The sequence below is a fragment of the Panacagrimonas perspica genome (assembly GCF_004364935.1).
In the GTDB taxonomy this organism is placed as follows: Bacteria; Pseudomonadota; Gammaproteobacteria; order Nevskiales; family Nevskiaceae; genus Panacagrimonas; species Panacagrimonas perspica.
Genome location: NZ_SOBT01000010.1, coordinates 451,563 through 565,215 on the forward strand (window position 1 = coordinate 451,563; position 113,653 = coordinate 565,215).

General features: G+C 65.5%; 107 protein-coding genes (2 of these 107 only partly in view). 48 read left to right on the forward strand and 59 right to left on the reverse strand.

The window, feature by feature from the left end:
- On the reverse strand, positions 1–94 hold the start of the coding sequence (locus tag DFR24_RS18875; protein ID WP_133882958.1) for a DUF3336 domain-containing protein. 1,382 nt of this gene lie to the left of the window's left edge; the window shows 94 of its 1,476 coding nt (coding positions 1–94); the start codon lies at positions 92–94; the stop codon falls past the left edge of the window.
- A gap of 163 nt (positions 95–257) precedes the next feature.
- Positions 258–683: a GFA family protein gene (locus DFR24_RS18880; RefSeq protein ID WP_133882959.1), complete on the reverse strand. Its 426-nt coding sequence runs from the start codon at positions 681–683 to the stop codon at positions 258–260.
- Positions 684–921: 238 nt separating this feature from the next.
- On the opposite strand from DFR24_RS18880, the gene DFR24_RS25500 reads away from it, so the two are divergent.
- The 14 genes from DFR24_RS25500 (at position 922) to DFR24_RS18945 (ending at position 16,077) form a co-directional block, all read left to right on the forward strand.
- Entirely contained in the window at positions 922–1,341 is a 420-nt protein-coding gene (locus tag DFR24_RS25500; RefSeq protein ID WP_246051717.1) for a CsbD family protein, read from the forward strand.
- Positions 1,342–1,422: 81 nt separating this feature from the next.
- Positions 1,423–2,256 carry a BON domain-containing protein gene (locus DFR24_RS18890; protein ID WP_133882960.1) on the forward strand — a complete coding sequence of 278 codons (834 nt, stop codon included), beginning with the start codon at positions 1,423–1,425 and terminating at the stop codon, positions 2,254–2,256.
- A gap of 266 nt (positions 2,257–2,522) precedes the next feature.
- Positions 2,523–2,696, forward strand: coding sequence for a hypothetical protein (locus tag DFR24_RS24515; protein ID WP_162851314.1), 174 nt, complete (start codon positions 2,523–2,525; stop codon positions 2,694–2,696).
- A gap of 47 nt (positions 2,697–2,743) precedes the next feature.
- Positions 2,744–4,210, forward strand: coding sequence for a phospholipase D-like domain-containing protein (locus DFR24_RS18895; protein WP_210772409.1), 1,467 nt, complete (start codon positions 2,744–2,746; stop codon positions 4,208–4,210).
- 132 nt (positions 4,211–4,342) lie between these two features.
- Positions 4,343–5,086, forward strand: coding sequence for a Crp/Fnr family transcriptional regulator (locus DFR24_RS18900; RefSeq protein WP_133882961.1), 744 nt, complete (start codon positions 4,343–4,345; stop codon positions 5,084–5,086).
- Positions 5,087–5,118: 32 nt separating this feature from the next.
- Positions 5,119–6,780: a hybrid sensor histidine kinase/response regulator gene (locus DFR24_RS18905; RefSeq protein WP_133882962.1), complete on the forward strand. Its 1,662-nt coding sequence runs from the start codon at positions 5,119–5,121 to the stop codon at positions 6,778–6,780.
- A complete protein-coding gene (locus tag DFR24_RS18910) occupies positions 6,777–7,592 on the forward strand; it encodes a response regulator (protein WP_133882963.1) in 816 nt (271 codons plus the stop codon). Before DFR24_RS18905 ends, DFR24_RS18910 begins: the two co-directional genes overlap by 4 nt.
- A gap of 139 nt (positions 7,593–7,731) precedes the next feature.
- Complete coding sequence (locus tag DFR24_RS18915; RefSeq protein ID WP_133882964.1) at positions 7,732–8,328, forward strand: hypothetical protein; 597 nt, start codon at positions 7,732–7,734, stop codon at positions 8,326–8,328.
- A 318-nt stretch (positions 8,329–8,646) separates the two neighbouring features.
- Positions 8,647–10,119: a class I adenylate-forming enzyme family protein gene (locus tag DFR24_RS18920; RefSeq protein ID WP_133882965.1), complete on the forward strand. Its 1,473-nt coding sequence runs from the start codon at positions 8,647–8,649 to the stop codon at positions 10,117–10,119.
- Positions 10,120–10,293: 174 nt separating this feature from the next.
- Positions 10,294–10,902 carry a hypothetical protein gene (locus DFR24_RS18925; RefSeq protein WP_133882966.1) on the forward strand — a complete coding sequence of 203 codons (609 nt, stop codon included), beginning with the start codon at positions 10,294–10,296 and terminating at the stop codon, positions 10,900–10,902.
- A 19-nt stretch (positions 10,903–10,921) separates the two neighbouring features.
- Positions 10,922–12,457 carry a pyruvate, phosphate dikinase gene (locus tag DFR24_RS18930; protein ID WP_133882967.1) on the forward strand — a complete coding sequence of 512 codons (1,536 nt, stop codon included), beginning with the start codon at positions 10,922–10,924 and terminating at the stop codon, positions 12,455–12,457.
- Positions 12,454–12,948, forward strand: a complete 495-nt coding sequence (locus DFR24_RS18935) for an acetyl-CoA carboxylase biotin carboxyl carrier protein (RefSeq protein WP_133882968.1) — start codon at positions 12,454–12,456, stop codon at positions 12,946–12,948. The genes DFR24_RS18930 and DFR24_RS18935 overlap by 4 nt, the downstream gene beginning before the upstream one ends.
- Positions 12,949–13,091: 143 nt before the next feature.
- The gene (locus DFR24_RS18940; RefSeq protein WP_133882969.1) at positions 13,092–14,456 is read left to right on the forward strand and encodes an acetyl-CoA carboxylase biotin carboxylase subunit; all 1,365 of its coding nucleotides are present in this window, start codon (positions 13,092–13,094) and stop codon (positions 14,454–14,456) included.
- 166 nt (positions 14,457–14,622) lie between these two features.
- Positions 14,623–16,077: a pyruvate carboxylase gene (locus DFR24_RS18945; RefSeq protein ID WP_133882970.1), complete on the forward strand. Its 1,455-nt coding sequence runs from the start codon at positions 14,623–14,625 to the stop codon at positions 16,075–16,077.
- Positions 16,078–16,209: 132 nt separating this feature from the next.
- Here the strand turns inward: DFR24_RS18945 and DFR24_RS18950 are convergent, their stop codons facing one another.
- The 8 genes from DFR24_RS18950 to gatC all read right to left on the reverse strand — a co-directional run bounded on the left by DFR24_RS18950 (position 16,210) and on the right by gatC (position 26,082).
- Positions 16,210–16,674, reverse strand: a complete 465-nt coding sequence (locus DFR24_RS18950) for an SET domain-containing protein (protein WP_133882971.1) — start codon at positions 16,672–16,674, stop codon at positions 16,210–16,212.
- A gap of 13 nt (positions 16,675–16,687) precedes the next feature.
- Positions 16,688–17,581, reverse strand: a complete 894-nt coding sequence (hslO, locus tag DFR24_RS18955; RefSeq protein WP_133882972.1) for an Hsp33 family molecular chaperone HslO — start codon at positions 17,579–17,581, stop codon at positions 16,688–16,690.
- Between the two features lie 57 nt (positions 17,582–17,638).
- A complete protein-coding gene (gatB, locus tag DFR24_RS18960; RefSeq protein WP_133882973.1) occupies positions 17,639–19,099 on the reverse strand; it encodes an Asp-tRNA(Asn)/Glu-tRNA(Gln) amidotransferase subunit GatB in 1,461 nt (486 codons plus the stop codon).
- A 211-nt stretch (positions 19,100–19,310) separates the two neighbouring features.
- A complete protein-coding gene (locus DFR24_RS18965) occupies positions 19,311–20,366 on the reverse strand; it encodes a 2-oxoacid:ferredoxin oxidoreductase subunit beta (protein ID WP_133882974.1) in 1,056 nt (351 codons plus the stop codon).
- 34 nt (positions 20,367–20,400) lie between these two features.
- Positions 20,401–22,242 (reverse strand): 2-oxoacid:acceptor oxidoreductase subunit alpha, encoded by a 1,842-nt coding sequence (locus tag DFR24_RS18970; protein ID WP_133882975.1) that lies wholly within the window; start codon positions 22,240–22,242, stop codon positions 20,401–20,403.
- A complete protein-coding gene (locus DFR24_RS18975; protein ID WP_133882976.1) occupies positions 22,239–24,071 on the reverse strand; it encodes an FAD-dependent oxidoreductase in 1,833 nt (610 codons plus the stop codon). Before DFR24_RS18975 ends, DFR24_RS18970 begins: the two co-directional genes overlap by 4 nt.
- A gap of 162 nt (positions 24,072–24,233) precedes the next feature.
- The gene (gatA, locus tag DFR24_RS18980) at positions 24,234–25,691 is read right to left on the reverse strand and encodes an Asp-tRNA(Asn)/Glu-tRNA(Gln) amidotransferase subunit GatA (protein WP_133882977.1); all 1,458 of its coding nucleotides are present in this window, start codon (positions 25,689–25,691) and stop codon (positions 24,234–24,236) included.
- Positions 25,692–25,794: 103 nt separating this feature from the next.
- On the reverse strand, positions 25,795–26,082 hold the full coding sequence (gene gatC, locus DFR24_RS18985) for an Asp-tRNA(Asn)/Glu-tRNA(Gln) amidotransferase subunit GatC (protein ID WP_133882978.1): 288 nt from the start codon (positions 26,080–26,082) through the stop codon (positions 25,795–25,797).
- Between the two features lie 139 nt (positions 26,083–26,221).
- Between gatC and DFR24_RS18990 the strand changes: the two genes are divergently transcribed.
- The 5 genes from DFR24_RS18990 (at position 26,222) to rodA (ending at position 32,268) form a co-directional block, all read left to right on the forward strand.
- On the forward strand, positions 26,222–27,259 hold the full coding sequence (locus DFR24_RS18990; protein WP_133882979.1) for a rod shape-determining protein: 1,038 nt from the start codon (positions 26,222–26,224) through the stop codon (positions 27,257–27,259).
- A gap of 124 nt (positions 27,260–27,383) precedes the next feature.
- Entirely contained in the window at positions 27,384–28,598 is a 1,215-nt protein-coding gene (gene mreC / locus DFR24_RS18995) for a rod shape-determining protein MreC (protein ID WP_133882980.1), read from the forward strand.
- Positions 28,595–29,074, forward strand: a complete 480-nt coding sequence (mreD, locus tag DFR24_RS19000; RefSeq protein ID WP_133882981.1) for a rod shape-determining protein MreD — start codon at positions 28,595–28,597, stop codon at positions 29,072–29,074. Before mreC ends, mreD begins: the two co-directional genes overlap by 4 nt.
- Before the next feature lie 103 nt (positions 29,075–29,177).
- Positions 29,178–31,133 (forward strand): penicillin-binding protein 2, encoded by a 1,956-nt coding sequence (gene mrdA / locus DFR24_RS19005; protein ID WP_133882982.1) that lies wholly within the window; start codon positions 29,178–29,180, stop codon positions 31,131–31,133.
- Between the two features lie 10 nt (positions 31,134–31,143).
- On the forward strand, positions 31,144–32,268 hold the full coding sequence (gene rodA / locus DFR24_RS19010; RefSeq protein WP_133882983.1) for a rod shape-determining protein RodA: 1,125 nt from the start codon (positions 31,144–31,146) through the stop codon (positions 32,266–32,268).
- Between the two features lie 60 nt (positions 32,269–32,328).
- On the opposite strand, the gene DFR24_RS19015 is transcribed toward rodA, so the two are convergent.
- Positions 32,329–32,694, reverse strand: coding sequence for a cupredoxin domain-containing protein (locus tag DFR24_RS19015; protein ID WP_246051718.1), 366 nt, complete (start codon positions 32,692–32,694; stop codon positions 32,329–32,331).
- A 220-nt stretch (positions 32,695–32,914) separates the two neighbouring features.
- Between DFR24_RS19015 and DFR24_RS19020 the strand changes: the two genes are divergently transcribed.
- The 4 genes from DFR24_RS19020 (at position 32,915) to lipB (ending at position 36,795) form a co-directional block, all read left to right on the forward strand.
- A complete protein-coding gene (locus DFR24_RS19020; RefSeq protein WP_246051719.1) occupies positions 32,915–33,949 on the forward strand; it encodes a lytic murein transglycosylase in 1,035 nt (344 codons plus the stop codon).
- Positions 33,946–34,893: a septal ring lytic transglycosylase RlpA family protein gene (locus tag DFR24_RS25185; protein WP_133882985.1), complete on the forward strand. Its 948-nt coding sequence runs from the start codon at positions 33,946–33,948 to the stop codon at positions 34,891–34,893. Before DFR24_RS19020 ends, DFR24_RS25185 begins: the two co-directional genes overlap by 4 nt.
- A 109-nt stretch (positions 34,894–35,002) precedes the next feature.
- On the forward strand, positions 35,003–36,145 hold the full coding sequence (locus tag DFR24_RS19030; RefSeq protein ID WP_133882986.1) for a D-alanyl-D-alanine carboxypeptidase family protein: 1,143 nt from the start codon (positions 35,003–35,005) through the stop codon (positions 36,143–36,145).
- Complete coding sequence (lipB, locus tag DFR24_RS19035) at positions 36,130–36,795, forward strand: lipoyl(octanoyl) transferase LipB (RefSeq protein WP_133882987.1); 666 nt, start codon at positions 36,130–36,132, stop codon at positions 36,793–36,795. Before DFR24_RS19030 ends, lipB begins: the two co-directional genes overlap by 16 nt.
- A 9-nt stretch (positions 36,796–36,804) precedes the next feature.
- Here lipB and DFR24_RS19040 read toward each other — a convergent pair whose 3' ends face one another.
- Both DFR24_RS19040 and DFR24_RS19045 read right to left on the reverse strand, forming a co-directional pair.
- Positions 36,805–38,163 carry a hypothetical protein gene (locus tag DFR24_RS19040; protein WP_133882988.1) on the reverse strand — a complete coding sequence of 453 codons (1,359 nt, stop codon included), beginning with the start codon at positions 38,161–38,163 and terminating at the stop codon, positions 36,805–36,807.
- An 89-nt stretch (positions 38,164–38,252) separates the two neighbouring features.
- Positions 38,253–38,639, reverse strand: coding sequence for a hypothetical protein (locus tag DFR24_RS19045; RefSeq protein ID WP_133882989.1), 387 nt, complete (start codon positions 38,637–38,639; stop codon positions 38,253–38,255).
- A gap of 168 nt (positions 38,640–38,807) precedes the next feature.
- On the opposite strand from DFR24_RS19045, the gene DFR24_RS19050 reads away from it, so the two are divergent.
- Genes DFR24_RS19050 through DFR24_RS19075 form a run of 6 tightly spaced genes read left to right on the forward strand, consistent with a single transcriptional unit; the run spans position 38,808 to position 42,675 of the window.
- Positions 38,808–39,632, forward strand: a complete 825-nt coding sequence (locus tag DFR24_RS19050; RefSeq protein WP_133882990.1) for an ABC transporter ATP-binding protein — start codon at positions 38,808–38,810, stop codon at positions 39,630–39,632.
- On the forward strand, positions 39,629–40,396 hold the full coding sequence (gene mlaE / locus DFR24_RS19055; protein ID WP_133882991.1) for a lipid asymmetry maintenance ABC transporter permease subunit MlaE: 768 nt from the start codon (positions 39,629–39,631) through the stop codon (positions 40,394–40,396). The genes DFR24_RS19050 and mlaE overlap by 4 nt, the downstream gene beginning before the upstream one ends.
- Before the next feature lie 29 nt (positions 40,397–40,425).
- Positions 40,426–41,001: an outer membrane lipid asymmetry maintenance protein MlaD gene (mlaD, locus tag DFR24_RS19060; protein WP_133882992.1), complete on the forward strand. Its 576-nt coding sequence runs from the start codon at positions 40,426–40,428 to the stop codon at positions 40,999–41,001.
- Between the two features lie 8 nt (positions 41,002–41,009).
- On the forward strand, positions 41,010–41,645 hold the full coding sequence (locus tag DFR24_RS19065; protein WP_162851315.1) for an MlaC/ttg2D family ABC transporter substrate-binding protein: 636 nt from the start codon (positions 41,010–41,012) through the stop codon (positions 41,643–41,645).
- Positions 41,642–41,893: an STAS domain-containing protein gene (locus tag DFR24_RS19070; RefSeq protein ID WP_133882994.1), complete on the forward strand. Its 252-nt coding sequence runs from the start codon at positions 41,642–41,644 to the stop codon at positions 41,891–41,893. Before DFR24_RS19065 ends, DFR24_RS19070 begins: the two co-directional genes overlap by 4 nt.
- A gap of 41 nt (positions 41,894–41,934) precedes the next feature.
- Positions 41,935–42,675, forward strand: a complete 741-nt coding sequence (locus DFR24_RS19075) for an MlaA family lipoprotein (protein WP_133882995.1) — start codon at positions 41,935–41,937, stop codon at positions 42,673–42,675.
- Positions 42,676–42,732: 57 nt separating this feature from the next.
- Here the strand turns inward: DFR24_RS19075 and DFR24_RS19080 are convergent, their stop codons facing one another.
- The 3 genes from DFR24_RS19080 to DFR24_RS19090 all read right to left on the reverse strand — a co-directional run bounded on the left by DFR24_RS19080 (position 42,733) and on the right by DFR24_RS19090 (position 45,926).
- Entirely contained in the window at positions 42,733–43,281 is a 549-nt protein-coding gene (locus DFR24_RS19080; protein WP_133882996.1) for a cysteine hydrolase family protein, read from the reverse strand.
- 99 nt (positions 43,282–43,380) lie between these two features.
- Positions 43,381–44,826 carry a DHA2 family efflux MFS transporter permease subunit gene (locus DFR24_RS19085; RefSeq protein ID WP_133882997.1) on the reverse strand — a complete coding sequence of 482 codons (1,446 nt, stop codon included), beginning with the start codon at positions 44,824–44,826 and terminating at the stop codon, positions 43,381–43,383.
- A 182-nt stretch (positions 44,827–45,008) separates the two neighbouring features.
- The gene (locus tag DFR24_RS19090; RefSeq protein ID WP_133882998.1) at positions 45,009–45,926 is read right to left on the reverse strand and encodes a LysR family transcriptional regulator; all 918 of its coding nucleotides are present in this window, start codon (positions 45,924–45,926) and stop codon (positions 45,009–45,011) included.
- Positions 45,927–46,046: 120 nt separating this feature from the next.
- Between DFR24_RS19090 and DFR24_RS19095 the strand changes: the two genes are divergently transcribed.
- Both DFR24_RS19095 and DFR24_RS19100 read left to right on the forward strand, forming a co-directional pair.
- Positions 46,047–46,799, forward strand: coding sequence for an SDR family oxidoreductase (locus DFR24_RS19095; RefSeq protein ID WP_133882999.1), 753 nt, complete (start codon positions 46,047–46,049; stop codon positions 46,797–46,799).
- A gap of 261 nt (positions 46,800–47,060) precedes the next feature.
- Complete coding sequence (locus DFR24_RS19100) at positions 47,061–47,936, forward strand: dihydrodipicolinate synthase family protein (protein WP_133883000.1); 876 nt, start codon at positions 47,061–47,063, stop codon at positions 47,934–47,936.
- A 290-nt stretch (positions 47,937–48,226) separates the two neighbouring features.
- Here DFR24_RS19100 and DFR24_RS19105 read toward each other — a convergent pair whose 3' ends face one another.
- The 14 genes from DFR24_RS19105 to DFR24_RS19170 all read right to left on the reverse strand — a co-directional run bounded on the left by DFR24_RS19105 (position 48,227) and on the right by DFR24_RS19170 (position 68,629).
- Entirely contained in the window at positions 48,227–50,656 is a 2,430-nt protein-coding gene (locus tag DFR24_RS19105) for an efflux RND transporter permease subunit (RefSeq protein ID WP_133883001.1), read from the reverse strand.
- Between the two features lie 47 nt (positions 50,657–50,703).
- Entirely contained in the window at positions 50,704–52,083 is a 1,380-nt protein-coding gene (locus DFR24_RS19110; RefSeq protein WP_133883002.1) for a DUF1329 domain-containing protein, read from the reverse strand.
- 116 nt (positions 52,084–52,199) lie between these two features.
- Positions 52,200–54,380 (reverse strand): DUF1302 family protein, encoded by a 2,181-nt coding sequence (locus DFR24_RS19115; protein WP_133883003.1) that lies wholly within the window; start codon positions 54,378–54,380, stop codon positions 52,200–52,202.
- Positions 54,381–54,470: 90 nt separating this feature from the next.
- A complete protein-coding gene (locus DFR24_RS19120; protein ID WP_211346629.1) occupies positions 54,471–55,418 on the reverse strand; it encodes a WD40/YVTN/BNR-like repeat-containing protein in 948 nt (315 codons plus the stop codon).
- Positions 55,419–55,557: 139 nt separating this feature from the next.
- Complete coding sequence (locus DFR24_RS19125) at positions 55,558–56,955, reverse strand: DUF1329 domain-containing protein (protein ID WP_133883005.1); 1,398 nt, start codon at positions 56,953–56,955, stop codon at positions 55,558–55,560.
- A 1,012-nt stretch (positions 56,956–57,967) separates the two neighbouring features.
- Positions 57,968–59,023 carry an alpha/beta fold hydrolase gene (locus DFR24_RS19130; protein ID WP_133883006.1) on the reverse strand — a complete coding sequence of 352 codons (1,056 nt, stop codon included), beginning with the start codon at positions 59,021–59,023 and terminating at the stop codon, positions 57,968–57,970.
- A 42-nt stretch (positions 59,024–59,065) separates the two neighbouring features.
- Entirely contained in the window at positions 59,066–61,576 is a 2,511-nt protein-coding gene (locus DFR24_RS19135) for an FAD-binding oxidoreductase (protein ID WP_133883007.1), read from the reverse strand.
- Positions 61,577–61,888: 312 nt separating this feature from the next.
- Positions 61,889–62,536, reverse strand: a complete 648-nt coding sequence (locus tag DFR24_RS19140; protein ID WP_133883008.1) for a response regulator — start codon at positions 62,534–62,536, stop codon at positions 61,889–61,891.
- Complete coding sequence (locus tag DFR24_RS19145) at positions 62,533–63,816, reverse strand: sensor histidine kinase (RefSeq protein WP_162851317.1); 1,284 nt, start codon at positions 63,814–63,816, stop codon at positions 62,533–62,535. The genes DFR24_RS19140 and DFR24_RS19145 overlap by 4 nt, the downstream gene beginning before the upstream one ends.
- Before the next feature lie 185 nt (positions 63,817–64,001).
- Positions 64,002–64,394 carry a limonene-1,2-epoxide hydrolase family protein gene (locus tag DFR24_RS19150; protein ID WP_133883010.1) on the reverse strand — a complete coding sequence of 131 codons (393 nt, stop codon included), beginning with the start codon at positions 64,392–64,394 and terminating at the stop codon, positions 64,002–64,004.
- A gap of 28 nt (positions 64,395–64,422) precedes the next feature.
- Positions 64,423–65,184: an SDR family NAD(P)-dependent oxidoreductase gene (locus tag DFR24_RS19155; RefSeq protein WP_133883011.1), complete on the reverse strand. Its 762-nt coding sequence runs from the start codon at positions 65,182–65,184 to the stop codon at positions 64,423–64,425.
- Positions 65,181–66,677 carry an amidohydrolase family protein gene (locus DFR24_RS19160; RefSeq protein ID WP_133883012.1) on the reverse strand — a complete coding sequence of 499 codons (1,497 nt, stop codon included), beginning with the start codon at positions 66,675–66,677 and terminating at the stop codon, positions 65,181–65,183. The genes DFR24_RS19155 and DFR24_RS19160 overlap by 4 nt, the downstream gene beginning before the upstream one ends.
- A gap of 205 nt (positions 66,678–66,882) precedes the next feature.
- A complete protein-coding gene (locus DFR24_RS19165; protein WP_133883013.1) occupies positions 66,883–67,428 on the reverse strand; it encodes a hypothetical protein in 546 nt (181 codons plus the stop codon).
- Between the two features lies 1 nt (position 67,429).
- Positions 67,430–68,629 carry a phosphotransferase family protein gene (locus DFR24_RS19170; protein ID WP_133883014.1) on the reverse strand — a complete coding sequence of 400 codons (1,200 nt, stop codon included), beginning with the start codon at positions 68,627–68,629 and terminating at the stop codon, positions 67,430–67,432.
- 289 nt (positions 68,630–68,918) lie between these two features.
- On the opposite strand from DFR24_RS19170, the gene DFR24_RS19175 reads away from it, so the two are divergent.
- Positions 68,919–69,530, forward strand: coding sequence for a MarR family winged helix-turn-helix transcriptional regulator (locus DFR24_RS19175; protein ID WP_133883015.1), 612 nt, complete (start codon positions 68,919–68,921; stop codon positions 69,528–69,530).
- A gap of 115 nt (positions 69,531–69,645) precedes the next feature.
- Positions 69,646–70,329, forward strand: a complete 684-nt coding sequence (locus DFR24_RS19180; protein ID WP_133883016.1) for a class II aldolase/adducin family protein — start codon at positions 69,646–69,648, stop codon at positions 70,327–70,329.
- Between the two features lie 60 nt (positions 70,330–70,389).
- On the opposite strand, the gene DFR24_RS19185 is transcribed toward DFR24_RS19180, so the two are convergent.
- Both DFR24_RS19185 and DFR24_RS19190 read right to left on the reverse strand, forming a co-directional pair.
- Positions 70,390–71,937 (reverse strand): acyl-CoA synthetase, encoded by a 1,548-nt coding sequence (locus DFR24_RS19185; RefSeq protein ID WP_133883017.1) that lies wholly within the window; start codon positions 71,935–71,937, stop codon positions 70,390–70,392.
- Between the two features lie 22 nt (positions 71,938–71,959).
- The gene (locus tag DFR24_RS19190; protein ID WP_133883018.1) at positions 71,960–72,655 is read right to left on the reverse strand and encodes a MerR family transcriptional regulator; all 696 of its coding nucleotides are present in this window, start codon (positions 72,653–72,655) and stop codon (positions 71,960–71,962) included.
- A gap of 205 nt (positions 72,656–72,860) precedes the next feature.
- Between DFR24_RS19190 and DFR24_RS19195 the strand changes: the two genes are divergently transcribed.
- Positions 72,861–73,979 carry an alkane 1-monooxygenase gene (locus DFR24_RS19195; RefSeq protein ID WP_133883019.1) on the forward strand — a complete coding sequence of 373 codons (1,119 nt, stop codon included), beginning with the start codon at positions 72,861–72,863 and terminating at the stop codon, positions 73,977–73,979.
- A gap of 198 nt (positions 73,980–74,177) precedes the next feature.
- The gene (locus tag DFR24_RS19200) at positions 74,178–74,732 is read left to right on the forward strand and encodes an NADPH-dependent FMN reductase (protein WP_133883020.1); all 555 of its coding nucleotides are present in this window, start codon (positions 74,178–74,180) and stop codon (positions 74,730–74,732) included.
- A 136-nt stretch (positions 74,733–74,868) separates the two neighbouring features.
- Here the strand turns inward: DFR24_RS19200 and DFR24_RS19205 are convergent, their stop codons facing one another.
- The 3 genes from DFR24_RS19205 to DFR24_RS19215 are packed head-to-tail and all read right to left on the reverse strand — an operon-like array spanning position 74,869 to position 77,838.
- Complete coding sequence (locus DFR24_RS19205; protein ID WP_133883021.1) at positions 74,869–75,603, reverse strand: hypothetical protein; 735 nt, start codon at positions 75,601–75,603, stop codon at positions 74,869–74,871.
- Positions 75,604–75,644: 41 nt separating this feature from the next.
- Positions 75,645–76,763 carry an NAD(P)-dependent alcohol dehydrogenase gene (locus DFR24_RS19210; protein ID WP_133883022.1) on the reverse strand — a complete coding sequence of 373 codons (1,119 nt, stop codon included), beginning with the start codon at positions 76,761–76,763 and terminating at the stop codon, positions 75,645–75,647.
- Between the two features lie 37 nt (positions 76,764–76,800).
- Positions 76,801–77,838 carry an NADP-dependent oxidoreductase gene (locus DFR24_RS19215; RefSeq protein ID WP_133883023.1) on the reverse strand — a complete coding sequence of 346 codons (1,038 nt, stop codon included), beginning with the start codon at positions 77,836–77,838 and terminating at the stop codon, positions 76,801–76,803.
- Between the two features lie 193 nt (positions 77,839–78,031).
- On the opposite strand from DFR24_RS19215, the gene DFR24_RS19220 reads away from it, so the two are divergent.
- From DFR24_RS19220 to DFR24_RS19245, 6 genes are all read left to right on the forward strand, one after another.
- Positions 78,032–79,102: a 2Fe-2S iron-sulfur cluster-binding protein gene (locus DFR24_RS19220; RefSeq protein WP_133883024.1), complete on the forward strand. Its 1,071-nt coding sequence runs from the start codon at positions 78,032–78,034 to the stop codon at positions 79,100–79,102.
- A gap of 236 nt (positions 79,103–79,338) precedes the next feature.
- Positions 79,339–79,686 (forward strand): hypothetical protein, encoded by a 348-nt coding sequence (locus DFR24_RS19225; RefSeq protein WP_133883025.1) that lies wholly within the window; start codon positions 79,339–79,341, stop codon positions 79,684–79,686.
- Positions 79,687–79,813: 127 nt separating this feature from the next.
- Entirely contained in the window at positions 79,814–81,010 is a 1,197-nt protein-coding gene (locus DFR24_RS24745) for a hypothetical protein (protein WP_210772411.1), read from the forward strand.
- 32 nt (positions 81,011–81,042) lie between these two features.
- Positions 81,043–82,509 (forward strand): hypothetical protein, encoded by a 1,467-nt coding sequence (locus DFR24_RS19235; protein WP_133883026.1) that lies wholly within the window; start codon positions 81,043–81,045, stop codon positions 82,507–82,509.
- A 12-nt stretch (positions 82,510–82,521) separates the two neighbouring features.
- Positions 82,522–83,094 carry a sigma-70 family RNA polymerase sigma factor gene (locus DFR24_RS19240; protein ID WP_246051720.1) on the forward strand — a complete coding sequence of 191 codons (573 nt, stop codon included), beginning with the start codon at positions 82,522–82,524 and terminating at the stop codon, positions 83,092–83,094.
- A 44-nt stretch (positions 83,095–83,138) separates the two neighbouring features.
- A complete protein-coding gene (locus DFR24_RS19245; RefSeq protein ID WP_133883027.1) occupies positions 83,139–83,945 on the forward strand; it encodes an anti-sigma factor in 807 nt (268 codons plus the stop codon).
- An 80-nt stretch (positions 83,946–84,025) separates the two neighbouring features.
- On the opposite strand, the gene styC is transcribed toward DFR24_RS19245, so the two are convergent.
- The 7 genes from styC to DFR24_RS19280 form a co-directional block, all read right to left on the reverse strand.
- A complete protein-coding gene (styC, locus tag DFR24_RS19250) occupies positions 84,026–84,508 on the reverse strand; it encodes a styrene-oxide isomerase StyC (protein WP_133883028.1) in 483 nt (160 codons plus the stop codon).
- Between the two features lie 277 nt (positions 84,509–84,785).
- Positions 84,786–86,342, reverse strand: a complete 1,557-nt coding sequence (locus DFR24_RS19255; protein ID WP_133883029.1) for a long-chain-fatty-acid--CoA ligase — start codon at positions 86,340–86,342, stop codon at positions 84,786–84,788.
- Positions 86,343–86,381: 39 nt separating this feature from the next.
- Positions 86,382–87,170, reverse strand: a complete 789-nt coding sequence (locus tag DFR24_RS19260) for an enoyl-CoA hydratase/isomerase family protein (protein ID WP_162851318.1) — start codon at positions 87,168–87,170, stop codon at positions 86,382–86,384.
- Positions 87,171–87,246: 76 nt separating this feature from the next.
- Positions 87,247–88,365 (reverse strand): alkane 1-monooxygenase, encoded by a 1,119-nt coding sequence (locus DFR24_RS19265; protein ID WP_133883031.1) that lies wholly within the window; start codon positions 88,363–88,365, stop codon positions 87,247–87,249.
- A 92-nt stretch (positions 88,366–88,457) separates the two neighbouring features.
- The gene (locus DFR24_RS19270; protein WP_133883032.1) at positions 88,458–89,678 is read right to left on the reverse strand and encodes an acyl-CoA dehydrogenase family protein; all 1,221 of its coding nucleotides are present in this window, start codon (positions 89,676–89,678) and stop codon (positions 88,458–88,460) included.
- Between the two features lie 230 nt (positions 89,679–89,908).
- The gene (locus DFR24_RS19275) at positions 89,909–91,054 is read right to left on the reverse strand and encodes an acyl-CoA dehydrogenase family protein (RefSeq protein WP_133883033.1); all 1,146 of its coding nucleotides are present in this window, start codon (positions 91,052–91,054) and stop codon (positions 89,909–89,911) included.
- A gap of 198 nt (positions 91,055–91,252) precedes the next feature.
- Entirely contained in the window at positions 91,253–91,921 is a 669-nt protein-coding gene (locus DFR24_RS19280) for a TetR/AcrR family transcriptional regulator (protein ID WP_162851319.1), read from the reverse strand.
- An 89-nt stretch (positions 91,922–92,010) separates the two neighbouring features.
- Here DFR24_RS19280 and DFR24_RS19285 point away from each other — a divergent pair, with 89 nt between their 5' ends.
- Positions 92,011–92,904 (forward strand): SDR family oxidoreductase, encoded by an 894-nt coding sequence (locus DFR24_RS19285; protein WP_133883035.1) that lies wholly within the window; start codon positions 92,011–92,013, stop codon positions 92,902–92,904.
- Complete coding sequence (locus DFR24_RS19290) at positions 92,861–93,892, forward strand: formylglycine-generating enzyme family protein (protein WP_162851320.1); 1,032 nt, start codon at positions 92,861–92,863, stop codon at positions 93,890–93,892. Before DFR24_RS19285 ends, DFR24_RS19290 begins: the two co-directional genes overlap by 44 nt.
- Before the next feature lie 71 nt (positions 93,893–93,963).
- On the opposite strand, the gene DFR24_RS19295 is transcribed toward DFR24_RS19290, so the two are convergent.
- The 5 genes from DFR24_RS19295 to DFR24_RS19315 are packed head-to-tail and all read right to left on the reverse strand — an operon-like array spanning position 93,964 to position 96,571.
- Entirely contained in the window at positions 93,964–94,242 is a 279-nt protein-coding gene (locus tag DFR24_RS19295) for a cytochrome C oxidase subunit IV family protein (RefSeq protein ID WP_133883037.1), read from the reverse strand.
- A gap of 5 nt (positions 94,243–94,247) precedes the next feature.
- Positions 94,248–94,826: a cytochrome c oxidase subunit 3 family protein gene (locus DFR24_RS19300; protein WP_211346630.1), complete on the reverse strand. Its 579-nt coding sequence runs from the start codon at positions 94,824–94,826 to the stop codon at positions 94,248–94,250.
- 41 nt (positions 94,827–94,867) lie between these two features.
- Positions 94,868–95,155 carry a cytochrome C oxidase subunit IV family protein gene (locus DFR24_RS19305; RefSeq protein ID WP_133883039.1) on the reverse strand — a complete coding sequence of 96 codons (288 nt, stop codon included), beginning with the start codon at positions 95,153–95,155 and terminating at the stop codon, positions 94,868–94,870.
- Positions 95,146–95,757 (reverse strand): cytochrome c oxidase subunit 3, encoded by a 612-nt coding sequence (locus tag DFR24_RS19310; protein WP_133883040.1) that lies wholly within the window; start codon positions 95,755–95,757, stop codon positions 95,146–95,148. The genes DFR24_RS19305 and DFR24_RS19310 overlap by 10 nt, the downstream gene beginning before the upstream one ends.
- Before the next feature lie 25 nt (positions 95,758–95,782).
- Entirely contained in the window at positions 95,783–96,571 is a 789-nt protein-coding gene (locus DFR24_RS19315; protein WP_133883041.1) for a hypothetical protein, read from the reverse strand.
- 188 nt (positions 96,572–96,759) lie between these two features.
- Here DFR24_RS19315 and DFR24_RS19320 point away from each other — a divergent pair, with 188 nt between their 5' ends.
- On the forward strand, positions 96,760–97,623 hold the full coding sequence (locus DFR24_RS19320) for a helix-turn-helix domain-containing protein (RefSeq protein ID WP_162851321.1): 864 nt from the start codon (positions 96,760–96,762) through the stop codon (positions 97,621–97,623).
- Positions 97,624–97,763: 140 nt separating this feature from the next.
- On the opposite strand, the gene DFR24_RS19325 is transcribed toward DFR24_RS19320, so the two are convergent.
- Positions 97,764–99,212: an aldehyde dehydrogenase gene (locus tag DFR24_RS19325; RefSeq protein ID WP_246051721.1), complete on the reverse strand. Its 1,449-nt coding sequence runs from the start codon at positions 99,210–99,212 to the stop codon at positions 97,764–97,766.
- Between the two features lie 179 nt (positions 99,213–99,391).
- Complete coding sequence (locus tag DFR24_RS19330; protein ID WP_133883044.1) at positions 99,392–100,303, reverse strand: SDR family oxidoreductase; 912 nt, start codon at positions 100,301–100,303, stop codon at positions 99,392–99,394.
- Positions 100,304–100,407: 104 nt separating this feature from the next.
- Between DFR24_RS19330 and DFR24_RS19335 the strand changes: the two genes are divergently transcribed.
- Positions 100,408–101,340, forward strand: coding sequence for a DUF7064 domain-containing protein (locus DFR24_RS19335; RefSeq protein WP_133883045.1), 933 nt, complete (start codon positions 100,408–100,410; stop codon positions 101,338–101,340).
- A 142-nt stretch (positions 101,341–101,482) separates the two neighbouring features.
- On the forward strand, positions 101,483–101,704 hold the full coding sequence (locus DFR24_RS24520) for a cupin domain-containing protein (RefSeq protein ID WP_366518948.1): 222 nt from the start codon (positions 101,483–101,485) through the stop codon (positions 101,702–101,704).
- Between the two features lie 76 nt (positions 101,705–101,780).
- Here the strand turns inward: DFR24_RS24520 and DFR24_RS19340 are convergent, their stop codons facing one another.
- From DFR24_RS19340 to DFR24_RS19355, 4 genes are all read right to left on the reverse strand, one after another.
- Positions 101,781–102,167 (reverse strand): MAPEG family protein, encoded by a 387-nt coding sequence (locus DFR24_RS19340; protein WP_133883046.1) that lies wholly within the window; start codon positions 102,165–102,167, stop codon positions 101,781–101,783.
- Positions 102,168–102,198: 31 nt separating this feature from the next.
- Entirely contained in the window at positions 102,199–102,987 is a 789-nt protein-coding gene (locus tag DFR24_RS19345) for an enoyl-CoA hydratase/isomerase family protein (RefSeq protein WP_210772412.1), read from the reverse strand.
- A 123-nt stretch (positions 102,988–103,110) separates the two neighbouring features.
- Positions 103,111–103,512 (reverse strand): nuclear transport factor 2 family protein, encoded by a 402-nt coding sequence (locus DFR24_RS19350; RefSeq protein WP_133883047.1) that lies wholly within the window; start codon positions 103,510–103,512, stop codon positions 103,111–103,113.
- A 5-nt stretch (positions 103,513–103,517) separates the two neighbouring features.
- Positions 103,518–104,738 carry a cytochrome P450 gene (locus DFR24_RS19355; RefSeq protein ID WP_133883048.1) on the reverse strand — a complete coding sequence of 407 codons (1,221 nt, stop codon included), beginning with the start codon at positions 104,736–104,738 and terminating at the stop codon, positions 103,518–103,520.
- A gap of 61 nt (positions 104,739–104,799) precedes the next feature.
- On the opposite strand from DFR24_RS19355, the gene DFR24_RS19360 reads away from it, so the two are divergent.
- Positions 104,800–105,393: a MarR family winged helix-turn-helix transcriptional regulator gene (locus tag DFR24_RS19360; RefSeq protein ID WP_162851323.1), complete on the forward strand. Its 594-nt coding sequence runs from the start codon at positions 104,800–104,802 to the stop codon at positions 105,391–105,393.
- A gap of 77 nt (positions 105,394–105,470) precedes the next feature.
- Here DFR24_RS19360 and DFR24_RS19365 read toward each other — a convergent pair whose 3' ends face one another.
- The 6 genes from DFR24_RS19365 to DFR24_RS19390 all read right to left on the reverse strand — a co-directional run bounded on the left by DFR24_RS19365 (position 105,471) and on the right by DFR24_RS19390 (position 113,097).
- Positions 105,471–106,310 (reverse strand): alpha/beta hydrolase, encoded by an 840-nt coding sequence (locus DFR24_RS19365; protein ID WP_246051727.1) that lies wholly within the window; start codon positions 106,308–106,310, stop codon positions 105,471–105,473.
- 5 nt (positions 106,311–106,315) lie between these two features.
- The gene (locus tag DFR24_RS19370) at positions 106,316–107,806 is read right to left on the reverse strand and encodes a wax ester/triacylglycerol synthase family O-acyltransferase (RefSeq protein ID WP_162851324.1); all 1,491 of its coding nucleotides are present in this window, start codon (positions 107,804–107,806) and stop codon (positions 106,316–106,318) included.
- Positions 107,807–107,952: 146 nt separating this feature from the next.
- Entirely contained in the window at positions 107,953–108,960 is a 1,008-nt protein-coding gene (locus DFR24_RS19375) for an NAD(P)H-dependent glycerol-3-phosphate dehydrogenase (protein ID WP_133883052.1), read from the reverse strand.
- The gene (locus DFR24_RS19380) at positions 108,957–110,396 is read right to left on the reverse strand and encodes an HAD-IB family hydrolase (RefSeq protein WP_133883053.1); all 1,440 of its coding nucleotides are present in this window, start codon (positions 110,394–110,396) and stop codon (positions 108,957–108,959) included. Before DFR24_RS19380 ends, DFR24_RS19375 begins: the two co-directional genes overlap by 4 nt.
- Entirely contained in the window at positions 110,393–112,234 is a 1,842-nt protein-coding gene (locus DFR24_RS19385; protein WP_133883054.1) for a 1-acyl-sn-glycerol-3-phosphate acyltransferase, read from the reverse strand. The genes DFR24_RS19380 and DFR24_RS19385 overlap by 4 nt, the downstream gene beginning before the upstream one ends.
- Positions 112,231–113,097, reverse strand: coding sequence for an alpha/beta fold hydrolase (locus DFR24_RS19390; protein WP_133883055.1), 867 nt, complete (start codon positions 113,095–113,097; stop codon positions 112,231–112,233). Before DFR24_RS19390 ends, DFR24_RS19385 begins: the two co-directional genes overlap by 4 nt.
- 205 nt (positions 113,098–113,302) lie before the next feature.
- Here DFR24_RS19390 and DFR24_RS19395 point away from each other — a divergent pair, with 205 nt between their 5' ends.
- Positions 113,303–113,653 carry the 5' portion of an SDR family NAD(P)-dependent oxidoreductase gene (locus tag DFR24_RS19395; RefSeq protein WP_133883056.1) on the forward strand. 417 nt of this gene lie beyond the right edge of the window, so 351 of the gene's 768 nt are visible here — the first part of the coding sequence; the start codon lies at positions 113,303–113,305; its stop codon lies beyond the right edge, outside the window.

Here is a 113,653-nt window from a genome sequence, read left to right on the forward strand (position 1 = left end):
CGGCGAGCTTCTGCCGCAGGGATCCGCGCTCAAGACGCAGGAAGGTCGGCAAAGCGGTCGATGCGATCGGCGGATCCGGCGGCGCGAGATTCATGAGGTGTCGGCGGCTGCGGTCAGGACCGGGCGCATCAAATCGAGGGGGCGCGGATTGTAGCGGGAGCCGATCGCGCGGCCCCGCACACGCTCCCGTAGCCCGGACGAAGTCCGGGATCCCCTCGGGTACGGAGCGCAACCCCGGACTTCGTCCGGGCTACGGGCTACTCCGGCAAGGCTTCGCCGGACCCGCCCATCTCGGCCGGGAAGTCCTTCATCTTCGGCAGGCCGTCCTTGATGCGCAGGACCGTCTCCTGGTAGTTCACGTGCACCGCCGGCTCGAACTTCAGGCTCGGCAGCATCGCGGCGAACACATCGGTGAGGTTCAGCGGCGGATGATCCGCGTACAGGTGCCCGCCGCAGGTCTTGCACCATTTGCGAAAGCTGACCGGCGTCTTGTTGTACGTGCCGATGTTGTCGGCACCCTTGGTCACCTTCACCGCGTCCGGCTGCCACAGACTGAACGCATTCACCGGCCCTGCAGACCAGTGCCGGCAGGACTCGCAGTGGCAGTAGCCCATCGCCACCGGCGCACCGGTCACGGTGAACTCGACGGCGCCGCAGAAACAGCTGGCCTTGTGCGTGGTCATCTTGAGATCTCCTCGGGGAAGCAAGGGCCCGAGCCTATCCCGACGAGCCGCCGGAACCCGATAGGGGCAAACACTCCCGGTCAGCTGGCGTTCCGGCCGTGCAGGAGATGCCGGCCGGCCCGTGGATGGGCTATGCGCGGGACCGTACCGACGGCCACCTCACGAACCCGCAGAGTCCGCTCCACAACGCGATCCCGCCGCCTCGCACCTTCGCGATCGTGGGCATCCAAGAGGTCATATGAAGATCATCCTGTCACGCGATTCCGGTCCCGTCGAAACCCGCGTCGATCTCGAGAAGGATCCGCAGGAAGTCGCGCAGGAGCGCGATCACGAGATCCGCCTGCGCAAGCCCGCCACGACCGTCCCCGCCGGTGATCCGCTCACGATGCCGATGTTGGCCGCCATGGGCCACCAGGATCCGATGAGCCAGCAACAGCAGCAGTCGATGCCGACCAGCATCACCGAGACCAAGGGTGCGTGGAAGCAGCGTGTCGGCTCCGCGAAGATCACCTGGGGCAAGCTCACCGACGACGAACTGCTGCAGACCGAAGGCCACATGCAGAAGCTCTCCGGCCTCGTGCAGCAACGCTACGCGATCACGCGCGATGAAGCGACCACGCAGATCAAGGCCTTCTTCGCCCAGTTCAAGACCACCTGAATCACTTCGCGGGATGCTTCGGGGGACCGTCGTCCGACCGTTCCCGAGAGGCCTCCCGCCGTTTCTCAATGGAGAGAAATCATGAACACCTCATTCCGTAAAACACTGATCGCTTCGGCGATCGCCGTCCTGTCGCTGGGCGTCGGCAACACCGCGTTCGCCGCCGATACCGTCGCCCAGGACCTGATCGAAGCCCGCCAGGAAAGCCAGATCTGGACGACGTTCGCGCTGAGCCCCTACCTGCGTGCCAACGATCTCAAGGTCGCGGTCGACAACGGCAAGGCCACGCTCAGCGGCACCGTCGAGGAAGGCGTCAACAAGGATCTCGCCCGCCAGATCGCACTCGGCGTCAGCGGCGTGACCTCGGTGGACAACCAGATCGTCGTGAAGCCCGAGTACGTCGCTCCGCCTTCGACCGAACGCCGTTACGGTGAAGTCATCGACGACGCGACGATCACCTCCTCGGTGAAGTCCAAGCTGGGGTGGAGCAAGTACACCAATGGCCTGACCACCGACGTCGACACGAATCGCGGCAACGTGAAGCTGACCGGCACGGCCGACAGCGAGGCGGCCAAGAGCCTCGCCAGCCAGCTCACGATGAACACGCGCGGCGTCGCCTCGGTGGACAACCAGCTCGTGGTCGTCGCGCCGAAGGCCACGATCGTCGACAAGACCAAGGCCGTCACCACCGAAGCCGGTCACGATGTGGCCGACGGGTGGATCTCCACCAAAGTGAAATCGACGCTGCTGTACTCCAGCAATGTCGACGGCTCCGACATCAAGGTCGATACCAAGAACGGCGTCGTGACCCTGAGCGGTCGTGTGGACACCGGTGCGGAACGCGCCCTGGCCATCGAACTCGCCAAGAACGTGCGCGGCGTGAAGAGCGTGCAGTCGAAGGGCCTCAAGGTCTGATACCCGCCTGAAAACGGGGAGCAGCATTCGCCGCGCATTCCGTCCCATCGGAATGCGCGGCGTTTTGTTTGCGCGTCCCGCCAGGCGCCGACGAACCGGCGCCGAGGAATTCGCTCGTCCGGGCTTCGTGCGGTAACGAACCGACGCCGCCCGTTCACGCGTCTAAGGTCGTCTTCTGACCCGATCGGCTCTCCCTGCCGCGCAAGCCGTGCGCGTCACGGCGTATTCGCGGTCTCCCGGCTGGCGCGTTCCAGGGCAATTGAGGCATGAAGCGAAGACTGCTCGCGTCGAAACGGGATCTGACCGGACTGGTGTGCCTCGTCGGCATGGGCCTGCTGGTGCTGCTCGCGTGGGCGACCCTGCCCGGCAGCGGCGTCGATCCGGCGCCGCACGGCAACGACGTCACTGCGCCCGCTGCTGGCATCGACGGCCCCGGCTGAGCGTGAGCCGGCGCCCGACATCGACGAATCGAAGAACCGCCGGCGCCGTGTCGTCCGGTGATCGAGCGCTCGCGTCACCCGTCGACCCGCGTGGCGCATCTGCTGGAGCGACGCGATCGCGCGTACGCCTGCCCGCCGTCGTATGCCTGGCGCTGCTGGGGATCCAGGCTTGCGCCACGCTGCCGGATGCGCGGCGCGATCGCGACCAGCCGCACGCCAAGCAGGTCGAATTCGAAGGCGCACGGGGACCGGTCTCGGAAATCCGCAGCGACGCCATCATCAAGAAGCTCGAAGGGTCGCACGGCGAATCCGACGTGCTGGCGACGCACCTCGCCTACGAGCAGGCCGTGAACGCCGCCAGCCCCCTGGTGCTGGGCAATCGGCTGACCCTGCTGCAGAACGGCCCGGACACCTACCAGGCGATGTATGCGGCGATCCGCGAGGCGAAGGATCACATCAATCTCGAGACCTTCATCTTCGATGACGGCGAGGCCGGCAAGGTTTTTTCGGAACTGCTGCTGGAACGCCAGGCCGCGGGCGTGCAGGTGAACCTGATCCGCGACAGCGTCGGCAGCCTGTCGACGCCGGCGGCGTTCTTCGAACGCCTTCGCCAGGCCGGGGTCCGGGTGCTCGAATTCAATCCGGTGAATCCGCTCGCCGGAAACAAGTCCGAGTGGGCGCTCAACAATCGCGACCACCGGAAACTCCTGGTGATCGACGGTCGAATCGCGTTCACCGGCGGCATCAACATCAGCGACACCTACTCGAGCGGCCCGTCGAGATCAGGCAAACGGCGCCTGCGCGACGGTGCTCCTGCGCTTCCGCTGGGCTGGCGCGACACCCATATCCGCATCGAAGGTCCGGCCGTCGCGGAGTTCCAGAAACTCTTCCTGGATACCTGGAAGCGCCAGCAGGGTGACCCGCTGCCGGAGCGCGCGTACTTCCCCGATCTCAAGCCGCAGGGCGACGAAATCGTACGCGCGATCGGCAGCACGCCGGACGATCCGCAGAGCCTGATCTATCTCACGCTGCTCTCGGCCATCACGCACGCCGAGCGCAGCGTGCACCTGACAATCGCGTACTTCGCGCCGGACCCGCAGCTCCTCGAGGCCCTGACCGATGCTGCGGGTCGCGGCGTCGAGGTGCGGCTCGTGCTGCCGAGCCATTCGGATTCCTGGGCGATCTTCCACCTCGGCCGCTCGTACTACAGCCGGCTGCTCAAGGGGGGCGTCACCATCCACGAGCGGCGCGGCGCGGTCATGCACGCCAAGACCGCCTGCATCGACGGGGTGTGGTCGACCATCGGCTCGACCAATCTCGACTGGCGCAGCTTCCTTCACAATGACGAGATCAACGCCGTGATCCTGGGTCGTGGCTTCGCCGCGCAGATGGACGCGATGTTCGCCGTGGACCTGGCGGAATCCGACGCCATCGAACTCTCGGAGTGGCGTCATCGATCCTGGCTGCTGCGTCTGCAGGAGCGGACGGCGCGGATCGGCGCCTACTGGCTGTGACATGAACCTGCGGCGGCTCCATTGCGCTGGATCCGCACCGCGTTCTCGCGCGGCCGCGGCATGGACGGCGATCGCGGAGCGTAAGATGCCGCTCGCGCTCCGGCGCTCCAAGGTCAGATCACCCGCTCGATCATGACCTCGCCCCACAGCCCCAATCAGAACCAGCTTCTCGCGGCGCTGCCGACCGAGGAGTTCGAGCGGCTGCTGCCCGATCTCGAACTCGTGGAGATGCGGCTCGGCGATCTGCTCGCCGAATCCGGCGAGACGGCCCGGCACGCCTGGTTTCCCACCAGCGCCATCGTGTCGCTTCATTATGTGCTCGAAAGCGGCGATGCCTCCGAGATCGCCGGTGTGGGTCACGAAGGCATCGTGGGCGTCTCGCTATTCATGGGCGGCAACACCACGCCCAGCCGCGCGATCGTGCAGACCGCGGGCCATGGTTATCGCCTGCGTGCGCAGGCCCTGATCCTCGAGTTCGATCGCGCCGGTCGCCTGATGCGCTTGATGCTGCGCTACACGCAGGCCTTGATGGCGCAGATGTCGTTGAGCGGAACCTGCACGCGCCACCACTCGCTGCTGCAGCAGTTGTGCCGCTGGTTGCTGACGACACTCGACCGCATGCCCACGAACGATCTGGTCATGACCCAGGAACTGATCGCGGGAATGCTGGGCGTGCGTCGCGAAGGTGTGACCGAAGCCGCCGGAAGGCTGCGCGACCTCGGCGCCATCAGCTATCGCCGTGGCCACATCACCGTGCTCGATCGCGAACTGCTGAGCACGCAGGTCTGCGAGTGCTACGGCGTCGTGAAAAAAGAATTCGCCCGCCTGTTGAGTGACGTACAGCACCGACAGGATTCTGTTTCGGGTGTGAAGTGATGCTCCTCGCCGCAAAGGAAACGCCTTATCCCATGAACAGCGCAGCGTTACGTGCCCAGGAGGCTTTGCTGAAAACGCAGGCCCTGGGCAATGCGATTCTCAACAGCGCCACGTTCTCGATCATCGCCACTGACGAGAAAGGCATCATCCAGCTGTTCAACGTCGGCGCCGAACGCATGCTCGGTTACAAGGCCGAGGAGGTCGTGAACCGCATCAGCCCGAGCGACATCCACGATCACGCCGAGGTCATGGCCCGCGCGCTGGCCTTGAGCAAGGAGTTCTCGACGCCAATCTCGGCCGGCTTCGGCTCGCTCGCGTTCAAGGCCTCGCGCGGCATCGAAGACAGCTACGAGCTGACCTACATTTCCAAGGATGGCGGGCGTTTCCCGGCGCTGGTGTCGATCACGGCATTGCGCGACGACGACGAAGCGATCATTGGCTATCTGCTGATCGGTACCGACAACTCCGTGCGCAAGCAGGTCGAGGCGGAACTGCTGCAGGCCAAGGCAGCCGCGGAGAAGGCGAACTTCGCGAAGTCGGATTTCCTTTCCAACATGAGCCACGAACTGCGCTCGCCGCTAAACGCGATCCTCGGCTTCGCGCAGTTGATGGATTCGGACAAGGTGCAGCTCACGCGTGACCAGAAGAGCAACACCGGTCACATTCTCAAGGCGGGCTGGTATCTGCTGGACCTGATCAACGAGATCCTCGATCTGGCACTGGTCGAGTCCGGGAAGATGCAGCTCTCCCAGGAGCCGACGGCGCTGGACCGCGTGCTGCTCGACTGTCATTCGATGATCGAGCCGCAGGCGCGCAGCCAGCGCATCGCGATGGACGTCTGCCATTTCGAGCAGCCCTGCTACATCCAGGCGGATCACACTCGCGTCAAACAGGTCCTGCTCAACCTGCTGTCGAACGCCATCAAGTACAACCGGGCCGGCGGCAGCGTCAGCGTGACCTGCGATCAGTCCTCCGCCTCGCGAATCCGCATCAGCGTCACCGACACCGGCCTGGGCCTGTCGCCGGACAAGCTCGCGCAACTGTTCCAGCCTTTCAACCGGCTGGGTCAGGAGTCGAGCGGCCAGGAAGGCACCGGCATCGGCCTGGTGATGACCAAGCGGCTGGTCGAGCTGATGGGCGGCATCATCGGCGTCGAGAGTACGGTCGGCCAGGGCAGCGTGTTCTGGATCGACTGGCTTCGCGCCGTCGAACCGGATCTCGATCCTGCGATCGAGGAGTTCCCCGATGACGCGCAGGCGTCGCCGGCCGGCGACGTCGCGCAGCACACGCTGCTGTACGTCGAGGACAATCCGGCCAACCTGAGCCTGGTCGAACAGCTCATCGCGCGCCGTCCGGGCCTGCACCTGCTCAGCGCCCAGGACGCTGTCGTCGGCATCCGCATCGCGCGCGAACGGCTGCCGGCCGTAATCCTGATGGACATCAATCTGCCGGGCATCAGTGGCATCAATGCGCTGCGCATCCTGCGGGAGGACCCGGTGACGCAGCACATCCCGGTGGTCGCCGTCAGCGCCAACGCGATGCCCTACGACATCCGCAAGGGCCTGGAAGCGGGTTTCTTCCGCTACCTGACCAAGCCGATCAGGGTCGATGCCTTCATGGCGGTCCTGGATGCCGCCATCGAGTACGCCGAAAGCGGCCTGGGCGGCGCCGGCGTGAGGAAGATCCGCCGATGATCCTCGCCGCCGACATCCTGCAGGCTCGCATCCTGATCGTGGACGACAAGATCGCGAACGTCCGACTGCTCGAACAGATGCTGGCGGGCGCCGGATATTCCTCGGTCAGCTCGACGATGGATCCGACCCGGGTCGCTGCGCTGCATCGCGAATACCGCTACGACCTGATCCTGCTCGACCTGCAGATGCCGGGCATGGACGGCTTCGAAGTGCTCGATTCCCTGAGAGCGCTCGAAGCCGGCAGCTATCTGCCCGTGCTCGCCATCACCGCGCAGCCGGGCCACGAACTGCGCGCCCTTCAGGCCGGTGCGCGGGATTTCGTATCCAAGCCTTTCGAAATGCTGCAGATCAAGACACGCATCCACAATCTGTTGGAAGTGCGACTGCTGTATCGCGCACTCGCGGATCACAATCTGCGGCTCGAACAGACGGTGCTGGCGCGAACCGCGGAACTGCGTGCAAGCGAAGAGCGGTTCCAGCGGCTGACCGAGCTATCGTCCGACTGGTACTGGGAACAGGATGCGAACGGCGCCTTCACCCAGGTTTCCGGTCCGGCGCTGGAGATGCTCGGAGTCCGCGCCGAGAACGATATCGGCTGGAACGAGTCAGAGCGCAGCGTGCTGAACGGCCACATCGCCGCACGGCGTCCGTTTCTCGATTTCGTCTACAGCCGCGTCGACCCCGATGGCGCGACGCAATACTTTCAAGTCAGTGGCGAGCCGATGTTCGATCCACTGGGTCGGTATTGCGGCTATCGTGGTGTGGGAATGGACGTCACGGCCCGCATGCGGGTCACTGCGACGCGCAATTGACGGCCAATCGTCCCGTCCCGACAGGTTCGCGCTGACGCAGGAAGCGCCAGCGCACCGATACGACGAGTCCGCCCCGGTCCCGGCAGCGAGGCGCGGAGCAGGACAACGACATCCTCGGCAACCGATTTTCAGGAGAAGAATGACGCGTTCCGGCAAGCGAAGGACCCCCTCGAGCGCAAGCGTCGATCGGGCGTTCGACTCCTTCCTTCAGGCGTCGGTCGACGAGGATCGCGAGGACCGGCTGCTGAGCGTGTTGTCCGCACTCGCGAGACTCGACCTGGATCCCTGGAAGGAAGCGGCTGAACTCGCCGCGCTTCCCACGGCCGCCGCGATCGAGCGCCTGACCGGATTGATCGCCTCGCTTCCCGATGCGTCCGCGACTCCACGCGACGCCGCTGGAATCGCCGCACGACTCGTCACCCGGCTGCCGTCGTCGCAGCGGGCACCGATCGATTCGGAAGAGCAGCCCGAGCCGGCGGGGGATTCGGCCGAGCCAAGCGCACCCTTCGATTCGGATCCGGACGAGGGGCGCGGCCCCTCCCGCTGGTACAGCGGGCCGCTGCTGTCGATCGCCCTCGTCTTCGTCGTGATCCTGCTGGCGTTCTCCATTTTCAGCGGGCGGGCGCCGTACGACCTGTTCACCCCGCCCGACGACGGGGCCGGGCATTCGTCCCTGAACGTCACGCCGCGGTCGGGACCGCCCGCGACACCTTCACGCCCCGCCCGCGACGAATAATCGCAGCGACTCGACCGGCCGCAACCGACGTCGACACCGCCCGGTCGCCTGCTTTCGACCCCACCCGGCGCGCGTCGCCGGTCATCGGGGCCATCGAATGCACCCGTTACCCAGGTCCGCTCCTGCCTCCAACGGGCGTCAAACTCCGCGAAAAATTGCGGTTTCAACCGCCATCTTTTCGCCTACGGCCCGTCGCCGCCGACCCACGCCGCCCGTCGATCTCGATACGCGTGGCTGATTTCGATATTTTGTAGGACAATCTTGCCCCATCATTCTGCGCTCACCAGAACGCCCCGGGCCCAAGGAGGCCCAACCGCCATGCAGATCGGCGCTCTCATCCGTCGCGCAGCACTTCAGTTCAAGGACGCCCCCTGCCTCACGGAGGGCAATCGCACGCTCAGTTTCCGCGACTTCGATCGCCTGACGGACCAACTCGGCAACGCGCTGCTGGCCTTGGGCCTGAAGCCCGGCGACCGGGTCGGGGTGCTGCTGCCCAATGGCATCGACTGCCTGATCGCGTACTACGCGCTCGCCAAGAACGGCCTGGTCCGCGTGGGTCTGAACATCCGCGAGACCCTGGACAACCACAAGTACAAGCTCGGCGAGGTCTCGGCGCGGGGACTGATCCACGGTCTCGACCAGGGCCTGGGCCACGAGTTCGACATTCCGCTGTCGCGGCTGCAGGACCTGATCCAGACCGGCGAGAACAAGGTCTGCGCCGTGGATCGTCCGCTCGATGCGCCGTATCGCCTGGGCTTCACCGGCGGCACCACCGGCAACGCCAAGGCGGTGACCCTGACCACGCGCGGCGAGCTGGCCGAGCTGGCGGCATTCCTGGCCGACTTCATTCCCGACCTGACGCAGGGCGAAACCTTCCTGCACGCCTCGCCGATCTCGCACGCCTCGGGCGCGTTCTTCCTGCCGGGCCTGGCGCGCGGCATCCGTCACCTGGTCATGACCAAGTTCGAGCCGGCGGAATTCCTGGAGCTGGCTGCGCGAGAGAAGGCGACGCACACCTTCCTGGTGCCGACGATGCTCGCGATGATCCTCGAGCAGCCCGACACGCACGACTCGAAGCTCAAGCTGCGCGGCATCTACTACGGCGCGTCGCCGATCTCGCCGAACGTGCTGACGCGCGGTGAACAGCGCTTCGGCCGCATCTTCTCGCAGACCTACGGGCAGGCCGAGAGCCCGATGGTGATCACGTACCTCGGGCCCAAGGATCACGACCGCGTCGGCTCCTGCGGTCGCCCGTATTCGTTCGTCGAGGTCGGCATCGTCGACGACGACGACCGCTTCTTGCCCGCGGGTGGCGTCGGCGAGATCGTCTGCCGCGGACCGCAGCTGATGTCGCATTACTGGAACCGTCCGGAAGCCACCGAGAAGGCCTTCCGCAACGGCTGGCTGCACACTGGCGACGTCGGACGCATGGACGAGGACGGCTTCTTCTACATCCTCGATCGCAAGAACGACATGCTGATCTCGGGCGGCTTCAACGTGTACCCGCGCGAAGTCGAAGAAGTGCTGCAGGAATTCCCGGGCGTCATCGAAACCGCGGTCGTCGGCCTGCCCGACGAGAAGTGGGGCGATCGCCTGCACGCCGTCATCACCGCGCGTGCCGGCGTCACCGTCGAGGACGTGCTGGCCTTCGCGAAGACGAAACTCGCCGGCTACAAGATGCCGCGCTCGATGGAGATCTGGCCCGAGCTGCCCAAGTCCGGCGCCAACAAGATCCTGCGGCGCGCAGTGCGGGATCGGGTGGTCGCGGCGCGGACGTCGGGCAGACCTTGAGCCTCTGAGGTCTTTACCGCAAAGGCGCAAAGGGAAAAGAAAGGACGCAGAGAGAAGCGAAGAACTAGAAACGGCGCACTCGGTGAACGACTCGATGACGATGTCCTTTGCGACCTTTCTTTTCCCTTTGCGCCTTTGCGGTGGATATCTGCGAAGTACGAGGAGCATTTCCTGATGGCAACACCTGATTCGCACCTGGTCCTCCACGGCCTCGCGATCAAGAAGCACGCCGACGCTGAGGCGGTCTCGAAGCTGATCGGCCTCCCGGTCGATCGCGTGAAGACCGCGCTGGCCGACGCCGTCAAGCGCGGCCGCGCCGTCGAGGCGCAGGGCCGCTACATCCTCGCGCCGATGGCGCGCATGTCGCTCGACGGCGAATACTCCAAGTACTACTCGGACCTGCGCGCCAACGCCGATTTCGTCGCCGCGTACGAGGGCTTCGAGCGCGTCAACGTCGAGCTCAAGACGCTGATCACCGACTGGCAGACGATGGACGTCGCCGGCAAGCGCGTGCCCAACGATCACTCCAACGAGGCGCACGACCAGCGCGTCATCGATCGCCTGGGCGAGATGCACGAGCGCGCCGACAAGCTGTTCGCACGGCTCGCCGCCGGCCTGCCGCGCCTGCAGATCTATCGCGATCACCTGCTCGCGGCGCTGGAGAAGGCCGAGGACGGCGCCATCGAATGGGTCAGCGACGCGCGCATCGACAGCTACCACACGGTCTGGTTCGAGCTGCACGAAGAGCTGCTGCGCCTGATGGGCCGCACCCGCACCGAATAGAACGAGGACGAAAACACGTATGGCCCGTTCGCTCGGAACCTGGACGCTCGCGCTCGATGGCAGCGCGTCGGCCGAAAAATCATTGATCGGCGGCAAGGCCTGGTCGCTCGCGCGCATGCGCGAGCTGGGCCTGCAGGTGCCGCCGGCCTTCGTCGTCACCACGCGCGCCTGCACGGAGTACCTGCGGCAGGGCGCCGAACCCGCGGAGCTCGCTGCAGAACTGGCGGCAGGTATCGCCTGGCTCGAAGCGCAGACCGGGCGCAGGTTCGGCGGCGGCTCGCAGCCCTTGCTGGTATCGGTGCGTTCGGGCGCCGCGATCTCGATGCCCGGCATGATGGACACGGTGCTGAACCTGGGCATCGACGACGCCACCGAAGCCGCGCTGGCGGCCGAGTGCGGTGATCCGGCGTTCGCCAAGGACACGCATCGCCGCTTTCTCGAGCTGTACGCCACCATCGTGCTGCGCGGCACCGCGCCCGAGCTGGATCGCGCCGCAACACCCGCGCAATGGCGCGAGCAGATCGCCACCGCCGCCGGCGCGATGATTCCCGCCACCGCCGTCGAGCAGCTGCAGGCGGCCGTGCGCGCGGTGTTCGAATCCTGGAACTCGCGTCGCGCCAAGCGTTACCGCCAGCACAACAACATCCCCGACGACATCGGCACCGCGGTGACGGTGCAGGCGATGGTGTTCGGCAATCTCGACGCCCACTCCGGCACCGGCGTGCTGTTCACGCGCAACCCGCTCGACGGATCGCCCGCGCCCTACGGCGAGTACCTGCCGCGCGCGCAGGGCGAAGACGTGGTGTCGGGCAAGTTCACGCCCAAGCCGCTCGACGAGATGAACAAGACCGTACCCGATGCGCTGGCCGGTCTGCTCGCCGCGGCCCGCGTGCTCGAAGCCGAACACGGCGACGTGCAGGACATCGAGTTCACGGTGCAGCAGTCGAAGCTGTGGCTGCTGCAGTCGCGCGCCGCCAAGCGCGCCGCGCCGGCGGCGCTGCGCATCGCGGTGGACCTGGTGGATGAGAAGCGCATCGACATCGCCACCGCACTCACGCGTGTCACCGGCGAGCAGCTCGCCGCGCTGATGAACCCGCGCCTGGCCGACAGCGACAACGGCGGCAAGCCGCCGCTGGCGTCCGGCGAAGCGGCTTGTCCCGGCGTGGGCATCGGCGTCGTCGTGACGGATTCCGACGAGGCCGAGCGGCGCGCCGCTGCCGGCGAGGACGTGGTGCTCGCGCGTCCGACGACGAGCCCCGAAGACCTGCATGGAATGATCGCCGCCAAGGCCATCATCACCGAGCAGGGCGGCAGCACCTCGCACGCAGCGGTCGTCAGCCGTTCGCTCGGACGGCCCTGCGTGGTCGGCTGCGGCGAAAACGCTCTGAGCCAGCTCAAGGGCCGCATCGTGACGGTCTGCGGGAAGGAAGGCCGCGTCCACGAGGGCGCGTTGCCGGTGATCAAGCCGGATGAATCCAGCGACCCGCGCCTTGCGCAGTTCATGCAATGGAAGCGTGCCGCCGACGAACAAGAAGAACGCAAGGGAACCCCATGACCAAACCGACGGCTCGCGATCTCGAGGCACTGATGGACCTGTTCGAGAAATCGGACTGGAAGGAACTGGATCTGCGCACGGAGGGCTTCGAGCTGTATCTGTCGAAGGATCCGACGCGGCGCCGCTCGCACGGACCGGCCGCGAGCCCTGCCCCAGTGCTGAGCGCACCGGCAGCTGTCTTCGGCACGCCTGCCGCCGCGCCGACTGCGCGTGCTCCGGTGGCCGCCGCTGCAGCGGCGATCCCGGCCAACTGGATCGCGGTGAAGGCGCCGAACCTCGGCACGTTCTATCGCGCGCCCAAGCCAGGCGCTGCGCCCTACGTCGAGATCGGCCAGACCGTCGCGGCCGACACCGAGGTGTGCCTGATCGAGGTGATGAAGCTGTTCACCTCCGTGCGCGCCGGTGTCGCCGGCGTCGTGCGCCAGCTCGCCGTGCAGGATGCGGAGATGGTCGAGCACGACCAGGTGCTGCTCTACATCGAGCCGGTGTGACCTATGCCTTCGGGAACGGATAACGCTAAGGCGCAAAGCTTTTCGATGGGACTTTCTTCGCGCCTTTGCGCTTTTCTTTGCGCCCTTTGCGCTGGCCGTTGCTGTCCTGACAGTGGCTGTTCTCGCCGTTCCCGGAGTCACGAATGAAGCGCCTGCTGATCGCGAACCGCGGCGAGATCGCGCTGCGCATCGTGCGCGCGGCGCGTGCGCTGGGCATCGAATCGGTGCTGGCGGCGTCGGCCGCCGACCGTGAGAGCCTGGCCGCGAAGGAAGCCGACCGCACGGTGATCCTGGGCCCGGCCAAGGCCTCGCTGTCGTATCTCGACCCGCGCCTGGTCGTGCACGCGGCCAAGGCTACGGGCTGCGATGCGCTGCATCCGGGTTACGGCTTCCTGTCCGAGCGCACGTCGCTGGTGACCTTGTGCGAGGAGAACGGCATCGCGTTCGTGGGGCCGACGCCCACGTCGATGGAACAGGTCGGCGGCAAGATTGCCGCGCGCGAACTCGCTCACGGCGCCGGCGTGCCGCTGGTGTCGGGCAGCGGCGCGCTGGCGAACGCCGAGGAAGCGCTCGCGTTCGCGAAGACCGTCGGGTTTCCGGTCGTCACCAAGGCCTCGGCCGGCGGCGGCGGACGCGGCATGGTCGTGGCACGCACGGCCGAAGAATTGAAGGAAGGTTTCGAGCGCGCGTCGCACGAAGCCAAGGAAGCCTTCGGCGACGGCACCTTGTTCCTCGAGCGCTTCGTGCAGACCGCGCGGCACATCGAAGTCCAGGTCATGGGCGACGGCAACGGCAAGGTTCTGCACTTCGGCGAGCGCGACTGCTCGGCGCAGCGTCGCTACCAGAAGATGGTGGAGGAGGCGCCCGGCGCGATCCTGCCGGCAGACGTGCGCACGCGTCTTCACGAGTCCGCGGTGCGCCTGCTGTCCTCGATCAAGTACCGCAATGCCGGCACCGTGGAATTCCTGTACGACGTCGAACGCCAGGAGTTCTATTTCATCGAGGTCAACGCGCGCATCCAGGTCGAGCATCCGGTGTCGGAAGCGATCTGCGGCGTCGACCTGATCCAGATGCAGTTGAAGGTCGCCGGCGGCGAACCGCTGGCGCTCGAGCAGAAGGACATCCAGCGACGCGGTCACGCCATCGAGGTGCGCGTGATCGCCGAGGATCCGGACCGCAACTTCGCGCCCTCGCCCGGCCGCATCCGCCGCTGGCAGGCGCCGACTGGTGACGGCGTGCGCCTGGATACGGCGATGCACGAAGGCGCGATGGTGCCGCCGTACTACGACAGCATGATCGCCAAGCTGATCGTCCACGGCGCCGACCGCGCGCAGGCCGTGCAGCGGCTGCAAGGCGCGCTGCGCGACTTCACGATCGAAGGCATCGCGACCAACGTGCCGCTGCTGCGATACATCGCAGCGCATCCCGATTTCATCGAGAACCGGATCTCGACGCGGTGGCTGGAGCAGGTGTTGTTGCCGAGCTACGCGCAACGATCCGCGAATTGAAGGATTTTCACCGCAAAGGCGCAAAGGGAAAAGAGAGAACGCAAAGAAAGAAAAGCATTGGAATTGAGTGAGCTTCCAGATGGCGCACGCCATCCTCAATCCTTTGCGTCCTTTCTTTTCCCTTTGCGCCTTTGCGGTAAACGAACTTGCAACACGGAGCTACCCGATGGCCCACATTGAATTTCTCGACGAGACCATGCGCGACGGACAGCAGGCCCTGTGGGGCATGCGCATGCAGGCCGGCATGGCCCTTCCGGTTGCACCGATGATCGATCGCACCGGGTTCCGTGTGATCGACCTGACCGGCTCGTCGATGTTCGAGGTGATGATCCGCACCTGCCGCGAAGATCCCTGGGCGGGGCTGGACCTGCTGACGCAGGCGATGCCGCGCACGAAGATCCGCGGCGGCATGCGCAGCAATGCGAGCGTGACGTTCCAGGTGACGCCGGATGCGCTGATGGACGCGTGGATGCGCCAGCTCAATCGACATGGCTGCCGCAGCTTCTGGATCTACGATGTGCTGTTCAACATCGACAAGATGCACCGGCTCGCCAAGGTCGCCAAGGAATTCGGCAGCGAAGTGGCGGGCAGCATCATGTTCGCGCTCTCGCCGGTGCACACCGACGAGTACTACGCGGACAAGGCCGACAAGCTCAGCGCCTCGCCGGACATCGACACGATCCTGCTGTACGACACCGGCGGCGTGCTCGAGAAGGAGCGCATGAAGACCTTGATCCCGGCGATCAAGTCCAAGTGCCGCGGCAAGCCGATCGAGTTCCACTCGAACAACATTCTCGGGCAGTCGGCCAAGGCCTATCTCGATGCGATCGAGCTGGGCGTGAGCATTCTGCACACCGCGAGCCGCCCGATGGCCAATGGCCCGTCGGTGCCGTCGACCGAGATCATGGTGCACAACATCGAACTGCTCGGGCACACGCACTCGCTGGACAAGAGCCTGTTCAAGCCGGTGGCGGATCACTTCGAGAAAGTCGGCAAGGCTGCCGGGTATCTCGTCAACCAGAGCAACGAGTACGACATTCTCGCAATCCACCACCAGGTGCCGGGCGGCATGACCGGCACGCTGAAGGCGCAGCTCGAGAAACACGGCATGAGCCATCGCCTCGAAGAGGTGTTCCGCGAAACCGCGGTGGTGCGCAAGGAGCTGGGCTATCCGGGTATGGCGACGCCGTTCTCGCAGCTCGTCGGCATCCAGGCCGTGCTCAACATCGTGACCGGCAAGCGCTACGGCACGGTGCCCGACGAAGTGATCCAGTACGCCGCCGGCTACTACGGCCAGACCGTCGCACCGATCGACGCGAACGTGCTCGACAAGATCATGTCCGCACCCAGCGCCAAGCAGATCCTCGCCAGTCCGCCGCAGCAGCCGACGATCGAGGAACTGCGCAAGCAATACGGAACGGACAACGACGACGAGCTGATCCTGCGCGCGCTGGTGCCGCAGGCCGACATCGAGAAGATGCGCGCGGCGGGACCGATCAAGACCACGTATCCGCTGCTGTCGTCACCGGAGCTGGATCAGGTGGCGCGGCTGATGAAGATGGCGAAGTCGCCGGTCGTGCAGCTGAAGATGGAAGGGATGTCGGTGGAGTTGTCGCGCTGAGAAACTGAGGCTCGCGCACGCTTCGGGAAGGAGCGTCGGCTCTCCGTCATACGAGAGCGGATCGACATGCTGGCCACCATCGAGCTCAGCGATCGGCAGCCTCTCCAGGTCCGCCGCGTCCGGCCGCATCGCTCAGCGCTTGAACAGGCTCGCGAGCTGGGCCGCGGTCTGGGCGACGCATTCGCTCCATGGCAGCCCGACGATCGGGCGTCCCGTCACGGAATCCTGGAACGGCATCGCCTCGCCGTCGCCGATCACGTAGCGGTAGTCCATCGTCACTTCGGTGCCGGCCGGCAGGTCCGTGAGGGCGAACACGAAACCCAGGTGCCACAGCGCGGTGGGCGTGTACGAATGGTTCACGTAGCACTCGTCGCTCCACTCGGGCGTCAGCGAGAAGCGATCCTCGAACCAGCGCACGCTGGAATGCACTTCCACCGAATCTTCCGGGTACGTGCGCAGGCGAGCTTCCGGCCACACGGTGTGGATGTTGTCCGGCGCCAGGATCACGCGGCCGCCGGCGACGTACTCGTCCAGGAACAGACCCTTGCCGGCCATCGGAATCAGCGAATCGGCGACCCGATAGCGAGGCAGGATCACGTGAGGATGGCGCTCAGTGCCGCGTGCCGGACGGCTGGCTGGCGGCGGCGCTGAACAGGTCCGCGGTCTCGACCGCAGAGAACGTGTACTCGCGCGAACAGAACTCGCAGGTCACGCTGACCTTGCCCTGCTCGGCGATGATCGAGTCCACTTCCTCGCGCCCCAGCGAAATCAGCAGGCGCGAGATGCCGGCGTGATCGCAGTTGCATTGCACCTGCACGGCGCGCGGCTCGAAGCGGCGCAGCGGCGGTGCGTCCGAGAACAGTCGCATCAGCAGGGCATCGGCGTCGGTATCCAGCAGCTCTTCGCGCGTCAGCGTCGCGGCCAGGATGCGCAGATGGTCCCAGTCGTCGTCGGTGCCCTTGGCTGATTCGATGGGCATACGCTGGATCATGAAGCCGGCGAGTTCGTCGCCGCGCACGGCCAGCCGGATCAGCGTCGGCAACTGCTCGGACCGATCGAAATACGCTTCCAGCGAATCGGACAGACGCTCGCCCTCGATCAGGACGAGCGCCTGCGTCGCCGAGCGCGTGCCGCCGCTGGGCTCGACCATCAGCGCGAGCACGCCGCCTTCGAGCAGCTCGCGGAAATTGCCGGATGCATCGGACCCGGCCTTGGCCATGGCGCGCACGCGAAGCTGGTTGTCGACCTGGGCGACGAGCAGCTGCGTCTTGGCTTTGGCGATCGTGCGCGTCTCGGGAAGACCCTGGAACTGCAGGTTGATGCGGCCTTCGAAATTCAGATGCGTGGCCAGCAGCGGCATCGCGGCCATCGCCTCGCCCAGCAGATTGCGCAGGTCCGGCGAATAGTCGCGGTGATCGAGCAGGTCGTGCACGCCCGCCTTCAGGCGCACGATCGCGCCGTGCGCCACGTGGTTGTCGAAAGCGAAAGTCGTGAGCTGGTTCATCGGGGCAGGTAGTGGCGGGGCTTCGAGCCTGTCGAAGCGCTCGCACCTGCCTGGAGATCAGGGCGCGAGCTTCTCTTTCAACAGACGGTTCACGGCGTCCGGATTGGCCTTGCCCTGCGTGGCCTTCATGACCTGTCCGACGAAGAAACCGAACAGCTTGTCCTTGCCGCTGCGGTAGTCCGCGAGCTGGCCCGGGCTGTCGGCCATGACCTTCTCGATGGTGGCGATGATCGAGCTGTCGTCGGTGATCTGCACCAGGCCCTTGGCCTTGATGATCGTGTCGGCATCGCCCTCGCCGTTGAGCATCGCCTCGAACACGTCCTTGGCGATCTTGCCGGAGATGGTCTTGTCGACGATGCGCTTGAGCATCCCCGACAGCATGTCCGCCGTGATCGGCGACGTCGTGATGTCCTTGCCCAGCTTGTTGAGCGCACCGAGCAGGTCGGTGGTGATCCAGTTCGAGCAGGTCTTGGCATCCGCGCCGCTGGACTTCACGACGACTTCGTAGAAGTCGGCCAGTTCGGATTCGCCGGTCAGCACGCCGGCGTCGTACTTCGGCAGGCCGTACTGCGTCACGAAGCGCAGGCGCTTGGCTTCCGGCAGCTCCGGCATGGTCGCGCGGATCGCCTCGATCTGGCTGCGCTCGACCACCACCGGCAACAGGTCCGGATCAGGGAAATAGCGGTAGTCGTTGGCGTTTTCCTTGCTGCGCATCGCCCGCGTCTCGCCGGTGTCCGGGTTGAACAGGCGCGTCTCCTGGATGATCGTGCCGCCGCCCTCGATGACCTCGATCTGGCGCTCGATCTCGTACTCGATCGCCTTCTCGACGTAACGGAACGAGTTGACATTCTTGGTCTCGGTGCGCGTGCCGAATTTCTCCGTGCCCCGGCGGCGGACCGAGACGTTCGCATCGCAGCGGAACGAGCCTTCCTGCATGTTGCCGTCGCAGATGCCGATGTAGACGACCAGCTGGTGCAGCTTCTTCAGGTAGGCCACCGCCTCGGCGGCCGAGCGGATGTCCGGCTCGGAGACGATCTCGATCAGCGGGGTGCCGGCGCGGTTGAGGTCGATGCCGGTGAAGCCCGGGAAGGCCTCGTGCAGGCTCTTGCCCGCGTCCTCTTCCATGTGCGCGCGCGTGATGCCGATGCGCTTGACCACCGGCTCGCCGCCCTTCTCGCCCGGCAATTCGATGTCCAGATGCCCCTTGCCCACGATCGGCAGCTCGTACTGCGAGATCTGGTAGCCCTTGGGCAGGTCGGGATAGAAGTAATGCTTGCGCGCGAACACGCTGCGCTCGGCGACTTCGGCATCCACCGCCAGGCCGAACTTCACGGCCATCTGCAGCGCGTCGTGGTTGAGCACCGGCAGCACGCCGGGCATGCCCAGCGTGACCGGGTCCGCCTGCGTGTTGGGTGCGGCGCCGTATTCGGTCGCCGCGCCGGTGAAGATCTTGGACTTGGTGCGGAGCTGGCAGTGCACTTCCAGTCCGATGACGGCTTCCCAGGTGTTTGAGTTCATTGCGTTTCAGCTCCGACCGCGGAATGCGGAGACGGAGTCATGGATGAGGACGAACGGGTCCGGAACAAGCCGGAACGAGAGCGCAAATGTCTCATGAATGCGCCGCAGGCCGGTAGCCCTCGGGGCAACCGGCACCGTAGCCCGGACGAAGTCCGGGTTGCGCTCTGGATCGAGGAAAAGCTCCCGGACTTCGTCCGGGCTACGGTGTGCGTCAGCGCAACGAGGCGTTGATCCGGTCCAGGGCCGCCTTGCCCGGACAGAGCTCGCCGACACCCAGCTTGTTGAACGGCGTCTCCACCGTGTTCAGGTGCGCGTGCAGATCCTCGGCCTCGGTGTCGACGAACAGCAGGCCGGTTGCCACCTCGCCACGCGCCTCGGTGGCGAGCACGTGGTTGAGCGAGGCGATTCGATCGGTCGGGTCGTAGTCGGCCGACAGCTTGCGCAGGCGCAGCACGCTGCCGTCGTGCTGCTCGACTTCCACCAGCGAGCCTTCGGGATAATCCACCGTGATCTCGCTCTTGCACGGGATCACGTCGAGGAAGTTCACCGCCTCGTTGTGCTCGCGCACGTACTCGTAGCTCTTGGTGCTGCCGGCGTGATTGTTGAACGCCACGCAGGGCGAGATGACGTCGATGAAAGCAGCGCCGCGATGGCGGATCGCGCCCTTGATCAGCGGAACGAGCTGGTGCTTGTCGCCCGAGAACCCGCGGCCGACGTACGTCGCGCCGAGCTGCAGCGCGAGCGCTGCCAGATTGATCGGGCTGTCGGCGTTCTTCACGCCCTTCTTGGACATGGAGCCCTGGTCGGCGGTGGCCGAGAACTGGCCCTTCGTGAGGCCGTACACGCCGTTGTTCTCGACGATGTAGACCATCGCCACGCCGCGCCGGATCACGTGGACGAGCTGGCCAATGCCGATCGAGGCGGAATCGCCATCACCCGAGACGCCGAGATAGAGCAGGTCGCGGTTGGCGAGATTCGCGCCGGTCAGCACCGAGGGCATGCGGCCGTGAACCGTATTGAAGCCGTGCGACTGGCCCAGGAAATAATCCGGCGTCTTCGAGCTGCACCCGATGCCGGAGAGCTTGGCGACGCGATGCGGCTCGACATCGAGTTCCCAGCAGGCCTGCACGATGGCGGCAGAGATCGAGTCGTGGCCGCAACCGGCGCACAGCGTGGAGACCTTGCCCTCGTAGTCGCGGCGCGTGTAACCGACGGCGTTGCGCGTCAGCGAGGGGTGGTGGAGCTTGGGCTTGGCGAGGTAGGTCACGAGGCGTTCTCCACGCGGCGCATCGATAGGGCGCTCATGCCGCGCGCCCCGTCAGCGGCACGACGCGCAGCGGCTGCAACCGCTGTTCGATCGTATCGACGATGAAGCGCGCCGTGATCGGTGTGCCGTCGTAATGAAGGACCGCCACCAGATGCGCCGGATCCAGATCGAATTCGTTGATCAGCAGGCTGCGCAGTTGCGCGTCGCGGTTCTGCTCGACGACGAACACGTACTCGTGCTCGAGCACGAACTCGCGCACGCTCGTCGGGAACGGAAAGGCGCGTACGCGCAGCGTGTCGAGCGGTTTGTCCTGTGCCTGCAGCGCATCGACCGCCTCGTCCATCGCCGGGCTCGTCGAGCCGTAGTAGATGACGCCGAAAGGCGTGGCCTTGGGGGCCTTCGTGTGGATCGGCGCAGGGACCAGCGTCTTGGCCGTGTCGAACTTCCGCAGCAGGCGCTGCACGTTGTAGACGTAGTCGGGGCCTTTCTCGGAGTAGCGCGCGTACGGATCGCGCGTGGTGCCTCGCGTGAAGAACGCCCCCTTGGTGGGATGCGTACCCGGATACGTGCGGTACGGAATGCCGTCGCCGTCGACGTCCAGGTAGCGACCGAAGTCGCGGCCGCTCTCGAGTTCCTCGGCCGTCATCACCTTGCCGCGATCGAGCGAGCGCGTTTCGTCCCACTGCATCGGCGCGCACAGCCGCTGGTTCATGCCGATGTCGAGATCGGTCATCACGAAGACCGGCGTCTGCAGACGGTCGGCCAGGTCCAGCGCCGTCGCGGCGAACTCGAAGCACTCGGTCGGATCCTGCGGCAGCAGCATCACGTGCTTGGTGTCGCCGTGCGATGCGTACGCGGCGCCGAGCAGGTCGGCCTGCTGCGTGCGCGTCGGCATGCCGGTGGACGGCCCGCCGCGCTGCACGTCGATGATCGTCACCGGGATCTCTGCGAAGTACGCCAGGCCGATGAACTCGTTCATCAGCGACACGCCAGGCCCCGACGTGGCCGTGAACGCACGCGCGCCGTTCCAGCCGGCGCCCACGCACATGCCGATCGACGCGATCTCATCCTCGGCCTGCACGATGGCGTAGCGGTTGCGCTTGGTCTCGGGGTCCACGCGCATCTTCTGGCAGTACTTCTCGAAGGCTTCGGCGACCGACGACGACGGCGTGATCGGGTACCAGGCGCAGACCGAGGCGCCGCCGTAGACGCAGCCCAGCGCGGTCGCCATGTTGCCTTCGACGAAGATCCGATCGCCCACGGCATCCGCTCTGCGCACCTGCAGCCCGATGGGCTTGTGGTTGGCCTGCGCCCACTCGTGGCCCAGATGCAGTGCCTTGACGTTCGCCGAGAGGAGCTTCTCCTTGGTCTTGTACTGCTCGCCGATGAGCTTCTCGATGACCGCCAGATCCACACCCAGCAACGAGGCGAGTGCGCCGACGTAGAGAATGTTCTTGAACAGCTGGCGCTGACGCGGATCGGAATACGTGCGGCTGCAGATCTCCGTGAGCGGCATGCCGATCAGGTTCACGTCGGCGCGGAAACGCGACAGCGGCAGCGGCTTGGAGTTGTCGTAGAACAGGTAGCCGCCCGGCGCGAGCTCGACCAGATCGTCGGTCCAGGTCTGCGGATTCATCTGCACCAGCAGATCCACGCCGCCGCGGCGGCCGAGCCAGCCCTTCTCGCAAACCCGCACCTCGTACCAGGTCGGCAGACCCTGGATGTTCGAAGGGAAGATGTTGCGCGGACTCACCGGTACGCCCATGCGCAGGATGCTCTTGGCGAAGAGCTCGTTGGCCGAAGCGGAACCGGAACCGTTGACGTTGGCGAACTTGACGACGAAATCGTTGATGGCCGACAGCGATGCAGCGCTCATGCAACAACCTCCTCGGGGGCCGGTGCGCGCGAGCGGCAGGCCGGCCCGGCCTTCGTGATTTCGATCAGAACCTTCTGCATGTCCCAGGCACCGGTCGGGCAGCGTTCCGCGCACAGCCCGCAGTGCAGGCAGACGTCTTCGTCCTTCACCATCACGCGCGCGGTGGGGAGGGCATCGGAGACGTAGATCGCCTGCGTGAGGTTCACGGCAGGCGCGGTCAGATGCGTCCGCAGTTCGGGCTCTTCGAGGTTCGGCGCCAGCGTGAGGCTGTCGACGGGGCAGATGTCGATGCAGGCGTCGCACTCGATGCACAGCTTGGGCGCGAACACCGTCTGCACGTCGCAGTTCAGGCAGCGTTGCGTCTCCTTCAACGCCAGCGCGACGTCGAAGCCGAGCTCCACCTCGAGCTTGATGTCCTTGAGCGCGCGCTCCTTGGGTGCCAGCGGCACCTTGCGGCGCTCGTCGAGCGATACCTCGTTGTCGTAGCTCCACTCGTGGATGCCCATCTTCTGCGACATCACCGCGACCGCCGGCAGCGGCCTGTCGCGCGCATCCTCGCCGTTGAGCATCTTGTCGATCGTCACCGCGGCTTCGTGGCCGTGCGCGACTGCCCAGATGATGTTCTTCGGTCCGAATGCGGCGTCACCGCCGAACAGCACGTCGGGGCGCGAGGACTGGAAGGTGATCTTGTCGACCACCGGCATGCCCCACTCGTCGAAGTCGATGCCGCAGTCGCGCTCGATCCAGGGGAACGCATTTTCCTGGCCGACCGCGAGCAGCACCTCGTCGCAGGCGTGGAACTCGTCTTCTTCGCCGGTGGGCACCAGCTTGCGGCGCCCCTTGGCGTCGTACTCTGCGCGCACCTTCTCGAACGTCATGCCCGTGAGCTTGCCGTTCTCGTGGATGAAGGCCTTGGGCACGCGGAAATCCAGGATCGGGATGCCTTCGTGCATCGCGTCCTCCTTCTCCCACGGGCTCGCCTTCATCTCGTCGAAGCCCGAGCGCACGATCACCTTCACCTCGTCGCCGCCGAGGCGACGCGAGGAGCGGCAGCAGTCCATCGCGGTGTTGCCGCCGCCGAGAACGATCACGCGCTTGCCGACTTTCGTGACGTGACCGAAGTACACGGACGAGAGCCAGTCGATGCCGATGTGGATGTGCGCCGCCGCTTCGGCCCGTCCCGGGATCTCGAGGTCGCGTCCGCGCGGCGCACCGCTGCCGACGAACACCGCGTCCCAGTGCTGGGCCAGCAGCGTCTTCATCGAATCGATACGCGTGCCGCCGCGGAATTCCACGCCCAGATCGAGGATGTAGCCGACCTCCTCGTCGATCACGGCCTCCGGCAGACGGAAGCGCGGCACCTGCGTGCGCATGAAGCCGCCGCCCTTGGGATCCGCCTCGAAGACCGTCACCTCGTAGCCCAGCGGCGCGAGATCGCGCGCAACGGTCAGCGAGGAGGGCCCGCCGCCGACGCAGGCGATGCGCTTGCCGTTACGTTTGACGCCGGGCTTGGGCAGTCGCGCCGCGATGTCGCCCTTGAGATCGGCGGCCACGCGCTTGAGCCTGCAGATCGCCACCGGCTCGGGCTTGTCTCCGTTGTTCTCTTCCACGCGACCGCGTCGACACGCGGGTTCGCAAGGGCGATCGCACGTGCGACCGAGAATTCCGGGGAACACATTGCTCTTCCAGTTGACCATGTACGCATCGGCGTACTGGCCCGCTGCAATCAGCCGGATGTATTCCGGAACCGGCGTGTGTGCCGGGCATGCCCACTGGCAATCGACGACCTTATGAAAATAGTCGGGGTTGCGTGTATCCGTCGCTCGCACCCTCTTTCCTCCCCAGCTGGGAACCATTCGGTCCTTGCTGGGAGAAGAATGCTACTCAAGTGGTCAGGAACCCCGCATAGGGGTAAACGCTAATTGCGTGTCAGCGCGCCGTAAGGCCGGGAAAACACGCTTCGCCGGCGTATGGGCACGTCGGCGAGGCGTCTACGCGAAGGCCGCCGGCGAACGGCGATGCCAGTCCTGCGCCTGCTGGTACTGGTGGGCCACGTTGAGCAGCCGCGCTTCCTCGAAGAAATTGCCCATCAGCTGCATGCCCACCGGCAGCCCGCCGACGAAACCGCAGGGCAGACTCATGGCCGGAATGCCGGCCAGGTTCGCGGCGATCGTGTAGATGTCGTTGAGATACATCGCCACCGGATCGTCCATCTTCGAATTCAGCTCGAACGCGACGTCCGTCGTGGTCGGCCCGAGGATCACGTCGCACTGCTCGAAGACCTTGCGGAAATCCTCGTAGATCAGCTTGCGGACCTTCTGCGCCTGCAGGTAGTACGCATCGTAGTAGCCGTGGCTGAGCACGTAGGTGCCGATCATGATGCGGCGCTGCACTTCGGGGCCGAAGCCTTCGCCACGGCTCTTCTTGTAGAGCTCCTCGAGCGTGCGCGAGGACTCCGTGCGATGTCCGTAACGCACGCCGTCGAAGCGTGCGAGGTTGCTCGAGGCCTCCGCGGGCGCCACGACGTAGTACGTGGGCACCGACAGCGGCGCATGCGGCAGCGACACTTCGACGATCTTCGCGCCGAGCTGTTCGAACTGCTTCACGGCCTGCTCGACGCAGGCGCGGATCGCGGGCTCGAGGCCTTCGGCGAAGTATTCCTTCGGCAGGCCGATGCGCAGGCCATCAATCGGACGGTTCAGATCGCGCAGGTAATCGTCGACGTCGCGCTCCACGCTCGTCGAATCGCGCGGATCGAAGCCCGACATCGCCTGCAGCACCACCGCGGCGTCCTCGGCGCTGCGCGCCACGACGCCGCCCTGGTCGAGGCTCGACGCGAACGCGATCATGCCGAAGCGCGACACCCGACCGTACGTGGGCTTGATGCCGGTGAGATTGGTCAGCGCCGCAGGCTGGCGGATCGATCCGCCGGTATCCGTGGCCGTGGCCACCGGGGCCAGCAGGGCGGCGACCGCGGCCACCGATCCGCCGCTGGAGCCGCCCGGAACGCGCGTCAGGTCCCAGGGATTCTTCACCGGGCCGTACCAGCTGGTCTCGTTGGAGGAGCCCATCGCGAACTCGTCCATGTTGCACTTGCCGAGCATCACCGCGCCGCCTTCACCATGCAGCTTGGTCACGACGGTGGCGTCGTAGGGCGCGATGAACTTGTCGAGCATGCGGCTCGCGCAACTCGTGCGGACACCCTGCGTGCAGAAGATGTCCTTCTGCGCGATCGGCACGCCGGTCAGCGGCCCGGCCTGCCCGGCCTTTATGCGCGCGTCGGCGGCGTCGGCCTGTGCGAGCGCGATTTCCGGCGTCACCGTGATGAAGCTGTTGAGCTTCGGGTCGTGCGTCTCGATGCGCTTCAGATAGTGCTGCGTCAGTTCGCGACTGGAGAACTGCTTGCTGCGCAGTCCGTCGGCGAGTTGCTTGAGTGAGAGTGTGTGCATGCGGCTCGGAAATCGGGGTTGGAGAATCGGGAATCGTTGAAGGCAGGGCTCATCGGAAGCGGGGGTCAGTGATGACGCTCCGGTGCCACTACCCGATTCCGGTCTACTCGATGACTTTGGGCACCAGGAACAATCCGTCCTGGACCGAAGGCGCATGTGCCTGGTAGTCCGCGCGACGGTCGGGCTCGGTGACCACGTCGGGCCGAAGCCGCTGCACCATCGCGAGCGGATGCGCCATTGGCGTGACACCCTCGGTGTTCGCCTGGGCAAGCTGCCCGACCACATCGAGGATGCGCGAGAGCTGCCCCGCGTAGTGTTCGACCTGCTCGGGCTGGATTTCCAGCCGTGCGAGGTGAGCGACCTGCCGGACCTGTTCCGCTGAGAGACTCATCTTGCTGACGACCTTTTTGGATTAAGATGTGCGCCGCACAATAGTACCCGCTCCGCGGCCTGCTGTGCCCTGAAGTCTGCCTTCGAGGCAGCCATATTCCGCAGCCTTTTTTGCCCGAATTCCGCGAGACCATCCCCCGATGCTCGACGCCGTCCGCCGCCTGTTCGTCAACGATCTGTCCATTGACCTCGGCACTGCCAACACCCTCGTCTACGTTCGCGATGAAGGCATCGTCCTGAACGAACCTTCGGTCGTCGCCATCCGCAGCGATGCGCGCGGCAGCAAGAAAGTCGAAGCCGTCGGCATCGAAGCCAAGAAGATGCTGGGTCGCACGCCGACCAACATCTCCACGATCCGACCGCTGCGCGATGGCGTCATTGCCGACTACACCGTCACGGAGAAGATGCTCCAGCACTTCATCCGCAAGGTGCAGAAGGGCCGGATGATGCGTCCGATCACGCGTGTCGTCGTCTGCGTGCCCTACGGCTCGACGCAGGTCGAACGCCGTGCAATTCGCGAATCGGTCGAGAACGCCGGCGCGCGCAAGGTCTGGGTCATCGAAGAGCCGATCGCCGCGGCGATGGGCGCCGGCATCCCGATCGGCGATGCGCGCGGCTCGATGGTCGTCGACATCGGTGGCGGCACCAGCGAGGTCGCGGTGATCTCGCTCAACGGCATCGTCTACGCCGAGAGCGTGCGCATCGGCGGCGACAAGTTCGACGAGGCCATCGTTTCGTACGTGCGCCGCCAGTACAACATGCTGATCGGCGAAGCCACGGCCGAGCGCATCAAGCAGGAAATCGGCACCGCGTTCCCCGGTCACGAAGTGCAGGAGATCGACGTCGTCGGTCGCCATCTGGCCGCCGGTGTGCCGCGCAATTTCACGATGAACTCCAACGAGATCCTCGACGCGCTGCAGGAACCGCTCGCGGGCATCGTCAAGGCGGTGAAGCAGGCGCTGGAACGCACCCCGCCGGAACTGGGTTCCGACGTCGCCGAGCGCGGCATCGTGCTCACCGGTGGCGGCGCGCTGCTGCGCGACTTGGACAAGCTGATCTCCGAGGAAACCGGCCTGCCGGTGATCATCGCGGACGACCCGCTGACCTGCGTGGCGCGCGGCGGCGGCATGGTGCTGGACATGCTCGACCGCCAGGGCGACTTCTACTCCATGGAATGACGCGCGCAACGCGCGATCACTGTGATGAAATTCGATCTTTCGTCACAAATCACCGAACTTCCGGGAAAGTTGCAAAGTCTTGCATAAGCACCTGAGCCGTCTGCGGAAAATTTGAGCCGGACCATTGCGGCGCAGCGGTGGCGGGTCTAATCTGCGCGCGACCCATTTCATCCGTCTCAACAGAGAAGGCGCGAGCTTGAATTCCCTCAGCGCGAGCTCCCACAAACCCCTGTTTCCGCGAGGACCGGGGCTGGGGCTCAAGACGCTCGCGCTCTTGATGGTATGCGGCGGGCTGATGGCGGCAGAACTGGACGGCGAACGCATCAAGTCGCCGCGCGAGTGGCTCGCCGTGGCGCTCCGTCCGGTGGTCTGGATGGCCGAGCTGCCGGATCAGGTAGGCCTCGCGTTCGAGCATCTCGACTCGCGCCAGCGCCTTCTCAACGAAAACATCGCGCTCAAGAATCGGCAGCTCACGCTTGAGGCTCAACTCCAGCGCTATGCCGCACTCGATGCCGAGAATCGCCGCATCCGCGAACTGCTCGACGCCTCGGCGAGATTGACCGACCAGGTCGCGGTGGCCGACATCGTCGCCGCCAATCAGGATCCGTATCGCCAGCAGATCACCCTCAACAAGGGCGAGCGCGACGGCGTGTACCGGGGTCAGGCGATCATCGACGCCAGCGGCGTGCTGGGCCAGGTCGTGGAGGTGCTGCCGGGCACGTCGATCGGCCTTCTGCTCACCGACCCGGATCACGGCATCCCGGTCGAGATCAATCGCAACGGCCTGCAGGCGATCGCGCTCGGCCAGGGCAGCGGACAGCGTCTTCGCCTCTCCTTCCTTCCTGCCAACGCCGAGATCATGAAGGGCGACCTGGTCGTGTCGTCGTCGCTCGGCGGCCGCTTCCCGGCCGGCTTCCCGGTCGGTCGCGTCGAATCCGTCGAGCACACACCCGGCGGTCATTTCAAGGAAGCGCTGGTGACTCCCGCGGCGCGGGTCGGCCAGGGCCGGCAGGCGCTGCTCGTGTGGAGCGAGCGCCCGGCCATCGACGCATTGCAGGCCAGCGAAGCCGCAGCTGCCGAAGCGCAGCAGATCAAACCCGCTGCATCCGCCGTGGCGGCAAAGCCTGCTGCGAAACCCGCCGTGGCCGCCAAACCGGCCACCCCGGCGCAACCGACGCAAGCGCCGCCATCAACACAACCGCCTGCGGCGAAACCCGCGCCTGCAAGCCCGCCGCCTCCCGCCGAAAAGCCCGCCACTCCGGCTTCCGCCACTCCCGCGCCCGCCGCGCCCGAACCGGCGGCTCCCGCGCGCCCGGCGCCGACCGCGCCGGGACCATGAGTCGAACGCCCTTCAGGCGATTCTGGCTCAGCCTTCTGGTTGCCCTGTTTCTGCAACTGGTCGCACTGCCGGACGCGGTCGCTGCCGCCAGGCCCCTGTGGATCCCGTTGATCCTGGTCTATTGGGCGCTCGCGGAACCTCGCGTGCCCGCGTTGATCTCAGCGTTCCTCCTCGGGATCGCCCTCGATGTCCTCTACAACACCGTTCTGGGTCAGCATGCGATGGGCTTCGTGCTGCTCGTGTTCTTCATGGCACGGCTGCGCGCCGTGTTCGTCCTGTTCCCGCTGTGGCAGTCGACGATCGCGCTGATTCCGGCATGGGCCGCGTACTGCTTGCTGATGACGATGGTCGACGACATCTCGCGCCATCGCGCGGACGTCTGGCTGCGCTGGCTGCCGGCCTTGTCGACGACGCTGTTCTGGCCACTGGTGTACACCGTGCTCGAGGGCGCGACGCGGCGCCATTCGCAGGAGTGATGGACATGCGACCGACGTGGGCCCTCGCCGCACCGTTCGCTTCGCTCCCGCAGAAGCGCGCGAGCGGGACGCGGGTCGGCGCCTGACGCGCCGCTGATCTCTCATGGACAACCTCAAGAATCTCGTCCGCGAGAAGCACATGTACATGACGCGCATCGGCGTCGCCGTACTGGTGTGCTTGAGCATGACGTCGCTGCTCGTCTACCGGCTGATCGGGCTGCAGGTGATCGATCGCGAGTACTACGCGACGCGTGCAGAAGAAAATCGCATGCGCCTGTCCGCGGTACCGCCGGTGCGTGGGCTCGTCACCGACCGCAACGGCGTATTGCTCGCGCAGAACACACCTGCCTTCGTGCTCGAGGTGGTGCCCGAGCAGGTCGAGAACATGGATACGCTGCTGCGCGCCCTGCGACCGGTGCTGAATCTCGACGACGTCGAGATCGCACGCTTCAAGGATCGGGTCGGCAAGACACCTCGCTATCGTTCGGTGCCGCTGCGCGGCAACCTGACGATGGAGCAGGTCGCGCGCTTCCAGCTCAACCGTTTCGACTTCGAAGGCGCCGACGTCACTGCCACGCTCACGCGCAGCTATCCGCTCGGCTCGGCGGCGGCCCATGTGGTTGGTTATGTCGGCGGCATCACCGAAGAGGAATTCAAGAAGATCGAGGCCGCCGCCTACCAGGGCCTGACGCAGATCGGAAAGATCGGCGTCGAGAAGTCGCACGAGAACGAGCTGCGCGGAACACCCGGCGCGAAGATCGTCGAAGCCAATGCTTACGGCCGTCCGCTGCGCGAGCTGGAGTACCGCCAGGGCGCACCCGGCAAGAATCTGGTGCTGAGCCTGGACGCCAAGGTACAGATGGCGGCCGAGAAAGCGCTCGCCGGCCTCGACGGCGCGGTCGTGGCGATCGATCCTCGCAACGGCGAAGTCATCGCGCTGGTCTCCAAGCCCGGCTTCGACCCGCAGCCCTTCGTCGCCGGCATCGATCGCACCACGTACAAGGCGCTGCTCGACGATCGCAAGCGCCCGCTCTACAACCGCGCGCTGCAAGGCGCGTATCCGCCCGGATCGACCGTCAAGCCGTTCATGGCGCTGGCCGGTCTCGAATACGAAACGCTCCAGGGCGGCCACGGGGAATACTGCAGCGGCTCGATGAGCCTGCCGCATTCGACGCGCAAGTACCGCTGCTGGAAGCGCAGCGGCCACGGCTGGCTCGACATGGCAGGCGGCGTGATCCAGTCCTGCGACATCTATTTCTACGAGGTCGCGCAGGCGCTGGGCATCGACCGCATCCATACCTTCCTGTCGCTGTTCGGACTCGGACATCCCACCGACGTCGACCTGCCGCTCGAGAAGAGCGGACTGCTGCCGTCGCGCGAATGGAAGATGCGCACGCGCAAGGAAGCCTGGTTCCCGGGCGAGACGCTCAACATCGGCATCGGTCAGGGCTACATGACCACTACGCCGATGCAGCTCGCGCAGATCACGGCGCGCATGGCGATGCGCGGCAAGGGGTTCAAGCCGCACGTCGTGCACGCGATGCAGGACACACTCACCGGCGCCACCACCTTGGTACCGCCCGAAGCGCTGCCCGCGATTCCGCATCGACACGCGCAGGACTGGGAGACCGTGATCAACGCGATGGTCGAGGTCACGGCCTCGCAGCGCGGCACCGCGTATCGCGTGTTCAAGGACGCGCCGTACCGCGTGGCCGCCAAGACCGGCACCGCGCAGGTCGCCGGCATGTCGCAGGACGAGCTGCGGGCCCGAAAGCTCACCGAGACGCCGTTCCACCTGCGCGACCACGCCTTGTTCATCGCCTTCGCACCCGCCGAAGACCCCAAGATCGCCGTTGCGGTGATTGCCGAGCACGCCGGCCATGGCGGCTCCGCGGCCGCCCCGGTGGCGCGCCAGGTCATGGACCAGTATCTGCTCGGCCAGATTCTCTACAACCTGCCGGCCGATCCGGGCGCCGGCGCTCCCGTGGCGGCGGGAGTGCCGGCGGCTCCGGTGGAACTCATCGGCTCGCCGGGCTCGGCGTCCGACGACGAGGAATAAGCTTTCGCACATGAGCCCCTTCCATCGCTCCAGCAACGACGACACGCGCGTCCGCAAGCTGTTCGACGTGCTGCACATCGACCCCGTGCTGTTGTGCCTGCTGCTGGCGGTCTGCGCGCTGGGCCTGACCGTCCTGTATTCGGCATCGGGCCATTCGATAGCGATGGTCATCAACCAGGCCGAGCGCCTGCTGATCGGCCTGGTCGTCATGACCGCCGCAGCGCAGGCGCCGCCCGAGATCTATCGCAGCGCGGCGCCGTGGTTCTACGGCTTCGCGTTGCTGCTGTGCGCGCTGACGCTGGTGCTGGGCGATCACGCCAAGGGCGCTCAGCGCTGGCTGGATCTTGGCGTGCTGCGCTTCCAGCCGTCGGAGCTGATGAAGCTTGCGATGCCGATCATGGTCGCGGCCTTCCTGCACCTGTTCACGTTGCCGCCGCGCTGGCATGCCGTGGTGCTGACGCTGATGCTGATCGGCCTGCCAACCGTGGTCGTGATGGTCCAGCCCGACCTCGGCACCTCGCTGCTGATCGTCGCTGCTGGCGGATTCGCGCTGTACCTGGGCGGCCTGCGCTGGCAGTACATCTTCGGCGCGCTGGCTGCGATCGGCGCAGCGGCGCCCATCCTGTGGGCGCGCCTGCACGACTACCAGCGCCAGCGCATCCTGACCCTCTTCGACCCGGAGTCCGACCCGCTGGGCACCGGCTACCACATCGCGCAATCGAAGATCGCGATCGGCTCGGGCGGCGTGTTCGGCAAGGGATGGCTCGAAGGCACGCAGGCCAAGCTCGACTTCCTTCCCGAATCGCACACCGACTTCATCTTTGCGGTGTTCGCCGAAGAACTCGGGCTCATCGGCATCTGCGTGCTGCTGACCTTGTACCTGGCCATCGTCGGTCGCGGTCTCTACATCGCGGCGCGCGCGCAGGACAGCTTCCAGCGCCTGCTCGCCGGCAGCCTGGCGATGACGTTCTTCGTCTACGTGTTCATCAACATGGGGATGGTCATCGGCCTGCTCCCCGTCGTCGGCGTGCCGCTGCCGCTGATGAGCTACGGCGGCACCTCGATGGTCAGCCTCCTGGCGGGCTTCGGCCTGCTGATGTCGATCCACACGCATCGCAAGCTGCTGGCGTCCTGAACTCCGGGAGCAGCCTTCCCGGGCTGCGCCCCCGCTACGGGCGGCTGATTTCCAACGCGACTACTGCACCACCACCTTGCCTTTCATCACGTCGCCGTGGATGGCGCACTTGTAGTCGTAGCTGCCAGGCGCCGTGAAAGTGCGCGTCCAGGAGGCATCGTGCCGCAGGCGGCCACTCTTGGTCTGGTCGGCGAAGATCACGTTGTGATTGGAACCGTCGTTGTTCACCCAGGTCACAGTCGTACCCACAGGAACCGTCAGCGTCTCGGGTACGAACACATTGAAGCCGATCGAGACCTCATGCGGACCCGAAGGCGGCTTGGTCTGGGTCGGCGCGCCGGCGGGTCCGGCTGCTCCAGCCTGCGAAACAAGACAGCAAGCGGTCAGCAGCACCGCGACAAAGCTCGTGTTCTTGAAGCCGATCATCCGATGGATCCTTTCTAAGGTCGTCATTAAAGCGATGCCTGCTTCATTGCGCGGCGGGTACGCGGCCCTGCGTTCCCGAACTGAAGCAACGACCGCGCCGAATCGCGCGGAAGCGCCTTTTTCCGCGCCCGATCCGGTTGCCGGAACAGGCATTGGGCCGGTCCCGACGGGCGCGACGGGTTGGCGTGGGCCGGGTCACCCGATAAGGTGCCGCCGAATAATGTCCCCCTCATGCCCCCTGATGCCGGTCTTTCGACGCCTGTTGCCCTGCCTGTTCCTGCTCGCCGCCGCGCCGGCCAGTGCTGACTACAGCGGGCATCCGAAGGCGCAGGAGCTGTTGACGCAGCTCGCCCGCGAGGAGCGTTTCAGCCCCGAGGAACTGGCAGCCGTGCGAGTGGCACTGACCCAGGCGGAGAAAATTCCGAAACTCGTCGAGGCCGAGCAGAAGGCGGCCGAGCGAACCGAGACCTGGACGACCTACGCGGCCAAGCGGGTCGATGCCCCCCGGATCGAGAACGGCGCCGATTTCCTCGACGAGAACAGCACCTGGTTCGCGCGGGCCGAGGCCCAGTACGGCGTACCGCCGGCCATCATCGCAGGGGTGCTCGGCCTGGAGACCAACTTCGGCCGCTTCACCGGCTCTGCGCGCGTGCTCGACGCATTGGCCACGCAGGGTTTCGATCATCCCACCCGGTCGGCCTTCTTCTTCTCTGAGCTGCGCGAGTTCTTCGTGTTCTGTCGCGACTTCAAGCGCGATCCGACGGAGGCCCTGGGCTCCTACGCAGGCGCGATGGGCTGGGCACAGTTCATGCCGAGCAATTACCGCCGCCTCGCCGTGGATTTCGATGGCGACGGCAACCGCGATCTCTGGACCGGCGCCGACGCCATCGGCAGCATCGCGCGCTACCTGGTCGAGTACGACCCCAACCGCAGCTGGCATCGCGGCGAACCGCTGGCGGTGCCAGCCGTGCTCGAAAAGCCGCTGCCGGCCACGGTTCCGATCAACACCTCGCGCACGACGCATACCGTCGCGGAGCTGGCGGCACTCGGCCTTCGCGCCACGGTCGATCTGCCTCCAGGCACCCGGGTGGGCGTGGTCGAGCTGCAGCTCGACCAGGGCCGCGAGTACTGGATCGGCCTCAACAATTTCTATTCGGTGATGAGCTACAACCCCCGCGTCTACTACGCGATGACGGTGAGCCTTCTGGCGCAGGAAATGGCGCGAGTCGATGCCGAGCGCAACATCGCTCGATGACTATCCGGGTCTCGGCGTACTGCTCCGCAGTCGTGGCGCTGCTGCTCCTGAGCGCATGCACCACCGCTCCACCGCGCACCAGCAATCCGCCGCGCCAGGTGCGGATTCCGCCCCCGCAGGTGAGCATCGTCCGCCCGCCCGAGCGAGCACCCGTCGCACGATCCACGGAGCGCGACCCCGGACCCGCTCCCTCATGGGAGAAGGACGGTCCGCCTCTGGATGACGAGATCCCGCCCGATCTCGCCAGCCTCGCCGAACCCGTGCCGCAGTACGAGCCGCTGAGCCCCGGCGGCAACATGCGCAGCTACGAAGTGTTCGGCCAGAAGTACCACGTGCTCACGTCCGCCGAGGGCTTTCGCGAAACGGGCCTCGCATCCTGGTACGGCAAGAAATTCCACGGCCGCAAGACGTCGAACGGCGAGAAGTACGACATGTTCGCGCTCTCGGCCGCGCACAAGAGCCTTCCGCTACCCAGCTACGTGCGCGTCACCAACCTGGGCAACGGCAAGAGCGTGATCGTGCGCATCAACGATCGCGGCCCGTTCCATTCCAGCCGCATCATCGATCTGTCGTATGCGGCGGCGGTGAAGCTCGACACGGTCGGCAAGATCGCCACCGTGGAGCTCGAAGCGATCACGCCGGGCCGCGAATTGCCGCCGCCGCCCAAGCTCAGGACGCCGACACAAGTCGCCGGTGGCGGCGCACGACCGACGCCGCGACTGCTGCAGGTGGCCGCCTATTCCGATCCGATCAACGCCGTGGCGATGAAGGAAGAGCTGGTCGAGCTCGGCATCACCGCCGTGCAGGTCCGCGTCGGCATGCTGAACAACGGCGACACCGTGCATCGCGTCATGGTCGGTCCGTTCGAGGAGCGCAAGCGCATGGACGAAACCCGCATCCGCATCCGCGGCGCCGGCTTCGAGGCCATTCCGATCTCCGAATAGCCGCACGGCTCGTGATGGCGTGCCGGCTGCAAACTTTGCTCGCGGTTCGAACGATGCGTTGCGATAATCGCGCCTTGGGTTCCCGCCTCCCGACTCGCTCCCGCGCCTGATGAAATTCAACGTTCCCGCCCTGCTGCTCGCGCTCGTCCTCGCCGGCCCCGCCTTCGCCGCCAAGATTCCCGATCCGCCCGCGATCGACGCCAGGTCCTGGGTGCTGATGGACTACGCCTCGGGTGAAGTCCTCGCCGAGAAGAATGGCGACGCACGCGCCGAACCCGCGAGCATCACCAAGGTGCTGCTCAGCTACATCGTCTACGACGAGATCAAGAAGGGCCGCATCAAGTGGACCGACGAGGTCCTGATCAGCGAGAAGGCCTGGCGCCAGGGCAAGGACTCGAGCGAGTCGCGCATGTTCCTGAACATCGGCTCCAAGGTGAAGCTCGAGGACCTGGTGCACGGCATCGTCATCCAGTCCGGCAACGACGCCAGCGTCGCGGTGGCCGAACATCTCGCCGGCAGCGAGGACGCTTTCGCCGAACTGATGAACCAGTACGCGCAGAAGCTGGGCATGAAGAATTCGCACTTCACCAACGCACCGGGCCTGCCCGATCCCGACCACTACTCCACGCCGCACGACCTCGCGATTCTCGGCCGCGCACTGATCCGCGATTTCCCCGAGGACTACAAGGTCTACGCGCAGCGCGAGTTCCTCTACAACGGCATCAAGCAGGGCAATCGCAACATCCTGCTCGACATGGACCGCGGCGCGGACGGCATCAAGACCGGTCACACCAGCAGTGCCGGCTTCTGCCTGCTGTCCTCGGTCAAGCGCGAGGATCGCCGCCTGATCGCAGCGGTAATGGGCACGCCGAGCATGAAGTACCGCGCGCAGGCCAGCCTGGAACTGATGAACTGGGGCTTCCGCTTCTTCGAGAACGCCGCGATGTTCGGACCCGACAAGCCGCTGGCCACCGTGCGGGTGTGGAAGGGCGCGGAACCGCAGCTTGCGGTCGGCGCACAATCGATGAGCCTGCTGCTGCCGCGCGGTGGCAAGGACACGATCCAGGTCAAGACTCAGGTCAACGAGCCGGTGCTCGCGCCGGTGGCGCTCAACCAGACGCTCGGCAGCATCGAGGTGTCGGTGGAAGGCAAGGTGGTGCGCAAGCTTCCGCTGGTCGCCCTCAAGGAAGTGCCGGCGGGCAGCCTGTTCCAGCGCTTGTCGGACCAGGTGAGGATGTGGATCGCGAACTGATCGTTCGCTTCCTCGGGCGCGTCCCCTATGCGTCCAGCTACACGGCGATGCGCGAGTTCACCGAGACGCGCACGCCCCAGACACCCGACGAACTCTGGTTGCTCGAGCATCCGCCGGTCTTCACGCAGGGTCAGGCGGGAAAGGCGGAGCACGTGCTCGCAGCGGGGGACATCCCGGTGGTGGCGAGCAATCGCGGCGGCCAGGTGACGTATCACGGGCCGGGGCAGCTGGTGATGTATCCGCTACTGGATCTGCATCGCCGCGGCATCGGCATCCGCGGACTCGTCAGCCTGCTGGAGAACGCGATGATCGCGACCGTGGCGCGCTACGGCATTCACGCGTTCGCCCGCAGCGATGCGCCCGGCGTGTACGTGGAACAGGTTTTCGACGGGCACACCGATACGCGCAAGCTCGGATCGGTGGGACTTCGCGTGAGTCGCGGCTGCAGCTATCACGGCCTGTCGCTGAACGTTGCGATGGACCTGGAGCCGTTCTCCCGGATCAACCCCTGCGGCTACGCGGGGCTGCGCATGACGCAGATCAGCGAGCTGGGCGGATCGACTGATGTGGACGCGGTCGGCCGCGACCTGGCAGCGGAGCTGACTGACGCGCTGGCGTCGCAGGACGCGACGTCCCCGCCGGAAGCCTGATCAGCGCCGCTACAACAGTGGAGGAATCGGCGGCAGCGTCCCCAACACGGGCAACGGCAGCAGCGAAGACAGCAGCCCCTGTCGCGACGCACGACAAGCCGCGAAGGCATCGCCGGTCCCCGCACCCGGTGTTCCAGCTGCAGCGGCGAGCACCGCCTGCGAGCAGTACGTCGCGAGCGGCATGTACTCGCCGCGATCGGCCGCGGTCTGCGACGCCGAACTCTTTTCAATGGATTTCGCGAACGACGGATGCGCCAGCAGTTCGCGAATCGTGACCGCGCCCTGCTTCTCCGTTCCCCACGGCAGCCAGTCGTACTGGGCCGGCAGCAGCACCGGACGCATCCAGTCCCTGCTGATCACGATGTTGTAGTAACCCTCGGCGTCCAGCTTCAGTTGCTGATCCGCGATGCACGCGTAGACCCGCGTGCTGGCGGCCCCGTACTGGCACAGCGACCAGTAGCGCACGAGCGGCGTCGGTTGCGGCTGATCCTGCGTGGTGTAGCTCGGCAACTTGCCGCGCACCAGCAGGAAGTCGGCGTAGTCCCGATCGGACTTGAGCGCCAGGAAACCGTTGTGCGGGTTGTAGCCCACGCCCAGGCCCGCCGCGGCAAGAACCGTGTCGTCGAACTTGACGAACACCGGCATCGCCGGCGGAATCACCGGAGGGGTCAAGGAAACCGGCAGCGCGGAGCCGTCCGTGTGGAACTGCTTCTGGATGCTCGCGCAGACCGCTGCGTCCGCGGCATTGGGTAGGGATTTCGGGCCGCTCGGTGTTTCGAGCGTCAGCGTCGGCAGCGGGGCACCGCCTTCGTTGCCTCCCACCGGAAGGTAGGTGCGATAGGCCAGCGCAGTGCGCTTCTTGACCTTCGCATCCAGCGCGCCGGGCTTCGGCCGATACAGTGTGTTCGTCTCGCGAACCGCCGGAACCGCGGCGTTGATCCGGACGTAGGCGGTGTACGAGCCACCAACGGGAACCTGGTCGTCGCGGCGTGTGCGATCGAGATTCCGGTTCGCGCTGCCGGGGTCGGGCACCAGCTCGTTGTCGCTGATGGCCTCGAACACGAACAGGTTTCCGTCGTGCACGTGAAACGCCGAATAGCGTGCATCCGGGTACTGGCCCTGGATGCGCAGGCGCGAACCCGCGGGTGCCGTGTCAGAGACCACCGCGATCCAGTAGCGCGCGTTGATTTCAGGGAAGGCGGTATTGCCGAGGCCGGTCCGGGTCGGATCGAACGCCAGCATCCAGCCGCAGCCGACCTGCAGGTTCTGCGTCGGCAATCCGAGCTGGGCATGCGCCGGCTGCATCGCCACCAGAGCGGCTGCCGACATGAGCCACCGGACCAGCAGCCCGATCGATCCCTTCTTCACGATGTTCTCCTCGGTCCCCGCGCATCGTCTCCGGGTCCGAAGCCACTTTCGCGGCGTCGAGGAGACGAGCCGGAGCATAGCTCGGCGGCTCAGCGCATCACGCCGATGCCGTCGGGAACCGGGACCGGAAGCGGCGGCCGATTGATCGATCCCCGCTCCATCGAGGCTTCACCAGTTGCCGCTGCCGAACGGCCGCCCTGCACCATCGCACCCGAAGGCGGCTGGCAGGCCGAGTCCACCGAGCGGCCCGGATTCGCAGGATCGGGATTCACGGGACGCCCCGCCGCGTCATAGCAGCCGGCGGCATAGACGGACACGGGAGCGGCATTCGATCCGCCCTGCACCGGCGCGGAACTGCGGACCGCGGGACTCAGACGCACCGTGGGCGCCGGGTCTGCGAAGGCGAGCATCGGGATCGCCACCATTCCGAGCACGAACATCCGCGCCGCCATTCGGTTCAGATCCAGCACAGGCATGGGCCTTATCCTCTTCATGGTTCTCATGTTCGACGGCATTTCCTTTCGCGACGCTGACAATCTGCTGCGCCGCACACAAGCCCATGCCGAAGCGGCGGGCAACACCCTAAGATAGGCTCATGTGCATGCTCGACATACTGCCCCTCTGCGGCACCTCATGAACCGCGAATGAACGCAAACGATGCGGTCCTCGTGCGTGCACGCGGCGTTCACTTCGCGCACGGAACCCGTGTGATCTACGACGGCGTGGATATCGAGATCCCGCGCGGCAAGGTCGTGGCCATCATGGGTCCCTCGGGAACCGGCAAGACGACGTTGCTGCGCCTGATCGGTGGCCAATGGCGCCCGAAAGCCGGCACCGTGGAGTTCGACGGCATCGACGTCCACCAGCTCGGACGTGGCCCGCTGTACGAGCTGCGCAAGCGCATGGGCATGCTGTTCCAGAACGGCGCGCTGCTCACCGACCTGACGGTCTTCGAGAACGTGGCGTTCCCGTTGCGCGAGCAGACCAAGCTGCCCGAGTCGATGATCCGTGACCTCGTGCTGATGAAGCTGCAGGCCGTCGGTCTGCGCGGCGCACGCGACATGTATCCCCAGCAGCTGTCCGGCGGCATGTCGCGCCGCGTGGCGCTGGCGCGCGCGATCGCGCTGGACCCGGACCTGGTGATGTACGACGAACCCTTCGCCGGCCAGGATCCGATCTCGATGGGCGTGCTGATGCGCCTGATCCGCACGCTCAACGACGCGCTTGGGCTGACGTCCATCGTCGTGTCGCACGACTTGCAGGAAGTGCTGTCGATCGCCGACTACGGCTATCTGATCGCCGACGGCAAGGTCCAGGCCCAGGGCACCGCCGACGTGATCCGCGAATCGCAGCATCCCTGGGTGCAGCAGTTCCTGCGCGGTCTGCCGGACGGCCCGGTGGCCTTCCACTACAAGGCGCCGGACTTCGCGTCCGAGCTCCTCGGCACCACCAAGGCAGGCTCGCCATGAGCGGCGCCTTCAGCATCATCCAGAATTTCCTGTCCGGCCTGGGCCGCGCGCAGTTCTTCCTGCTGCAGGTGCTCGGCGCCATCCCGGCCCTGCTGCTGCGGCCGCGCCTGATCGTGCAGCAGCTCTACTACGTGGGTCAGCTCTCGATGGTCATCATCGTGCTGGCCGGCTCCTTCGTCGGCATGGTGCTGGCGCTGCAGGGCTACCGCACCTTGATCCGCTTCGGCGCCGAGGAGTCGCTGGGCGTCTTCGTGGCGCTGGTGATCGTGCGCGAACTCGGACCGGTTGTGACGGCGCTGCTGTTCGCCGGCCGCGCGGGTTCTGCGCTGGCCGCGGAACTGGGCCTGATGCGCGCAACGGATCAGCTCTCCGCGATGGAGATGATGGCGGTGGATCCGATCCGTCGCGTCGTGGCACCGCGCTTCCTCGCCGGTGTCATCGCGATGCCCTTGCTGGCCTCGGTCTTCGCCGTGATGGCCATCGGCATCGCTGGCGGCCACGCCATTGGCGTGGAGCTGCTCGGCGTGGATGCCGGCAGCTACTGGTCGCAGATCCGCGGCAGCGTCGGCATGGACGACATCACCGACGGGCTGGTCAAGGCCACCGTGTTCGGCGTCGCCATCACCTGGATCGCGGTCTACCAGGGATTCAATGCGGAACCGACGTCGGAAGGCGTCTCGCGCGCCACCACGTCGACGGTCGTGATCTCCTCGCTGTCGATCCTTGCGCTCGACTTCGTGCTCACGGCCTTCATGTTCAAATGAAGTTAAGCCACTTGCCCTAGGTTCACACCATGCAATCACGCGCTCTGGAGATGTTGGTCGGCCTGTTCGTCTGCCTGGGCGTAGCGGCGGTGTTCGTGCTGACGTTTCGTGTCGCCAGCCTCGACACGGTCGGCGGCGCCGGCAGCACATATCGCGTCGTCGCGTCGTTCGAAAACATCGGCGGCCTCAAGCAGGGCTCCGCGGTGACGATGGCGGGCGTCAAGATCGGCCGCGTGCGTGACATCGTCATCGATCCGAACACGTACGAAGCCAACGTCACGCTGGAGTTGTCGAACACGTACAACACGATCCCGGAAGATTCGAACGCCAAGATCCTCACGGCCGGCCTGCTCGGCGAGCAGTACGTGGGCATCGAGGTCGGAGGCGCCGATGAGCCGCTCAAGGACGGCAGCAAGCTCAAGCTGACGCAGAGCGCGCTGGTCCTCGAGAACCTGATCGGCCAATTTCTGTCGTCCCAGGGCGACAAGAAGGGCGATACGCAGCTGGCCGACGCGATCGGCAAGCTCGCTGACTCGCTCGGCAACAAGAATTCCCCGCCGCCCGGCCCTGCCGCGGCGACGCCTGGCAACGGAGCCACCCCATGAAGACCGCCATGAACCTCAGTACCCGCTTTCTCGTCCTGCTCGCCGCGCTGGGCTTCACGTTCGCAGCGCAGGCCGCGCCCTCGCAGCCCGCCGACGTCGTCATCAAGGCCGCGACGACCGAGTTCCAGGACCTGATCAAGCAGAACCACGAGAAGTACCGCGCCGACCTGCCCGGCTTCTACAAGGTCGTCGAGGACAAGGTCGTGCCGCACTTCGACACGAAGGGCATCGCCCAGCTCGTGCTCGGCCGCAACTGGAAGACGGCGACTCCCGACCAGCGCACACGCTTCGAGGCGGCGTTCAAGGATTCGCTGATCCGCACCTACGCGCGCGCCATGCTCGACTACCACGACAGCGTCAGCGCCGAGTGGGCGCCGCTGAAGGCCGCCGCCGGTGCGACCGACGTGAACGTCAACGCCAAGATCATCCGCCAGAATGCGCCGCCGATTCCGCTGTCGTTCTCGGTGCACGCGGTGGGCGACGTCTGGAAGATCTACGACATCTCGGTCGAGAACATCTCGCTGATCACGAATTTCCGCAGCCAGCTCAACACCGAGATCAAGGCCAACGGCCTGGACGCGGTGATCAAGAAGTTCGAGGACAACACCTACCTCAAGCAGAACCCGCCGGCCGCCGCCTCATGATCGAGGGCGAGCTCACCTTCGCCAGCGTTCGCGACTGGCTCGCGCGTGCCGATGAGCTCGCGTCTCAGGACCGCGTCGACCTTGCAAAGGTGAGCAAGGTCGACAGCGCGGGCGCAGCGTTTCTGCTGGAACTGACGCGACGCGCCGCCAAGAACGGCTCGCGTCAGGTCGAATTCATCAATGCGAGTCAGGCCCTGCGCGGCCTGCTAGAGTTCTTGCAGATAGACGACGCGCTCAAGCTGGCCTGAGCTAGAGCCCGCACCGCGCCGTCGCTACACCGGGAGAGACCGTGCGTGCCGCGATCCTGATTGTTGCGCTTGCCGTGATGAGCACGGGGTGCGCCCACATGCCGCCCGACGATCCCTCCGATCCGCTCGAGCCGGTGAATCGCGGGATCTACAAGTTCAACCGCGTGGCCGACACCTACGTTCTGCGTCCGGTGGCCAAGGGCTACAAGCAGTACACGCCCACGCAGTTCCAGCGCGGTGTACACAACTTCCTCGACAACCTGTTCTACCCGACCACGATCGTCAACGCGGCGCTGCAAGGCAAGATCGCGCAGAGCGGCAAGGATCTGGGGCGTTTCGTCATCAACTCCACGATCGGCCTCGCCGGCCTGATGGATGTGGCGACGCCGCTGGGTCTCGAGCGCAACGATGAAGACCTCGGACAGACGCTGGGCAAATGGGGCGTCCCGGAAGGCTGGTACCTGATGCTGCCGTTCTTCGGTCCCAGCGACACGCGCGATCTCTTCGGCAAGGTCGGTGATTCGTTCACCGGACCCACGCCGGTCGCCGATCTCGCCGACGCCTACACGGTGACCGATTACCACGTGAAGGACTCCGTCGATTACACGCTGACGGCGCTGGGAGCGGTCGACGCACGTGCCGGCCTGCTGGGGGCCGACCGTTTGCTGGACGAACAGCTCGATCCCTACGTGTTCCTGCGGACGACGTATCTCCAGAATCGTCTGAACAAGATCTACGACGGCAATCCGCCGAAAGAGAAGTTCGACTTCGACGAGGAGTGAGCCCGTCGGTCGCCGTGAATCGCGACCGACCCGGGACCCCGGCCTTCGAACGGCTTGTTATCCGACGCGCTTCAGCCAGTCCTTGGTGCTGATCACTTCGCTGAGCAGGTGTTGCTGCGCGGCAAGAATGGAGCGCTGCAACTCCTCGGCCGTGACCTTGCCGCCCGCGTTGTCCAGCGGCAGCGTGCCGGTGGCATCGGACAGAAACTCGACCTTGAAGCCGCGGTGGACAGCCTGGCGCGCCGTGGTATCGCAGCACATGTGCGTCATGTAGCCGGAGACGACGAGGGTGTCGACGCCCTGCTTGCGCAGCCACTCTTCGAGGCCGGTGTTCGTGAAGCTGCCCGGCAGATTCTTCTCGATGCTCAGTTCGGCACCGCGCGCAGCGATCTCCGGGTGCAGCGCCCAGGCCTCGGAATCGCGCTGGAAGATCGGCAGGTCCTTCGTCGGCATCGTGTGCTGAACCACGATGCGCGGAATCCCGGCCTTGCTCGACGCATCCATCACCTGGCAGATGTTGGCGAGAGACCGGTCGCGGTCGGTGATCGGCAGTGCACCGTCGAAGTATTCCTTCTGCACATCGATGACGACGAGCGCGCGCTTCATGTTTCGGGTTCTCCGCTGACGATCCGGACGAGTCGAAAGTGTGGAAGCCGCGGGCCGGGTTGTCGTCTAGTGCTGACCCTAATCGGCTCCCTCGCCGGATCAGTGCGCCGCGGGCGTCGGCGACTCGACTCCCCGCGGCGTCAGGCGCGGCCGCAGCAGGACGCCGCCGATGACCGCACCCAGCAGGGTCATCACGGCGCCGATGCCGAACGCGAGCTGGTAGCCGTCGTTGAGCGCATCGCGTGCGGTCGCACCGCCCGCCAGTTCCGCCGCGGTCCGCGCATCCGCCAGGCTCGCGAGCACCGCCAGCCCCAGCGCGCCGCCCATCATGAACGCGGTATTGACGATGCCGGACGCAAGGCCGGCCTGGCTCTCGTCGGTGTCGTTCATCGCCGCCAGCAGCAGCGGGTTGAACGCCATGCCGCCGCCCACGCCCAGCAACATCATTCCCGGCAGCACGTGCACGACGTAGGTGCCGTCCACCGGCGCCTGCGCGATCAACCCCAGCCCCAGCGCGGCGACGGCAAGGCCGACCCACAACGGCGTGCGGATGCCCAGCTTCATCACCAGGCGAGCGGACAGGCTCACCGAGAACACCGCCATCACGAGATCGGCGGGAATAAACGCCAGGCCGACTTCGAGCGGGTCGTAGCCGAGCACGCGCTGCAGGTAGAGCGCCGTGATGACGAACCACGCGAACATCCCGGCCGACCAGAGGATGGCGATGACGTTGGCGGTTGCAAGATTGCGCAGCTTGAGCAGGTGCAGCGGCATCAGCGGGTCGCGCACCCTCGCCTCCACGGCGAAGAAGGCGGCGAGCAGCGCGCCACCGACCGCCAGCAAGCCGAGCGTGCGGCCCGACGTCCAGCCCGCCACGTTGCCGCCGATGACGGCGTACACGGCGATCATCAGCCCACCGGTGACGAGGATGGCGCCCGCCACGTCCAGACGAGGCCGGGTCACCGGCGCGACATCGGCCGGCAGCAGGCGCAGGCACATCACGTACACGGCGATGCCGATCGGCAGGTTGACCAGGAAGATCCAGCGCCAGTCGAGCAGCCCCGTCAGCACACCGCCCAGGACCGCCCCGATGCTGCCGCCCGCGGCGCAGATGAAGCCGTAGACACCCATCGCCTTCGCGCGATCTGCGGGCGTGCTGAACAGATTCATGATCAGCGCCAGCGCAACGGCGGTGACCAACGCGCCGCCCAGGCCCTGCAGCGCACGCGCCGCCACCAGCACACCGCGCGTGGGCGCCACGCCGCAGGCGAGCGACGCGACGGTGAAACCCACCAGGCCGATCAGGAAGCAGCGCCGGTTGCCGTAGAGATCGCCCAGTCGTCCTCCCAGCAACAGGAAGCCGCCGAACGTGAGCATGTAGGCGTTGAGGACCCATACCAGCGCCGTGTCGGAAAAGCCGAGGCTGGACTGGATCGACGGCAGTGCGACGGTCACGACCGTGGTGTCGAGCACGATCATCAGGACGCCGAGGCACAAGACGTACAGGGCGAGCCAGCGCTGGCGGGGAGTCTGCGAAGAGGTCATGCGGGCAGGAAGAATCAGGGTATCGACAGGGCGACGAATCGCGCGGGCGAAAATCGACACGCAGCGTCGCAATCAGGAGTCGTAACCGACAGGCGGTCGCGAGGAGTCGGGAATGGTGCCTCAGATGGCCGCTCACGCGATACCGCGGACGTCGCCGACGCTCGGCGCGCCAGGGAGTCCTGCTATGTGTCGATGCTCAGCCCCCGGACCAGCCGCGACGCGAGCCTCGGCTGCTTGATCTGCTCCACCCACCAGTCGAGCGCGCGTCCCTCGTGATCGCCTCGCCAACCGATGTACAGCGTGTTCGGCTCACGCGGATCGGCGGTCCGCATTTCCACCAGTTCGCCCGATTTCACGAACGGCGCCGCGATCGATTTCGGCAGCCATCCCACACCCAGCCCTTCGCGTTGCGCCTGCAGCTTGGCGCGCATGCTCGGTACGGCGAGCGCGGCCTGGCCGCCCAGCACGCCGTAGCTGCGCGCATCGGGCCGGCGCGAGGAGTCGGCCACGACGATGCCGCGGTGCGCCGCGATCGCGTCGCGCTCCAGCGGTTGCGAGGCCTTTGCCAGCAGATGACGCGGCGAGATGGCGAACACCCATTCGACGACACCGAGTTCGAGCCAGCGCAAACGTGGAATCAAGGGGGGCTCGTTGGTAGCGCCGATCACCAGGTCCGCGCGCCCTTCGCGCAGGGCATCCCAGGTTCCGCCGAGCACCTCGTGCGTGATGCGCAGCGACACGCCGGACTGCAGGGCATCGAACGCGCGGATCACCGGCACCAGCGCCGCGAAGCCCAGCACCTCGTCCGTGACGATCGTCAGCCGGTCTTCCCAACCGCCGGCGACCTGCTTGACGCGTTGCGTCAGCCTGCGCACATCCGTGGACAGCCGCGCCGCCTCGTGGGCGAGCAGCTGCCCGGCCGGCGTGAGCTGGAGCCGATAGCGGCGGCGATCGAACAGCAACGCATCGAACCGCGTCTCGAGCTGGCGAGCAGCATGTGAAACGGTTGATGGCGCCTTTCCCAGTTTCGCGGCCGCGCGCGACAGGCTGCCGGTCTGCTTGATGGCTTCCAGCAAGGCCAATTCGTCTTCGGACAACATGTTCGATTCCTTCGAACGAGTGCGTCGAAATGATGGCACGGCATGCGACCCGGAGAGGATCAGTATCGCTTCACGGCATCCCGCCGAATCGAACTGAATCCGAGCCAGCAGGAGATCGCCATGAACCGCTTTTCCAACAAGTCCGTCCTCGTCACAGGGGGCAGCACCGGTATCGGCTTCGCGGCCGCACAGGCCTTCATCGCAGAGGGTGCGCAGGTCCTGATCACCGGCCGGGATACGCAGACGCTCGATCAGGCACGTCAGCAGATCGCCAGCGACCGGCTGATCACGATTCGCAACGACGCCGGATGTATCGACGACGCGAAGGCGCTGGCAGCGGAGATAGCGCGACGCGGCATAACGCTCGATGCGGTGTTCATCAATGCCGGCATCGCGAGGTTCGCGGAAGCCGCCGTCGCCAGCGAGGAGCTGTGGGACCTGACGTTCGACACCAACGTGAAGGGCCCGTACTTCCAGATCCAGGCCCTGCTGCCGCATCTGAACCGCGGCACCTCGATCGTCTTCAACGGCTCGATCAACGCGCAGCTCGGCATGCCGCAGACGACGATCTATGCAGCGAGCAAGGCGGCGCTGATCTCGCTGGTCAAAACCCTTTCTGCCGAACTGCTGCCGCGCGGCGTGCGAGTCAACGTGGTCAGCCCGGGGCCGGTATCGACGCCGCTTTACGGCAAGCTCGGCCTGGATGCCGCGGCGCTGGAAGCGACGGCCGCTCAGATCCAGAGCCAGATCCCGCTGGGCCGCTTCGGCACGCCTCAGGAGATCGCGGCCACCGTGCTGCATCTCGCGTCGCCGGAATCGGCTTTCATCGTGGGCACCGAGATCATCGCGGACGGCGGCATGAGCCAGTTGTGAGCGCCCGGCACGCGTGACGCGTTGCTGCGCCATCCCGATCGGCATCGGAATGGCGCAGCTTGGCGCGGCCCACGCTGCTACCGATTTCCACGCAATTTCGCTTCGGCTGCTGCCGGGATCCTTGCCCCGAAAATCGCCCCGCAGTAGACCTCGCACCACATCGGACGCCCCATTTTGGGGCTCGTTTTCTCGGCAAAATCTGCTTTTTACGTGGCTATACTCGGCTCCGCTTTTTCGCACTCACCGTGATCCGGAGCGCTCATGATCAAAGGCAGCATCGTCGACCTCGTCACGCCTCAACTCGCCGACGGCGCACCCGATCTCGAAGCGATCGAGGCCTTGATGGATTGGCACGTGAGCGAACGCAGTGCGGCCGTCCTCATCGGTGGCGCGGCCGGCCAGGTTGCGACTCCCGACTTCGAGGATCGTCGTGAACTGCTTCAACGCGCGATCTGGCAGGCCGACGGCCGCCTTCCGGTGATCGCCGCCGTCAGGCTCGACGAAGCGTCGGAGGCGTTGGTGATGGCACGCGCGGCGGAGGAGGCCGGAGCCCACGCGCTGCTGCTCGAGCTTCCCGGAGCCATTGCTTCGTCATCCGAGGAGCTGCTCGCGCAGATCCGTACGCTCGCGCAAGCGACGAAGCTTCCGTTGATCGTGCGTCCCGCGACTGCCCGCTCGGCACCTTTGCCTGCCGCAGTCGTTGCGGAGCTCACGAAGATCAAAGGCGTCGCCGGTTTCGTCGAAGGCTCCGCCGATTCCAATCGCGTTCGCGAACTGCTGGCCCTGGGCCTGCCGAAGGACTTTGCGCTGTACTCGGGACACGACGGCTCGGCGCGTGTGTCGATCCTGCAGGGTTTCCACGGCTGCATCTCGATCACCGCGAACGTCGCACCGTCGCTGGTTCGCGACGTCCACGCGGCGGCACTGGCGGGTGATCGCAACGGCAGCGAGGAACTGGAAGCACGCCTGCACCCGCTGTACGAAGCATTGATGACCGAAGCCCATTCGGCTCCGGTGAAGTGGGCGCTGGTGGAGATGGGGAAGATCAACGAAGGCCCGCAGCCGCCGAAGCTGCCGCAGTCCAGCGACTATTCACACCTGCGCCGCGCACTGCGCTCCGCGAAAGTGCTGGGATGAGTCCCACGGCACGGAATAACTTTCCGCGCTCGCTCACCGTGATGGCTGCCCGGGCGCCAGCATCGCCGTCGTAGCCGCGTTCCGGCGGCATCTGCCGTAGACGCGCGCGCCGCGTCACCACCATTACGAATTAATAGCCTGCTTTCCGATCTGAGGCGATCGCTTTTTCGGTGCGACGGACTTGCCACGGATGGCCAGCTCGCAGCGATCTCCACTCAAATCGGAGAAGAGCCATAAAAAAGGGCCCGGCTGCCTTCGCAGCCGGGCCCAGAATCGCTACTGCGCCTTCGTTACTTCGACGTAGCCGGCATGAACTGCGACAGGTCGATGTTCTCGCCCACGGCCAGATCGGTGCGACGCAGGAAGCCCGGGTTGAAGTACCAGACCACCAGCGGCAACAGGATCAGCGACAGGACCATGTTGATGAGCATGATCGCCATCAGCAGCAGACCCATGTCCGCCATGAATTTGAGATCGGACAGGAAGTACCAGGGCACGATACCGACGAGCATGATCGAGGCCGTGAACATGATCGCCTTGCCGGTCGTGGTCAGCGAAGTGCTGATCGCAGCACCGAGATCACCCTCGTGCACGTGGTATTCCTCGCAGATGCGCGACAGCAGGTAGATGCCGTAGTCGATACCCACACCGACTCCCATCACCGCGACGATCGTCGCGTTGATGTCCAGACCGATGCCGAGCTGATGCATCGCCGCCATCTGCAGCGTGTTCGACAGATTCACGGGGATCAGCAGCAGGATAGACGCGACGAGCGACTTGTACGCCAGCGCCGCAATGATCGCGATCGCGACGTTCACAAGGCCGAAGATGAACCAGTGGTAGCGCTCGACTACGACGTTCATCGCCTGTTGGAGCGCAATGAAGCCGGTGGCCATGCGCACGCGGAACTTCTCGTGGTCCTCGCCCACCACGTCCACTGCGCGGCGAGCGCTCGCCAGAGCAGCGTCCACCGTCTCCTGCTTGTTGTCTGCAAACCAGACCGAGACCGTGGAGTGCTGGGCGTTGAAGTCCATCACGTGGCCAAAGTTCAGCGGCGTGGAGCCGAACAGCACCGCCTGGCCCGCGCTATAGGCTGCGCGCTTGTTCGGATCCACCGGTAGCCACTGCGGGTTGCCACCGGCGAACAGACGGTTGCCTTCCATCATGTAGTCGGTGAACGAAAGCGTGGCGCGCGGCTTGATCCCCGGGTCTGCTTCGACCAGCGCCTGCAGTTTGGCGCGCAGCTCCATCGCCTCGGGATTCAGCGCGACACGGTTGGTCCCGTCTTCCGGATTCTTGGCTTCGATCACGAGTTCCAGCGTGTTCATGCCGGGGAAGTGAGCGTTGATCGCTCTCACGGCGGTATTGAATTCGGAGTCGTACCACAACAGGTTGCTGCCCTCGGTCGGGTTACCGACCTTGAGCTGCAGCGTCTCGTACACGGACCAGATCGTCAGCAGGATCATGACGACCGCGGTGATCCGCGCCGGCTTGCCGTAGGTGAGCTTGGAGATGCGGTGCAGCAGCTTCTTCTGGAACAGGTGGATGCCCGACTCCTTGCCTTCGCCGCCGGAGATCTGTTCGAAGTTCTTCGGCAGCGGCAGGTAGGAGAGCAGGATCGACGCGAGGAACACGCCGGTCGGGATGATCCACAGCGCCCACGCACCGCAGAACAGCGCGTGGTCATGCATCGTCTCGATCGGCGCGATGGCGATGAAGATGATGCCGAACACGTCGGTCATGATGCCCAGCACCGACGGCGTCATCATCACGCCCATGCAGACCTCGGCGGCTTTTCGCTTGTCCTTCAGGTGCGCGAGGATTTCGTAGTAGCGCTCGGTGTACTGGATGCAGTGCGAGAACGTGCGCGCCACGAGCAATAGCGGAACGATCGTCAGCAAGGGTTCGATGGGCCTTCCCAGCCAGCCGATGAACCCAACGCCCCACAGACCGGCCACCAGTGCGCACACGATCGGCATCACCACGCCGGCGATGTTGCGCATGTACATAACCAGCGCGATGGTCAGCAAGCCGAGCGTCATCGCGAAGATGCTGTACGTCTGTCGCTGCAGTTCGTACACCCAGCCGGTGAGTGTGGGCTGACCCGCGAGGTAGATCTCGTGCTTGTCGTCACTGGCCTTGTGGATCAGGTCGCGCACGAAGTCGAACGCGACGCCGTATTCGATCGAATCGAGGAACGTCGCCTGGATCAGCGTGGCGGTTTCATCGCGAGAAACGAAGAACGTGCGCGCGTTCGGCGACTGCTGCACGCGACGGCGGAATTCCTCGACTTCGGCCGCATTGGTCGGCACGCGGTCGCCCATCAGCGGCTTCACGTCCACGCCGGCGGGCGTGGCCTCGACGTAGCGCAGTTTCTCGGTCGAGATCGAGATGAGCTGAACATGGTCGATGCCGGGCGTGAGGTCGACGTTGCGCGTCATATCCCAGACTTTCTGCAGCGTGTCCTGGTGATAGATGTCGCCATCCTTGCGCTTGACCATGATGTACATGGTCAGCGGATTGCCGAAGTTCGGATGGTCGTAATAGACCTGGACGAACGGGTCGTCCTTCGGCAGCAGGTTCTTGAAGATCGTCTTCACCACGACGTGCGGGAAGCCGAACAGGAAAAATACCGTGACGACCAGAAATCCGATCGAGACAATCCCGCGGTGGTCCATGATCCACTTGGCCAGTCGGAATCGGAAGGGCAGGTTATCCATGATCGTCGTTTGTCGTTTCTGAAAGAGGTTTTTCTGAATTCCGGGCGTCAGTTCGCGCCGAGCCGCATCAGTGCGGTCTGGGTCAGATACTTGTCGTACATCTTCGGGTCGTTGGCACCGCTGGTGTGCCCTTCGATGGCGCGAACCTGCTCGAGCCGGGTGACGCTGCCGGTCTGGATGTCGGAGCAGGTCACGTGGCACCAACTCCAGTACGGATGTGCGCCATCCATGAACTTCTTGCTGCCCGACTCGTAGAGCGAATACGCGCCGTCGAACGAACGATAGGGCTGGTTGCGGCGATCGTAGGTCACCATGCCGACGACGACCTGATTGCGTGCGTCGAACCAGACCTGCTTCTTCGAGATGGGGGCGCGCGGATAGCCCGTCGGCGTGGCCTCGACGAGAATCGCCTCGGGTACCAGTTCCACAGTGGAATCCCAGAACGTCGTGCCCTTCGGACCACCGTGCGTCTTGTGCTCCCAGTTCTCGTTGTCGGCGTTCCACGAACCCGACAGGCCCGCGAGGAACGGTCCACGGCCGACGATCTGGAAATTGCCCCAGGTCAGCAGCGGATCACCCGCCGCCCAGGCGTCGGACAGATACAGCGTGGTGCCCGGCAGCAGCGGCTCGAAACGCTGGTCGGCCGGGAACTGACGGATCCGGCGGAAGTCCGCCACGTATCCGTAGAGCGCCGGGAACTTGCGCTGGTCGTAGTCCCAGACGTTCATGAACGAGGTGCCGCGAAACTGCTGCGGCCCCGTGAAGAAGACGGTCTGGAAACGCAGCTTGTCCTTGTGCTCGGTCCAGTACGGCTTCGGATCCATGCTGACGCGTGCAACCGTGTTCAGTTCGGCCCAGCCGCCGGCATAGCGAAAGCGGGTCTCGCCGTCGATGGCGACGTCGTTGATCTTGATCGCGTAGAACGAAGCGTCGTGGCGTCCCCAGCTCAGCGTCTGGGCGGCCAGCAACTCGATGCCGGTCTTGGCGTCCGGAAACGGATTGCCGCCGATCCAGGGCTGTCCGTCCGCCGCGTTGACGACGTTGCCCTGTTCGTTGAACTTGGCCTTGCCGGCGTTCTTGAGCGTGGTCTCGATGTACTCCCACGGTGACAGCTTCATCACGTCCGTCGTGGACTTGACGATCTTCAGCTTGCGACCGTGCTTGAGGATCTGCTCGTAGCGAATTGGCTCGAGCAGCTCCTTGACGAGTTCGACGTTGGACGCGTTGATCTCGTCGCCCGTCTTGATCTTGCCCTTGGTGTAACCCTCGATCGACAACAGCTCGTCGGGGTAGGCTTTGCTCACTTCACCGGTTGCGGCGAAGGCTTTCCAAGCCGACATCAGGACGCCTGCCGAACCACTTCCTGCAGCGAGCTTCTGCAGGAAGTGACGTCGGCTGTACTGATGGTCGTACTTGAGAAGTTTCATATTCGGCCTTCCGTCTTCCTGCATTAAAAATTCCGGCGGTCGGGGAAGGACCGACCGCCGGATACAAAAGCGCTAGAAAGGGTTAGCGCTGAGGAGTCGTTGCAGCAGAAGCCGGATCAGAACTGGTAGCCGAGACGCAGGCAGACTTCGTCCGCGTAATCGATGAAGCTCAGGAACGAGTTGTTCGCGTTGCCGCCCCAGACTTCCGCGTCGATGAAGTTGTAGAACAGGTTGACGGTCATGTTGCCGCGCGGCTTCCACTGCACCGCCGGCTGCACCAGGACGCCGCCCTGCACGTCGATCAGCATCGCGAAGCTGTACTCGAAGATGTAGGCGTTCGAGGGCTGCAGTGCAGCGAGCACGACGTAGTTCGCGCCTTCGCTGATACCCGGCGTGAACTCCTTGCCAGTGCGAGCGAACGGATTGCTCGAAACCGGCACGTTGTTCGTGAGCTGAACCGCGCGACCCTGCAGTGCGACGTCGGAGTAAGCCTTCGAGCCGTAACCATCGAGCAGCAGACCTTCGAGGCTGCTCTCCTTCTGCCAGAGGTACTGGAACACCATGTAGGTGGCCGGCATGCTCTGCGAGAAGCGCTGGTACTTCTCCATCACGAGGCCAACCTGGTACTCCTCGCGACGATCCGGGGCCTGCGCAAGACCGATATCCGTGAACGCGCGCTCCGGGGTGTAGGTGGCTTCGACGTTGATGATGAGCTGGTCGAGCAGCGAGCCCGGCTCACCTTCGGTCACGTAGCCGCCACCGATGCCGTAGACCTCTTCACGGTAGTAGTTGCGCTCGACGTGGCCATGCGCGCCTTCGAGTGCGATGAAGAACGCGTTGAGCTCGTTGTACGCCTGCTGCGCCGTGGTGGGCGCCGCGGTCAGAAGCTGTCCGGTCGTCGGCTGGAACTCGTTGACGATGTTGGCCAGGCCGAGCAGCGGATCGAGCTTCGTGTAGCCGGCGCGATCGAACCACTCTTCAGCCGTGAACAGGCCGGCAGGACCCGATTCGAACGGCGTGTTGGCGAGCTGAGGACCGCAACCCTGTCCGGCAGCCGAACCCAGGACGCCTTCGCAGTACTGGTTGAACGCCAGGCCGAGCGTGTTGGTGTCGGGCAGCTTCTTGTTGATGTTGGACTTCGTCCAGCGGATGGCGCCGAGCTGGTTGAGCTTGCTCGTGGCCATGGCCTGCAGGTTGAAGTTGCCGAACTCGGCCTTCAGGCGAACGCCGAAGTTGAATTTCTTGTTGTAGTCGCCGTCGAAATAGTTGTCGTGCAGGATGAAGCGCGAATCGACGATGTTGTACGTCGTATTCGAGTTCGGGACGATCGTCGGAATGAACTGCTGGGCGAACGCATCGACCAGGATCTGATCGGTGGCCTGCCACGTGAAGCGGATACCGGGCGCGGACATGCGCTCGTCGGCGAACTCTTCGATGGCGCGATCGATGAACAGATGGCGACGAAGATCGAGGCCGTTGGCCTGATCCATGATGCGGAAGAACAGCAGCTGACCCCAGGCGACGGACTGGTTGCCGACGCGCACGGTCATGTCGCCGCCGGTCCACTCCACGAAGAACGCCGGGAGGTCGACCTGGTAGTGCTTGCCCGAGCGCTCGAACAGCAGCGGATCCTTCTTGCCGTCGACTTCGTAACCCAGGTAGTCGGGCTTGCCGTTGTACTGACGACCCGCGTCGCGGCTGCCGGTCTCGAAGCCGCGATTGATGTCGTTGTAGTCGTTGAAATTGAATTCTTCGTAGCCCAGGCTGCCCGGGTCATACGTCGCGCGGATGCGCGTCTGCAGCGACCACGCGCCCCAGTTGATGCTGGGCGTGGCCTCGAACCGGAAGAGGTGATAGTTGACGATCTGTTCCGCGTCGGGGACGTAGCGCGTGAACGTGTCGGACAGGCCGCCCAGGCTCTGGTTGGACACACCGTCCGTAGGTCCGAGCGGCGTGCCTCCGAGCACTGCTCCGAGATTCAGACCGGTCTGGTCGAAGATGCTGGTAACGGCCTGGGGCAGGATCGTGGAGTTGTATCCGTCGACCGGGTTGCCGGCACTGCGCTTGAGCGCCAGGCCGTTGGTCAGAAGACCGCGCTGGTTGGCCGGCGACGCACGACCCGTCGTGCTGAACGCCGTCTCCACACGGATCTGGCCGTTGAAAGAGAAGTCTCCACCGAACAGCTTGCGGTCCACCGCACCTGCCATCTCGCCCTGTGCATGCACGGCGGTGCTCGTCGCCGTCGACGCTGCGAGTACCGCGACCGCGCCAATCCACCGCTTCCGTTGCAAACTCATGGATCTTCCCTCCTAAAGATTAATTTCGTTATTACCCCAGGTGCCGCGCCATTCAGCGCACGGCACCTCACTCCTTACCTGCCCCGCCCTTCAGCCACCGATCTGGATGATTTTTCCAGCGTGGCCTACCGCAAGGATTCGCCCAGAACCCGTTTCGGTTCGCACGGCCTGATACCAGTCGGTCTTGGTGTCGCCTTCTTCGATCTGGGTCCAGGTCATGCCGTTGTTCTCGCTGCGGTACATGACGCGCATTCCCGTCACCACCACCTGCCCTGACGCCGATGCCGCCACGCCGAGGAAATTCAGTTCCGTCGCGATGTCGCACTTGCCCCAGGTCTCGCCGCCGTCGGTCGAGATCAGCATCTCGCCGGTCTGACCCACGGCGTAGCTGTTCTGTCCGCTCGGGGAGAGGTGCAGCGCGTGGAGCGTGGCCGCCTCGGGGTTGATCGGGCGCAGCACGCGCCACGTCGCGCCGGCATCGTTGGAGCGAAGCATCACGCCGAATTCGCCGGCCACGGTGATCTGGCCGGAATCCAGCACCGAGACCGCATAGATCATCGGCTCGCCGGTGCCGAAATGTTCTGCGCTTGCCATCGACGCCCAATCCGGCGCTGCCGACGACCAGCTTGCGCCGAAGTCCGAAGACTTCAGCAGGGTGCCGAACTCTCCGCCGGCGAAGGCCAGGCCAGAGGAATTCATCTCGACACTGAGCAGACGTGCAGGCACGCCGCTATCCGAAATCTTCCAGCCGCTGCCATCGCGCACCGCGACGACACCCGCCTGACCTACTGCAATTCCCTTGTCACCGCGACGTGAGACCGACAGGAAAGCCAAGGTCGTGGGCGCCTTGTCGACCGCCTTCCAGGTCACGCCACCATCGGTGGTCTCGTAGATCGAGCCGCCTGCGCCGACCGCAGAACCCGAGTTGGAATCCAGCGACAGGCCGAACAACGCGGAGTGGGGAATGCCCTCGATGATCGTCTTGAGCACGCCGCCCGACTTGGCGGGCGCCTCTGCCGCAGAGCTGGCAGTCGCCATGGCGAGTCCGAGCATCGCACCCATCAGCCTACGCATCATTCCCTTCCCCCAAAAAGCAAAATCCAGTCATTGAACTCCCCGGCCGGCCTTGCGGGCCGACCGGGGAATGCAGCTTTTCTTACTTCGCCTGCTTGAAGCCTTACACCGCGCCGAGACGGGCGATGGCGGCCTGCGTGCAGAACTTGTCGACGATCGCCTTCTCGTCACCATTGGGCGCTTCGTACTGGCTCGCGTAACCGCCTGCGATCTGCTTGCAGTGGTTGAACAGATCCATACGGCCCGACTGGATGTCGTGGAAGTGCACGTTGGTCCAGGACCAGTGCGGCTTGCCGTGACGATCCTTGTTGATGAAGTCGCCTTCGATCTGCGGACCGAACGCGGCGTCCACCTGCTTCCACAGCTGACCGCGACGGTCGAAGGTGATGTAAGCCACCAGCATGCCGTTGCGGGCATCGACCCAGACCTTCTTCTTGCCGACCGGCGCACGCGGATAACCCGTGGGCTCGGACTCGATCGCCACGCACTCCGGCGCGAGTTCGACGGTGTACTCCATGAAGGTCTTGCCCTTCGGGCCGCCGTGCCAGGAATGGTTTTCCCAGTTCGCGTTCGACTTGCCCTTGAAGTTGCCGGCACCGGCGACGAGCAGCGGGCCGCGACCGACGATCTTCGTGTTGCCCCAGGTCAGCATCGGGTCGCCCGCGCCCCAGGCGTCGGACAGGAAGAACGACAGACCCGGAACGATCGGCTCGAAGCGCTGGTTCGCGGGGAACTGGCGCACGCGACGGAACTGCGGCAGGTAGCCGTAGATGTCCGGGAACTTGCGCTGATCGTAGTACCAGGGCACGAGGAACGAGGCACCGGCCTGTTCCTGCGGGGCGGTGAAGAACACGCTCTGATAACGCAGCATGTCCTTCTTGCCCTGGAACACCGGGTCACCTTCGGTGCGGGCTGTCGTGTTCAGCTCGGTCCAGTACAGGTCATACGTGTACGCGGGCGAACCGTCCGGGTTCAGCGAGTACGAACGCACGGCGTACTGCGACATGTCGTGACGGCCCCAGCTCAGCGTCAGGTTGGCGATGCCTTCCTGGCCGGTCTTGATGTCGGGGAACGGGTTTCCGCCGATCCACGGGCCCTTGGTGGCCGTCTCGACGACGTTGCCGGTCTCGTCGAAGCTCGCCTTGCCGTTGTTCTTCAGCGTGGCTTCGAGATAGGCATGCGGGAAGAACTGCGTGATGTCCTTGTTCGGCGCGCGGACCCGGAGACGGCGACCCATCTCGGAAACCTGCTTGTACATGATGGGATCCATCAGGTGCTTCGCGTGCTCGACGTTCTTGGCGTCGATGAGGTCACCGGGCTTGATCTTGCCCTTGGTCTGCAGCTCGATCGAGGTCAGCTCGTCGGGATAGGCCTTGGCCACTTCACCCGTAGCGGCAATCGTCTGCCAGGTGGGAGCCAGGATGCCGGCGCCGAGACCGAGCGCCACCTTTTCAGCGAACTGCCGGCGCGAGTAATCGAAATCGTACTTTCTGATGCGCATTGATCAAACCTCCAGTAAATACTGCGTTAGGGTCGCCGCAGACCTCGTTCTCTCATGTCGCCCGGCGTCGATCGAACAGCGTCGATCGCACCGGAACCATCCTTCTCACATCCAGACAGCAGGTCTCACAGCGTTGCGAAGGGCGTTCGTGCCCGACGCCGAAAGTACGTTTCCAAACGAGTTGGTGGACGCAACATCCGACCAGGCGCCAACACGTCCGCCAGCAGACCGCGGAGCGCCCCCACGCAGACGTGCACGCACGATGAACGTCGAGCCACGCATCGCGGCTTCACGCTTCAGCGAACGCTGTTTCATCTGCATTTGACTCTCCTCCCGCAAGCCGTATGTCCGGCCTTAATTGCACTCGACGTCGCGGTGATTACCGGCGGCGTCTTGAGTTCCATCTACCGCTGACCCGACCGTCCCAAGCCTTCGCGCAAGGGTCCATCGCCTCGATGACGGTACGGTACCATATTAAAATAAAAGCGCAATCCCTCCGGCCTTCCCTCGATCGAAGGCGCAATCACCGTGGAAATGACGCTTCAAAGCGCTGATCCTGCGCGTGCAACGACGCGCGCAGCGACAGCGAACCTAATCCAGCAATCCGTGACTGACTTGTGTCGACATGTCGTCGGCAACGAACGATCCGCGATCATTTCAGCAGGCATCCGCGGACGTGCTCCCGCGCAGGAATACCCACTGGAAATGGCCGCAGAAGCGCTCACGCGAACGTGATCCAGCCGCATGGCGCAGACGCCTTCGTCGTCCCGGCTTCCATCGATTCCGTCTCCTCCAGCATTTTCGCGAAGCCTTTTTGGATGGCTTCTTGGGTCGGGTCCGAACGGGCAGTGACGCAGCCCGGGCGGCCCTTGCTTCTCGATGTTGCTACAACCCCAGCATCCCACCTGACGGGCCGCCGTCGATGCTGCTATGCAGCGTGAACGGTACGGTTCCCTATCAAATTGAATTCTCGACCTTTCTGCCCCCACCTTAAGTTTGGTCAGTCCCGTCTTCAGCTCTTGCCGCGCTTGACGTCATCCAGGAATCCCAGCAGCAGCCGATTGGTCTGCTCCGGGTACTCCTGCTGAATCCAGTGGCCGCTGCCGGCCACCATGTGCGTTCCGTGATAGTTCTGGATGCGTCGAGGTGCGGCCTTGATCGCCTCGGCGCCCCAGATCGTGCCCACGTCGAATTCGCCACCAATGAACACCGCGGGCGGCGTCAACGGCTTGCCCGCCTGCGATTCCAGGTCGTGCCAGTCGGCATCGATGTTGTGATAGAAGCTCAGCGGTCCGCTGAAACCCGAGCGTTCGAACTCGCTCGCGAAGAAATCCAGATCGGCATTCGTCATCCACGCGGGCATCGTTTCCGGATAGACGAACGAATCCATCAGCTTCGCGCCCTTGGGCATGCACAGCGGCCCATGCCGGATGGCGTCCACTGGATCGATCACCGCCCCGTTGAGCGATCGCACTGCAGCACCGACCGCTTCGCCCGATACCGTGTAGATCAGGCCCTTGAGCCATGTCCGCAGATCGGCCTCGATCTCCTCGAGAATTCCGGACTGTTCCGAGAAATAGTCCTGGTAAAACACCTTCCCCGGACCCGCCAGCTCGACGTGGTGATCGCGCGGCCGCTTCTCGCCGAAGGTGTTGCCGGGCAGGCAGATCAGCGCGCGGTCGGCGAACGGCACGCTCACGCCGACGACGCCGCTGCAACGTTCCGGGTGCAACCACGCGAACGTCCACGCCACCGGCGCGCCCCAGTCGTGCCCGACGATGAAGGCCTTCTCGACACCGTAGGCATCGATGACGCCGAGGATATCTTTCACCAGCGGGCCGATGCGATAGGCCTCCTGCACGCGGAACTTCGACGAACTGCCGTAGCCGCGCTGATCGATCGCCACGGCCTTGTAGCCGGCGTTGGCCAATGCCGTGAGCTGATGGCGCCAGGAGTACCAGGATTCCGGAAACCCGTGGATCAGGACGACCAGCGGCCCCTCGCCTTCTTCCACGGCGTGGATCCGAACGCCATTGGCGTTGATCATCCGGTGCTTCCGTTGATGCATTCCGCTCTCCATGCGCTTTGGGCTTTTTGTCAGGTCGTCGTACTACGCGCGTCGCGCCACAGGCACGCCGGACGACCGGAGCTCCGGCGTCGGCGCGTAATTGCGCTCGATGAGTGTCTTGCGCCCACGTAGCTTCGTCCAGGCCCACTTGCCGAGCACCCGCGCGATCATCACCGGCGTGAGCAGCGCGAACGGCGGCTTCACCATGTGGATCACCGCCAGGAACGTGCGATAGGCATCCATGTCGTCGTGCACCAGCTCGGTCACGCGGTCCATGTACCAGTTGAGTCCGCCGAAATAGAACGGTCGCTTCTTCTCCACGTCCTTGATCCACGAGAACCGCAGCGTCTGCTCGCGAATCACGAACCACGCGCCGTCGGCGATCTTGCCGGCCGCGCGGAAATAACGTCGCGGAAGCTGCGGACTCGTCGGCGCGTAGCGCTGCATCGCATCACGCAGCTGCGCGACTTCCTGCAGCGTGATCGTCATGCCCAGTCCCGCCACGGGGTCGGTGCTCGTATACGAATCGCCGATCGCGACCAGCGCGTTGGGGAGGCGATCCAGCTTCTCGTAGTGATAGCGCTGCATGCGCGGACTGCGGAAGTTGTACACCGACGAGGCCGGCTCCAGGCCTTCGATGTTCTGCGCCACCAGCGGCGACTGCATGCGCTTGGCGAACTCGCGGAACTCCTGCACGTTGCGCGGCGGCGAATAGCAGTTGTATTCGATCAGCGAACAGCAAAGGATCGTGCGGCTGCTGTCGACGTAGTACTGCGCCGCGTAGGTCTGCTCGTTGGGCCGATAGGCGTAGCAGATCTCCATGACCTTGTCGTTCCACTGCCGCTCGGGCGGCACGTGGAACCACATGCTCGAATAGAAGCAGTTGAGGATGTCCTGCTCGAGTTCGGGCTTGCCCGCGCCCATGCGCTCGAGGAACTCGGGCAGGCGCGTGTTCTTGCCGGACGCGTCCACGACGAACTCGGCCGGAATCACCTTGAGCCCGTCTTCACCGTCGACGGCGACGCCGATGACCGTGTTGGTCGACTCGTCGTACACCAGGTCCTGCATCTGCGTGTCGTAGCGATACTCCACGCGCGGCTCGGCATCGAGCCGTCGGCGCACGCACCACTCCAGCAGCGGACGGCCTGCGCAGACGATCTGGATATCGCTCTTGCAGCGCTTCTTCCACGACCCGGCCAGGCGCAGGTGGTACTGCTCGGCCATGTCCACCTTGAACGCACCCTCGCGCACCATGTCGTCGATGATGCCGGGGAACAGTTTCTCGAGTTCCTGCTGGCCCGCCGTCAGCAGGTGATGCAGATGCCAGCCCTGCGCCGCACCGGGCCGGCCTTCCATGCGCCGATGCTGGGGATCCATCTCCAGCACGATGACCTTGTCGAAGCGCTCCGTCAGAACCTTGGCCGACGCGATGCCGGCGATGCTGCCGCCGATGACCACCGCCGTGCCGCGGCCTTCGCGCGCGATCGCCGCGAGGTCCGCCGTCTTCACGTCGAACTGCGGCGGCACGCGCGATCGCAGCCGCGCGCCGGTCTGCACGAACTTCTCGAAGTACATGCCGACCTGCTGCAGGTTGGCGCGCGCCAGCCATTCGCGCGTCGCGTCGACCATCGCGCCCGGACCGCAGAGATAGACGTCTGCATTGCCGTGATTGAGCGTGTCGGCGTCGAGCAGATGGGTGACCCAGCCCACCGGGCCGGGCCAGCGCGGATCGGCATTCATCACGATGCTGCGGACCGTCAGCTGCGGCTGGCGTTCCGAGAGTTCGCGCAACTCGTCGAGCTTGCACAGATCCTCGTAGTGCGTGACGCCGTAGAGCAGGGTCACGGGATGCGCGAGCTGCACGTCGCGCAGGCTCTGGGCCATCGCGAGAATCGCGGACAAGCCGGTGCCGCCGGCGATCAGCATCAGCGGGCGAGCGATCGCGCGCAAGTGAAAGTCGCCTTTGCTGCAACGCAGCGAAATGCGATCGCCGGGCTTGGCGCCGTTGCGCAGGTAATCCGACATCGCGCCCTTGGGCAGCAGGCGCACGATGAATTCGAGTTCGTTCTTCGCGTTCGGCAGGCTGGAGTACGAGTAGCTGCGCCATTCCTCGGTGCCCGGAACCTTGAGCTGCGCGAACTGGCCGGGGCGGTAGTTCAGCGCCTGGCCCAATGCGGATGCGTCGACGAACAGGACAGCCGTGGTGGACGACACCAGCTCGACGCGCGTCACCACGCCGTCGCCCTGGACCAGCCGAGCGGCGTTGTCGTCGAGCGGGTACTGCAGCTCGATCGTGCAATCCGACTCCACGGTGGTCTGGCAGGTGAGGATCTTGCCGTTGTCCCGCTCGACTTCACTCAGGCCCTCGGTGCGACCCATCTCGTAGCGGCCCTTCGAGCATCCGGCCACGCAGGTGCCGCAGACGCCGCTCTCGCACTCGCTGACGATCGGAACGCCGCTGGCCTCGGCGGCTTCGAGCACGGTCTGGCCCGCTGCGACGCGCATGCTGCGCTCCGCGCCGCCCAGATATCGCACCGTCACGACGTGTTCCATCCCGCCATCCCCACCACTGGAAAAATGTGTCCGCAGGATCGGCCGATGCAAGCCTCGGGACTATCACCCGATAAGGGGATCGGGCGGGCTTGTCGGGGTGGCCCCCACGCAGCCCGGGCAGAACCCGGGGTTGCGCGCGGTCATCGCGGGGAATCCCGGGCTACAGACGGTCCAATGGACTGCTGGCGCAACACAACGGCAACGGCGTGCGCGCGATCGACAACGACTTGGCGATCACCTTCGTAGCCCGGGCGAAGCCCGGGGTTGCGCTCCGTCATCGAGGAGAACCCCGGACTCCGTCCGGGCTACGGGTTATCCGATCAGCTGCTGGCGCAGGGCGATGGCCACGGCGTGAGCCCGATCGGCAGCGCCGAGCTTCTCGTAGATCTTCTTGAGATGGGATTTCACCGTCTCCTCGGTGATCGACAGCGACTTGGCGATCATCTTGTTGCTCAGACCCTCCGCCAGCGCCTCGAGGATGTGCATCTCGCGCACGGACAAGGTGCCGCGATCGTCCGCAGCCCGTGCGTCCTGCACGAGACGCTTGAGCAGTGGCATCGTGATTTCGGCCTGCAGGTAGGCGCCGCCATTGGCCACCGAGCGGACTGCGCGCAGCAAGTCGCTGCCGGACGCGCTCTTGAGAATGTAGCCGCGCGCGCCCGCGTTCATCGTGCTCCAGACATAGCCCGGGTTGTCGTACATCGTGAACACGATGATCTTGGTCCCGGGATGCGCCTGCATGATCTCGACGATTGCACTCATGCCGCTCTGCCCCGGCATCTTGAGATCCACGATCACGATCTCGGGGTAGGGCTGCAAGGTCTCCATCGTGCGGATGCCACTGCGCGCATCGCCCGCCTGACCCACGACGGTGATGTCGGATTCCTGGTCGAGCATGCGCGCGATGGCCTGACGCAGCACGTGGTGGTCATCGATCAGAAAAACGCTTGTCGGGGTCATCGCTCGTTCCTGGGCAGCCGTACTTCGATGCGCGTACCGCGGCGTCCGCCGAAGGCGTCGACGCGCAACTCGCCGCCCGCCGCTTCCGCTCTCTCACGCATCGTCATCAATCCATAGTGGCCGAGCGGCACGTTCTCGGGGTCGAATCCTTGTCCATCATCGGAGATGCTCAGCACGACCTCGTCGCCGCGCGCTTCGAGCAGCACTTCCACGGTGGTCGCCTTCGCGTGCTTCTGGATGTTGAGCAACGCTTCCTGCAGCAGCCGGAACAGCATCGCATCCTGCCGTGAACGCCAGTCACGCAGGCTCGGATCGATGCGCCGAACCAGCCGGAATGGCAGCAGTTCGGACTGTCGGCCGAGATACTCGCTGGCCGCCTCGAAGAAGCCGAGTTCGTCGAGCACCGTAGGACGAAGCTCGTTCATGATCGAGCGCACGTCGTGCGTGCAGGCGCGCACCGTCGATTCGAGTTCGTCCAGACGCTGCCGCAGCGCGACACGATCGTCGAGTCCGCCGAGACATTGCTCGAGTCCCTGGCGCAGCGCGAACAGATGTCCACTCATGCGGTCGTGCAGTTCACCGGCGATGTTGCGCCGTTCCTCCTCCTGCACCTGCGCGAATCGTCGCAGCACGGCCTGATAGCGATCGCCCGATTCGCGCAGCGTGCGGGCATGCTCCAGGATCAGGTTCGCGTGCGCGCGCGCCCACTCGGCCAGGATCGCGCCGAGGAATCCGGCAAAGCCCAGCAGGAAGAGCTTGGTGGCCAGCATCAGGAACGTCGCGCTGCTGGGATGCGGGCTGTACCAGGGCTCGACGAAGAAGATCACGATCGTCACCGCGCAGTTGAAGAACGCGATGCCGATCGACTCCCAGACGCCGAAGCGGATCGCCACCGACATCTGCGTGAAGAAGAAGAACGGGTACAGCACCGAATCGATGCCCCCGGTCGCGAGGCAGATGAAGGCGGCAAGCACCGGATCGCCGAAGGTCGTGGCGACGGCGGTGCGACGGATATTCGAACTGCGCCCCGCCTGGACGTGAGCCCAGGCCGCGTAGATGCAGCCGATCGTGTAGATGGCCCACACCGGCGTGAGGCCGAGTTCGTAGCCGTGTCCCTGCAGAACGATGAACCAGCCGATCAGGCCCGAAAAGCGCAACCATCGAATGTCCTTCTCGGCGCGCCGCAGCCGGTTCTCGTCCTGCTCGGCTTCGAACCAGAGCGGTTCCTGGTCGAGCGGCAGCGATTCGGATGAAGACGACAGGGACCAGCCACTGGCCATCGGCAACCACCGGGGTCGTGGGTGTTTGTCGAGGATACCGCGGGCAGGGGGACTCTTTGTCATGACGCGCAAGGCTCACCGTATCCCGGGCGTTGAATTTCGCGGAGCGAAAACGCCGGGTAAGTCCGGGTCGCCTGACCGAGCCCCGAACGTGGTCCGGGGCCGGGATACGGGACCGGCGAAGGTTACAGCTTCATTCCGCTCTGGCGTTCGAAGTCGGCCAGATCGAAGTAATCGCTGAAGCGCGTGATCTTGTTGTTCTTGACGACGAACACACCGGTGACGGGCAGCACGATCTTGCCGCCGTTGTTCATCGTGAAGTAGTCGATGCGCTCGGCGATCACCAGGCCAGGACCCGACGCCAGCGTCACGATCTCCAGCCGCGCTTCCTTGAAACCGTCCAGGAACGCCTGGAAGATCGCGCGGATGCCGGCCATGCCCTCGATGGGCTTCACCGGTACGTTGTGATAGACGGCGTTGTCCGCGAACGCACTGCAGATGGTTTCGAGGTTGCGGCCTTCCCATGCGCCGAGAAAGTCTCGGACGAGCTTCTCGCTGGATTCCTTGGTGTCGCTCATGCGCTGCTTCTCCTGAAATGATGAATGACTACTGGGCGATGTGACCGCCGTCGATCGCGAGGTGAGTCCCGGTCACGTAGCCCGAACGGCTGGAGCCCAGGAAGAGCGCCGCGTTCGCGACTTCCTCGCAGGTGGCATTGCGCTTCATCGGGTTCATCGCCTTGAGCGTGTCCCGGATGACGGCATCACCGCCGAAGAGACGATCCAGCATCGGCGTATCGACCATGTGCGGGCAGATGGCGTTGACGCGGATGCCATGCGCCGCCACGTTGAGCGCCGTCGACTTCACGAGCCCGAGCATTGCGTGCTTGCTCGAGACGTACGCGGCCAGACCCGCGGCACCGACGAGGCCCGCGACGGACGCCGTGGCCACGATCGTGCCGGACTTGCGTTCGATCATCTTGGGCAGCGCGGCCTTGAACGTGCGCCAGGTGCCGGTGAGATTCACGTCGATGTGGCGCGTGAAATCTTCTTCGGACTGCGCCCACACGTCGACGGGCTGGCCCAGGATCCCGGCGTTCGCGAACACGGTGTCGGGATGCCCGAACTTCTGCTGGCCCTTGGCGAACAAGGCGTCGATATCGCCCTGCTTGCGAACGTCGCAGATCGCCCAGACCGATTCCGCACCGCTCTGCTGGAGTTGCGCCGCCACTTCGACGAGACCGTTCTCGCTGATGTCGCCGAGCACGACGCGCGCGCCCTCGCGACCTGCAGCCAGTGCGATCTCGCGGCCGATACCGGCCGCCGCACCCGTGATCAGGACCACCTTTCCTTCGAAGTCGCGGCTCATGAGGATTTTCCTGTCGACTTGCGGATGAACCCGTAGTACTCGTTGGACGGCTTGCCGCCGGCCGCAATGTACTGCGCCTTGGCCTTGGCCAGAAGGTCGGTCTTCCAGGCCTGAGCCTGCGCGTCCTTCTGAAGATTGAACACCTTGACCGCGTTGCCGCTGAGGATCGCCGTACGCACTGGTCCGTCCACTTCGCCCAGCGGCGCGAAGCCGTGCTTCTTCTGCATCTCTTCCGGGATCTCGATGCGACGGAACGCGTCGATCTGCCACTGCGGCGAGCCGTACCAGACGGAGTCCGTGCCCCAGATCACGTGGTCGGCGCCCATGCCCTTGATGAGCTGCCCGAGGATGCCGGCGGCGAGCTTCGGATGCGTGACCACGCAACTTCCGAAGGTCGTGCCCAGTTCCGCGTAGACGTTCTTGACGCCGTACTTGGCGGGCACACCGGCGAGCTCGGTGACCCAGTCGATGTTGCCGGTCTTGTCGAACTCGACGAGCGTCGGCTCCGGACTGGTCAGGAACATGCGCAGGCCGGAGTGATAGATGACGAAGTTCAGGTCCGGCCAGTCCTTGGCGGCCTTGCCGACGTCATCGACCATCGCGTGCTTCCAGTGCTTGAGGCTGCGCTGGTAGTCGTCCGGCAGCAGTCCCTTGTGGACGCAGACGGTGCGGATGCCCGACTTCATCATCTTCTCGTAAGCCGGGTACATCAGCTTCTCGTCGTCCATCCGCCACGGGAACTGCGAGTTCTCGAACGGATCGCCCAGCGTGTAGCCCTTCCAGCCATTGGGCTTGTAGACCTCCACGGCCTTGTCGATCTCGTCGAGCCAGCCCTTCTGGCCGGGCGCCATCACCGAGTGGCACAGCATGCGGCGCGAACCGGCCGCCTCGTTCACCAGGCGACGCGCCTGCTCGAGGCCCGCATTGCCGACGATGACGTTGTCGCCCTGCTCCGACGGCGCGGCGCTGACCAGGCCGATCGTGGTGTCGCTGTCGAAGTAGACCTCCTTGAGCAGGTTGTCGAACTTGTAGCGCTCGAGCGTGACGCCCTCGCGCGCGATCACCGGATTCCAGTTCTTGGCGTACTCGCCAAGCACCGTGACGATTTCCTTCGCGTAGTCGTCGCGCACGAAGTGCAGTTGCACGTCGATGACCAGCTGATCGGCCACGCGCTTGCGCAGCGCAGCAGCGGCGTCCAGATCCAGGCCCGCGGCGCTGGCATCGTTGAAGTAGGTTCCGAATACCGAGTTCATCGCGGCGAACGCGGTCGCGGTACCCAGCGCGGAGCGCAGGAAGTCGCGACGGTTCATGCCCAGTTCGCGGCTGCGGCGATCCGCGAGCTGCCCCAGCAGATGTTCGACGTGCTTCTGTTGCGGCGTCTGCGGAATCGGCATGAACTCGCCGTTGGACAGCATCTGCGTCGGCACGGGCCAGCGCTCCTGTCCAGCATCCAGCGAAGTCACCTCATTGATCTGACGACCATCCAGCCACATTGCGCGCGCTCCTCCGCCGACGGTTTGTCGGCGTGGAGAGGATCGAGTCCGCGCGCCTTCACCGGTATCACGCGAAGCGGGGGATACCTCGACTCATTCGGGGGGTGATGCCAACCGTAGCCCGGGTGAAACCCGGGATGCCGGTTCGATGAAAGAGAAAAGCCCCGGGTTGCACCCGGGCTACGCGTCTATCCGCAGCAGGCGGTCAGGAAGCAGAGATGCCGAGCAGCTGCTCGATCGGCGGAACGGACTTCGGATCCGGCTCCCAGCCCTGCGTGATGACCCAGGCGCGATCGCGCAGCAGCTGCTCCTTGGACATCGCCAGCGTGGCGCGCTGCACGCGGTCCTGCACGGCGCTGTCGCCGTCGCGAAAGACGCCGCTGACCAGCGACCCGGTTGCTTCACGCAGGCTACGCACGGCCTGCTCGATGTCGTACGGCGAGGACTTGGCGCGCTCGAGCGTGGCGTTGGCGTCTGCCGTCTTCTCTGCCAGCGCCGCGAGCGCAGCGCCGGTTTCGCCGCCACCGGATGCGATGCGCTGCAGCTCGGCGGAATACGCACTCAGGCGCGCGAGCTCGTCGCAATCGAAACGGAACTGCAGCGGAAGCTGCTTCGCCATCAGCCCGAGCAGACCCATGCACAGGCGGACCTGTTCCTGGGCGAGCTTGTTCTGCGGATCGACGGCCGGCAGCACCACGTCGTTCATCGCCTTGATGACACTCTTGATCTGGAGATCGGGGCGCATTTGCATGTCAGGGTGCCTCCTCGATGAGCGTGCGCATTTCTTCGAGCAGCGTGTTGCCGATGCCCATCAGCCAGGTGATCAGCACGTCCTGGTGCGTCTTGCCGCCGTTGGCGATGCGATAGCCGGTGGCGAACAGCAGCGTCGCCATCATGTAATCGTTGTAGACCTTGTACCAGTGCACCGCATTGGTATCGACCTTCAAGCCGGTCGCCTTCTCGTAGGCATCGAGGAACTCGGCCTCCGGCAGCAATCCGCAGGTGAGGAAGGTCTTGCCATCTTCCGCCAGATGTCCGAACGCACGCGTCGTCGTCCACGCGAGATCCTGGTGCCGGTCGCCGATGCGGCCGAGTTCCCAGTCCAGCCATGCCGAGATCCGCGCGTCGTGTTCGGTGAACAGGAAGTTGCCGAGGCGGTAATCCGCGTGAACGGTGACGGCCCTGTCCATCACCGGCATATGACGGCGCAACCAGGCCTCCGCCAGGCGCATCAGAGGAACTTCCTCGTCGGCATCCTCTTCCCACACGCGCGTCCACCAGTTCACGCCCCACTCGGCGCACTGCGTGCTGTTCGCTTCGGGAATCTGGAAGGCGCTCAGGTCGGCCTTGCGGTAGTCGAAGGTATGGATCTTCGCCAGGCACTCCACGAACTGCGGCGCGAGCTTGCCGCGCAACTCGGGTGGCAGGTGCGTGCCCAGGCCGGTGACACCGCTGTGTGCGGCGGAGGGCTTGGTCACGCCTTCGGAGAATCCATAGACCAGCGCCGGATACGGCAGGTGCTGGCCTTCGGCGTCGCACCAGAAAACCGGCGGCACCGGCACCGTGCCTTCGAAAGCCTTGATGAGCTGGAACTCACGCAGGCGGCTGGTCTCGACGATCGATTCCGCCGGCTCCATGCGCAGCACCATCGGTGTCTTCTGGCGTCCCTGGCCGGGGCGATCCCAGTCCAGCACGAACGCCATCTGCAACTTCGAAGCGCCACCTGAGAGCCAGCGCGCATCCGAGAGCTGGCACTTGCCGCCGAACTGCGAGCGGATCAGCGACTCGGTTCCTTCGATCAGCGTGCCCAGGGGCATCGGCGAATAGCCGGGGCCGGCACGCCGTTCCATCTTGCGCGTCAGCACGCGATCGATTTCCTTCTCGATCGGGAATCGCTTGCGCAACGCCGCGATCCAATCGGGCGACGGTCGATCCTTGTCGACGACAGGCATCAGTTTCCTCCTCCTTGCGCACGGGGGCGTCGGCGCCGGACGCCGCTCCCCATTTTTGAGTCCTACCCAGCGAATCCCGGGTGGATTGGTACGGTACCATAATTATTTCTCGCTCGAATATCTCCTCGCGAGCAACGCTGCCGGATGCACGCATCCAGCCTATCCAAACGCACAGGGCCTACCCGAACGGGTGAAGTCAGGGTATTTCAGCAGGCTAGAATGGTCGGCATCCGACTGCTTTGGACCGACGCAAAGAACTGCGCGACAAGGTCGGTCGCCAAGGAGAACAATGGTCAAGCGACGCACCAAGTCCGCCGATGTGGCGAAGGTCACCAAGGCCATCGCCACGTCACGCAATCCGGACTTCCTTCCGGTCGGCTCGCCCAAGTCCGGCAGCAACGGCGCAGACGATGCGGGCGCCGCGTTGTCGATCAACGACACCGCGCGCGAAGGCATTCGCCTCGGCTTCCTGATCCACGACGTGTCGCGCATGCGACGCAGCGCGTACGACCAGTTCATGAAGCCACTGGGCATCACGCGTGCGCAGTGGTGGGTGCTCGCGCACCTGTCGCGTCACGACGGCATGATGCAGACGCAACTCGCGGATGTGCTCGAGGTCGGCAAGGCCAGCCTCGGCGACGTCATCGAAAGTCTCGAAGGCGGTGGCTGGGTGCAGCGGCGTCCCGATCCGGCCGACAAGCGCGCCAAGCGCGTCTACCTCACCAAGCCGGCGCAGACGCTGATCAAGCGCATGACGGTGATGGAAAACGAGTTCAACGGCCAGATCCTCTCGGACCTGAGCAATGAAGAAATGACCGACCTCGTGCGCGTGCTGATCAAGATCAAGCACGCGATCTCGCGGCTGGCGCCGAACGCGACGGCAACCGAGGCCGAAACCTGATCCTCGGGCAGACGGAACGGGATTCTCGTTCGCTGCCTGTTCCTGCGCGGTGCCGAAGGCCGGAGGTGCACGCTCGCCGGCACGAGCGCGATTTCCTTTGCTCTCGAGGAGCAGCATGACGTCAGCAACCGAACACCAGCAGCGCGAACTGCGCGTCGCCGCTCGCGCGCTGGCGCGCGGCAACCTGGTTCACGCCTACGGGCACTGCAGCCGGCGCCTCGGCGCCGATGACTTCCTGGTGTGCGCCGCCAAGCCGATGGGCACGATCCTTCCCCGCGACGTGGGTACCGTCGTCCCGGTGAAGGGCGCGCTTCCTGACGGCGTGCTCGGCGAAGTGCGCATCCACCAGGCGATCTACGCGCGGCGCCCCGAGATCGGCGCGATCTGCCGGATCATGCCGCCGCAGATCGGCCTGCTCGCGCTGCTGCGCCGCACGCCGCGTCCGCGACACGGCTTCGGCGCCTACTTCGCACCGCATCCCGCGCTGTGGGATGACCCGCGCCTGCTGCGCGACGACGCCGCGGCAGGTCTGCTCGCGGACACGCTCGGCGCCGGCAAGGCCATCGTCATGCGCGCCAACGGCGCAGTCGTGGCGGGCGAAAGTCTCGTCGAGGCCGTGGCGCTGTCCTGGTTTCTCGAGGAGGCTGCGCGCGTCGAGGTCGGGCTGATGCAGATGAATCAGGACGGCGAACACACGCTGCTGACCGCCGACGAAACCACGGCGCGCCAGGTCACCGCCGGCCGCGTGTACGAACGCATGTGGGAATACCTGAGCTTCGGGGATCCCGAGCTTCCGTAGCCCGGACGAAGTCGGGGGGTTCCTCTCGAATACGGAGCGCAACCCCGGACTTCGTCCGGGCTACGGATGATTCGCAAACCGCTTGCGCAGATCGATCTTCGCCACCTTCCCGTTCGGGTTGCGCGGCAACTGTTCGACGACGTGCATCTCGCGCGGCAGCTTGTAACGCGCCAGTCGTCCGTCGAGAAACGTGCGCAGCCCTTCGATCTCCAGTGACGATCCGGGCTTGAGCGCCACCACCGCCACGACGCGCTCGCCCCACTTCTCGTCCGCCGCTCCGATCACGGCAGCCTCGGCGATCGAGGCGTGTTCGTAGATCGCGCTCTCCACCTCGGCGGGATACACGTTCTCGCCGCCGCTGATGATCATGTCCTTCACGCGGTCGCAGATGTAATAGAAGCCTTCGTCGTCGAAGTACGCGACGTCGCCGCTGCGAAACCAGCCGTCCGCACTCTTGGACTGCGCCGTGACCTCGGGCAGGTTCCAGTAGCCGGGCGTGACCATGCCACCGCGCATGCACAGCTCGCCCGGCACGTTCGGCTGCGTGACCGGATGGCCGTCGAAGTCGATCAGCCTCACTTCATTGAGCATCCCCGCACGTCCACAGGAGCCGAGCTTGGTGAGCGCCCGATCGGTCTCCAGGAACGTCACGCCGGTGGTCGCCTCGGTCATGCCGTAGCACTGGCTCACCGGGATGTTGCGCTGGCCGTACAGGCGCAGCAGCGGCTCGGGCACCGGCGCACCGCCGGCCACGATCAGGCGCAGCGTCGACAGGTCGGCCTGCGCGAAGCGTTCGTGCTGGCTGATGAACAGCATCATCGCCGGCACCAGGAACGTCGTCGTCACGCGGTAGCGTTCGACGTCCTGCATGAACGTGAGGGCATCGAAGGATTCGTGCAGCACCAGATGACCGCCCGCCATCAGCGTCGGCAGCAGCACCACGCACAGTCCGCCGACGTGGAACAGCGGCGCGGCATTGATCGTCGTATCGCGCGATGTGAAGTCGGAGCTGAACGTCCAGCTCAGGTTGTTCGTCCACAGGTTGCCGTTCGTCAGCATCACGCCCTTCGGGCGCCCCGTCGTTCCGGACGTGTAGATCAGCAGCACCACGTCGTCCGGCGTGCCGTTGACCGGTGGCGGTGTGTCCTTTGCTGTTGCGAGCGCGAGCGGCAGCGCCTCCCAGCCCGCGTGCGGCGTCGCGTCGTCGAGCAGGTAACGGCGACACGGCAACGCCGCCTTCACCGGCTCGATCAGTGAACGTTGCGTGGCATCGACCACCAGCGTGTGCGCGCCGGCGTCTTCGATGATCTGCTGCAGCTCACGCGCCGCGAGACGGAAATTCAGTGGCACCAGAATGGCACCGAGACGCGCCGCGCCGAACAGCGCGGCGAGCAGATCCGGGTGATTGAGACCCAGCCATGCGATGCGATCGCCCGCCTTCACACCGCCGGCAGCGAAGACGGCCGCCATGCGCTCGATGCGCTGCTGGAACTCGCCGTAACTGTACGTCCGGCCCTTGAAGCTGACGGCCGGTCGTTCCGGCGCGCGTGCAGCCCGTCGACGAAACCACTCGGCTGCGCCGTTGGGATCGATGCGTCCCTCGTCCATGTTCTCTCCCTGCATAAAAACTTCAGAGCCCGGTCTTGCGGAACTCGTCGATGACGGCCTTCATCCTGAGCAGCGAGAACAGGTTGATCATCTGATTGAGTCCGAGCTGCGCGAAGTCGGCGAGCTTGGCCTTCTCGCCAGGTGCGTACGGCGGAATGCGCGCCATGAACGCGGCGATCTCGGCCTTCGCCAGGTCCTTCGCGCGATCCACGTAGAGCTCCGTGACCTCGGGCCCGAAACCGGTCTTCTCGGTGTAGCCGACACGCCGCATCTCGCCCCAGATCGCGACGATGCGCGCATCCATTCGCGACAGCAGGTGTTTGCCCCTGCGCGTGACCAGTTCGATCGTGCCGACCCGGTCGAGCTCGAGCGCATCGGCCCGGGCCTGCGGATAGCTCTCGATCAGCGACTCCAGCGGCACCAGCGTCTTGTCGGCGCCCAGACGCGCCGCCACCAGCTCGTCCAGGTGCCGGTAGGTCATCGCATCGGTCTGCAGACTGGCCGCGTGGCCATTCAGCGAGCGCTTGATCTCGTCGATGGACAGACGCTGTTCGTCCTGCAGGCGGCGGATCGCAAGGATCCCGCGCACGTGGCCCTCGCCGTACACCGCGACGTTCGGCTTGGGCCGCTGCGGCTCCGGCAAGAGCCCGTTTCTGAAGTAGAAATGGATCATCTCGCGACGCACGCCGGTGCGCTGTTCGAGGTCCCGCATCTTCATCGGTCTAGCGGCTCCACCGCTCGCGGCTTCCCTTTCGTCGGCGCACGGATGCTAGCAGTTGACACATATTTCCATTGTACGTAATTTGATTACACGTTCTGGCCGCGATAGAGACGCGTCACGGAACATCGAAGCGAATCGGCCCGTGACCCGCCCCCACCCAGAGAGGCAGGCACGCCATCTGAACTGCGTGAGGAGATGTGCGATGGATTACCTGAAGTACTGGACGCCTGTGCTGGTGGTGGCGTTGTCTGCTGCAGGGCTGATCGCGGGCGGTGACTGGATGTGGGTGGGCATCATCACCTTCCCGGTTCTGGCCACGCTGGACTCGATCCTGCCGCGCGACTACTCGGTGAGGAAGATGAGCAACAACTTCCTGGCCAACATTCCGATCTGGCTGTGCTGCATCGGCCCGGTGGCGCTGTACCTGGTTTTCGCCTGGTCGCTGTCGGTCCACGAGCTGACGACCTGGCAGAAGGTCGGCGGCGTGCTGAGCGTGGCGTGGATGGGCGTCATCCCGCTGGTGCCGGCGGCGCACGAGCTCTACCACATGCGCAATCCGATCGCGCGCACCGTCGGCCGTTACGGACACCTGTGCATCCTCGACTGCACGCGTGACATCGGACACGTGGTGGGCCATCACATCGACGTGGCCACACCCGACGACGGCGACACCGCCGCGCGCGGCAAGGACCTGTACTCGTTCACCTGGGGCGCCTTCATCGAGAGCACGAAGTACGCGATGAACATGGAAGCCAATGCCCTGCGCAAGAAGGGCAAGAGCCCGTGGCATTACAGCCATCGCGCCTGGCGTGCACTGCTGGCGCTGGGCGCATTCCACGTCGTGATCTTCCTGATCGGCGGATGGGAAGCCAACGTCTGCGCGCTGGCTGGACAGACGATCGCCCGTTTCTGGGTGGAGTCGTTCAACTACTTCCAGCACTACGGCGTGATCCGACTCAAGGGCGCGCCGATCGGCCGTCGTCACCTGTGGAATCACCTGGGCTGGTTCTCGCGCACCTGCGGCTTCGAGATCACCAATCATGCGGACCATCACCTGAACAGCTATCAGGTCTATTACAAGCTGGTGCCGCACAAGGAAGCGATTCCGATGCCGTCGGTCTTCGTCTGCTTCCTGTCGGCGCTGATTCCGCCGCTGTGGCACGAGGTGATCATCAAGCCGGCGCTCAAGCGCTGGGATCTCGAATTCGCGACCAAGGAAGAGCGCGTGCTCGCCGCCGAGCAGAACCGCAAAGCCGGATGGCCGGACTGGCAGAACGAACAGCCCGAGATCGTCGGAAAAGCCGCCACCGTCGGCGTCTGACCGACAGGGTCTCCAAGGCCCGCAGCTTCCGCTGAAAACGCCGCAGGTCGAAAGACCTGCGGCGTTTTCGTTTGCGGATCTCTGTCACGCATCATCTGCGGCCTGTCATCGCGGCTTCCGTAAACTGCTTCCTCTCACCGGCGGCCGCCGCCGCTGCTCCACGAGCTGTCCCACGAATCCTTCCGACCCTTCGAGCCCATGACCTCCTACGACATCGCCTACATCGTCGGCAGCAACAGCCGCGAATCGATCAACCGCAAGCTCGCGGGCGCGCTGGTGAAGCTGGCGCCACCGAGCCTGTCGTTCCGTGAAGTCGAGATCGAGAATCTGCCGCTCTACAACCGCGACTTCGAAGGCGCGCGTCCGGAGCGCGTCGACGCCTTCACCGCGAAAGTTCGATCGGCCGACGGCCTGATGATCGTGATGCCCGAGCACAACCGCTCATTGCCGGCGGTGCTGAAGAACGCGATCGACTGGGGATCCAAACCGGCGGACCAGAACGTCTGGCGCGACAAGCCGACGTTCATCACCGGCACCTCGCCCGGCGCCATCGGCACGGCCGTGGGCCAGCAGCATCTGCGGCAGATCCTCGGCGCCGTCAGCGGCATCGTGCTCGGCGGTGAGTGCTACCTGCAGTTCAAGCCGGAGCTGATCGACGCGGACGGGAACGTCACCGTCGAGAGCACGCGCAAGTTCCTGGCAGGGCACCTCGCCCGGTTCGCGGACCTGGTGCCGAAACTCGCATCGCGTTGAGACGCCACCGCAGCCCGGACGAAGTCCGGGAGGCCTGCCCCCAAAAAGAAGCCCCGCGTGATTGCGGGGCTTCTTCAGTTGCTGCGCTCTTCCGAGCCGTGTCCCGGACTTCGTCCGGGCTACGTTCGCGCAGCGCTCACGCGCGGACCGGAGCACCCAGCGGCGACGCCACGCGCGCTTCCTGCCGATCCAGCTCCCGCAGCATGAAGATCGTCGTGCCGACCAGATACGTGCCCCAGACGAAGACCGGCAGGTAGAACGCGAGCAGGCCGTGGTACGCGAACGGGCCGCTCTTGAAGAAGGCCGGCCCCGCAGCGGTGACCAGCGAGACGGCGCCCGCAAACGTCGCCCAGGTGAACCAGCGCGGGATCATCGGCACCTCGCGCTTGTCCATCAGCTCCACGACGCCGGTCGCGACCATCTCGATGGCCAGATAGATCCAGCCGAGTAGGAACGCGAACCATGACCAGTCGTACCAGGCCTGGATGACGTCGGCACCGAACTCGGGCCGGTACGCCACGACGATCCACGCGCAGCAGTTGAAGAAGATGATCAGCGAAATGAAGATGCCGCAGACACCGGTGGTGATCGACCACAGTGGCCACTTGCCTTCGATCTTCGACAGCATGATCGCGAACTGGATCGAACCCGGCGTCAGCAGGCCCGCACCGATGTAGAAGATCGTGCAGCCCAGGATCGTCTGCCACTGGTAGGTCTCGGTGAACCAGATCTTGGTGGCCTCCATCCCGATATCGGCCGGTGCCGGCGCCCAGAAATGCGCGATGCCCAGCCAGCCGATGACCGTGAGCGCCACGAAGACGAACGTGCACCAAAGTCCCGCCTTCTGCGATCCGATGTTTTCCTGCTGCATGAGTAGCTCCTCGTTCTCTGGTTATGTCCGTACAGCCCGGTTCAGAACACCAGAACCGGCTTGATCGCCACGCCCTTCTCCGACTCGTGCGCGGCTTCGTTGATCTGGTCGAACGGGAACTTCTTGATCAGCCGGTCGAACGGAAACTTGCCGGCCTTGTAGTAGCCGAGCATCTGCGGAATGAACGTCTGCGGATCGGCATCGCCCTCGGTGATGCACTTCACCCCGACACCGCGCATCAGCATGCTCATCATGTTCGCCGGCAGCATCGCGTCCGGCGGCGGCACGGCGATCAGGCCGAGCATGCCGTTGGGCAGCATCGTTTCCATGGCCACCGCGATCACCGCCGGAATGCCGGTCGTGTCGACCGCGTGCGTCACGCCGCCGCCCGCAAGCTCCTTGATCTTCGCCAGCACATCGGCGGTTTCCTTGGGATTGATCACGTGCGTGGCACCCAGCTCCAGCGCGAGCTTGCCGCGCTCGGCATTGGGTTCCACGACGATCACGATGCCCGCGTCGACCGCACGCGCGCCGAGCAGCGCGCTCAGGCCCACTGCGCCGCCGCCGAACACCGCCAGCGACTCGCCCTTCTTCAGACCCAGCGAATTGATCACGGCGCCGGCGCCGGTCTGGATGCCGCAGCCGAGCGGCCCGAGCAGTTCGAGCGGCAGGCTCTTGTCGACGACCACCGTGTTGCGCTCGTGTGCGACCGCGTAGGAACCGAATGAGGACTGCCCGAAGAAATTGGCGTGAACCACGCTGCCGTTCTGGCTGAGCGCCGTCGAGGCATCGGCCGGACGCACGCCGGAGAAGTTGTTCGCCAGGAAGTTGTAGCAATACGCCGGCAGCGACTGGTTGCACGTGGGGCAGTCTGCGCAGGAGTTGAAGCTCAGCACCACGTGATCGCCGACCTTGACCTTCTTGACCTTCGCGCCGACCGATTCGACCACCCCCGCCCCTTCGTGCCCAAGCACGATCGGCAACGGAACCGGGAAGCCGTCGCGCGCAACGATGTCGGTGTGGCACATGCCCACCGCCACCATCTTCACGCGCACCTCGTGATCGCGTGGCGCCGCGACATCCACTTCTTCCACCGTGAACGGACCGCCGACATTGCGGACCAGGGCCGCCTTGGCCTTCACTGATGCTGCTGCGTTCATGCTCTCTCCGTGAATCGATTGATGTGCGCGCGGCGTGTTAATCCGCGACTTTGACCAGACGGGTACCGCGATTGCGTCCTTCGAACACGCCCTGGAACGCATCGGGCGCGTTTTCCAGCCCGGCGACGACGTCTTCCATCGGCTTGATACGGCCTTCATCGAGCCAGGCCTTCATCTGCTGGTGAAAGACCTTGACCCGGCCCTGCACGTGGTCGGAGGCAACCAGGCCGCGCACGCTCAGGCGTCGCGCAATGATCTCGGACATGAAGTTCATCGTGTTCTGCGTGCGGCCCCTGGCCAAGGCCTCGCCGAAATGCGGCGTCGCCATCTGGCCCACCGCTGCGATGCGCGCGCCGGTGTTCATCAGCGGAACGACGGCATCGAGCGCACGACCACCGAGCGTCTCGACATAGACGTCGACGCCTTTTCCGCACGCCGCCTTGAGCTGGGCTTCGAAGTCCTCGGCTTCGCGATTCACGCAGACATCGAAGCCGGCTTTCTCCACCGCGAGCTGGCACCGCTCCGCCGAACCGGCGATGCCGACGACACGACAGCCCTTGAGTTTGGCGATCTGCCCCGCGAGGTGGCCCAGGCTTCCCAGCGCGGTACCGACCACGACGGTCTCGCCGGCTTGCGGCGGCGCCAAGGTATCGAGCGCGATGTAGGCCGCGAAGCCCGGAAGGCCATAAGGGCCGAGCGCGTAGCTGGGCTTCTGCGGACCGAAGTCGAGATTGCGCAGACGCTCGCCCTTCACCGCGGCGAAGTCGGCCCAGTTCCACAGACCGCTGGCGAGATCGCCGACCTTGAAGCGCGGATGCTTCGATTCCACGACACGACCCACGGCCGAGCCGACCATGGCGTCCTTGAGCTTGATCGGATCGCGCTGGATCGCCGTGACGCGCTGCACGCGTGCGTACAGCGTCGATTCCATGGCCAGCCAGAGCGTGCGCAACAGCACCTGGCCTTCTTCGATCTGCGGCATCGGCGCGCTGCCGAGCTTGAAGATGCTGGCAGTGGGAACGATGTAGCGCGGGCGCTCTGCCAGGATAATCTGTCTGTTCGCAGGGGTATTCACCGATTCTCTCCTCCGGTACTTACCGTCGCCATGGCCTCTGATCCCGAGGTCTGTATACCGTCCCGATAGCAGTCCCGGAGACAGTGCGAAGCTTGTTGTCAGAAATCGTATGGTATCCTACTATTTCCTGCAAGCGCTCGTTCTGAACGCCCTGGCAGCCAGTCAAAGCGACCAAAATCAAGGGAGAGTCGACATGGGTTTCCTCAAGTCCCTGTTCGGTGCGAAGGAAGCAAAATTCGTCGAGGTCGCCCCGTTCGGAGCGCGCTACGAAGTTCCCAGCGGCGAAACGATGCTGGAGGCGGCGCTCAAGAACGGCGTGCCGTTCCCGCACAACTGCACGGTGGGCACCTGCGGCTCCTGCAAGTGCAAGCTCAAGACCGGTCGCGTCAGTGCGCTGACCGACTTTGGCTACACGCTCTCGCAGCAGGAGATCGCGGCGGGCTTCATCCTCGCCTGCCAGGCCATCCCGAAAGATCCGCTCACGCAGGTCGAGGTCGAGAGCGCCGCGTCCGATGCGCCCAAACCGGAGCAGTACACCGGCAAGATCGTGGCGACCGAGGACCTCACGCACGACATCAAGAAGATCACGCTGGAGCTGGATCGCCCGGTGAACTTCGTCGCCGGCCAGTACGCCAACCTGAAGTACCCCAACATCCGCCGCGCGCGCAATTACTCGTTCGCCGATGCGCCGGATCGCGACGGTCGCCAGCAGGTCAGCTTCTACATCCGCAAGGTGCCCAAGGGCGCGTTCACGGAAGACCTGTTCGCCGGCCGGCTCACCGATGTGCCGTTCGACATCGAGGCCCCGCACGGCGCGTTCCATCTTCATCCCGGTTCCACGCCGATGATCTGCATCGCCGGCGGCTCGGGCCTTGCGCCGCTGATGAGCGTGCTGGAGAAAGCGCGCAAGGATCGCGTGAAGCGTCCCTGCGCCTTCCTGTTCGGCGCGCGCACCGAAGCCGACTTGTACTGCCTCGAGCAGATCAGGCAGATCGAGCAGGGCTGGGCGGACAAGTTCGTGTTCATGCCGGTGCTCTCGCACGAGCCGGCCGACAGCGCCTGGAAGGGCGCGCGCGGCCTCGTCACGCAGTTCATCACCGACGCGATGCCGGGCATCAACTGGGCCGAGGCGGAAGGCTACATGTGCGGCCCGCCGGGAATGATCGACGCCGGCATCGCGTCGATGACCGAAGTCGGCATGACGCTCGAGTCGATCTTCTACGACAAGTTCACCGACGAAAGCCACATCGCGAAGATGCCGTAGCGAGGAGCGGACGCGACTTCTTTCCTGTCCCTTCCTCGATGCGCCTCACGCGAAAGCCGTGGTGAGGCACTCGGGACCAGCGGGAGCAGAGGACGCGACCGCCGTGCGGCACCCCAACCTGAGTTGAGGGGGCGCGGTACCGCTTTCGTGGTACTGACGGGAATCGAAGTGATGCGCCAGCGTAGGGCTGGTGCGCGTCGATGCGTGCACAGCACGCATAGCAAGGGGAGATCCAGATGACTCACATCCAGATAGCGTTCCTGTTCTTTGCCGCGATCGCAGCGGGCGGCCTGCTGATGGCGGGCATGATCCTGGCCAAGATCAAGATCCCGTCCTTCATCCCGATCGGACATGGCCTGGGAGGCCTCGCGGCGCTCGGTTTCCTGTTCTGGGTCAACCTGCAGGGCGGCGATGCGACGCCCGATCTCGCATGGTGGGCCCTGGTGGTGTTCGCCAGCGGCTTCGTCGGCGGACTGCTGTTCTTCCGCGTGCTGTTCAAGCAGAGCGCTCCGCTGTTCCTGATCGCGGGCCACGGATCGGTGGCCGCGCTGGGGCTGTATCTGCTGTATGGCGTTGCGTTCTGAGCGCCAGAGCTCCCGCTTTTCCGTGATCCAGGCGAACCGCGGCGTCGTATCGTAGGAACTCACCGCGCAACGCGATCCGCACGAGGATCGTCGCTGCGCGTCATGCCCAGAAAAGAGGAGATTCGCGATGCGCTTCGACCTGCGATTCAAGTCCCGCCTGATCGCTCCCCTGCTCGCAGCGGCGATCGCTCTGCCGGCGTCCGCGGGGCCCGTGCCCCCCGCGGCGGACGCTCCGGCTCCGAAGAAGACGGCTCCCGCGAAACCCGCGCCCGCAAAACCCTCGGCCCCGCCTTCTGCTGCGCCCAAAGCCGCTGCACCCGCCAAGCCGGCCGCCGCGGCAGCGGCCGCCAAGCCCGCGGAGCCCACCGGCCCCATCCGGGTGCCTCCGAGCGTGCGCGAGCTGCACGTCGTGGCCACCGTCGACGCCACGCAGGAGTGGAAGAAGAACGACCCCGAACACCCGGGCGAGCAGTGGTCCAAGGGCAGCACGCAGCAACGCTACGAGATCACCACGCGCCTGCGCAGCGACGGCAAGCTGCACCTGCGCAACCTGCTGGATCCGATTCTCAACAACCGCCTCGAAGCCAAGACCATCCACCTCGCGCGCATGGCCAAGGAGCGCCTGGGCAAGCCCGGTCAGCCGGCCAAGCTTCCGGAGACGCCCGAAGAGAAGCAGGCGTTCACGCTCGCGCTGCAGCGCGCCAACATCGCGTGCGAAGGCGACCCCACCTGCTACTACAACCTGCAGATGGACGCGGCCATCATCATGGCGGCGATGGAGTATCCGGAGGCGATGAACGAGGACAGCGACCCGGGTCAGTACGAGTACTTCGTCCCCTACGACGACTGCCCGGAGAAGACACGGGTGACGCTGAAGCTGCTCGTCGAAGGCGTGCGCTACAACAAGGACGCCAAGGCCTTCATCCCGTTTTCCGAACGTCGCTCGGCCGACACCGTGAATGCGTCGGACGGGCTGCTGCTGTGCCGGCATTTCCTGGCCGTCATCGACACCAAGGACAAGGACAAGCCGATGTACCAGGAGACCATCTTCGTGCCGCGGCCGGTGGGGATGACCGAATACACGGAGAACGGGCACACCAGCCGCGAGCAGCAGCCGCAGCCGATGCCGCCCCCGGCGGTGGACTGGATGACCGAGGTCCTGCGGCACGCGAAGTCCGACGGCAAGGCCAGCGTCAGCCTGCCGCTGCCCTTGCCGCTCAACGGCAATGCGACGTGGCTCGGCCTGTGGACAGGCACCGCCAACGTGACGATGGAGTGGACGTTCCGCGAAGTGCCCGCGTCCACGGCGCCCGCCAAGCCGTAACGGTAGGGTTCCATACGACCAACGGAGTTCGCATGACCCGCCGTGTCCATGCACTGCTGTGGCTTCTTCTCCTGGGCATGGCCGGCTGCGGCCCCATCCTTCCGCCGCCGTCGGTCTACGTCGGCTGGTACAAGGGCTTCGACACCTGTCGCGATGAGTACGCGGCGATGGATGCCCGGGTTGCGTCCGCCGGTGTCGGCGACGCCGCGTACTACCGGGTGCCGGGCTATCCCTATCTGCGCATCGATCGTTTGCTGGCCTCGTATGCCAAAGAGATCGAGGGGCCGGAGCAGACCGCCGGATGGATACGTCGCATGCGCGAACTGGATCAGGAATCGCGCGAGTTCGAGTACCTGAACCTCGGCATGACGTTCAACCAGATCGGGCAGCAGCGCGACCGCTTCCTCAACTGCAGCCGCACGCTCGCCACCTTCGAGCTCGACGACCCGGGCAATCTCGAGAAGCTGAAGTCGACGGCGCAACCCGACGACGCCTACTCCGGCGTGGCCCGCGCCGTGGGCCTGTACCCGCTGGCCGTTCCGCTGCTGCGCTCCCGGATCCAGGCGGAGCAGGAAGCCGTGCGCAAGGATTTCGATCGGCCGTTGCCGGAACTCGATTCGGGTGGCGTGTTGACGCTGTGGAGCGTCAAGCCGCCGGAAGAGCCGGATTACGAGGAAGTGAATTTCCGCCGCGCGCTGCCCGACGAGTTCGGGTTGCCCGGCCTCACCGAAACGCAGTGGCTCACGCTGACCCAGCGCTACGCGCCGTCCTTGTGGATCGAGACCGCCAGCGATGCCGACCGGCCCGGCCTGCCGCGGCTGACGGGGAGCGGCGTCGACGTCGACAGCACGCAGGCCCTGGTGAACTACTCGATCAGCTTCTCGCGCTTCGGCAAGGATCCGGTGATGCAGATCACCTATTTCTTCTGGTTTCGCGGCAACGGTGCGCCGTCGTCACCTGCCATCGACGGGCTGCTGTGGCGTGTGACGCTGGACATGGACGCCAAGCCGCTGGCTTACGAGAGCCTGCATGCGTCAGGGCATTCGCACTACTGGTTCCCGGTTCAGCCGCTGACACGGCGCGAAAACGCGGGCTACTGGCAGCAGGCCGGTTTCCTTCCGCAGGGCCAGGTGGCGGAACAGGATCGCGCAGTGCGTCTGAAGGCCGGCAACCACGCGGTGCGTCGCGTGGTGCCGCTCGCGTCTGCGCGCGCCGAGCGCACGGCCACGTACGAGCTGCGCCGCTACGAGGAGCTGTACACGCTGCCGCTTCCTTCCGGCGGCTCGCACAGCCTGTTCAGCCCGGACGGTCTCGTGCCCGGTTCCGACGGACCGGACCCCTCGTGGATGTGGTCGAGCGGCGTCCGTCATCCGGGCGCTCTCAAGCAGTACGGGCATCACACGCCGGCCTATGTCGGGCGCGAACACTTCGACGCGCCGTTCCTGCTCGAGTCGGTCTTCATTCCTCCCGCGATCCCGTCGGCCGCCCCGCCGGGCTGATCGGAGCCGGGCGTGATCCAGACCACAGCCGAAGAGCGGGAGCATCTGGGGGTCCTGCTGTCCCGCGTGGCGGGCGGCGACCCGCGCGCGCTGGCCGAGCTGTACGACCTGACCAGCCCGATCCTGTACGGGCTGCTGATGCGCATGCTGCGGCGCCCGGAATGGGCGCAGGAAGCCTTGCAGGACAGCTACCTGCGCGTCTGGCAGCGGGCCGAGGCCTATGACGCGAGCAAGGGCGAGCCGATCGGATGGCTGATCGGCGTGGCGCGCTACCGGGCCCTCGACCTGCTGCGCAGCCGCCGCGACGGTGACATCGAAGTCTCCGATACGGAATCACCCGAGGCGATCGACATCGACGGGCAGGAAGCCAGTCCCGAAGACCGTGCGGTGGAGAGCGAGGGGCTGGAGCGCCTGATGCGTTGCATGCGCGGCCTGACACAGGTGCAACGGAAAAGCGTCCTTCTCGCGTACTACGAAGGGTATTCCCACACCGAACTGTCACAGGCCATGCACGCCCCGCTGGGGACGGTGAAAGCCTGGATCCGCCGGGGACTCGCGCGTCTGCGCGAATGCCTGGAGCGTTAGCAGCGCGGTGCAGAGGCGGTACGGCGGCACAGGAGGAGCGGCACATGCGTTACGACAATGCGGAACTGCTGCGGCAACTGGCGGCCGAGTACGTGCTCGGCACCTTGCACGGCGCTGCGCGCCGGCGCTTCGAGAAACTGCTGGAGACCGACGAGGAAGCGCGCTTCCAGCGCGATTTCTGGGAGCAGCGCCTCAGCGAGTTCGGCCAGGTGCTGTCGCCGGTGGCGCCGCCGCTGGACGTACGCGCCGAGTTGTTGCGCCGCATCGCGCCGACCGTCGCGAGCGTGCCGGAGCCCCTGCGGCTGCCGGCGGTACGACGCCGTCGCGCACGCAGCGTGTGGGCCTACGCGGCAGGTTTCGCCACCGCGGCGAGCCTCGCGTTGGCATTCCTGCTGGGTCAGCACTATTCCGACGCGGACGTCTCAAGGCCGCAGATGGGACGTAGCCCCGTCGCGACGACGACGGCCGCCGGCCCGAGCGAGCCGGGCGACGCCTGGCCGATCTACGCGGCCGAAGTCCGCATCCCGGGTTCGGCGAAGGGCTGGCTGCTGAGCCTGACGCCCGACCACGAACACCTGATCGCGGTGGCCTCGGACGACTTCTTCCAGAGCGGGCGCCAGCAACTCCAGCTCTGGTGCCTGGTGCCGGACACCGACCCGGTCGCGATCGGCGTGCTGCCCAGCGAGAAGGATGCGAGCGTCACGTTCCAGATTCCCGCCGAGGTTCGCGGCCGCGACCAGGTCACGTTCGCGATCACGCTCGAGCCGATCGAACGTGCTGCCGCGCGCGCGTCGCGCCGGCCCGTGGGCCCGGTCCTCAACCAGACGCGAAACCTCGTCGACGCCATCTAGCTCGCCCCCGTAGCCCGGACGAAGTCCGGGGCTGTTCTCAGGGATGAGGAAGAAGCCCCCGGACTTCGTCCGGGCTACGACTAAGTTCGCGCCGACGCGAATGCCTGACGCATCAGCATGAAGATCGCGATGATCGAGATCACCGCGAACACCAGCGCAGGCACCAGGCCGATGATCGAGGCGAAGTTCGATTCGCCGTACTTGTTGTCGGCCACGCTCAGCGCGCGATTGGGCGCGAACAGCGCCGCCCAGTAGAACAGCGTGTTGGCCCAGCCGGTGCCGACCAGCATCCAGTACATGCGCCCGGCGGCGGCCTCGGCGAATCCGAGAGGCCCCAGCAGGATCGCGACGACGAAGATCAGCATGCCGTTGAGCATGCCGCCGATGTGCGTGCGAACCCAGGCGCCGGTGTCGCCCGGAATGCCGAATTCGATGATGCGGCCGGGAATCAGCTCGATACCGCCGAGCAGCGAAATCAGCAGGCCGATGCCCGCGATCATTCCGACCAGCATCACGGCCGCGCCCTGGCCGACCATGCGCTTCTGAAGCGACGTGAAAGTCATCGTGTGTTCTCCCCTGTTTATTCGTAGTGCTGGACGTTACAGAACGTCGTTTACGGAACGTCATTTACCGCAAAGGCGCAAAGGGAAAAGAAAGGACGCAGAGAAAAGCAAAGATCGATGGGGCGACGTGCGCTAGTCAGATGTGCACACCCATCTTCAGGAAGAGAGAGCTCGCGTGCAGTCGGAGCAAGCGCTTCCATGATTGTTGATTTCCTTTGCGTCCTTTCTTTTCCCTTTGCGCCTTTGCGGTGAAATCCTCTCTATCCCAAGCAACGCCTCAGGAGCCGCGAGTCATCTGCTCACGCACCGAGCGCTTCAGGATCTTGCCGGTCGCCGTCATCGGGAAGGCTTCCACGAAGCGGACTTCCTTGGGCACCTTGTAGCCGGCGATCAGCGAACGGCAGTGTGCGATGACTTCTTCCTGCGTCAGCGTCGCGCCGGGCGCAGGAATGATGACGGCCGTGACGCGCTCGCCCCACTTCGCGTCGGGCAGGCCGATGACCGCGCACTGGCGGATCGCCGGATGCTTGGCGAGCGCCTGCTCGACTTCGGCCGAGTACACGTTCTCGCCGCCGGTGATGATCATGTCCTTCACGCGATCGACGATGTACAGCAGGCCGTCCTTGTCGCGAAAGCCCGCATCGCCGGTCTTGTACCAGCCGTCCTTCATCACCGCGGCCGTCGCCTCGGGCTGATTCCAGTAGCCGCCGAACATGTTGGGCATGCGCGCCCAGAATTCGCCGTTGGATCCCGGCGCAACCTCGTTGCCTTCCTGGTCCACGATCTTGATCTCGATCAGCGGCAGCGGCGTGCCGCAGGAGCGCAGGCGCGCTTCGTTGTTGACGTCGTGCTGTTCGGGCCGCAGCAGGGTCATGGCACCCGAGGATTCGGTGGCGCCATAAAACTGCATGAAGCGGCACTTCATCTCTTCGAGCGCGCGCTTGAGCAACGTGGAACTGATCGCCGAGCCGGCGTACATGACCAGGCGCAGCGACGAGAAGTCGGCGGTCTTCGAGTCCGGGTGATCGAGCACGAGCTGGATCGCGGTGGGCACCAGCGCGCAGATCGTCGGGCGGTCGCGCGCGATCAGCTTGAGCATGTTGCCCGGCTCGAGCGCGGGCAGCAGCGATACCGCGGCACCGTTGTACAGCGCCTGCACCGACAGGCCGGTGCCGACCAGATGGAACACCGGCATCACGGTGAGCATCACGTCGCCTTCGCGCCACTCGTACGCCGGCTCGAGGTGCTCGCACAGGCGCATCGCGTTGAGTCCGCCGTGCGTGAGCTGCACGCCCTTGGGCTTGCCCGTCGTGCCCGAGGTGTAGATCAGCATCGCGGTGTCGCCGGGGTGGATGCGCAGGTCCGGATCCTGCGCCGTGCTCTCGCCCAGCCAGTTCTCGAACTCCGCGGCATCCGCGCGCGTGGAGTCGAACACGATGGTCTTGAACTTCCGCTTGCACAGCTTCTCGACCGCAGCGAGCACGTCGACGAACTCGCGATCCACGAAGACCAGTGCGCACTGCGCGTCGTCGATGACGACCGCGACTTCGGGTGCCGCCAACCGCCAGTTCAGCGGCACGATGCCCGCGCCGGCCTTGTTGATGCCGAACAGCAGCTCGAAATAGCGAGCCGAGTTCTTGCCGAAGAAACCGATGTGCGCGCCGGGCTGGATGCCGGCGCCGATCAGGCCGTTTGCGATGCGATTGCTGAGATCGTCGAGCTGCTTCCAGCTACGCCGGCCGAGGCCGTCGATCAGCGCCGGCTGATCGGCCTTGGTACGCGCGTAATGGCGCGGGATGTCGCCGAGGTTCTTGATCTCGTAGTGCAGCCACATGTCGCGTTCCCCCTCGTATCTTTCGGATCTGAGGCCGCCTCAGCGACCCTGGAATTTTGCTTTGCGCTTCTCGACGAAAGCCGTGATGCCTTCGCGTGCGTCCGCGCTGCCGGCGACGATCGCCAAGGCCTGCGCCTCGTCCTCGAGCTGCGCCTCGAACGGCTGGCGGAACGCCTGGTTCACAAGTTTGCGCACCGCGCCGAACGCACGAGTGGGGCCCGACGCGAGCTGGCGCACGACCTTCTCGGTTTCCTCGGCCAGCGATGCGTCGTCGACGAGCTGGTCGATCAGGCCGATGCCAGCCGCGGCCTGCGCATCCAGCATCTCGTTGAACAGGAAGAAGCGCCGCGTGCGCGCAATGCCCAGGCGCGCGGCAAGCACGAATGAGGCACCCGCGTCGCAGGTGTAGCCGATCTGCGGATAGGCCGCTCCGAAGCGCGCACTCTTGCCCGCCAGCACCATGTCGCAGCCCGCGATCAAGGCGACGCCGCCGCCCATGCAGGTGGCGTGCACCGACGCGATCAGCGGCGCGTTCAGACGCTGCAGACGCGCGATGCCCATGTGCAGACCCGCGGTCCAGGTGCGGATGTTGTCCGGCAGGTTGTCGAGATCGTCGGCGAACATGCGGATGTCGCCACCCACGCTGAAGAACTTGCCGCGCCCGGTGATGAGCACCGCGCGCAGATCGTTGCGACCGGACAGCGCGTTCGCGACTTGCGCGAGCTCTTCGCAGAACGCCGCGTTGAACGGATTGCCCAGTTCCGGCTGGTTGAGCGTCAGGCGAGCCACGCCCTCGGTGACGCTCAGGTCGATGCTTTTGTAGATCACGGAAGTTCTCGCAGGAATGAAAACGCCACTGACCTCGTCCGGAGATCAGTGGCGCGATGTGAAGCGGGTTGCCGGATCAGACTCCGACGGTCGCGGCTTTGCCGACGAGCTCGGGCGATTCGTTCTGCCAGTCCGGCCATCCGGCTTTGCGGTTCTGCTCGGCGGCGAGCACGCGCTCTTCCTTGGTCGCGAATTCGAGATCCCAGCGCTTGAGCGCCGGCTTGATGATCACCTCGTGCCACAGCGGCGGAATCAGTGCAGACAGGAAGCAGACGAACACCGACGGCATCAGGATCGCTTCCTTGTGCGGCACCAGCTTGTAGTAGACCTGGTACGAATTCAGGTGATGGTCGGCGTGATTGGTGATGTCGAAGCCGCAGGTGCGCGAGAACCAGCCCAGGTGATTCCACAGGTGACGACGGCCAATCGGCGCGCCCTTGAGTCGGATCACGCCGTAATGCTGGAAGTAGTTGAACGACTCGACCCAGAAGCGCGCCACGATCTGGCCAGCCAGCGCACATAGGTTCGCTTCCCAGCCGCCGATCAGGAAGATCACGACGTGGAACAGCACCAGCGCCAACAACGCGCGATACAGGCGGTGGCTGTAATGCCAGGGGCTGAGGCCCTTCTTGCGCAGCGCGCCGGCTTCCATCTTCAGCGCGTACTTCGTGCTCTCGATCACGGCGTTCGGCGTGAAGCTGTACAGCGTCGTTCCACGCGCGGCAGTGTCGCCGTCATCGGGCGTGGCCACGTCGATGTGATGGCCGACCACGTGCCCGATGTCACGCGTGCAGTCGAGGATGCACAGGTGTCCGTAGCGGCCGACGGTGCGCGCGATCGGATTGCGCATGTGGTAGAGCTCGTGCGCCGCCGGAACGAGAGGAATCACGCCCATCCAGCCCACGCTGAGGATGCCGCCGATCTTCTGCCAGATCGTCAGGTCGTGGACCGACAGCGACCAGGCGAAGACGAAATACAGCGCCACCGGGCCGACGCAGCACAGCCAGATCGGAATGTTGGCCAGCGTCGCGTTGGTCATCTTCCGCACGCCGAAATCGCGCGGGACGATCGAATCCAGGATCGCCAGGATCGGGAAGGTCGCGATGCCGACCCACATCCAGTCGCCCCCGGCGAACAGGCCTGCCGCCGAGCACGCCACGACGAGGACAGGGGTCCAATACTTGAGGTAGTCCATCGATGCTTCTCCGTCCCAATGCATCGTTTCGAGAATTGTTCGGAACCGCCACGATGCTGGCGGCTCCTGACCCGGTTGCTACCGGTGGTTCTTCAGGCGACCGCGCGCTTGCCGCTGTTCGTGTCGTCCTGCGATCCCGCGATCGGGCGGATCGTCGATCCGCCCAGGTGCTCGCGGAACAGCGCACGACCAATGATGTGCTTCATGACTTCGATCGAGCCGCCGGCGATCTTCACGATGCGGGCGTCCGCATAGGCGCGGGCGATGGGGTATTCCCACATGTAGCCCCAGCCGCCGAACAACTGCAGGCACTCGTCGACGACCTTGCAGTGCAGGTTCGACAGCCACATCTTGGCCATCGCCGCATCCACCTCGGTCAGTTCGCCCTTCATGAACTGCTCGATGCACTTGTCGGTGAAGACGCGGCCGATGACGGCCTCGGTCTTCAGCTCGGCCAGCTTGAACTGCGTGTTCTGGAAATCCGCGATGGTCTTGCCGAAGGCCTTGCGCTGCGCGGTGTAGTCCACCGTGTACTCGATCACCGTCTCGGCGACCGTCGCCGAGCGGATCGCCTGCGCGAGGCGCTCCTGTGCGAGCTTGGTCATCATCAGCGAGAAGCCCTGGCCTTCTTCGCCGAGCATCGCGGTGGCCGGCACGCGCAGGTTCTCAAAGAACAGCTCCGAGGTGTCCTGGCCCTTCATGCCCAGCTTGTCGAGGTTCTTGCCGCGCACGAAGCCCGGCAGCTTGGTGTCCACGAGGAACAGCGTGACCCCGCGCGCGCCCTGGGTGCTGTCGGTCTTGGTCGCCAGCACCAGCACGTCGCAGAGCTGGCCGTTGGAGATGAACACCTTCTGGCCGTTGATGACGTAGTCGTCACCGTCACGCACGGCGCGCGTGCGGATGGCCTTGAGGTCGGAGCCGGCGTGCGGCTCGGTCATGCCGAGCGAACCGATGGCCTCGCCCGCCACCATCTTGGGCAACCAGTACTTCTTCTGCTCCTCGGTGCCGAACGACTTCACGTACGTGGACACCAGATCGCAGTGGATCAGGAATCCCGGGCCGGTGAAGCCGCTGCGTGCCATCTCTTCGAAGACGATGACGTCGAACAGGTAGTCCAGGCCCAGGCCGCCGTATTCCTCGGGGATCGTGCAGCAGAGCATTCCGGCTTCGCCCGCCTTGAGCCACAGCTCGCGCGGCACGATGCCGTCCTCTTCCCACTGCTTGTGGAAAGGGGCGATTTCCTTCTCGATGAACTTGCGCACCGAGGAGCGGAACATCTCGTGTTCTTCCTTGAAAAGCCGGCGCTCGAACATGGACTGCTCCCTAAAGTGGATGAGACGATAGTACGGTACCCTACTAGGTATGTAAAGGCCCGTCTGTCCTGGCCAAAACAGGTACGCGCGGCCAACGAATTCCGGACGTCCGGACGTAACTCTGGGAGTGGAAATCGGCCCTAGCCCGGGTGAAACCCGGGGGCGCTTTGGCATCACCGCGGCCGGCCCGGCTTCGAGCGGCTTTCCCGGGTTTCGCCCGGGCTACGGCGCTACAGGCTGCGCGAGATCAGCTCCCGCATGATTTCCGAGGTGCCGCCGTAGAGCCGCTGGACGCGGGCGTCGGCGAACAGGCGGCAGATCTCGTACTCGCGCATGAAGCCGTAGCCGCCGTGCAACTGCAGGCAGGCATCGACGACGCGGCCGTGCATCTCCGTGCACCAGAGCTTGGCGGTCGAGGCATGCAGCGCGTCGAGCTGTCCGAGCACGTGCTTCTCGAGACATTGGTCGGCAAAAGCCCAACCCACCAGCAGGTCCGCCTTCAGATCAGCGAGCTTGTACCGCGTGTTCTGGAAGTCGGCGATCGCCTGGCCGAAGGCCTTGCGGCCACGCGTGTACTCCACGGTGATGTCGAACGCGCGCTGCGCCGAGGCCATCGACTGGTAGGCGATGATCAGTCGCTCCTGCGGCAGCTCGGTCATCAGCGTTGCGAAGCCGGTGCCCTCGACGCCCATGACGTTGCTCGCCGGGACCTCGACCTCGTCGAAGAACATCTCCGACGTGTCCGACGACAGGTGCCCGAGCTTGTGAAGATTGCGGCCGCGGCGGAAACCCGGCCGGTCGGTCTCGACCAGGATCAGGCTCATGCCCTTGGAACCCGGTGCGTCGGACGTGCGTGCCACCACGATCACGAGGTCGCAATGCTGTCCGTTGCTGATGAAGGTCTTGGAACCGCTGATCCGGTAGACATCGCCATCCCGCACGGCGCGGGTCTTGATGCCCTGCAGATCGCTGCCGGTGCCCGGCTCTGTCATCGCGATCGCGCAGACCGTCTCGCCGCTGGCCATGCGCGGCAACCATTTGCGGCGCTGCTCCTCGGTACCCGCGTGCTGGATGTAGCCGCAGCACACGTCGCTGTGCACGGAGAAATCCGTCATCGGCCCGGCGTAGCCCGCGTACGCGATCTCTTCGACGACGATGCAGTTGTGCTTGAAGCTGCCACCGGCACCGCCGTATTCCTCGGGCAGCTGCGGGCACAGCAGGCCGGCGCTTCCGCCCGCATCCCAGAAGCTGCGATCGACGATGCCCGCTTCCTCCCAGCGCTGGAAATGCGGCGTGATCTCCGCCTTGACGAATCCGCGTACGGCGTCGCGGAACATTTCGTGTTCATCGGAATAGACGGGACGGGGCTTCAGCACGGAGGAACTCCAGATCGAATCGAGGACAGGAAAGCGGCGTGTCGGATCGGTGGCATGCGCCAGCAGGCAATCTAGGCAGCGCCCGGCGGCGAGAAAAGCCTGGCTCCGTATATTTTCCCTCGACCGCTATGCGTAGCCCGGACGAAGTCCGGGGCGCCGCCGCTTCCCGTCGCCGACGGTTCCCGGACTTCGTCCGGGCTACGGACGCGGATTCACACGCCACGCCCGCGTGAACAGGCCGACCACCGATTCCACCGCGTGACGCCGGCTCGCCGCGCTGCGCGAAGGCGGGATCAGCACGTAGCGCCCCGCTCCGCTCGCCAGCCCGGCGATCTGCGTCGCGGCCTCGCGCGGCGAATCGATGTCGATCTGCCCGGAGTCCTTGAGCTGCTGCAGATACTCGACCAGCGGCTGCGCGCCCTTGCTGGAGTCGTCGAGCATCGCGCGGCCGAGCTTCGGAAACCGGGCCGCCTCGGCGACGACCATGCGCATCACGGCGAGGTAATCCGGATGCGTGTAGCCCTCGATCAGCTTCTCGACGATCTCGCGCAGGACCTGGTCGAGCGGCAGGCCGCGATCCACCATCGTTCCCAGGCGCTCGCGGACGCTGAGCTGCGCGCGTCGCGCAACCTGCTCGAACAGCTGTTCCTTGGTCTCGAAATGGCGATACAGCGTGAGCTTGGCAACCTTGGCCTCACGGGCGATGCCTTCCATGCTCGCGGCCTCGAAGCCGCGCGCGATGAACACGCGCAAGGCCGCTTCCAGAATGCTGCGGCGCGCCGCGTCGGCATCCTCGCGACGAGGACGCCCCGGCGGCCGCACGCCCTTGCGCACAACTTGCCCCGCCTTGGTTGGCGTCTGGTCCATGCGACATGATGCGACATCCCGTCCGGGTCGCGATCCGGGCCGGCGCGGTGTTATCGTATGGTTCCATATCATCAATCCGGAGCCCTTCCATGGCCCTCTATTCCGCCGACGCACTGGCCGGCAAGCGCATCCTCGTCACCGGTGGCGGCACGGGCCTGGGCAAGGGCGTGGCCGGCTTCCTCGCCAAGCACGGCGCGCACGTCCATCTCTGGGGACGTCGAATGGAAGTCCTGGAAAAGGCCGCAGCCGAGATCAACGAGGGTTGCGGCGCGGCGCGTGCGCACGTCCAGGCCGTCGACATCCGCAAGGCGGAAGCGGTGGACGCCGCCGTCGGCGAGATCTGGAGCCAGCACGGTCCGCTGACGGGCCTGATCAACAACGCAGCCGCGAACTTCATCGCGCCGACCAAGGACCTGAGCCCTCGCGCCTTCGAGGCGGTGACCTCCACCGTCATGAACGGGGCGTTCTTCACGACGCACGCCTGCGGCAAGCGCTGGATCGATCAGGGCCTGAAAGGCTCCGTGGTCTCCACGCTGGTGACCTGGATCTGGACCGGTTCCGCCTTCGTGGTCCCCTCGTCGATGGCCAAGGCTGCGGTCAACGCGATGACGATGTCGCTGGCCGTCGAGTGGGCCAAGTACGGCATCCGCATCAACGCAGTGGCGCCAGGGCCGTTCCCGACCGAGTACGCCTGGCAGATGCTCTCTCCCACCGATGATGCGAAGATTGGGGCTACCCAGGCGGACGAAGTGCCGATGGGGCGCTTCGGCGAGATTCAGGAACTGGCGAACCTCATGATCCTGCTCCTTGGCGATGGCTGCGATTACATCACCGGCGAAACCATCTGCATTGATGGGGGTCATCATCTGGCCGCGCCTTCCACTTTCGCGGGATTGAACAAGCTCAGCGATGACAGTTGGCGCAAGATCCGCGAAGCCAGTGTGGCTGCTACCGCAGCGTCCAAGGCTCAACGAAGCACCTGATTCCACCGGCCCACGCCTTCCCCGCTCCGGCGCGGCGCGGGCGTGGAAGCTGCGCGTCGCAGCGCTCGCGCTGCTGAGCCTTTTCGCCGTCGCGCCGCTGCACGCGGCCGACGACGAGGGCAAGAGCGCCAAGCCTTCCGCCGGCGCCCAGGACAAAGCCCAGAAGGGCGGCCTGGATTGCCCGGAACCGCCGCCGTTCGCCACCGATCCGGCGACCGGCAAGGTGTCTTACCGCGACTGCGCGGACACCCCTGAACTGGTCCGCCTGCAGGGCGGCACCTTCATGATGGGCGAGCACACCAGCACCGGCACGCTCTACGAGCGCCCGCTGCACGAGGTGAAGGTCCCCGGCTTCTCGATCGGCAAGTACGAACTCACCTTCGACGAGTGGGACGCCTGTGTGCGCGCGCGTGGATGCGTCAAGACACCCGACGACAAGAACTGGGGCCGCGGCCGCCGTCCGGTCATCAACATTACCTGGGTCGATGCGCAGCAATACGTGCACTGGCTGAGCAGGAAGACCGGCGAGAAATACCGCCTGCCGTCCGAAGCGGAGTGGGAATACGCGGCGCGCGCCGGAGCCGAAGGCCGCTACTCCTGGGGCGAAGGCGCCGAGTGGGCCTGCGAGTACGGCAACGTGCTGGATGTCACCGGCGGAGAGACCTTCCCGAACTGGACCTGGCGTGCCACCTGCGACGACAAGTTCGCCACCACCGCGCCGGTCGGCAGTTTCCGCGGCAACCCCTACGGCCTCTACGACATGAACGGCAATGTCTGGGAGTGGGTGCAGGACTGCTGGCACAACGATTACAACGGTGCGCCCACCGACGGCTCCGCCTGGACCTCGGGCGGCGAGTGCGGCAAGCGCGTCAATCGCGGCGGCGGCTGGGGCAATCATCCCCGCAGCATGCGATCGGCCTCGCGTGACGCCGACAGCGGCGAAGGCTTCAGCAACGCGATCGGCTTTCGCGTCGTACGCGAGAACTAGGGCTCCCGTAGCCCGGGTGAAACCCGGGAGGGTCGTTCGTCCCGGGAGGAAAGCCCCGGGTTCCACCCGGGCTACGCCGGCGCCGCGCTGCCGCTCAGGTACATGCCGATCATCGCGGCCGCCACGACCAGGACCCACAGTTCGAAGAACAGTCGCAGTCCTCGCGGCGCGTGCCGCAACTCCATGAAGTGCAGCAGCACCAGGCGCACCTTGTAGAACGCGATCGCGATGATCGCCACGGTGCCGGTGCGGGCGGCCACGATGTCCTTGGACAGCACCCAGGTCGTGACCACCGTTGCGAGCATCAGCACGAACCACACCAGGATGCCGGGTCGCTTGAGCAGATTCATGGCGGCTACTTCATCAGGTACAGCAGCGGGAACAGGATGATCCACAGCAGATCGACCATGTGCCAGTACAGGCCGCCGCTCTCGAGCACGGCCAGCCGCCGGGAATCGAAGGCGCGCCGTCGCGACATCTTCCAGAACACCAGCAACATGACGCTGCCGCCGATGACGTGCAGCAGGTGGAAGCCCGTGAGGATGAAGTAATACATGTAGAAATCGCTGCTCGCAGGCGTGATGCCGGCCGACAGCTTGGTGCCGTATTCGAAGGCCTTCGAGATACCGAAGGCGACGCCGCAGCCGAACGCCGCCAGCAACCAGCGCGGAATCTCGTCGAGCCGGTCGTGCTTCGCGGCGTTCACCGCCAGCACGACGAACCACGAGCTCGTCAGCAGGATCAGCGTGTTGATGCCGCCGTAGTTCGGATCCAGCGTGAGGCGTCCGGCCTCGAACACCTCGGCCGCATCCCGCCGGCCGATCATCGTGGACACGAACAGCGCGGTGAAGAACAGCATGTCCGCAGCCAGGAACACCCAGACGCCTTCCACGCCGGGAAGGCGTCGAGCCGGTTTTTCAGCCGTATCGGTCACACGTTCATTCATCGGGACAGGAGATGGGTTCGTCGAAGCCCTTACGGCGCGACGCAGTTCGCCGCGCTTCCGGTGAACAGCCATATTCCCAGGATCAGCGCCGCGGCCGCCACCACCCACAGCTCGAACGCCAGCCTCCAGCTCAGCGGGGCGTGCTTCAGCTCCATGTAATGGAGCACGATCATCCGGGCCTTGAACACCGCGATCAGCAGGATCAGCGATACGACGATCGCCGGGCTCAGCCCCTTGCCGCCGATCAGCAGTCCGGTCGCGATGCTCGCGCAGACCAGGAACGCCCAGGTCAGGATCGCAGCGCGGTTCAGGGACATGGCTGCCATTGCAGTCCCAGGACGTAGAGCAGCGGGAAGATCAGGATCCACAGCAGATCCACCATGTGCCAGTACAGGCCGACCGCCTCGATCTTGCCGCGGAAGTCGGGCGCTCCCGCGTGACGCAGGCTGTAGAACCAGATGAACGCGAGCGCGCCCATACCGCCGAGGAAGTGCAGGAAGTGCGCTCCGGTCAGTGCGAAGTAGTACATGTAGAACGGGTTGGTGTGCATGCCGATGTCGTGCGCGAACTTGTCGCCGTACTCGATCGCCTTGCTCACGCCAAAGCCCGCTCCGATGACGAAGGCCGCGAGGATCCAGTTGCGCAGCGCCGTGAGGCGCCCTTCCCGCGCCGCAGTGACCGCGAACACCACGCACAGCCCGCTGGTCACCAGGATCAGCAGGTTGAGCAGGCCCAGGTGATAGTCCAGCGTGTTCGCAGACTGGTTGTACACCGCCAGTTCCTTGGAGCGGTCCACCATGAAACCGGTGAACAGCATCCCGAACACGATCAGGTCCGCGATGATGAAGACCAGGATCCCGGAGACCAGGTCACGCTGGTCCCGGGACGCACCGATCGTGGGCGCCGTGGAGTGCTCCATGGGCGTCGTGCCGAGCCGTCAGCGATCAGGCCCGGCCGAGCATTTCCTCGCGCTCTTTCGCGAGCCGGGGAATCGCCTTCATCGTGAAGAACGTGATGATCAGGATGTACGCGAACCAGACCACGAACTCGACCCAGAAATTGAGCCAGCCCTGGCGTGCGAACAGGCCCGACTTGAAGAACGGCATCAGCAGTTCGAACAGGAAGCTCAGGCCCGCCCAGATCGAATACCAGCATGCCCATCGCGGAAACAGCGGTTTGGCGCGCTGGTCGGTCAGGCCGGCGACGCCGATGCAGACCATCGGAATCGTCGTGATGAAATAGAACATGTCGATCAGCAGCCAGCCCTGGTCGTAGAGCATCTGCAGCGTCTTGGGATCCAGTTCATCGGGACGATACGAACCGGTCAGCCAGAACACCGACGACGTCACCAGCGGCACCACGGTCAGGCCACCGCCCCACATCTGCAACGTCGAGACGATGTCGTTCTCGTTGCGGTTGATCAGCTGCATCACCTTGTAGATCGCCAGCGTCCACGGCAGGTACAGGCAGCCGAACAGCATCGCGCCGGACATGCCGGCCCGCACCTCGTTGTAGTTCGTGCGGAAGTGCTGGGCCAACTGGTCGGCCGTGAAGTCGGCCGGGATCGGCGGAATGTTGGAGCCCAGCACGCCCCAGCAGATGATGAAGGCGGCGAGGAAGACCGGCCCCATCGCGGCGCAGACGCGCCAGTACTTGAAGTAGGACTCGTTGCTCAGGACCGGGTTGTAGTACCGGAAATAAGCCTCGGTGTTGAACATCCTGGGATCGTTCATGGGGTCTCCGTCGCACTCGCTCTTCGAATAGGTCCGGCATGTGCCGGCGGGCCCCGCGCACCGGGAACTTCTCCGCGGCGGTGGCCATCCCGCATTCTTGTCCTTGGCGCGAGCCGGCTCTACCAGAACCGGATGGATCTCATGGCAGAATCGGCTCACAGCGCGGGGGCGAAAACGAGGGCCGTGCGATGACCCATTCCAGCAAGCGGCGTGCGGAGCAGGCGTTCCGCACCGCGTTTCGCGTAGCGCCTCAAGTGGCTCGCGAAGTGGTGGCCGGCGCGCGCCTGGGCATCTACGGCTGGCAGACACCGGACTTCGAGGGCTTCGAGCTGCCCGAATCCGATGAGCTCGTGCTGGCCCTCCATCTCGGCGGCTCGCGAAAGGTCCGCGCCGTCACCGACCATGGATTGAGCCGCGCCCAGTCGACGCCCGGCATGATCACGATCCTGCCGCCCGGTCAGCCCCTCGCGTTCCGTACCGAGGGCAGCGTGCGCGTGGCGACGCTGCACCTGTCCCGCAGCGACGACGACAACAGTCCGCTGGAGCGCCTGGCCCGCTGCACCGCGCCGCGCTTCGCGTTCCGCGACCCCTACGTCAGCGCCTCGATGGAGGCGATGCTGCGCGCGGCACGCAGCGATCGGCCGATCCCGCCCGACTATCTCTCCAAGCTCGCCGACGCGCTGCTCTGCCACCTCGCGCTGCTCGCCGACCTGGGTCCGGTAGAACGCGCGGTCGAGGGCGCGCGCCTGAACGAGCTGGTGCAGTACGTGGATTCACATCTGGGCGAACGCCTGACCTTGGACGATCTCGCGACGCGTGCCGGGATGAGCCGCGCGCAGTTCACGCGCAGCTTCCGCGATGTCACTGGCGAGTCGGCACACCGCTACATCACGCGTCGTCGTGTCGAGGCGGCGCAGCGGCTGTTGAGCCAGACCGATCGCGATCTCGCGTGGATCGCGAACGAAACGGGCTTCTCGAGCCAGTCCCATTTCACGCGGCAGTTTCACGCGCTGACCGGCAACACGCCGGGCCGCTTCCGCGACGGCCATTAACCGGCGTCTGGGTGCAACCCGGGGGTTTTCCGGACGTCGGCGCAAAGCCCCGGGTTGCACCCGGGCTACGTAAAAAAGGACCGGTTTCCCGGTCCTTTTTTATCTCCGCAGGCCGCGCATCACGCGCGCCGCCGCAACGCTCACCCCATCACGTACGTCGACTTGTACTGCTGGTAGCCGGCCAGCGCCTCGGGACCGAACTCGCGGCCCAGGCCGCTGGCCTTCACGCCGCCGAACGGCGAACCGATGGACGGCATGTAGCCGTTGATGCCGATCGTGCCGGTCTGCACCTGGCGCGCCAGCTTGCGTGCACGGCCTTCGTCGCTGCTCCAGATCGAACCGCCGAGACCGTAGACCGAGTCGTTGGCGATGCGCACCGCGTCGGCCTCGTCCTTGTACGGGATCACCGCGAGCACCGGCCCGAAGATCTCGTCGCGCGCGATGCTCGTGCTGTTGTCGGGAACCGCGAACACCGTCGGCTGCACGAACCAGCCGCGGTCGAGTCCCTTGGGCCGTCCGCCGCCGACGACGAGCTTCGAGTCCGACCTGCCCTTCTCGATGCAGCTCTCGACACGGTTGCGATGCAGCGCAGAGGCCATCGGGCCGACGTGCGTGCCCATGTCCATCGGATCGCCGACCTTCAGCGACGAGGCCATCGCGGCGAGCGCGTCGACGACCTGCTGGTAGCGGCCCTGCGGCGCGAGGATGCGCGTGCAGGCGAAGCAGGTCTGGCCGTTGTTGAGCAGCGACACCGACGGCAGGCCCTGCATCACGGTCTCGAGATTCGCATCGTCGAGGATGATCGCGGCCGACTTGCCGCCGAGTTCCAAGGTCACGGGACGCAGCAGCTCGCCGCAGACGCGCGCGATGGCGCGACCCGCCGCCGTCGAACCGGTGAACGCGACCTTGTCGACACCCGGATGCGAGACCAGATACGCCCCGACTTCACGATCCGCCGCGACCCAGTTGATGACACCTGCCGGCACGCCGGCTTCGGCAGCAGACTCGGCCATGATGTAGCTGTCGAGGATGGTGCCCGGCGAGGGCTTCATCACCAGCGTGCAGCCCGCGGCCATTGCCGGCGCGATCTTGCTGATGGCGAGCGTCACGGGGAAATTCCACGGCACGATGCCGGCGACGACGCCCAGCGGCGCGCGGCTCACCAGGGTCTCGCGGCCCATCTGCGAAGGACGGACTTCATCGGTCTGCAGGTTCTTCGCCAGCTCGGCGTAGTACGCGAGCACGCCGACGGAGAACTGGCCCTCGAGGCCGCTGCTGACGGCGAGCGGCATGCCGTTCTGAATGCTGACCGCGCGCGCGATCGCGTCGCTGCGCTTGGCGAGCGCAGCGACAAAGCGTCCCATCACCTCGGCGCGTTCGGCGGGCGTGCTGTTGGCCCAGGGGCCGGTCTCGAAAGCCTTGCGCGCCGCGGCGACCGCGCGATCGACGTCGGCTTCTGCCGCCTCGGGCACCGAACCGATGACTTCCTCGGTCGTGGCATTGATCAGGTCGAAGTGCTTCTTCGACGACGGGGCAACCCACTCGCCGCCGATGTAGAACGCGTTCTGCAGATGATCCTGGACACCCACTGGGGTACTCCTCCTGGTATGCACTCGAGGCCACGGAACCGAACGGTTTCCGGCCATCGCGACCTTATATCGTATGGTTCCGTACGAGTCCAGCGGGCATCCCGTAGCCCGGACGAAGTCCGGGTCGCCGCTGGGAAGCCGGAGAAGAGCCCCGGACTTCGTCCGGGCTACGAAGCCATTCAGCGCGTCGGCTTCTTCGTGATGCCTTCGGTCAGCAGCTTGGGCTTCGCATCGAGATGAAAGCCGCCGAACGGCTGCGACTTGTCGGACGGCGTGCCGGTGCGCGGTGACGGCGGGTTCCAGCAGTTGCGTGCGTTGGGCGCACCACCGTCGACGCGGATGCACGAACCGGTGATGAACGAGGCCACCGGCGACAGCAGGTACACGATGGCGCCCGACATCTCGGCGACGTTGCCGTAGCGCTGGGCCGGAATCGTCGGCGGAAATTTCAGGATTTCCTTCTGCGCATCCGGCTCGTAGGTATCGAAGCCGCTGCTCTCGATGCCACCGGGCGCCACGCAGTTCACGCGCACGCCGGCCGGCGCCCACTCGGACGCGGCACTCTCGCTCAAGGTCCACATGCCGCCGCGCGAAGCACCCGAATGCGCGTAGTTGGCCCAGCCGTTCCAGATGTCCGCGATGATGTTGACGATGCTGCCGCCGTTCTTTTCCATCCAGCGGTTGTAGACCTCGCGCATCACCATGAAGCCGCCGAACAGGTTCAGGCGCACCACGGCCTCGAAGCCCTTGCTGCTGATTTCCTTCAGCGGCTGGCGATACTGGCCGCCCGCGTTGTTGACGAGGCCGTCGATGCGTCCATGCGCGGCGAGAACGCCGTCGACCATCGCGATCACCTGCTCTTCCTTGCGGATGTCGCAGATGTGCAGGCTGACCTTGCCGTGGATGCCCTCGGCCTCGATTTCCTCGCGCACTTTCGCCAGCTTGTCCTCGTCGCGACCGACGATGGCCACCGTGGCGCCGAGCGAAGCCAACTCATGGGCGGTGCAGCGCCCGATGCCCGAGCCCCCGCCGGTGATGATGATGACCTGGCCCTCGAACAGGCCGGGGCGGTAGACGGATTGGTAAGGCATGGAGGGAGTCACCCGGTGTGGTAGTTCCTTGGTACGGTACCGTATCATCGGCAATCCGTGGTTTATAGACCGACACCGTTCACTTTTCCCTTCGAGGAGACGTCATGAACAAGCTCACCCCCAATCGTCCAGTCCCGGTACTCGATGTCGTGCACGACGGCCGTCACGTCCTGCAGGACCTGCCGCTGGCACGCGAGTCGATCCCCTACGTCATCGCCCTGCCCGAACAAGGCATCGGCGCCTTCGTCTACACCTGGGTGACCAAGGACAGCCTGGCGGGTTCGGCCTGCGTGGCCTTCGGTCCGGGCGTGGCCACGCCCATCGCCGAGAAGACCGACGGCATCGAGGTACCGCGCAAGCAGAGCTTCGACAACTGGAACGTCGGCAAGCTCACGCTGCAGCACGACCTCAAGCTCGAGCGCGCACGCGTGAAGGTCGACGGCGAGCGCTTCGGCCTCGACGCGCAGTTCGAAGCCCTGCATCCGGCCTATGCGTACGCCTTCCATCCGGACGGCTGCCCGACCTGGGCCGCCACCAATCGCACCGAACAGGCGGGCCGCCTGCACGGGAAGATCCGCATCGACGGCAAGGAGCACAATTTCGAGACGGCCTGCGCGCGCGATCACTCCTGGGGCACGCGCAACTGGGATGTGCCGCAGAACTGGAAGTGGCTGCACGCGCAGGCCGGCGACACCTGCGTGCACTTCTGGCACATCAATGCGCGCGGCCGCAACGAGCTGCGCGGTTACGTGTCGCGTGACGGCCGCATGGCCGAAGTCGCGCGCGCCGACTACGAGTTCGAGACCGACGACCAGTACCGCCAGACGCGCATCGTGGCCGAAGTCGAGGACACCGCGGGCCGCAAGCTGCGCGTCGAGGGCCAGTACTTCGCGACGTTCCCGTTCCTGCCGGTCCCGAGCTGCACGCTCAACGAAGGCGCGATGACCTGCACGATCGACGGCCAGAAGGGCGTGGGCTGGACCGAGTTCATGTGGCCCACGGAATACCTCGACTTCCTGCGCAACGAGAAGGCCTGAGCCTGTCGGGGATTCCCCGTCTGGCAGTCCTCGACGGATTGCCAGACGATGGGCCGTTGGCGCGACGACGCGCAGGAGGGGAATTCGATGGACACCCCCCGAGTTCACGAAAGAGCTGGCCGCGCGCGGCTTCAGCCCGCCCATCCCGGGCGACTATCCCGCGAACTGCTTCAACGATTTCCACACGCACCCGTTCGACGTGCGTGGCCTGATCACCTCGGGCGAGATGACGCTGACGATGCAGGGCAAGGCCACGACGTTCCGGTCCGGCGAGATCTTCACGATGCCGGTCGGCGTATCGCACCAGGAGAACGTGGGGCCGAATGGCGTCGAGTACATCTGGGGCCGCTCACCATCCGCATGAGCGTAGCCCGGGTGAAACCCGGGGTTGTTTTTTCACCCCTCGCGAAAAGCCCGGGTTTCATCCCGGGCCCCGAGTCTCAGGCCGCGATGACGAACAGCGCGACCACGCAGGCCACCGCAGCGCCCCACACCAGCGAGCGCAGCGTGCCCCAGTCCGCCAGGTAGCAGATTCCGTACGCGACGCGCGCGGCCACCCAGCCCATCGCGAGCAGATCGATCGTCGACTGCGCGCCGCCGGCGAGATGCGAAATGATCACCGCCGCAGCGAACGCCGGGAACGCCTCGAAGGCGTTGAGCTGCGCCCAGTGCGCACGCTTCTGCATGCCTGAGACGGTTTCCAGGAACTCGCGCGGCGCGCTGTTCTGGCCGAAGGACATCTTCTGCGAGCCGCCGAACTTGGCCGTCGCCGTCCACATCAGCGGCATGAACGCGCCGATCAACACACACCAGTAAGCCGTGGTCATGCCCTGTTGCTCCCTTCTATCGTTGAATGATTCAGCGTCCCGAGAACTCGGGCTTTCGTTTGGCCAGCACCGCCTGGATCGCGTTCCAGGAATCGTCGGTCTTCGCGCACTGCGAGATCGCGCGCGCCTCGAACTCGAGCTGCGTCTCCAGCGGCTGGTCGTGCGTCGACAACAGCAGGCGTTTCATCTCGCCGTAGGTTTTCGTCGGACCGCTCGCGACCTGGCGTGCGAGCGCCATCGCTTCGGCTTCCAGGTCCGCGTCCTCGACCAGACGCGAGATCAGCCCGTACTCGGCCGCCTGCCCGGCGCTCCACATCTGGTTGAGCATCAGGAATTCCGCGGCGCGACGCGTACCGACGCGGCGCGGGATGAAGTACGTGCCAGCGCCGTCGCTGACGAATCCGATGGCGTTGTACGCGGCATAGAAACGGGCCGAACGCCCGGCGACGGCGAAGTCCGCCATCGCGGTGAGCGCCACGGCGCCGCCGGTCACCAGACCATGCGCCGCCAGCACGACGGGTGCGTCGCAACGCGCGAAGCGTGAAATCGCCATGTGCAGGTCCGCGGTCGCCGCCTTCAAGCGTCGCGGCAGCAAGGCGCGATCGGCGCCGAGCCACTTGAGGTCAGCCCCGACGCTGAAATACTTGCCCTGCGCCCGGATCAGGATGGCTCGCACGCCGGGTGTCTCGTCGCATTCGATCGCGGCCTCGCAGAGCTGCGAGCAGAACGCCTGATCGAACGGATTCCCGCGCTCCGGCTGCGTCAGCGTGACGTGGGCGATGGACTCGCGGACTTCGACCTGCACGGCACGCACGTCCACCAGCCTGCTCCTCGTCGGAAAGGCGGAATGCTACTCGCAGACCGTAGCCCGGGCGAAGCCCGGGGCTCCCCTCGCATAGCGAGCGCAACCCCGGGCTGCGCCCGGGCTACGGTGGCGCCGACTTCAGGCCTTCTTCGTGAACGCTGCCTGCGCGACCGAGGTGTTCATGAAGTCGCGGAAGCGCGTCCACTTGCCGTCCTTCATCGTGATGACGTGCACGAAATCGGACTCGATGCTGCCGCCGGTCGATTTCGCCGTCAGGCGCAGATGCCCGGTGACGATCACCTTGTCGCGCTCGGAGATGAATTCCTCGGCATCGAACTGGTGGATGTCCACCGAGGCGAGCACGGTCTCGAAGAACTTGCGCGCACCGGCCTGCCCCTTGAACGTGTTGGCGTACGGAATCACCGGCGGGCCGTAGAACTCGATCAGCACGTCTTCCGACAGCAACTCGAGGATCGCAGGCACATCGCCGCGGCCGAAACGCCCGAAGATTTCCTGTGTGATGGCGACATTGTTGTTCATGGTGATCAGGCTCTCTGGAACAGGACGGGGAGACGGGTGACGCTGTGCTGGAGCAAGGTGGCGCGCTGCGGTTCGGCGGGTTCGCTGCCCGGGTTCATCGCGCTGAAGCGGTCGAGCACGCCTTCGATCAGGCAGGCGGTCTCGAGATTGGCGAGCGGCGCACCCAGGCAGAAATGGATGCCGTGACCGAAGCTGAGTTGCGCACCTGCGTTGTCGCGGTCCAGGCGCAGGCGCCGCGGCTCCGGGAACACTTTCGGATCGTGGTTGGCCGCAGCGAAGAACAGCGCCACCCACTCGCCCGCGCGGATCTGCTTGCCGCCGATCTCGACGTCACGCATGACCTTGCGGAACAGGCGCTGGGGCGGGCCCGCCATGCGCAGGGTCTCCTGCTGGAATCGCGACAGCAGCGTGCGATCCTCGCGCAGTTTCGCGAACACGTCCGGGTTGTCCACCAGCGCACGCAGGCAGTTGGCCGCGTAGTACATCGTCGTCTCGGCACCGGCCACCACGAGCGTGAAGCAGAAGCGCCAGACCTCGTCGCGCGTCAGCCGTGCGCCTTCCGATTCGGCAACCAGCAGCGCGTCCACGAGATCGTCGCCCGGCTTGCCGCCTTCCGCGAGGCGCTTGGCGCGCGCGTCGACCATCTGCATGAAGTAGCCGACCATCTCCATGTTGCTCTGCGTGCGCTCTTCCACGCTCATGTCGGCCGACAACATGAAGGCGTTGGCCCAGCGCTGGAACTTGTCCGTCATCTCGTCCGGCTGGCCGAGCAGCCTGACCATGAGCTGAGCAGGCAGCGGCGCGCACAGCTTCTCGACGACATCGACGTCACCATCGGGCAGTCCGTCGATCAGCTTCTTCACGACGGCCTGCACGTGGGGACGCAGTTCTGCCACGCGCCGCGGCGTGAAGGCCTGCACGACCACGCGACGCAGCTTCGCGTGCTCGGGGTCGTCGTGATTGACGAGCATCAGCGTGGGCGCATCCGTGCCCTGCTGGAAATTCGCCGACGAGAACGTCTGGTGATCCTTGGCCGCGGCGGCCACCTGCTCGTAGCTGAGCAGCGCCCAGGCCTGGATCGGCGGGTCGAAACCCGGCACCGTTCCGGGCGGCCAGTCGGCATAGCCGGACACCGGGGAGTCGGCGCGCAGCGCATCATAGGCAGGGTAGGGATTCGCGATGACTTCGGGCGTCGCGAGTCGGCCAGGGTCGAAACTGGTTTCCACGTTTTCTCCTCAGGGAGCCGGTCTTGACCGTCTCCTCGTTAATAATTGCCAATTTGTAACTATGTCTCCAGGACACGATAAACCCGCGAAGCGAGCACGGTCAACCGTCGCCCCGACGGGCGGCGCGCTGCCGGCCCCGATTTCAGAGGCCGCGAAGGAATTCCTCGACCTGTTCTACCCGGTGCACTACAAGATCGGGATCGGCATCGAGGACGCATTGCGGGGTGGGCGGCTGAGTCGCCACCAGGTCGCGATCCTGTGGCTGATCCGCTCGGCCGGCGAAGGCGGCCGCACGATTCCGCGCAAGGAGATCGAGCGCTCGATCACGCGCTGGTTCGAACTACGAAATTCCGCGATCTCGAAGACGTTGCGCGGGATGGCACGCGAACCGCTGAGCCTGCTCGAGATCCGCGAGCACCCGCTCTCGGGCCGTGAACGCGAGGTGATTCTCACGGCCAAGGGTGCGCGTGAAATCGAGCGCATGGTCGACGAGGGACGGCGCTTCATCCAGACGATGGTGAATCATCTCAGCGGCACCGAAGCCACCGACGGCGTCCACTTCCTGACGCGCGTGAGTTCGGTGATCGATGTCGTGCAGCCGGCGACCAAGGTGTCCGCCGGTCCGCCGCGGCGCAAGGCCGCGAAACCGCGATAACCGTAGCCCGGGTGAAACCCGGGGGTTGCGCCCCGCGTGTGAGGGAAACCCCGGGTTTTACCCGGGCGACACTGGCGTCAGCGTCCGACGCGTGCGCCGATCCAGTCCGTGAGGTCCTTCAGCACGATCGCCCGATCGGCCGGAAGCTCGTTGAAGATTTCGTGGTACAGGCCGTCGTAGACCTTCAGCGTCTTGTCCTTCGACGTCACGCGATCCACCACCATCTTGCTGCCTGCGACGCCGGCGAGCTTGTCATCGCTGCCATGCATGGCCAGCAGCGGCAACTGGATCAGCGGCAGAGCGGCCGGAAGGATCTCGACGAACTTGATGATCTCGCCGAGCGTTCGCGCCGGCACCTTGCCGTGCGCGTTCAGAGGATCGGCCGCGTAGTCGGCGACGACGGCCGGATCGCGTGAGACGAGGCCCGGATCGACGGCGAACAGCCCGGCCTTGGGCGCGATCGTCGACATGAACTTGGCGATCGGCTTCATCAGCGGCGGCGCACCATCCAGTGCGACCGCAGGCCCGGACAGGATCAGCGCGAACAGCTTGCCGGGATTCTTCAGCGTGTAGCTCAGCGACAGCGCGCCGCCCATGCTGTGGCCCAGCAGGAACATCGGCTTGCGCGGCTGCTCGCGGCGCGCGATCTCGACCACGTGATCGATGTCGTCGACGGTGTGCGCGAAGCGGTCGATCATCGTGCGCGGGCCGCCGGACTTGCCGTGCCCGCGATGATCCATCGCGTACACCGCGCAGTCGGCATTCACCAGGGCTTCGGCCACGTGCGCGTATCGCCCGCTGTGTTCACCCAGGCCATGCACGATCACGACGACGGCCTTGGGCCGCGTCGGCAGCCAGCTCTGCCAGAAGATCTCGACATCCTTCTTGCCCTTGAAACGACCTTCCTTGCTCTTCATCTGGCTCACTTCTTCTTGCTCGTGGCGGAATGGGGTGCGGTGGCCGGCTTGCCCAGCGCGATCATCTCGTCGAGCCCCGCCTGCAGACACTCGATCAGCAGCTCGGGCTCGGTGACGGCCGCGCGATCGCTGTTGATGCCGATGCAGCAGCGACCGTTGTGCGACATCATCACGATCATCATCCCGCATCCGGGCACCGGTGCGAACGGCCAGAACTGCGTGATCTCGGCACCGGCCATGTAAACCGGGTACGGAATGCCCGGGACATTGCTGATCTGCGCGTCCTGCGCCGCCGTGAAATCCGCCGTCATCGCCGTGATCGCAGCCAGCGGCAGCCGCGTGACCACCGGCATCATGCGGATCATGACGTCGAGCGCGGGCTCGGCGCGCGTCTGACTCACGAACTTCTGGATGTGACGCACGCGCTCGACCGGATCAGGAATGTCCAGCGGCGCCGCGTACTGGCTGCCCGCGAACTTGTTGCCGCCCATCGGATCGTTCTCGGTGCGCAGCGAGATCGGAAACCCGATCGGCATCTTCGACAGCGAGACGCCCATCTCCTCGTGGTAGCGGCTGAAGCCGCCGACGAGGCCGGCGAGGAACACGTCGTTCAGCGAACCCTGCGCGGCTTTCGCGGCCGCCTTGAAGTCGGTGAGCGGAATCTCGATGCCATCGAAACGCCACGACAGGCTGCGCCGCTTGAACAGTCCGGAGCCCGGGACCGGTCGCGTGCCGAGCACGCGCTTGGCCGACGACAAGTAGTCCAGTCCCTTCTTCGCCGCGTCCGGATTGCGCATCCACTCGCCGATCGAACGCGTCAGCGTGGACACACGACCTGCCGCTTCCGAGGGCAACGCGAACAGGCGCTCGCGCACCTGGCGCGCCGCGACATCCGACGGCGACGGCGCGGGCCGATCGAACTTCTCCTCACGCGGAGGCGGCGGACGCGTGGTCTGGTCGCGCTGCTTGCCGAGCACGCGCGACAACAGCTGGATGATACCCAGGCCGTCCGATGTCGCGTGATGCAGCTTGAGCACGTAACCGGAACGACCGCCCTCCAGACCTTCGACCAGCGTCGCCTCCCACGGCGAGCGCGCCTTGTCGAATGGCGTCATCGCCAGGTTCTGCGCCAGGTCGAACAACTGGCGCTCCGTGCCGGGCTCCGGCAGGCGCACGCGGCGCAGGTGGTAGTCGAGATTGAAATCCGGATCCTCGACCCAGACCGGGTTGCCGACGCCGAAGCTGGGCTCGACGACGCGCTGGCGAAAACGCGGCACCGCCTCCGTCACCCAGCGATGACCGGCGACGAGGCGCTCCCACTCCGGCGTGGCGTCCATCACCAGCACCGAGGTCGTCGTCGAGCGCAGCCGCGGATCGACTTCCGCGCGCCACATCACGGCCTCGAACGCGCTCATCTCGGCGGGGCCGCCCCAGTCGCGCAGTTCGGCCAGGAGGTCGTCGTTCATCGGTTCGGCTTTGCCCATGTTCTTGCTCATGCTTCTGTCCTGAAAGACTTCACCGCAAAGGCGCAAAGGGGTTTGCCCGCCTCCTGCTGCCATTTCGTACGGTGTGCAAAGCGAAGCGTGCACACCGGACAGTGCGAATGGTGCGCACGCTTCGCTTTGCACACCCTACGGTCGCCTCAACCCGACTCCTGCTCCGCACCCGCCGCCAGACGACGCAGACCGCGAAACGCCTGCACCGCGCCGTGTTCGCCCTTCACCACCGCGGCGACCTCGCGGGCGATCGGCATGTCCACGCCGTACGTACCGGCGAGTTCCATGACGACGCTGCTGGTCTTGATGCCCTCGGCGACCATGTTCATCGACGCGACGATCTCCGCCGTGGTCTTGCCGGCGGCGTACTGTTCGCCGACCTGGCGGTTGCGCGACAGCGGGCTCATGCAGGTGGTCAGCAGATCGCCCAGGCCGGTGAGGCCGGAGAAGGTTTCGGCGCGACCGCCGAGCGCTACGCCCAGTCGCGTGATTTCCGCGAGGCCACGCGTGATGACCATCGCGCGCGTGTTCTCGCCCACGCCGAGGCCCTGCCCCATGCCGGCGGAAATCGCGATGACGTTCTTCAGCGGGCCGCCCAGCTCGGATCCGATGACGTCGGTGTTGATGTAGACGCGAAACACCGAACTGGAGAACAGCGGCTGCAGCGCGCGGGCGATGGTTTCATCCGGCATCGCGACCACCGCGGCGGCGGCCATGCCCTGAAGCACTTCGCGCGCGATGTTGGGTCCGGCGAGCAGGCCGGCAGGATGACCCGGCAACTCCTCGTGGATGATCTCCGTCATGCGTCGCTGCGTGCCCTGCTCCAGGCCCTTGGCGAGACTGATGACCGGAACCCAGGGACGCACCAGCGGCGCGACCTGCTTGAGCGTTGCGCGAAAGCTGTGCGAGGGCACGCCCATCACCAGCACGTCGCAATCGCGCAGCGCCTCCTCGAGGCTCGTCGTCGCGCGCAGCTTCCTGTGCAGCGCCAAGCCCTTCAGGTAATCCTCGTTGCGATGCTCGCGATTGATCTGCTCGACGGTGCTCGCACGGCGCGCCCAGATCAACGTGTCGGCATTGCGCGCCGCGAGCGACGCAACGGTCGTGCCCCACGAGCCCGCGCCCAGCACGGTCACGCGCATCGGGCGGCTCATGCAGTTTTCTCCGGCCAGTTCTCGAGCGTGTCCACGTACATCTGGCGCACCTCGGCGATGCGCTCGTTGAGCTCGGTCAGCTTCCACCCGGACACGTCGACCGGCGGCAGGATCGCCACCTGCACGACGCCCGATCGCATTGTCTGATCGTTGCGGCCCATGATCTCGCCGGCATTGCGGATCACCACCGGCACGATCGGCACGCCGGCCTGCATCGCCAGATGGAACGGCCCCTTCTTGAATGCGCCGAGCTTGGGCGTCCAGGAGCGCGTGCCCTCGGGCGCGATGCACACCGACAGGCCTCTCTTGAGGCGATCGACCGCGGGCTTGAGCGCATCCACCGCCTTGCCCGAATCGCTACGATCGAGGAACGCGACCTCCGCCATTTCCATGAAGCGCCCGAAGCCCGGCACCTTGCGCGCCTCGGCCTTGGCCACGCCGGTGAAGCCGCGGCGCACGAGCTGCATCATCACGAACATGTCGAACTTGCTCTGGTGATTGAGCGCGAACACGCAGGGACGATGCGCCCACAGGTGTTCCTCGCCGACCACGTCGAGCTTGACGCCGAGCACCGCGAAGGCCGAGTCGGCGGCCGCCTGTGTCACCCAGTCCACGGTCTTGCGCGCGTTGCCGTGCGTGCGGTGCATGCCCAGCCCCGCGAGGAAGCTCAGGCCCATCGCGCCGTACGCACCGACGGTGCGCGCCATCGCCTTGGCCGGTCCGCGCTTGCGCGGATCGAAGCGCAGCACTGCCCAGCCGGATTCGTTGGCGGTCTTCTCGAGCAGCTCCTTGGGCTGCACCGCGGTGGCGTTTCCGACCGACTTCAGGAACGCGATGTCCTCGTTGCCGTTGGCGTAGCCGTAGCTGTTGGCGATATCGATCTTGTGCGTCCTGGAGAACGCGATCACCGCGTCGGCCTTGCCCTGTCCCCAGGTCGGCGCGCCCGAAAGACCGCCGGTGAGCTTGCCGTTGCGGATCTTCACCGGCGTGGCGATCACGTGCTCGATGCCGTATTCCTCGGCAAGCGGCTCGATCTGGTAGGCCGTGGCGGAGGACGCGATCGCAACCGTGTGGCCCATCTTCTGGTGCGCGCGCACCAGCTTCCAGCCTTCGGGAAACAGCGTGGATCCAACCTTGCCGAGCCACAGGCGCTTCCACAGCGCGCGCATTTCATCCTCGGTGCGGCCGGCCCAGTCGAGGATGCCCTTGCCGATGACCTCGTGGAACTCGGCGTCGGTCAGATCCTTCTTGCGCGCGAGCTTGAGCGTGTCGATGAGTTCCTTGCGGCCCATCTCGCGACGCTGGATACGGTCGATGAAATAGGCGGCCGCCGAGTAGCCGTCGATCAACGTGCCGTCGTAGTCGAAGAACGCGCCGATCTTCGGCCCCTTGGGGCCATCGAGAACACGCTGGATCGCTTCGTCGAGCGCGCTCATGGCGCGACCGCCGCGGCCGCACGTCGCGTGCGATCCAGCTCCTCGATCGCGGCGACGCTGCGCACCGCCACTTCGAGTTCCTGCGCGAATGCGCGACGACGTTCGGCCAGGTCCGGCGCACCCGGCTTCAGCAGGTCGCGGTTGGACGCCAGTGCCAGCGCGTTGCCGAAGATCTCGCGCGACACCGCCTCGGGATGGAGCAGGCGCCGCTGCAATACGTACTGACGTCCCACTTTCACGCACTCCTCGGTAAGCGCCTTCTTGTCGACGGGCTTGTCGACGGGTTGCGCGGCCAGCCGGTCGGCGACCACGTAGTACGCTTCCAGGAACGGCGCGAGCACGCGATGCGCGATCAGCACCGGCACCGTCATCAGGATGTCGCGCCGGTCCGCGGCCATCGCCACGCGCTGGCGGAACTTCGGATCGATGAGGCGTGACTCGGCTTTCTGCTCCTCGCGGAACGTCGCCTTGTCGCTGAAGAAGAATTCGAACTTGAGCAGGTCGCGCAACGCGAAGGCCGAGGCCCAGGCGCGTTCCAGCGGACCGGTGATGTCCTCGCGCGTGGCGTCGAGCAGTGCGACTTCGAGGATGGCGCGGTTCACGAACCAGTGGATCGCGCTGTTGCGGTAGAACGCCGCGACCGAGTGCTGGCCCGGCTCGATGCGGAACACGGCCTGCGTGCCGCCTTCGTAGCCGCTCACGACGCCGCTCTTTTCGAGCATGCGCAGCGTCTCTTCCACGCCGACGGTTCCGCGCAGCTCGTCCAGATGCGAACTCGGCAGGCCTGCCGCCGCGGCGTAATCGAGCAGCGGTTGCACCTGGTCGTGCACTTCTTCGAGCGTCAGCGCGCGATCGGTGACACCGAGCAGCGCAAAGGTGACGAGCGCGGGCGCGGTGACCGGCGTGCAGCGGTTGATGCGCTGGAACACCTCGAACGCGATCTTGGCGACGGTCCACTTGCCGCCGCCTTCGCTGTCCGCCTGCGCCAGCGCCTCTTTCAGCGACAGCGGCTCGCCGAAGCGCACGTACGCGTTGCCGATCCACTTCTGCTGCGTGCGCGCGTACCCCGCGAGCCACAGCAGGTTTTCCTTGGCCTTCGACGCGCCCGCTTCCTCGGCGGCCATCTTGCCGATCTCGTGCATCTGGTCGTACGTCGTGGAGACCGGGACCAGCAGCATGTCGTCGGCGCCGCCGCTCTCGATGGCCGCGACGAGATAGCTCAGCAGGCCGTACTTGGGCGGGCGCAGCTTTCCGGTGCGGCTGCGGCCGCCTTCCATGTACCACTCGAGATTCAGGCGCTGCGCGGCCAGCCACGCGAGGTATTCGCGCACGACCAGCTTGTAGACCTCGTCGTCCTGGAAGCTGCGACGGATCAGGATGCCGCCGGCGCGACGGATGATCGTTCCCAGCGGCCAGAAGCCCAGGTTGTTGCCGCCCAGGATGTGGTTGCGCTTCATGCCATGGTCGCGCAGCAAGCGCGACAGGATGAACGGATCCGCGTAGCTGCGATGCGTCGGCAGGTAGACCAGCGCGTTGGTCTTGTTGAGCTCCTTGAGCCGGGCGAGCGCATCCTCGTCGGCGTCGACGGTCCAGGCCTTCGTGTGCATCGGCCCGAGGCCGTAGTCGAACGCGGCCGCGAACGCCGGGCTCTGCACGGTGACGATTTCCTCGAGGCCCTTGCGCGCCTCGGCGACGACGTCTTCGGGGGTGCGCTGCAGCAGCTTCGCGAGCTTGGCGCACTGGTCCTGGAAGCGTGGCGTCTTGGCGACGTTGCGCGCGACCTGCTTGCGCTGGATCAGCGTGGCGGCGACCACCGGATTGAGGGCCGAGAGCTTCATGCTGCCAGCGACCCGTGAACCGCTGCCGCCTCCTCGCGCTCGGTCCGCGTGGTGACCTCGAGGATCTGCGCGACGACCTGTTCGGGTTCGTCGTACATCGGCACGTGGCCGGCACCGGTGACGATCGTCTTCTCGGCTCCGGCGATGCTGCTCATGATGTGGACGCCGAACTTCTCGAACGGGATGACGCGGTCGTGCTCGGACCACGCGATCCGGATCGGGATGCGCGCCGGACTGATCGCACCGACCGGTCCGTCACGTCCCATCGTGCGCAGCAGGCCGAGGAAAGCGCGGGTCTTCACCATCGCGCGCAGCGAGTAGCGGAATTCGTCGGCCGGCATACGGTCGCCGTGCTCCATCGTCTCGGCGCCCAGCAGCTTGCGGAAGCCCGCGAACCGCAGGAACGGCGAGGCCAGGAACAGGATGAAGGGCATCAGCGCGAAGAACAGGCGGAAGCGCTTGCGGATCTGTTCGAACGAGCTGATGTGGGACCAGCCGCCCGCAGGCGACAGCGCGGTGACCGAGCGGGCGAAGCCGCGACGGGCCAGTTCGATCGACAGCCAGCCGCCGAGCGAATTGCCGGCGACGTGCGCGGAGGTGACCCCGCGGGCCGCCATCATCTGGATGACCTGGTCGGCGAGGCCGCCGACGGTGGCGTCGCCTTCGATGGCGCAGTCCGGGCCTTCGCAGTGGCCGGGCAGGGTCAGCGCGAACACGCGGTGCCGCGCCTCGAGGCCCTTCAGCACGGGTTTCCAGATGTGCCAGCTGCCCCCGATGCCATGCAGCAGGAGCAGCGGTGAGCCGCTGCCGCCGACGTAGGCATCATTCGGGACCGGCTGGCCGCCTGCGCTTTCTACACTCACAAGGCACTCCCATGGTCCGGCGACGTTGCGGGCCGGACCGGTTGTTCGGTCCGGTCAGACTAACCCAGGGGTGGGCCGCCCTTCCCCGACTTTCTCCGGGGGATACGGGGGCCCTTTGCGGGCGAGGCCGCACGATAGTAGTATGGGGCCATACTACTTTGCATCACCCCTCTTATCAAGCGGCAAACCCTCAGGAGAAAGCGTCTTGCGTGGACTGAAAGACAAAGTGGCACTAGTCACCGGTGCGGCGAGCGGGATTGGCCTGGCCATCGCCAAGCGCCTGGCCGAGGAGGGCATGGTCGTCGGCGTGCTCGACATCAACGCCGAGGCGGCCGCCAAGGCCGTCGCCGAGATCAAGGCTGCGGGCGGCAAGGCCGAGGCCGGAATCTGCGACATCACCCACTACGACGCCGTGAAAGCCGCGGTGGCCGAGATCGAATCGAAGATCGGTCCGACCTGGGCGCTGGTCAACAACGCCGGCTGGGACAAGCCCATCCCGTTCCTGAAGACCACGCCGGACTTCTGGCAGAAGGTCGTGAGCATCAACTACATGGGT

Excerpts from the sequence above, each read along its gene's own strand:
- DFR24_RS18880 (WP_133882959.1), bottom strand. The coding sequence starts at position 683 with ATGACCACGCACAAGGCCAGCTGTTTCTGCGGCGCCGTCGAGTTCACC.
- DFR24_RS25500 (WP_246051717.1), top strand. The coding sequence starts at position 922 with ATGAAGATCATCCTGTCACGCGATTCCGGTCCCGTCGAAACCCGCGTC.
- DFR24_RS18890 (WP_133882960.1), top strand. The coding sequence starts at position 1,423 with ATGAACACCTCATTCCGTAAAACACTGATCGCTTCGGCGATCGCCGTC.
- DFR24_RS24515 (WP_162851314.1), top strand. The coding sequence starts at position 2,523 with ATGAAGCGAAGACTGCTCGCGTCGAAACGGGATCTGACCGGACTGGTG.
- DFR24_RS18900 (WP_133882961.1), top strand. The coding sequence starts at position 4,343 with ATGACCTCGCCCCACAGCCCCAATCAGAACCAGCTTCTCGCGGCGCTG.
- DFR24_RS18905 (WP_133882962.1), top strand. The coding sequence starts at position 5,119 with ATGAACAGCGCAGCGTTACGTGCCCAGGAGGCTTTGCTGAAAACGCAG.
- DFR24_RS18910 (WP_133882963.1), top strand. The coding sequence starts at position 6,777 with ATGATCCTCGCCGCCGACATCCTGCAGGCTCGCATCCTGATCGTGGAC.
- DFR24_RS18915 (WP_133882964.1), top strand. The coding sequence starts at position 7,732 with ATGACGCGTTCCGGCAAGCGAAGGACCCCCTCGAGCGCAAGCGTCGAT.
- DFR24_RS18920 (WP_133882965.1), top strand. The coding sequence starts at position 8,647 with ATGCAGATCGGCGCTCTCATCCGTCGCGCAGCACTTCAGTTCAAGGAC.
- DFR24_RS18925 (WP_133882966.1), top strand. The coding sequence starts at position 10,294 with ATGGCAACACCTGATTCGCACCTGGTCCTCCACGGCCTCGCGATCAAG.
- DFR24_RS18930 (WP_133882967.1), top strand. The coding sequence starts at position 10,922 with ATGGCCCGTTCGCTCGGAACCTGGACGCTCGCGCTCGATGGCAGCGCG.
- DFR24_RS18935 (WP_133882968.1), top strand. The coding sequence starts at position 12,454 with ATGACCAAACCGACGGCTCGCGATCTCGAGGCACTGATGGACCTGTTC.
- DFR24_RS18940 (WP_133882969.1), top strand. The coding sequence starts at position 13,092 with ATGAAGCGCCTGCTGATCGCGAACCGCGGCGAGATCGCGCTGCGCATC.
- DFR24_RS18945 (WP_133882970.1), top strand. The coding sequence starts at position 14,623 with ATGGCCCACATTGAATTTCTCGACGAGACCATGCGCGACGGACAGCAG.
- hslO (WP_133882972.1), bottom strand. The coding sequence starts at position 17,581 with ATGAACCAGCTCACGACTTTCGCTTTCGACAACCACGTGGCGCACGGC.
- gatB (WP_133882973.1), bottom strand. The coding sequence starts at position 19,099 with ATGAACTCAAACACCTGGGAAGCCGTCATCGGACTGGAAGTGCACTGC.
- DFR24_RS18970 (WP_133882975.1), bottom strand. The coding sequence starts at position 22,242 with ATGAGCGCTGCATCGCTGTCGGCCATCAACGATTTCGTCGTCAAGTTC.
- gatA (WP_133882977.1), bottom strand. The coding sequence starts at position 25,691 with ATGCACACACTCTCACTCAAGCAACTCGCCGACGGACTGCGCAGCAAG.
- gatC (WP_133882978.1), bottom strand. The coding sequence starts at position 26,082 with ATGAGTCTCTCAGCGGAACAGGTCCGGCAGGTCGCTCACCTCGCACGG.
- DFR24_RS18990 (WP_133882979.1), top strand. The coding sequence starts at position 26,222 with ATGCTCGACGCCGTCCGCCGCCTGTTCGTCAACGATCTGTCCATTGAC.
- mreD (WP_133882981.1), top strand. The coding sequence starts at position 28,595 with ATGAGTCGAACGCCCTTCAGGCGATTCTGGCTCAGCCTTCTGGTTGCC.
- mrdA (WP_133882982.1), top strand. The coding sequence starts at position 29,178 with ATGGACAACCTCAAGAATCTCGTCCGCGAGAAGCACATGTACATGACG.
- rodA (WP_133882983.1), top strand. The coding sequence starts at position 31,144 with ATGAGCCCCTTCCATCGCTCCAGCAACGACGACACGCGCGTCCGCAAG.
- DFR24_RS19015 (WP_246051718.1), bottom strand. The coding sequence starts at position 32,694 with ATGATCGGCTTCAAGAACACGAGCTTTGTCGCGGTGCTGCTGACCGCT.
- DFR24_RS19020 (WP_246051719.1), top strand. The coding sequence starts at position 32,915 with ATGTCCCCCTCATGCCCCCTGATGCCGGTCTTTCGACGCCTGTTGCCC.
- DFR24_RS25185 (WP_133882985.1), top strand. The coding sequence starts at position 33,946 with ATGACTATCCGGGTCTCGGCGTACTGCTCCGCAGTCGTGGCGCTGCTG.
- DFR24_RS19030 (WP_133882986.1), top strand. The coding sequence starts at position 35,003 with ATGAAATTCAACGTTCCCGCCCTGCTGCTCGCGCTCGTCCTCGCCGGC.
- DFR24_RS19045 (WP_133882989.1), bottom strand. The coding sequence starts at position 38,639 with ATGCCTGTGCTGGATCTGAACCGAATGGCGGCGCGGATGTTCGTGCTC.
- DFR24_RS19050 (WP_133882990.1), top strand. The coding sequence starts at position 38,808 with ATGAACGCAAACGATGCGGTCCTCGTGCGTGCACGCGGCGTTCACTTC.
- mlaE (WP_133882991.1), top strand. The coding sequence starts at position 39,629 with ATGAGCGGCGCCTTCAGCATCATCCAGAATTTCCTGTCCGGCCTGGGC.
- mlaD (WP_133882992.1), top strand. The coding sequence starts at position 40,426 with ATGCAATCACGCGCTCTGGAGATGTTGGTCGGCCTGTTCGTCTGCCTG.
- DFR24_RS19065 (WP_162851315.1), top strand. The coding sequence starts at position 41,010 with ATGAACCTCAGTACCCGCTTTCTCGTCCTGCTCGCCGCGCTGGGCTTC.
- DFR24_RS19070 (WP_133882994.1), top strand. The coding sequence starts at position 41,642 with ATGATCGAGGGCGAGCTCACCTTCGCCAGCGTTCGCGACTGGCTCGCG.
- DFR24_RS19080 (WP_133882996.1), bottom strand. The coding sequence starts at position 43,281 with ATGAAGCGCGCGCTCGTCGTCATCGATGTGCAGAAGGAATACTTCGAC.
- DFR24_RS19085 (WP_133882997.1), bottom strand. The coding sequence starts at position 44,826 with ATGACCTCTTCGCAGACTCCCCGCCAGCGCTGGCTCGCCCTGTACGTC.
- DFR24_RS19090 (WP_133882998.1), bottom strand. The coding sequence starts at position 45,926 with ATGTTGTCCGAAGACGAATTGGCCTTGCTGGAAGCCATCAAGCAGACC.
- DFR24_RS19095 (WP_133882999.1), top strand. The coding sequence starts at position 46,047 with ATGAACCGCTTTTCCAACAAGTCCGTCCTCGTCACAGGGGGCAGCACC.
- DFR24_RS19100 (WP_133883000.1), top strand. The coding sequence starts at position 47,061 with ATGATCAAAGGCAGCATCGTCGACCTCGTCACGCCTCAACTCGCCGAC.
- DFR24_RS19105 (WP_133883001.1), bottom strand. The coding sequence starts at position 50,656 with ATGGATAACCTGCCCTTCCGATTCCGACTGGCCAAGTGGATCATGGAC.
- DFR24_RS19110 (WP_133883002.1), bottom strand. The coding sequence starts at position 52,083 with ATGAAACTTCTCAAGTACGACCATCAGTACAGCCGACGTCACTTCCTG.
- DFR24_RS19115 (WP_133883003.1), bottom strand. The coding sequence starts at position 54,380 with ATGAGTTTGCAACGGAAGCGGTGGATTGGCGCGGTCGCGGTACTCGCA.
- DFR24_RS19120 (WP_211346629.1), bottom strand. The coding sequence starts at position 55,418 with ATGGCGACTGCCAGCTCTGCGGCAGAGGCGCCCGCCAAGTCGGGCGGC.
- DFR24_RS19125 (WP_133883005.1), bottom strand. The coding sequence starts at position 56,955 with ATGCGCATCAGAAAGTACGATTTCGATTACTCGCGCCGGCAGTTCGCT.
- DFR24_RS19130 (WP_133883006.1), bottom strand. The coding sequence starts at position 59,023 with ATGCATCAACGGAAGCACCGGATGATCAACGCCAATGGCGTTCGGATC.
- DFR24_RS19135 (WP_133883007.1), bottom strand. The coding sequence starts at position 61,576 with ATGGAACACGTCGTGACGGTGCGATATCTGGGCGGCGCGGAGCGCAGC.
- DFR24_RS19140 (WP_133883008.1), bottom strand. The coding sequence starts at position 62,536 with ATGACCCCGACAAGCGTTTTTCTGATCGATGACCACCACGTGCTGCGT.
- DFR24_RS19145 (WP_162851317.1), bottom strand. The coding sequence starts at position 63,816 with ATGGCCAGTGGCTGGTCCCTGTCGTCTTCATCCGAATCGCTGCCGCTC.
- DFR24_RS19150 (WP_133883010.1), bottom strand. The coding sequence starts at position 64,394 with ATGAGCGACACCAAGGAATCCAGCGAGAAGCTCGTCCGAGACTTTCTC.
- DFR24_RS19155 (WP_133883011.1), bottom strand. The coding sequence starts at position 65,184 with ATGAGCCGCGACTTCGAAGGAAAGGTGGTCCTGATCACGGGTGCGGCG.
- DFR24_RS19160 (WP_133883012.1), bottom strand. The coding sequence starts at position 66,677 with ATGTGGCTGGATGGTCGTCAGATCAATGAGGTGACTTCGCTGGATGCT.
- DFR24_RS19165 (WP_133883013.1), bottom strand. The coding sequence starts at position 67,428 with ATGCAAATGCGCCCCGATCTCCAGATCAAGAGTGTCATCAAGGCGATG.
- DFR24_RS19170 (WP_133883014.1), bottom strand. The coding sequence starts at position 68,629 with ATGCCTGTCGTCGACAAGGATCGACCGTCGCCCGATTGGATCGCGGCG.
- DFR24_RS19175 (WP_133883015.1), top strand. The coding sequence starts at position 68,919 with ATGGTCAAGCGACGCACCAAGTCCGCCGATGTGGCGAAGGTCACCAAG.
- DFR24_RS19180 (WP_133883016.1), top strand. The coding sequence starts at position 69,646 with ATGACGTCAGCAACCGAACACCAGCAGCGCGAACTGCGCGTCGCCGCT.
- DFR24_RS19185 (WP_133883017.1), bottom strand. The coding sequence starts at position 71,937 with ATGGACGAGGGACGCATCGATCCCAACGGCGCAGCCGAGTGGTTTCGT.
- DFR24_RS19190 (WP_133883018.1), bottom strand. The coding sequence starts at position 72,655 with ATGAAGATGCGGGACCTCGAACAGCGCACCGGCGTGCGTCGCGAGATG.
- DFR24_RS19195 (WP_133883019.1), top strand. The coding sequence starts at position 72,861 with ATGGATTACCTGAAGTACTGGACGCCTGTGCTGGTGGTGGCGTTGTCT.
- DFR24_RS19200 (WP_133883020.1), top strand. The coding sequence starts at position 74,178 with ATGACCTCCTACGACATCGCCTACATCGTCGGCAGCAACAGCCGCGAA.
- DFR24_RS19205 (WP_133883021.1), bottom strand. The coding sequence starts at position 75,603 with ATGCAGCAGGAAAACATCGGATCGCAGAAGGCGGGACTTTGGTGCACG.
- DFR24_RS19210 (WP_133883022.1), bottom strand. The coding sequence starts at position 76,763 with ATGAACGCAGCAGCATCAGTGAAGGCCAAGGCGGCCCTGGTCCGCAAT.
- DFR24_RS19220 (WP_133883024.1), top strand. The coding sequence starts at position 78,032 with ATGGGTTTCCTCAAGTCCCTGTTCGGTGCGAAGGAAGCAAAATTCGTC.
- DFR24_RS19225 (WP_133883025.1), top strand. The coding sequence starts at position 79,339 with ATGACTCACATCCAGATAGCGTTCCTGTTCTTTGCCGCGATCGCAGCG.
- DFR24_RS24745 (WP_210772411.1), top strand. The coding sequence starts at position 79,814 with ATGCGCTTCGACCTGCGATTCAAGTCCCGCCTGATCGCTCCCCTGCTC.
- DFR24_RS19235 (WP_133883026.1), top strand. The coding sequence starts at position 81,043 with ATGACCCGCCGTGTCCATGCACTGCTGTGGCTTCTTCTCCTGGGCATG.
- DFR24_RS19245 (WP_133883027.1), top strand. The coding sequence starts at position 83,139 with ATGCGTTACGACAATGCGGAACTGCTGCGGCAACTGGCGGCCGAGTAC.
- styC (WP_133883028.1), bottom strand. The coding sequence starts at position 84,508 with ATGACTTTCACGTCGCTTCAGAAGCGCATGGTCGGCCAGGGCGCGGCC.
- DFR24_RS19255 (WP_133883029.1), bottom strand. The coding sequence starts at position 86,342 with ATGTGGCTGCACTACGAGATCAAGAACCTCGGCGACATCCCGCGCCAT.
- DFR24_RS19265 (WP_133883031.1), bottom strand. The coding sequence starts at position 88,365 with ATGGACTACCTCAAGTATTGGACCCCTGTCCTCGTCGTGGCGTGCTCG.
- DFR24_RS19270 (WP_133883032.1), bottom strand. The coding sequence starts at position 89,678 with ATGTTCGAGCGCCGGCTTTTCAAGGAAGAACACGAGATGTTCCGCTCC.
- DFR24_RS19280 (WP_162851319.1), bottom strand. The coding sequence starts at position 91,921 with ATGGACCAGACGCCAACCAAGGCGGGGCAAGTTGTGCGCAAGGGCGTG.
- DFR24_RS19285 (WP_133883035.1), top strand. The coding sequence starts at position 92,011 with ATGGCCCTCTATTCCGCCGACGCACTGGCCGGCAAGCGCATCCTCGTC.
- DFR24_RS19295 (WP_133883037.1), bottom strand. The coding sequence starts at position 94,242 with ATGAATCTGCTCAAGCGACCCGGCATCCTGGTGTGGTTCGTGCTGATG.
- DFR24_RS19305 (WP_133883039.1), bottom strand. The coding sequence starts at position 95,155 with ATGTCCCTGAACCGCGCTGCGATCCTGACCTGGGCGTTCCTGGTCTGC.
- DFR24_RS19310 (WP_133883040.1), bottom strand. The coding sequence starts at position 95,757 with ATGGAGCACTCCACGGCGCCCACGATCGGTGCGTCCCGGGACCAGCGT.
- DFR24_RS19315 (WP_133883041.1), bottom strand. The coding sequence starts at position 96,571 with ATGAACGATCCCAGGATGTTCAACACCGAGGCTTATTTCCGGTACTAC.
- DFR24_RS19320 (WP_162851321.1), top strand. The coding sequence starts at position 96,760 with ATGACCCATTCCAGCAAGCGGCGTGCGGAGCAGGCGTTCCGCACCGCG.
- DFR24_RS19330 (WP_133883044.1), bottom strand. The coding sequence starts at position 100,303 with ATGCCTTACCAATCCGTCTACCGCCCCGGCCTGTTCGAGGGCCAGGTC.
- DFR24_RS19335 (WP_133883045.1), top strand. The coding sequence starts at position 100,408 with ATGAACAAGCTCACCCCCAATCGTCCAGTCCCGGTACTCGATGTCGTG.
- DFR24_RS19340 (WP_133883046.1), bottom strand. The coding sequence starts at position 102,167 with ATGACCACGGCTTACTGGTGTGTGTTGATCGGCGCGTTCATGCCGCTG.
- DFR24_RS19350 (WP_133883047.1), bottom strand. The coding sequence starts at position 103,512 with ATGAACAACAATGTCGCCATCACACAGGAAATCTTCGGGCGTTTCGGC.
- DFR24_RS19360 (WP_162851323.1), top strand. The coding sequence starts at position 104,800 with ATGTCTCCAGGACACGATAAACCCGCGAAGCGAGCACGGTCAACCGTC.
- DFR24_RS19365 (WP_246051727.1), bottom strand. The coding sequence starts at position 106,310 with ATGAAGAGCAAGGAAGGTCGTTTCAAGGGCAAGAAGGATGTCGAGATC.
- DFR24_RS19370 (WP_162851324.1), bottom strand. The coding sequence starts at position 107,806 with ATGAGCAAGAACATGGGCAAAGCCGAACCGATGAACGACGACCTCCTG.
- DFR24_RS19375 (WP_133883052.1), bottom strand. The coding sequence starts at position 108,960 with ATGAGCCGCCCGATGCGCGTGACCGTGCTGGGCGCGGGCTCGTGGGGC.
- DFR24_RS19380 (WP_133883053.1), bottom strand. The coding sequence starts at position 110,396 with ATGAGCGCGCTCGACGAAGCGATCCAGCGTGTTCTCGATGGCCCCAAG.
- DFR24_RS19385 (WP_133883054.1), bottom strand. The coding sequence starts at position 112,234 with ATGAAGCTCTCGGCCCTCAATCCGGTGGTCGCCGCCACGCTGATCCAG.